This is a genomic window from Maritimibacter fusiformis (assembly GCF_008086115.1).
Taxonomy (GTDB): Bacteria; Pseudomonadota; Alphaproteobacteria; order Rhodobacterales; family Rhodobacteraceae; genus Muriiphilus; species Muriiphilus fusiformis.
In genome coordinates this window covers 113,055-224,517 of the sequence record NZ_VSIY01000013.1, presented here as the reverse complement: position 1 = coordinate 224,517, position 111,463 = coordinate 113,055, and the positions used below count along the sequence as shown (strand labels likewise).

114 protein-coding genes, 2 tRNA genes and 2 riboswitches (2 of these 118 only partly in view) are annotated in these 111,463 nt (G+C 65.4%); of the genes, 61 read left to right on the top strand and 55 right to left on the bottom strand.

All coding sequences use genetic code 11. The features are described from left to right. From lepA to FVF75_RS13325, 6 genes are all read left to right on the top strand, one after another. On the top strand, nt 1–917 hold the 3' portion of the coding sequence (gene lepA / locus FVF75_RS13350; protein WP_148378804.1) for a translation elongation factor 4. The gene continues 883 nt to the left of window position 1, outside the view; the window shows 917 of its 1,800 coding nt (coding positions 884–1,800); the start codon falls outside the window, past its left edge; its stop codon occupies nt 915–917. A gap of 178 nt (nt 918–1,095) precedes the next feature. Further along, nucleotides 1,096–1,320: a hypothetical protein gene (locus FVF75_RS13345; protein ID WP_148378801.1), complete on the top strand. Its 225-nt coding sequence runs from the start codon at nt 1,096–1,098 to the stop codon at nt 1,318–1,320. A gap of 146 nt (nt 1,321–1,466) precedes the next feature. Then, the gene (locus tag FVF75_RS13340) at nt 1,467–1,952 is read left to right on the top strand and encodes a cytochrome b (RefSeq protein ID WP_148378799.1); all 486 of its coding nucleotides are present in this window, start codon (nt 1,467–1,469) and stop codon (nt 1,950–1,952) included. Then, on the top strand, nt 1,949–2,125 hold the full coding sequence (locus FVF75_RS13335; protein ID WP_246138089.1) for a CTP synthetase: 177 nt from the start codon (nt 1,949–1,951) through the stop codon (nt 2,123–2,125). Before FVF75_RS13340 ends, FVF75_RS13335 begins: the two co-directional genes overlap by 4 nt. A 114-nt stretch (nt 2,126–2,239) precedes the next feature. After that, complete coding sequence (locus FVF75_RS13330; protein WP_148378797.1) at nt 2,240–2,416, top strand: CTP synthetase; 177 nt, start codon at nt 2,240–2,242, stop codon at nt 2,414–2,416. A 68-nt stretch (nt 2,417–2,484) separates the two neighbouring features. Further along, nucleotides 2,485–2,561, top strand: a tRNA-Arg gene (locus FVF75_RS13325). Between the two features lie 10 nt (nt 2,562–2,571). Here FVF75_RS13325 and FVF75_RS13320 read toward each other — a convergent pair. The 7 genes from FVF75_RS13320 to FVF75_RS13290 all read right to left on the bottom strand — a co-directional run bounded on the left by FVF75_RS13320 (nt 2,572) and on the right by FVF75_RS13290 (nt 9,019). Next, the gene (locus FVF75_RS13320) at nt 2,572–3,663 is read right to left on the bottom strand and encodes a Zn-dependent alcohol dehydrogenase (protein ID WP_148378795.1); all 1,092 of its coding nucleotides are present in this window, start codon (nt 3,661–3,663) and stop codon (nt 2,572–2,574) included. 44 nt (nt 3,664–3,707) lie between these two features. After that, the gene (locus FVF75_RS13315; protein WP_148378794.1) at nt 3,708–4,421 is read right to left on the bottom strand and encodes an alpha/beta fold hydrolase; all 714 of its coding nucleotides are present in this window, start codon (nt 4,419–4,421) and stop codon (nt 3,708–3,710) included. After that, nucleotides 4,422–5,216 carry a 3-oxoadipate enol-lactonase gene (gene pcaD, locus FVF75_RS13310; RefSeq protein ID WP_148378792.1) on the bottom strand — a complete coding sequence of 265 codons (795 nt, stop codon included), beginning with the start codon at nt 5,214–5,216 and terminating at the stop codon, nt 4,422–4,424. A 46-nt stretch (nt 5,217–5,262) separates the two neighbouring features. After that, nucleotides 5,263–6,462 (bottom strand): endonuclease/exonuclease/phosphatase family protein, encoded by a 1,200-nt coding sequence (locus tag FVF75_RS13305; RefSeq protein WP_148378789.1) that lies wholly within the window; start codon nt 6,460–6,462, stop codon nt 5,263–5,265. 66 nt (nt 6,463–6,528) lie between these two features. Then, nucleotides 6,529–7,500 (bottom strand): threonine ammonia-lyase, encoded by a 972-nt coding sequence (locus FVF75_RS13300; protein ID WP_148378787.1) that lies wholly within the window; start codon nt 7,498–7,500, stop codon nt 6,529–6,531. Then, complete coding sequence (locus tag FVF75_RS13295) at nt 7,497–8,330, bottom strand: alpha/beta fold hydrolase (RefSeq protein ID WP_148378786.1); 834 nt, start codon at nt 8,328–8,330, stop codon at nt 7,497–7,499. The genes FVF75_RS13300 and FVF75_RS13295 overlap by 4 nt, the downstream gene beginning before the upstream one ends. Continuing rightward, nucleotides 8,330–9,019: a haloacid dehalogenase type II gene (locus FVF75_RS13290; RefSeq protein WP_148378784.1), complete on the bottom strand. Its 690-nt coding sequence runs from the start codon at nt 9,017–9,019 to the stop codon at nt 8,330–8,332. The genes FVF75_RS13295 and FVF75_RS13290 overlap by 1 nt, the downstream gene beginning before the upstream one ends. A gap of 283 nt (nt 9,020–9,302) precedes the next feature. Here FVF75_RS13290 and FVF75_RS13285 point away from each other — a divergent pair, with 283 nt between their 5' ends. Continuing rightward, nucleotides 9,303–9,509, top strand: coding sequence for a hypothetical protein (locus tag FVF75_RS13285; protein ID WP_148378782.1), 207 nt, complete (start codon nt 9,303–9,305; stop codon nt 9,507–9,509). A 7-nt stretch (nt 9,510–9,516) separates the two neighbouring features. Here FVF75_RS13285 and FVF75_RS13280 read toward each other — a convergent pair whose 3' ends face one another. From FVF75_RS13280 to fabA, 4 genes are all read right to left on the bottom strand, one after another. Then, the gene (locus FVF75_RS13280) at nt 9,517–10,305 is read right to left on the bottom strand and encodes an enoyl-ACP reductase FabI (RefSeq protein WP_148378780.1); all 789 of its coding nucleotides are present in this window, start codon (nt 10,303–10,305) and stop codon (nt 9,517–9,519) included. A 4-nt stretch (nt 10,306–10,309) separates the two neighbouring features. Beyond that, on the bottom strand, nt 10,310–11,539 hold the full coding sequence (gene fabB / locus FVF75_RS13275; protein ID WP_148378772.1) for a beta-ketoacyl-ACP synthase I: 1,230 nt from the start codon (nt 11,537–11,539) through the stop codon (nt 10,310–10,312). A 194-nt stretch (nt 11,540–11,733) separates the two neighbouring features. Further along, entirely contained in the window at nt 11,734–12,339 is a 606-nt protein-coding gene (locus tag FVF75_RS13270; RefSeq protein WP_246138088.1) for a thermonuclease family protein, read from the bottom strand. Nucleotides 12,340–12,361: 22 nt separating this feature from the next. Then, a complete protein-coding gene (fabA, locus tag FVF75_RS13265) occupies nt 12,362–12,871 on the bottom strand; it encodes a bifunctional 3-hydroxydecanoyl-ACP dehydratase/trans-2-decenoyl-ACP isomerase (protein ID WP_148378768.1) in 510 nt (169 codons plus the stop codon). Nucleotides 12,872–13,048: 177 nt separating this feature from the next. Here fabA and irrA point away from each other — a divergent pair, with 177 nt between their 5' ends. Beyond that, nucleotides 13,049–13,468: an iron response transcriptional regulator IrrA gene (gene irrA, locus FVF75_RS13260; protein WP_148378766.1), complete on the top strand. Its 420-nt coding sequence runs from the start codon at nt 13,049–13,051 to the stop codon at nt 13,466–13,468. 69 nt (nt 13,469–13,537) lie between these two features. On the opposite strand, the gene FVF75_RS13255 is transcribed toward irrA, so the two are convergent. The 3 genes from FVF75_RS13255 to FVF75_RS13245 all read right to left on the bottom strand — a co-directional run bounded on the left by FVF75_RS13255 (nt 13,538) and on the right by FVF75_RS13245 (nt 15,587). Then, complete coding sequence (locus FVF75_RS13255; RefSeq protein WP_148378764.1) at nt 13,538–13,966, bottom strand: FKBP-type peptidyl-prolyl cis-trans isomerase; 429 nt, start codon at nt 13,964–13,966, stop codon at nt 13,538–13,540. Between the two features lie 121 nt (nt 13,967–14,087). Then, nucleotides 14,088–14,450 (bottom strand): hypothetical protein, encoded by a 363-nt coding sequence (locus tag FVF75_RS13250; RefSeq protein ID WP_148378762.1) that lies wholly within the window; start codon nt 14,448–14,450, stop codon nt 14,088–14,090. A 270-nt stretch (nt 14,451–14,720) separates the two neighbouring features. After that, nucleotides 14,721–15,587 carry a hypothetical protein gene (locus tag FVF75_RS13245; RefSeq protein WP_148378760.1) on the bottom strand — a complete coding sequence of 289 codons (867 nt, stop codon included), beginning with the start codon at nt 15,585–15,587 and terminating at the stop codon, nt 14,721–14,723. Between the two features lie 124 nt (nt 15,588–15,711). On the opposite strand from FVF75_RS13245, the gene miaB reads away from it, so the two are divergent. From miaB to FVF75_RS13190, 11 genes are all read left to right on the top strand, one after another. Beyond that, on the top strand, nt 15,712–17,031 hold the full coding sequence (gene miaB, locus FVF75_RS13240) for a tRNA (N6-isopentenyl adenosine(37)-C2)-methylthiotransferase MiaB (RefSeq protein WP_148378759.1): 1,320 nt from the start codon (nt 15,712–15,714) through the stop codon (nt 17,029–17,031). 234 nt (nt 17,032–17,265) lie between these two features. Then, complete coding sequence (locus tag FVF75_RS13235; RefSeq protein WP_187393074.1) at nt 17,266–17,811, top strand: OmpA family protein; 546 nt, start codon at nt 17,266–17,268, stop codon at nt 17,809–17,811. Then, entirely contained in the window at nt 17,808–18,140 is a 333-nt protein-coding gene (locus FVF75_RS13230; protein WP_148378757.1) for a hypothetical protein, read from the top strand. Before FVF75_RS13235 ends, FVF75_RS13230 begins: the two co-directional genes overlap by 4 nt. A 141-nt stretch (nt 18,141–18,281) precedes the next feature. After that, nucleotides 18,282–19,319: a PhoH family protein gene (locus FVF75_RS13225; protein ID WP_148378755.1), complete on the top strand. Its 1,038-nt coding sequence runs from the start codon at nt 18,282–18,284 to the stop codon at nt 19,317–19,319. A 114-nt stretch (nt 19,320–19,433) separates the two neighbouring features. After that, the gene (gene ybeY / locus FVF75_RS13220; RefSeq protein ID WP_148378753.1) at nt 19,434–19,931 is read left to right on the top strand and encodes an rRNA maturation RNase YbeY; all 498 of its coding nucleotides are present in this window, start codon (nt 19,434–19,436) and stop codon (nt 19,929–19,931) included. Nucleotides 19,932–19,943: 12 nt separating this feature from the next. After that, entirely contained in the window at nt 19,944–20,840 is an 897-nt protein-coding gene (locus FVF75_RS13215) for a hemolysin family protein (protein WP_148378751.1), read from the top strand. After that, on the top strand, nt 20,833–22,398 hold the full coding sequence (gene lnt, locus FVF75_RS13210; protein WP_148378749.1) for an apolipoprotein N-acyltransferase: 1,566 nt from the start codon (nt 20,833–20,835) through the stop codon (nt 22,396–22,398). Before FVF75_RS13215 ends, lnt begins: the two co-directional genes overlap by 8 nt. A 14-nt stretch (nt 22,399–22,412) precedes the next feature. Continuing rightward, nucleotides 22,413–22,461, top strand: a riboswitch (SAM-SAH riboswitch). A gap of 6 nt (nt 22,462–22,467) precedes the next feature. Next, nucleotides 22,468–23,634 (top strand): methionine adenosyltransferase, encoded by a 1,167-nt coding sequence (metK, locus tag FVF75_RS13205; protein WP_148378747.1) that lies wholly within the window; start codon nt 22,468–22,470, stop codon nt 23,632–23,634. Nucleotides 23,635–23,753: 119 nt separating this feature from the next. Next, on the top strand, nt 23,754–24,467 hold the full coding sequence (gene trmB, locus FVF75_RS13200; protein WP_148378745.1) for a tRNA (guanine(46)-N(7))-methyltransferase TrmB: 714 nt from the start codon (nt 23,754–23,756) through the stop codon (nt 24,465–24,467). Between the two features lie 91 nt (nt 24,468–24,558). Then, entirely contained in the window at nt 24,559–25,911 is a 1,353-nt protein-coding gene (gene aroA / locus FVF75_RS13195) for a 3-phosphoshikimate 1-carboxyvinyltransferase (RefSeq protein ID WP_148378743.1), read from the top strand. Nucleotides 25,912–25,989: 78 nt separating this feature from the next. Beyond that, nucleotides 25,990–26,607, top strand: a complete 618-nt coding sequence (locus FVF75_RS13190; protein ID WP_148378741.1) for a (d)CMP kinase — start codon at nt 25,990–25,992, stop codon at nt 26,605–26,607. 115 nt (nt 26,608–26,722) lie between these two features. Here the strand turns inward: FVF75_RS13190 and FVF75_RS13185 are convergent, their stop codons facing one another. Next, a complete protein-coding gene (locus tag FVF75_RS13185; protein WP_148378739.1) occupies nt 26,723–27,589 on the bottom strand; it encodes a hypothetical protein in 867 nt (288 codons plus the stop codon). Between the two features lie 179 nt (nt 27,590–27,768). Between FVF75_RS13185 and rpsA the strand changes: the two genes are divergently transcribed. The 9 genes from rpsA to FVF75_RS13140 all read left to right on the top strand — a co-directional run bounded on the left by rpsA (nt 27,769) and on the right by FVF75_RS13140 (nt 34,594). Beyond that, nucleotides 27,769–29,481, top strand: coding sequence for a 30S ribosomal protein S1 (gene rpsA, locus FVF75_RS13180; protein ID WP_281289626.1), 1,713 nt, complete (start codon nt 27,769–27,771; stop codon nt 29,479–29,481). A gap of 346 nt (nt 29,482–29,827) precedes the next feature. Further along, on the top strand, nt 29,828–30,109 hold the full coding sequence (ihfB, locus tag FVF75_RS13175) for an integration host factor subunit beta (RefSeq protein ID WP_148378735.1): 282 nt from the start codon (nt 29,828–29,830) through the stop codon (nt 30,107–30,109). 9 nt (nt 30,110–30,118) lie between these two features. Next, the gene (locus FVF75_RS13170) at nt 30,119–30,472 is read left to right on the top strand and encodes a lipopolysaccharide assembly protein LapA domain-containing protein (protein ID WP_148378733.1); all 354 of its coding nucleotides are present in this window, start codon (nt 30,119–30,121) and stop codon (nt 30,470–30,472) included. 9 nt (nt 30,473–30,481) lie between these two features. Next, the gene (locus tag FVF75_RS13165) at nt 30,482–31,126 is read left to right on the top strand and encodes a phosphoribosylanthranilate isomerase (RefSeq protein ID WP_148378732.1); all 645 of its coding nucleotides are present in this window, start codon (nt 30,482–30,484) and stop codon (nt 31,124–31,126) included. 34 nt (nt 31,127–31,160) lie between these two features. Then, nucleotides 31,161–31,421: an N-(5'-phosphoribosyl)anthranilate isomerase gene (locus tag FVF75_RS13160; protein ID WP_148378730.1), complete on the top strand. Its 261-nt coding sequence runs from the start codon at nt 31,161–31,163 to the stop codon at nt 31,419–31,421. An 81-nt stretch (nt 31,422–31,502) separates the two neighbouring features. Then, nucleotides 31,503–32,738, top strand: a complete 1,236-nt coding sequence (gene trpB / locus FVF75_RS13155) for a tryptophan synthase subunit beta (RefSeq protein WP_148378728.1) — start codon at nt 31,503–31,505, stop codon at nt 32,736–32,738. A 155-nt stretch (nt 32,739–32,893) separates the two neighbouring features. Further along, complete coding sequence (locus FVF75_RS17595) at nt 32,894–33,445, top strand: toxin-antitoxin system YwqK family antitoxin (protein WP_187393073.1); 552 nt, start codon at nt 32,894–32,896, stop codon at nt 33,443–33,445. Between the two features lie 94 nt (nt 33,446–33,539). Beyond that, complete coding sequence (locus FVF75_RS17590; protein WP_187393072.1) at nt 33,540–33,962, top strand: hypothetical protein; 423 nt, start codon at nt 33,540–33,542, stop codon at nt 33,960–33,962. 44 nt (nt 33,963–34,006) lie between these two features. Continuing rightward, a complete protein-coding gene (locus FVF75_RS13140) occupies nt 34,007–34,594 on the top strand; it encodes a helix-turn-helix transcriptional regulator (RefSeq protein ID WP_342779816.1) in 588 nt (195 codons plus the stop codon). Here FVF75_RS13140 and FVF75_RS13135 read toward each other — a convergent pair. The 7 genes from FVF75_RS13135 to pth all read right to left on the bottom strand — a co-directional run bounded on the left by FVF75_RS13135 (nt 34,578) and on the right by pth (nt 40,537). Then, nucleotides 34,578–35,024, bottom strand: coding sequence for a hypothetical protein (locus FVF75_RS13135; RefSeq protein WP_148378726.1), 447 nt, complete (start codon nt 35,022–35,024; stop codon nt 34,578–34,580). The genes FVF75_RS13140 and FVF75_RS13135 overlap by 17 nt on opposite strands. 104 nt (nt 35,025–35,128) lie before the next feature. Next, nucleotides 35,129–36,940: a 4-alpha-glucanotransferase gene (malQ, locus tag FVF75_RS13130; RefSeq protein ID WP_148378724.1), complete on the bottom strand. Its 1,812-nt coding sequence runs from the start codon at nt 36,938–36,940 to the stop codon at nt 35,129–35,131. A gap of 70 nt (nt 36,941–37,010) precedes the next feature. Continuing rightward, entirely contained in the window at nt 37,011–37,385 is a 375-nt protein-coding gene (locus FVF75_RS13125; RefSeq protein WP_148378722.1) for a DUF2237 family protein, read from the bottom strand. Then, nucleotides 37,382–38,545 (bottom strand): serine hydrolase domain-containing protein, encoded by a 1,164-nt coding sequence (locus FVF75_RS13120; RefSeq protein ID WP_148378720.1) that lies wholly within the window; start codon nt 38,543–38,545, stop codon nt 37,382–37,384. Before FVF75_RS13120 ends, FVF75_RS13125 begins: the two co-directional genes overlap by 4 nt. A 4-nt stretch (nt 38,546–38,549) precedes the next feature. Then, a complete protein-coding gene (locus FVF75_RS13115; protein ID WP_148378718.1) occupies nt 38,550–38,792 on the bottom strand; it encodes a CDGSH iron-sulfur domain-containing protein in 243 nt (80 codons plus the stop codon). Between the two features lie 45 nt (nt 38,793–38,837). Continuing rightward, on the bottom strand, nt 38,838–39,872 hold the full coding sequence (locus FVF75_RS13110) for a DUF2332 domain-containing protein (RefSeq protein ID WP_148378716.1): 1,035 nt from the start codon (nt 39,870–39,872) through the stop codon (nt 38,838–38,840). Continuing rightward, complete coding sequence (gene pth, locus FVF75_RS13105) at nt 39,869–40,537, bottom strand: aminoacyl-tRNA hydrolase (RefSeq protein WP_148378715.1); 669 nt, start codon at nt 40,535–40,537, stop codon at nt 39,869–39,871. Before pth ends, FVF75_RS13110 begins: the two co-directional genes overlap by 4 nt. 102 nt (nt 40,538–40,639) lie before the next feature. Here pth and FVF75_RS13100 point away from each other — a divergent pair, with 102 nt between their 5' ends. Beyond that, nucleotides 40,640–41,317, top strand: coding sequence for an FkbM family methyltransferase (locus FVF75_RS13100; protein ID WP_187393071.1), 678 nt, complete (start codon nt 40,640–40,642; stop codon nt 41,315–41,317). A gap of 86 nt (nt 41,318–41,403) precedes the next feature. Here FVF75_RS13100 and FVF75_RS13095 read toward each other — a convergent pair whose 3' ends face one another. Further along, on the bottom strand, nt 41,404–42,066 hold the full coding sequence (locus FVF75_RS13095; RefSeq protein WP_148378711.1) for a 50S ribosomal protein L25/general stress protein Ctc: 663 nt from the start codon (nt 42,064–42,066) through the stop codon (nt 41,404–41,406). Between the two features lie 192 nt (nt 42,067–42,258). On the opposite strand from FVF75_RS13095, the gene FVF75_RS13090 reads away from it, so the two are divergent. Beyond that, nucleotides 42,259–43,401: an MFS transporter gene (locus FVF75_RS13090; RefSeq protein WP_148378710.1), complete on the top strand. Its 1,143-nt coding sequence runs from the start codon at nt 42,259–42,261 to the stop codon at nt 43,399–43,401. 15 nt (nt 43,402–43,416) lie between these two features. On the opposite strand, the gene FVF75_RS13085 is transcribed toward FVF75_RS13090, so the two are convergent. Continuing rightward, a complete protein-coding gene (locus FVF75_RS13085) occupies nt 43,417–44,469 on the bottom strand; it encodes a capsular polysaccharide export protein, LipB/KpsS family (RefSeq protein ID WP_148378708.1) in 1,053 nt (350 codons plus the stop codon). Then, complete coding sequence (locus tag FVF75_RS13080) at nt 44,415–44,924, bottom strand: SH3 domain-containing protein (protein ID WP_425463235.1); 510 nt, start codon at nt 44,922–44,924, stop codon at nt 44,415–44,417. Before FVF75_RS13080 ends, FVF75_RS13085 begins: the two co-directional genes overlap by 55 nt. A gap of 118 nt (nt 44,925–45,042) precedes the next feature. On the opposite strand from FVF75_RS13080, the gene FVF75_RS13075 reads away from it, so the two are divergent. From FVF75_RS13075 to FVF75_RS13045, 7 genes are all read left to right on the top strand, one after another. Continuing rightward, entirely contained in the window at nt 45,043–46,029 is a 987-nt protein-coding gene (locus FVF75_RS13075) for a 2-hydroxyacid dehydrogenase (protein ID WP_148378704.1), read from the top strand. Between the two features lie 258 nt (nt 46,030–46,287). Next, nucleotides 46,288–46,701 carry a hypothetical protein gene (locus FVF75_RS13070; RefSeq protein WP_148378702.1) on the top strand — a complete coding sequence of 138 codons (414 nt, stop codon included), beginning with the start codon at nt 46,288–46,290 and terminating at the stop codon, nt 46,699–46,701. Nucleotides 46,702–46,777: 76 nt separating this feature from the next. Beyond that, entirely contained in the window at nt 46,778–47,461 is a 684-nt protein-coding gene (locus FVF75_RS13065) for a hypothetical protein (RefSeq protein WP_148378700.1), read from the top strand. A 106-nt stretch (nt 47,462–47,567) separates the two neighbouring features. After that, the gene (locus FVF75_RS13060; protein ID WP_148378699.1) at nt 47,568–50,075 is read left to right on the top strand and encodes a GcvT family protein; all 2,508 of its coding nucleotides are present in this window, start codon (nt 47,568–47,570) and stop codon (nt 50,073–50,075) included. Nucleotides 50,076–50,085: 10 nt separating this feature from the next. After that, nucleotides 50,086–50,448, top strand: coding sequence for a GFA family protein (locus tag FVF75_RS13055; protein WP_222861229.1), 363 nt, complete (start codon nt 50,086–50,088; stop codon nt 50,446–50,448). Nucleotides 50,449–50,573: 125 nt separating this feature from the next. Beyond that, complete coding sequence (locus FVF75_RS13050) at nt 50,574–52,805, top strand: efflux RND transporter permease subunit (RefSeq protein WP_148378697.1); 2,232 nt, start codon at nt 50,574–50,576, stop codon at nt 52,803–52,805. Beyond that, a complete protein-coding gene (locus FVF75_RS13045; RefSeq protein WP_148378695.1) occupies nt 52,805–53,311 on the top strand; it encodes a hypothetical protein in 507 nt (168 codons plus the stop codon). The genes FVF75_RS13050 and FVF75_RS13045 overlap by 1 nt, the downstream gene beginning before the upstream one ends. Before the next feature lie 30 nt (nt 53,312–53,341). Here FVF75_RS13045 and FVF75_RS13040 read toward each other — a convergent pair whose 3' ends face one another. Continuing rightward, complete coding sequence (locus FVF75_RS13040; RefSeq protein WP_148378693.1) at nt 53,342–54,046, bottom strand: NAD(P)-dependent oxidoreductase; 705 nt, start codon at nt 54,044–54,046, stop codon at nt 53,342–53,344. 61 nt (nt 54,047–54,107) lie between these two features. After that, a complete protein-coding gene (locus FVF75_RS13035) occupies nt 54,108–54,836 on the bottom strand; it encodes a DUF4386 domain-containing protein (protein ID WP_148378691.1) in 729 nt (242 codons plus the stop codon). Between the two features lie 183 nt (nt 54,837–55,019). On the opposite strand from FVF75_RS13035, the gene FVF75_RS13030 reads away from it, so the two are divergent. Further along, a complete protein-coding gene (locus FVF75_RS13030; RefSeq protein WP_246138085.1) occupies nt 55,020–55,904 on the top strand; it encodes a LysR family transcriptional regulator in 885 nt (294 codons plus the stop codon). A gap of 33 nt (nt 55,905–55,937) precedes the next feature. Here the strand turns inward: FVF75_RS13030 and FVF75_RS13025 are convergent. From FVF75_RS13025 to gcvT, 5 genes are all read right to left on the bottom strand, one after another. Further along, nucleotides 55,938–56,013 (bottom strand) — tRNA-Ala (locus FVF75_RS13025). 73 nt (nt 56,014–56,086) lie between these two features. Next, entirely contained in the window at nt 56,087–56,533 is a 447-nt protein-coding gene (trxC, locus tag FVF75_RS13020; RefSeq protein ID WP_148378688.1) for a thioredoxin TrxC, read from the bottom strand. 90 nt (nt 56,534–56,623) lie between these two features. Then, nucleotides 56,624–59,470 carry an aminomethyl-transferring glycine dehydrogenase gene (gene gcvP, locus FVF75_RS13015; protein ID WP_148378685.1) on the bottom strand — a complete coding sequence of 949 codons (2,847 nt, stop codon included), beginning with the start codon at nt 59,468–59,470 and terminating at the stop codon, nt 56,624–56,626. Nucleotides 59,471–59,556: 86 nt separating this feature from the next. After that, entirely contained in the window at nt 59,557–59,916 is a 360-nt protein-coding gene (gene gcvH / locus FVF75_RS13010; RefSeq protein ID WP_148378683.1) for a glycine cleavage system protein GcvH, read from the bottom strand. A gap of 17 nt (nt 59,917–59,933) precedes the next feature. Next, nucleotides 59,934–61,046 carry a glycine cleavage system aminomethyltransferase GcvT gene (gene gcvT / locus FVF75_RS13005; RefSeq protein ID WP_148378681.1) on the bottom strand — a complete coding sequence of 371 codons (1,113 nt, stop codon included), beginning with the start codon at nt 61,044–61,046 and terminating at the stop codon, nt 59,934–59,936. 130 nt (nt 61,047–61,176) lie between these two features. Next, nucleotides 61,177–61,279, bottom strand: a riboswitch (glycine riboswitch). Between the two features lie 98 nt (nt 61,280–61,377). On the opposite strand from gcvT, the gene FVF75_RS13000 reads away from it, so the two are divergent. After that, nucleotides 61,378–61,944 carry a gamma-glutamylcyclotransferase family protein gene (locus FVF75_RS13000; protein ID WP_148378679.1) on the top strand — a complete coding sequence of 189 codons (567 nt, stop codon included), beginning with the start codon at nt 61,378–61,380 and terminating at the stop codon, nt 61,942–61,944. Nucleotides 61,945–62,076: 132 nt separating this feature from the next. Here the strand turns inward: FVF75_RS13000 and gltX are convergent, their stop codons facing one another. Further along, a complete protein-coding gene (gene gltX, locus FVF75_RS12995; protein ID WP_148378677.1) occupies nt 62,077–63,396 on the bottom strand; it encodes a glutamate--tRNA ligase in 1,320 nt (439 codons plus the stop codon). A 58-nt stretch (nt 63,397–63,454) separates the two neighbouring features. Here gltX and FVF75_RS12990 point away from each other — a divergent pair, with 58 nt between their 5' ends. Beyond that, a complete protein-coding gene (locus tag FVF75_RS12990) occupies nt 63,455–63,919 on the top strand; it encodes a CopD family protein (RefSeq protein ID WP_222861228.1) in 465 nt (154 codons plus the stop codon). Then, the gene (locus FVF75_RS12985) at nt 63,919–64,308 is read left to right on the top strand and encodes a metallopeptidase family protein (RefSeq protein ID WP_148378675.1); all 390 of its coding nucleotides are present in this window, start codon (nt 63,919–63,921) and stop codon (nt 64,306–64,308) included. The genes FVF75_RS12990 and FVF75_RS12985 overlap by 1 nt, the downstream gene beginning before the upstream one ends. Nucleotides 64,309–64,311: 3 nt before the next feature. Here the strand turns inward: FVF75_RS12985 and FVF75_RS12980 are convergent, their stop codons facing one another. The 3 genes from FVF75_RS12980 to FVF75_RS12970 all read right to left on the bottom strand — a co-directional run bounded on the left by FVF75_RS12980 (nt 64,312) and on the right by FVF75_RS12970 (nt 67,210). After that, nucleotides 64,312–64,746, bottom strand: coding sequence for a DUF1801 domain-containing protein (locus tag FVF75_RS12980; protein ID WP_148378673.1), 435 nt, complete (start codon nt 64,744–64,746; stop codon nt 64,312–64,314). A gap of 4 nt (nt 64,747–64,750) precedes the next feature. Further along, nucleotides 64,751–65,290 carry a hypothetical protein gene (locus FVF75_RS12975; protein WP_148378671.1) on the bottom strand — a complete coding sequence of 180 codons (540 nt, stop codon included), beginning with the start codon at nt 65,288–65,290 and terminating at the stop codon, nt 64,751–64,753. A 249-nt stretch (nt 65,291–65,539) separates the two neighbouring features. Beyond that, nucleotides 65,540–67,210 carry an NAD+ synthase gene (locus tag FVF75_RS12970; protein WP_148378669.1) on the bottom strand — a complete coding sequence of 557 codons (1,671 nt, stop codon included), beginning with the start codon at nt 67,208–67,210 and terminating at the stop codon, nt 65,540–65,542. Between the two features lie 155 nt (nt 67,211–67,365). Here FVF75_RS12970 and FVF75_RS12965 point away from each other — a divergent pair, with 155 nt between their 5' ends. Further along, nucleotides 67,366–68,877, top strand: a complete 1,512-nt coding sequence (locus tag FVF75_RS12965) for an MORN repeat-containing protein (protein ID WP_425463234.1) — start codon at nt 67,366–67,368, stop codon at nt 68,875–68,877. 155 nt (nt 68,878–69,032) lie between these two features. On the opposite strand, the gene FVF75_RS12960 is transcribed toward FVF75_RS12965, so the two are convergent. Continuing rightward, entirely contained in the window at nt 69,033–70,310 is a 1,278-nt protein-coding gene (locus FVF75_RS12960) for an NAD(P)/FAD-dependent oxidoreductase (RefSeq protein ID WP_148378667.1), read from the bottom strand. A gap of 190 nt (nt 70,311–70,500) precedes the next feature. After that, complete coding sequence (locus FVF75_RS12955; protein ID WP_148378664.1) at nt 70,501–71,106, bottom strand: TetR/AcrR family transcriptional regulator; 606 nt, start codon at nt 71,104–71,106, stop codon at nt 70,501–70,503. Nucleotides 71,107–71,234: 128 nt separating this feature from the next. Here FVF75_RS12955 and FVF75_RS12950 point away from each other — a divergent pair, with 128 nt between their 5' ends. The 8 genes from FVF75_RS12950 (at nt 71,235) to FVF75_RS12915 (ending at nt 79,762) form a co-directional block, all read left to right on the top strand. Beyond that, nucleotides 71,235–71,447 carry a hypothetical protein gene (locus FVF75_RS12950; RefSeq protein ID WP_148378659.1) on the top strand — a complete coding sequence of 71 codons (213 nt, stop codon included), beginning with the start codon at nt 71,235–71,237 and terminating at the stop codon, nt 71,445–71,447. An 81-nt stretch (nt 71,448–71,528) separates the two neighbouring features. Then, the gene (locus FVF75_RS12945) at nt 71,529–73,073 is read left to right on the top strand and encodes a 2-isopropylmalate synthase (protein WP_148378656.1); all 1,545 of its coding nucleotides are present in this window, start codon (nt 71,529–71,531) and stop codon (nt 73,071–73,073) included. A gap of 139 nt (nt 73,074–73,212) precedes the next feature. Beyond that, complete coding sequence (locus tag FVF75_RS12940) at nt 73,213–74,250, top strand: rod shape-determining protein (RefSeq protein ID WP_148378653.1); 1,038 nt, start codon at nt 73,213–73,215, stop codon at nt 74,248–74,250. A 32-nt stretch (nt 74,251–74,282) separates the two neighbouring features. Beyond that, nucleotides 74,283–75,215, top strand: coding sequence for a rod shape-determining protein MreC (gene mreC, locus FVF75_RS12935; RefSeq protein WP_148378650.1), 933 nt, complete (start codon nt 74,283–74,285; stop codon nt 75,213–75,215). Beyond that, on the top strand, nt 75,212–75,751 hold the full coding sequence (locus FVF75_RS12930; RefSeq protein WP_148378647.1) for a rod shape-determining protein MreD: 540 nt from the start codon (nt 75,212–75,214) through the stop codon (nt 75,749–75,751). The genes mreC and FVF75_RS12930 overlap by 4 nt, the downstream gene beginning before the upstream one ends. After that, on the top strand, nt 75,748–77,691 hold the full coding sequence (mrdA, locus tag FVF75_RS12925; RefSeq protein ID WP_148378644.1) for a penicillin-binding protein 2: 1,944 nt from the start codon (nt 75,748–75,750) through the stop codon (nt 77,689–77,691). The genes FVF75_RS12930 and mrdA overlap by 4 nt, the downstream gene beginning before the upstream one ends. Beyond that, nucleotides 77,688–78,833 (top strand): rod shape-determining protein RodA, encoded by a 1,146-nt coding sequence (gene rodA, locus FVF75_RS12920; RefSeq protein ID WP_148378642.1) that lies wholly within the window; start codon nt 77,688–77,690, stop codon nt 78,831–78,833. Before mrdA ends, rodA begins: the two co-directional genes overlap by 4 nt. Then, nucleotides 78,830–79,762 (top strand): NAD(P)-dependent oxidoreductase, encoded by a 933-nt coding sequence (locus FVF75_RS12915; protein WP_148378639.1) that lies wholly within the window; start codon nt 78,830–78,832, stop codon nt 79,760–79,762. Before rodA ends, FVF75_RS12915 begins: the two co-directional genes overlap by 4 nt. A 103-nt stretch (nt 79,763–79,865) precedes the next feature. Here FVF75_RS12915 and FVF75_RS12910 read toward each other — a convergent pair whose 3' ends face one another. Continuing rightward, nucleotides 79,866–80,297 (bottom strand): DUF1489 family protein, encoded by a 432-nt coding sequence (locus tag FVF75_RS12910; protein WP_148378637.1) that lies wholly within the window; start codon nt 80,295–80,297, stop codon nt 79,866–79,868. Between the two features lie 116 nt (nt 80,298–80,413). Between FVF75_RS12910 and FVF75_RS12905 the strand changes: the two genes are divergently transcribed. Further along, the gene (locus FVF75_RS12905) at nt 80,414–82,669 is read left to right on the top strand and encodes an adenosylcobalamin-dependent ribonucleoside-diphosphate reductase (protein ID WP_148378634.1); all 2,256 of its coding nucleotides are present in this window, start codon (nt 80,414–80,416) and stop codon (nt 82,667–82,669) included. Between the two features lie 81 nt (nt 82,670–82,750). Here FVF75_RS12905 and FVF75_RS12900 read toward each other — a convergent pair whose 3' ends face one another. The 6 genes from FVF75_RS12900 to FVF75_RS17770 form a co-directional block, all read right to left on the bottom strand. Next, complete coding sequence (locus FVF75_RS12900) at nt 82,751–83,110, bottom strand: hypothetical protein (RefSeq protein ID WP_148378631.1); 360 nt, start codon at nt 83,108–83,110, stop codon at nt 82,751–82,753. Beyond that, nucleotides 83,076–83,393, bottom strand: coding sequence for a hypothetical protein (locus tag FVF75_RS12895; protein ID WP_148378628.1), 318 nt, complete (start codon nt 83,391–83,393; stop codon nt 83,076–83,078). Before FVF75_RS12895 ends, FVF75_RS12900 begins: the two co-directional genes overlap by 35 nt. A gap of 603 nt (nt 83,394–83,996) precedes the next feature. Beyond that, the gene (locus FVF75_RS12890; RefSeq protein ID WP_148378625.1) at nt 83,997–84,467 is read right to left on the bottom strand and encodes a hypothetical protein; all 471 of its coding nucleotides are present in this window, start codon (nt 84,465–84,467) and stop codon (nt 83,997–83,999) included. A 75-nt stretch (nt 84,468–84,542) separates the two neighbouring features. Next, nucleotides 84,543–84,956: a hypothetical protein gene (locus FVF75_RS12885; RefSeq protein WP_148378622.1), complete on the bottom strand. Its 414-nt coding sequence runs from the start codon at nt 84,954–84,956 to the stop codon at nt 84,543–84,545. Nucleotides 84,957–85,338: 382 nt separating this feature from the next. Then, nucleotides 85,339–85,902: a tellurite resistance methyltransferase TehB gene (gene tehB, locus FVF75_RS12880; RefSeq protein WP_148378619.1), complete on the bottom strand. Its 564-nt coding sequence runs from the start codon at nt 85,900–85,902 to the stop codon at nt 85,339–85,341. A 539-nt stretch (nt 85,903–86,441) separates the two neighbouring features. Next, nucleotides 86,442–86,669 (bottom strand): AraC family transcriptional regulator ligand-binding domain-containing protein, encoded by a 228-nt coding sequence (locus FVF75_RS17770; protein WP_246138084.1) that lies wholly within the window; start codon nt 86,667–86,669, stop codon nt 86,442–86,444. A 547-nt stretch (nt 86,670–87,216) separates the two neighbouring features. On the opposite strand from FVF75_RS17770, the gene FVF75_RS17655 reads away from it, so the two are divergent. Both FVF75_RS17655 and FVF75_RS17650 read left to right on the top strand, forming a co-directional pair. Continuing rightward, nucleotides 87,217–88,296 carry an ATP-binding protein gene (locus FVF75_RS17655; protein ID WP_222861227.1) on the top strand — a complete coding sequence of 360 codons (1,080 nt, stop codon included), beginning with the start codon at nt 87,217–87,219 and terminating at the stop codon, nt 88,294–88,296. 45 nt (nt 88,297–88,341) lie between these two features. Continuing rightward, nucleotides 88,342–89,229, top strand: a complete 888-nt coding sequence (locus FVF75_RS17650) for a hypothetical protein (RefSeq protein WP_222861226.1) — start codon at nt 88,342–88,344, stop codon at nt 89,227–89,229. Nucleotides 89,230–89,574: 345 nt separating this feature from the next. Here FVF75_RS17650 and FVF75_RS12855 read toward each other — a convergent pair whose 3' ends face one another. The 3 genes from FVF75_RS12855 to FVF75_RS12845 all read right to left on the bottom strand — a co-directional run bounded on the left by FVF75_RS12855 (nt 89,575) and on the right by FVF75_RS12845 (nt 92,651). Continuing rightward, nucleotides 89,575–91,857: a type I restriction-modification system subunit M gene (locus FVF75_RS12855; protein WP_148378616.1), complete on the bottom strand. Its 2,283-nt coding sequence runs from the start codon at nt 91,855–91,857 to the stop codon at nt 89,575–89,577. An 85-nt stretch (nt 91,858–91,942) separates the two neighbouring features. Next, nucleotides 91,943–92,140, bottom strand: a complete 198-nt coding sequence (locus tag FVF75_RS17585; RefSeq protein ID WP_187393070.1) for a hypothetical protein — start codon at nt 92,138–92,140, stop codon at nt 91,943–91,945. A 268-nt stretch (nt 92,141–92,408) separates the two neighbouring features. Further along, nucleotides 92,409–92,651, bottom strand: coding sequence for a hypothetical protein (locus tag FVF75_RS12845; RefSeq protein WP_148378610.1), 243 nt, complete (start codon nt 92,649–92,651; stop codon nt 92,409–92,411). Between the two features lie 177 nt (nt 92,652–92,828). Between FVF75_RS12845 and FVF75_RS12840 the strand changes: the two genes are divergently transcribed. The 6 genes from FVF75_RS12840 (at nt 92,829) to FVF75_RS12815 (ending at nt 99,208) form a co-directional block, all read left to right on the top strand. Then, complete coding sequence (locus FVF75_RS12840; protein ID WP_148378607.1) at nt 92,829–93,503, top strand: hypothetical protein; 675 nt, start codon at nt 92,829–92,831, stop codon at nt 93,501–93,503. Beyond that, a complete protein-coding gene (locus tag FVF75_RS12835) occupies nt 93,500–95,719 on the top strand; it encodes a Mu transposase C-terminal domain-containing protein (protein WP_148378603.1) in 2,220 nt (739 codons plus the stop codon). Before FVF75_RS12840 ends, FVF75_RS12835 begins: the two co-directional genes overlap by 4 nt. Continuing rightward, nucleotides 95,716–96,690, top strand: coding sequence for a TniB family NTP-binding protein (locus FVF75_RS12830; protein ID WP_148378599.1), 975 nt, complete (start codon nt 95,716–95,718; stop codon nt 96,688–96,690). Before FVF75_RS12835 ends, FVF75_RS12830 begins: the two co-directional genes overlap by 4 nt. Further along, nucleotides 96,690–98,513, top strand: a complete 1,824-nt coding sequence (locus tag FVF75_RS12825) for a TniQ family protein (RefSeq protein WP_148378596.1) — start codon at nt 96,690–96,692, stop codon at nt 98,511–98,513. The genes FVF75_RS12830 and FVF75_RS12825 overlap by 1 nt, the downstream gene beginning before the upstream one ends. Before the next feature lie 87 nt (nt 98,514–98,600). Continuing rightward, nucleotides 98,601–98,825 (top strand): AbrB/MazE/SpoVT family DNA-binding domain-containing protein, encoded by a 225-nt coding sequence (locus tag FVF75_RS12820; RefSeq protein WP_148378594.1) that lies wholly within the window; start codon nt 98,601–98,603, stop codon nt 98,823–98,825. Then, the gene (locus FVF75_RS12815; RefSeq protein WP_148378591.1) at nt 98,822–99,208 is read left to right on the top strand and encodes a type II toxin-antitoxin system death-on-curing family toxin; all 387 of its coding nucleotides are present in this window, start codon (nt 98,822–98,824) and stop codon (nt 99,206–99,208) included. Before FVF75_RS12820 ends, FVF75_RS12815 begins: the two co-directional genes overlap by 4 nt. 430 nt (nt 99,209–99,638) lie before the next feature. On the opposite strand, the gene FVF75_RS12810 is transcribed toward FVF75_RS12815, so the two are convergent. The 5 genes from FVF75_RS12810 to FVF75_RS12790 all read right to left on the bottom strand — a co-directional run bounded on the left by FVF75_RS12810 (nt 99,639) and on the right by FVF75_RS12790 (nt 105,522). After that, complete coding sequence (locus FVF75_RS12810) at nt 99,639–99,953, bottom strand: carboxymuconolactone decarboxylase family protein (protein WP_148378588.1); 315 nt, start codon at nt 99,951–99,953, stop codon at nt 99,639–99,641. 27 nt (nt 99,954–99,980) lie between these two features. After that, nucleotides 99,981–100,988 (bottom strand): GTP 3',8-cyclase MoaA, encoded by a 1,008-nt coding sequence (moaA, locus tag FVF75_RS12805; protein WP_148378585.1) that lies wholly within the window; start codon nt 100,986–100,988, stop codon nt 99,981–99,983. Further along, nucleotides 100,978–101,505 carry a DUF2478 domain-containing protein gene (locus FVF75_RS12800; RefSeq protein WP_148378582.1) on the bottom strand — a complete coding sequence of 176 codons (528 nt, stop codon included), beginning with the start codon at nt 101,503–101,505 and terminating at the stop codon, nt 100,978–100,980. The genes moaA and FVF75_RS12800 overlap by 11 nt, the downstream gene beginning before the upstream one ends. Then, nucleotides 101,502–102,773 carry a molybdopterin molybdotransferase MoeA gene (locus tag FVF75_RS12795; protein ID WP_148378579.1) on the bottom strand — a complete coding sequence of 424 codons (1,272 nt, stop codon included), beginning with the start codon at nt 102,771–102,773 and terminating at the stop codon, nt 101,502–101,504. The genes FVF75_RS12800 and FVF75_RS12795 overlap by 4 nt, the downstream gene beginning before the upstream one ends. Nucleotides 102,774–102,852: 79 nt before the next feature. Continuing rightward, nucleotides 102,853–105,522: a molybdopterin-dependent oxidoreductase gene (locus FVF75_RS12790; RefSeq protein ID WP_148378576.1), complete on the bottom strand. Its 2,670-nt coding sequence runs from the start codon at nt 105,520–105,522 to the stop codon at nt 102,853–102,855. A gap of 114 nt (nt 105,523–105,636) precedes the next feature. Between FVF75_RS12790 and FVF75_RS12785 the strand changes: the two genes are divergently transcribed. After that, complete coding sequence (locus tag FVF75_RS12785) at nt 105,637–106,341, top strand: response regulator (protein ID WP_148378573.1); 705 nt, start codon at nt 105,637–105,639, stop codon at nt 106,339–106,341. Here FVF75_RS12785 and FVF75_RS12780 read toward each other — a convergent pair. Further along, the gene (locus tag FVF75_RS12780) at nt 106,314–109,046 is read right to left on the bottom strand and encodes an ATP-binding protein (protein WP_246138083.1); all 2,733 of its coding nucleotides are present in this window, start codon (nt 109,044–109,046) and stop codon (nt 106,314–106,316) included. The genes FVF75_RS12785 and FVF75_RS12780 overlap by 28 nt on opposite strands. Here FVF75_RS12780 and torT point away from each other — a divergent pair. Beyond that, nucleotides 109,045–110,061, top strand: coding sequence for a TMAO reductase system periplasmic protein TorT (gene torT, locus FVF75_RS12775; protein ID WP_148378567.1), 1,017 nt, complete (start codon nt 109,045–109,047; stop codon nt 110,059–110,061). The genes FVF75_RS12780 and torT overlap by 2 nt on opposite strands. A gap of 72 nt (nt 110,062–110,133) precedes the next feature. Here torT and glpK read toward each other — a convergent pair whose 3' ends face one another. Further along, a protein-coding gene (glpK, locus tag FVF75_RS12770) for a glycerol kinase GlpK (RefSeq protein ID WP_148378564.1) crosses the window boundary here: on the bottom strand, nt 110,134–111,463 show its 3' portion. It continues 158 nt past the right edge of the window; only the last 1,330 of its 1,488 coding nucleotides appear in the window; the start codon falls outside the window, past its right edge; its stop codon occupies nt 110,134–110,136.

The window sequence follows — 111,463 nt, the reverse complement described above, 5'->3', positions numbered from 1 at the left end:
TCCCGGTGGTGTTCTGCGGCCTCTTTCCGGTGGATTCGGCCGAGTTCGAAGACCTGCGCGACGCGATCGAGAAACTGGCGCTGAACGACGCGAGCTTCAGCTACGAGATGGAGACCTCGGCGGCGCTGGGCTTCGGCTTTCGCTGCGGGTTCCTCGGGCTGTTGCACCTCGAAGTGGTCCGCGACCGGCTGGAGCGTGAATACAGCATCGAGCTGATCACCACCGCGCCCAGCGTGGTCTATCACATCTTCATGAAGGACGGGACGATGCGCGAATTGCACAACCCCGCCGACATGCCCGACCTGACCTATGTCGACCATATCGAGGAACCCCGCATCAAGGCGACGATCCTGGTGCCGGACGAGTTCCTCGGGGATGTGCTGAAACTCTGCCAGGACCGGCGTGGCATCCAGCTCGACCTGACCTATGCCGGGTCGCGGGCGATGGTGGTCTACGACCTGCCGCTGAACGAGGTGGTGTTCGACTTCTACGACCGGCTGAAATCGGTGACCAAGGGCTATGCCAGCTTCGACTACCAGTTGACCGGCTACCGCGCCGACAACCTGGTCAAGATGCAGATCCTGGTGAATGAAGAGCCGGTGGATGCGCTGTCGACCATGGTGCACCGCGACCGCGCCGAGATGCGCGGACGGGCGATGGTCGAAAAGCTCAAGGACCTGATCCCCCGCCACATGTTCAAGATCCCGATCCAGGCGGCCATCGGCGGCAAGGTGATCGCGCGCGAAACCCTGTCGGCGCTGCGCAAGGACGTGACGGCCAAATGCTACGGCGGCGATGCAACGCGCAAAAAGAAGCTGCTGGAAAAGCAGAAGGCGGGCAAGAAGAAGATGCGCCAGTTCGGCAAGGTGGATATCCCGCAAGAGGCGTTCATTTCGGCGTTGAAGATGGATTCCTGACCGGACTCCACACGTCGTCACCGACACCACCGGGCCGTGGTTGGCGAATTCCGTCGCCGCGGTCGACCCGCATCAGGTGCGGGACATGGTCCAGCCTATCGAAAACCGCAGGTTGGACGTGCCACCGGAACCATCCCCGGCTCCAAGCGTTCTCTTCTCAGACCGAAAGGAGACCGTCATGACCTATGGATGGAGATTGCTGTTCATTCCCCTCTGGGCGCTTTGTATCGCCGGCGGTGCGCTGGTCGCGTTCTTTGCGTTCGGCTGGTATTCCTGGGCCGCCTTTGTCGTGGCCGGCATCATCGGCGCGGCCATCGGGGTGCCTGCGGGCATCTGGAATACCCGCAAGGTGCGGCGCGAAGACCCGGACTGGTCGGTGAGGCGCGGCGCGCCCGTGCGCTGAGGGTCCGCGTCCGACAGGCTGGGGCGATTTGTCGTCACGTGCCAGTCTTGTCTTTCTTGCCGCGCGCCCCGACATCCGTCACAAATCAGTGAACGGAGTCAGGTGGCGCGCAAGGGACTTGCCCCACCCGTATTGGAGGCAATCCCATGACCCAAGGCTATACCCGCACCCAGATCGCCCTGCACTGGGCGATTCTGCTGCTGGTCGCAGCGCAATTCCTGTTCCACGACGCCATCGCCGAAGGCTGGGAACGGGTCGAAGACGGGCTGGAGGTCGGCTTCAGCCCGATGATCGCCCAGCACATCGCCACCGGCGTGTTGATCCTGCTGCTGGTGATCTGGCGCATCGTGCTGCGCGTGCGCCGCGGCGCGATCGCGCTTCCGGCGGACGAACCCGCGGTGCTGAAATTCGTCGCGCGGGCGACGCACGGGCTGCTCTACCTGCTGCTGATCCTGTTGCCGATTTCGGGCATCGCCGCCTGGTTCGGCGGTGCCGAACAGGCTGCCGACGGGCATGAGCTGATGAAGAACCTGCTGCTGGTCATCGTCGGGCTGCATGTGCTCGGCGCGCTCTACCAGCAGTTCGTGCTGAAATCCGACGTGCTCAGCCGGATGACCAAGCCCGAGGCATGACCCGGCTGGTGTTTTTCCTCGGCCCGATGATCGGCTCCACGCTGGCCGCGGTCGGCGTGGTGGCGGCGCTGGTCGCGGGTATCACCGGGCCGTGGCCGCTGCTCGGCGCGGCGCTGGCTGGTTATGTCGTCGGCTGGCCCGTCGCGATGGTCGTGGCCGGCCGGATGCGCTGAGGAATGCAAAAAGGTCGCGCCCGAAGGGGCGAAACCTCTGATCTGGATCAATGACGCGCCCGCATGCCGGGGTCAGTTTGCGGCAAGCCTGATAGGTCTGAAAGGGATATGGACATGTTTCTGCTTCTCGCGCTCTACTTCGTTGCCGGCACGACGCTGGCCGGGTCGCTGATCGTCGCCGCGCTGACGGCGGGGTTCACCACCACGATGCCGATCATCTACGCCGCCGTTGCAGGGTTCGTCATCGCCGCCCCTGTCACCTGGATGGTCGCGCGCAAGCTGCGCGGCTGACGGTCGTTTCGAGTTGCGCCGTTTCGAGTTGCATGGGGCGCGGCTGCAAGGCTATCCCTCTGGCCAGCGGCCCCTTAGCTCAACTGGATAGAGCAGCGGACTTCTAATCCGCAGGTTGAGGGTTCGAGTCCTTCAGGGGTCGCCAACCGCCCGCCCTATTCCCGCATCACGATCACGTTGCGCCGGGCCGTGCCCGACCGGGTCGAGGCGATGGCCTCGTTGATCTGGTCGAGCCGGTAGCGCCCGGACACAAGCTCATCGAGCATCAGGCGGCCCTGGCGATACATCTCGACCAGCCACGGGATGTCGCGCCCGATCACCGCGTCGCCCATCATCGAACCCAGGATGCTCTGCCCGGCATTGGCCATTCCCAGCGGCGAATAGCTGGCCTTGTCGCGGGCATGGGGCAGCCCGACCATGACCATGTTACCGCCGGGGGCGAGGTAGCGATGCGCGCTGTCATAGACTGGCGCCAGCCCGACCGTGACCAGCACCGCGTCCGCCCCGCGCCCGCCGAGCAGCCGCTTGGCCTCGTTCCACGGCTTGTCCCCGCTGGCCAGAACCCCGTCGGTGGCCCCGAAGGCGCGGGCGTCGTCCAGTTTGGCTTCGCTCATGTCGACCGCGACGATCCTTGTCGCACCGGCCATGCGCGCGCCCTGGATCGCGTTCAGCCCGACGCCACCTGCACCGATCACCACCACGCTTTGCCCGGGGCGGATGCGCGCGACATTGACCGCCGAGCCGACCCCGGTGATCACCCCGCAGGCCAGAAGCGAGGCCGCGTCCATCGGGATGCCGTCCGGCAGGCGCACCACCTGGCTGTGATCGACCACCACCTTTTCGGCAAACGCGCCGCAGTTCAGCCCCTGGAACAGCGCCGCACCCGCCGTGGTGGAAATCGGACCATCGGTCGGGGCATGGGGTGTCTCGCAAATAGCCGGATGCGCCGCCCGGCAGGACGGGCAGGTGCCGCAGGCCCGGATCAGGGTGACGACGACCGGGTCGCCCGGGGCCAGCCCGGCGACGCCCTCGCCAAGCGCCGTCACCCGCCCGGCGGCCTCGTGGCCCATCACGGCGGGCAGGGCGCAGGGAAAACCGCCGTCGATATAGGAGATATCCGACTGGCAGATCGCCACCGCGTCGATCGTCACCTCGACTTCACCGGTGCGCGGCGCGCGGATGGCGATGTCCTCGATCACCAGCGGCTGGCCGATTTCGTGCAGCACGGCGGCCTTGATCGTCTGCATGGCTGTTTCCTTTTCCTGCTGGTCCCTCATGGCCTGTGGCCGGTTCAGCCCGCCGTTACGATCCGGTCGATGAGCCCGGCCAGACCCTTAGGGTCGGACAGAAACGGGCAATGGCCGGTATTGATCTCGTGCACATGGCCCTGGTCGAACCCGGCGCTCATCTGGCGTTGGTGGGCTGGTTCGATGGTGCGATCTTCGGTGCACAGCACGTAGTCGCGCGGCAGGTGAGCGCCCTTGCCGGTGAACGCCACCGGCGTGGTCTGCGGCGCCATCGGCTGCCAGCCGACATGGGCGAGGGCGAACTCCACCGCCTCGGGCGGGCAGTCGTGATAGACCAGCCTGCGCGCCGTGTCCTCCTTGAAGCGGAACGCGGCACCGTCGTGCCCGACCTCCAGCCCGCCCTTGAGCGGTTGGCTCGGGGCTTCGCGCAGCATGTCCACCAGGCTCTTGCCCGGTGCGGGGACGTAGGCGCAGACGAACACCAGCCCGGCGATGTTGGCCGGGTCGATCTCGGCGGCGCGGGTGATGGCAAAGCCGCCCGCCGAATGCCCGACCAGCACCGTCGGCCCGTCGAGCGCATCGAGGATCGCCTGCGCGTAGCCGTCCAGCGTGACCTCGGCCATCGGCGTTGCATCCTCGCCATGTGACGGAAGGTCTATGGCGCGCGCGTCGTGGCCAAGTGCCGTCAGCGCCGGGATCAGGTCGCGCCAGCACCATGCGCCGTGGTTGGAGCCGTGAACCAGAAGGAATTTCGCCATTCAGATATGTCCGATCTCTTGCAGGAACCGTGTCAGCGCGGCGGCATAGTCCGCCGGTTTCTCGACGCAGGGCAGGTGGCCCGCGCCCCGGATCAGGTGAAACTTTGACCCTGCCACCAGGTCGGTGGTTTCGCGCACCATGTCGGGCGGGGTCGAGCCGTCTTCGCTGGCGGCAATCCCCAGTGTCGGCAGTTTCAGCCGCGCGGTGGACTCGTAGAGGTCGGTTTCCGCGATCGCCTCCATGCAGCCGATATAGCCGTCCAGCGGCGTGCGCGTCAGCATGTTGCGAAAGGCCTCGACCAGCCCGGGGCGGTCCTTGCGGGTGGCCGCGGCAAACCAGCGCTCCATCGTGCCATCGGCCAGCGCCTCGACACCGCCCGCGCGGGCCGCCGCGATGCGTTCGTCCCACATCGCGCGGTTGCCGATCCGGGCGGCGGAGTTGGAGATCACGATCGCGCGCACCAGGTCGAGCCGTTCGGCGGCCAGCCCCTGCGCCACGATGCCGCCGATGGAAAGCCCGACGAACACGCATTCCCTGACGCCGAGGTGATCCAGCAGCCGCGCCGCGTCCCCGACCAGGTCGCCCATGAAATAGGGCGGCTCGGGTGCGGTGGTCAGCCCGTGGCCGCGCATGTCGTAGCGGATAATCCGCAAGCCGTCCGGCAGATGCGGCAGCACCGCGTCCCAAAGCCGGAAATCGGTGCCGAGCGAATTGGCGAACGCCACAACCGGGGCGTCCTTTGGCCCCCGGTCGTCGTAATGCACCCGGATATCGCCGAGGTCTGCCATCAACATGGTTCGGTCTCCGTCAGAACATGCCCGAGCCTAGTGAAACCCGCCGTCACCGCAACCTGAGATGCGCCTTGATCTGGCCGTGGTCGGAGGCGAGCTTGTTGTAGGGCGCTTCCGGGTGCGAACCATCGGTGATGTGGTCGTTCAGGACCGAGAAATACTCCATATCCGCGATCCGCCCGTCGTTTTCGGGATGGAAATGGCGGCTGAGCAGGATCTGGTCGATCGACTCGTAGACCCCCATGAACGCCGAGGTATAGACCATGTCGCGCAGCGACCGGGCGACGAACAGGCTTTCCGCCGAATGCAGGCGCGCGGCCTCGACGGCGGCGGTGATGACGATGTGTTCCTCGGGGGAATAGCGGTCATTGTAGCTTTCGGCATCGTGGCGCAGCATCCAGGCGTAGTTTCTGAACGGGACTTCGCCGGCGATGATCTCGGAACTCACCGCGTGTTCGCCATCGTTGAAATCGCCCAGCACCACCACCGGGTTGCCCGCCGCCAGTTCGCTCACGATCTCGCGCCGCAGCACCCAGGCCTCGGCCATCCGGCGCACGGCGGCGCGCAGGCTGCCCATGGCGCGGCCTACGGGGTCGTAGCGGGTCAGGTCTTCTTCGGGTGCGAAGGCCGCGCCGGGCGGGGTGATATGCTCGCCCAGCTTGGACTTCAGGTGGCAGTTGAACAGCGTGACGACCTGATCGCCCACCGGAATGCGCACCTTGAGGATCGGGCGCGACAACCGGCGCAGCACGTAGCGGCCAGCATCCAGCCCCGGATCGGTGCCGCGCAGCGGCTGAAAGGGAATTTCGAGCGGCGTGGCAAGGTCCTGGATCACCTCGGGCGGCCCGGCGAAGCCCAGCCGCGACAGGACCGCGACGCCCGGTCTGCGCTTGCCCGGCTCGCCCGCGTCGGCGGCATTGGGGGCGAAGACCAGCGCGCCCTCGTCATAGGGCATGACGCCCAGCTTGTCGAAAATCACCTTGCGGGCATAGGCCTTGCCCCGGTCGGGGATCACCGCGCCGTTCAGATCGCGCGCCCTTGTGCTGGCCTCGCCGATCACGTCGACCAGCGCCTCTTCCTCGAAAATCTCCTGAAAGCCGATCACGTCGGCGTCCAGATCGACAAGCTGGTTGGCGGTCCAGTTGCGTTTCCAGGCGTATTCCTCGGGGGTGTAGCTCTGGAATTGGTAATATTCCTTGTCCGGTCCGATCAGGTTCTTGACGTTGAAAGAGGCGATGGAGAACTTCATGGGCGGACCTTTCGTTAACGGCACGGCCCCTGTCTAGGCCAGATCGGGGATCGGGGACAGGGCGGCTCAGCCGAAGCGTTCAAGCGCCTCGCGAAACAGCGCCGCGTCGACGTTGCCGCCGGAGGCGACGACAATGGCGGTTTCCCGGGTCAGGTCGTCGCCATGCCAAAGTGCCGCGGCCAGCGCGACCGCGCCGCCCGGCTCGATCACGATCTTGAGCCGGGTGAAGGCCAGCGCCATCGCGTGCAGGCAATCGTCGTCGCTGACCGCAAGGCCCGGCCCGCACAGCCTGTGCATGATCGGAAAGGTCAGCTTGCCGGGTGAGGGCGTGACGATGGCGTCGCAGATCGAGCCGGTCATCTGCGCGTTGGTGCGGATTTCCCCGGCGGCCAGCGAGCGGCGGGTGTCGTCGAATCCCTCGGGCTCGCACGGGCGCACCCGAAACCCCGGTGCCTCGGCCTCGAGCGCCAGCGCGATGCCGGAGGTCAGGCCGCCGCCGCCGCAGGGCACCAGAACCTCGGCGCGCTCGATGCCCATCGCCGCGGCCTGCGCGGCGATCTCCAGCCCCACGGTGCCTTGCCCGGCGATCACCTCGGGTTCGTCGAACGGTTTGACCAGCGTCAGCCCGCGTTCGCCCGCCAGCCGCGCGCCGATGGCGTCGCGATCCTCGGTCGCGCGGTCGTAGAGCACCACCTCGGCCCCCAGCGCGCGGGTGTTGGCGATCTTGAGCTTCGGCGCGTCCGACGGCATCACGATCAACGCCGCCACGCCAAGCTCGCGCGCCGCCAGCGCCACGCCCTGGGCATGGTTGCCCGAGGAAAAGGCGATGACACCGCGCGCCCGGGTGGCCGGGTCCAGCGCCGTCAGCGCCGCGCGCGCGCCGCGATATTTGAAACTGCCGGTGTGTTGCAGGCATTCGGACTTCACCAGCACCCGCCGCCCGGCGATTTCGTCGAGAAACGGCGAGCCTAGCAGCGGTGTGCGCCGGGCATGGCCGTCAAGGCGCGCGGCGGCGGCGCGGATCATGTCGATGTTCATCGGCAAGCCTCAAGCCAGGCGCGGATCGCCGCCAGCGCCTCGGGTTCATCGAGCCAGGGGACATGCCCCCGCCCCGGCACGCGGGCATAGATCATGTCGGGCCGGCGCGCGCGCATTTCGGCCACCGTCGCCGCGGCCAGAAGATCCGATCCGGCACCGTGGATCAGCGCCAGGGGCAGACCGTCGAGCGCCTCGAACAAGGGCCAGACCTCGACCGCTTGGCCGGGCACGTAACCGGCCAGGAATGCCTCGCGCAGGGCCGGGTCGTAGTTGACGACCAGCCCATCCTCGCCCCGGACGAACAGGTTTTTCACATCGGCCAGCCACCGGCCTTCCGGCACGTCCGAGAAACCCACCGCCGTGCGCGCCCGCGCCTCTGCCGCCTCCTCGAAGGTCCGGGCCGAAGGGTTGCGGCCGATGAAGGCCTCGATCCCGGCCAGCCCTTCCGCATCGACCACCGGGCCGACATCGTTGAGGCATACGCCGATCACCCGCTCGCGCACGCTGGCCGCCAGCGCCATCGCGATCAGCCCGCCGCGCGAGGTGCCGAGGAACGCGGCGCGCTTCAGGCCCAGGTGATTCATCAGCGCGACCACATCCTCAGCCTCTTGCGGAACCGTGTAGCTTTGCCAATCGGCCCGCCCCGAGGCTCCGCGGCCGCGATAGTCGGGCCGGATCAGGCGCACATCCGACAGGTGCGGGGCCACGAAATCGAAGTCGCCGCCATGGCGCGTCAGCCCGGCCAGCGCGATCACGGGCAGGCCCGCGCCCTCGTCGCGCCAGGCCAGCCGGGTGCCGTCCTTCGCGGTGAAATACCGGATCTCAGTCATCAGATCGCCTGCGCAATGTCGGGAATGGCAGTGAGGTCTGGCAGGATCTCGTGCGGCGGATGGCCAAGCCGGTCCTGCGGTGCGCCGGCGCGGTTCACCCAGGCGGTGAAAAAGCCGAAACCCGTCGCCGCCGCCACGTCCCATCCGTTCGAGGACACGAACAGCACCGAATCGCGCGCGCAGGCGAAGCGTGTCGTCACCAGTTCATAGACCTGCCGGGCCGGTTTGAAGATGCCGACGCTTTCGACCGACAGCACATCGTCCAGCAGGTCGCCGATCCCCGCCGATCCGACCGCGTCATCGAGCATTCCGGGCGAACCGTTCGACAGGATCGCGGTGGCAAACCCCGCTGCCTTGAGCCGCGCCAGCATGTCGGGCACCTCGGGAAAGGCCGACAATTCGCGGTAGAGCGCCAGCAGGCGGTCGCGCAGGTCTGCATCGCCCGACAGCGATTGCGCGTCCAGCGCCCAGTCCAGCCCGTCTTGGGTGACCGCCCAGAAATCCTTGTGTTCGCCGGTGATCGCGCGAAGCCAGGTGTATTCAAGCTGCTTGCGCCGCCAGTCCTCGGCCAGCCCGGGCCAGACCTCGGCCAGCGCCTCGCGCCCCGGTTCGCCTGCTGCCTCGCGGGCGGCGGCGGTGACATCGAAAAGCGTGCCATAGGCATCGAAAATGCAGGTGGTGATCGGCATTTGCCCTCCCGGTTTCGGCCGAGATTGGCATGGGTGGCGCGATGAGGAAAGGGGCAGGGTCACAGGGGACCGCGCGGAGAGATGATCGAGGGAAGGATCAACGCGCGGCCCGTGTCGCCAATGTGCCGAAACCGGGGCGGGCGGGCAAGGGAAGCGCCGGAAACACATTGTTTCGGGCAAAAATTTCTGTGACTATTTCATTACTTATGTGCGAATTGTGCAATTCTGCCCGAATGCGGCCGCAAACCTTCAAGGCACGGTCGCACGGGCGCGGAGGGATGACATGAAACTGCGGATCGTGGCCGGGACAGGAATCGGGGTGGTCTTGCTGGTGGTCGGCGTGATCGCCCTGGTCGGGGCTGTCGAGGTGCTGGAATACAGCGCCGGCGCCGAGACCGTCGCGCAGGCCTTCCTGGTGCCGCTGACGCTGTTCGCGCTCGCCGCTGTCGGGTTTTACTTTGCCTATGCGGCGTGGCGCGGGCGCGACTGAGACGCGCTCAGAGGTGGTCGGGCTGCGGCATGCCCAGCACGTGAAACCCCGAATCGACCGTGACGATCTCGCCGGTGGTGCAATTGCCGTAGTCCGACGCGAGGTAGACGGCGGTGCCGCCGATCGCCTCCAGCGTCGCGTTGTGGCGCAGGGGGGCGTTGGCCTCAGTGTGGCGGAAGGTCTTGCGCGCGCCGCCGATGGCCGCACCGGCCAGCGTCTTCATCGGGCCGGGCGAGATCGCGTTCACCCGGATGCCCTCGGGGCCGAGGTCGTTGGCGAGGTAGCGCACCGAGGCCTCCAGCGCCGCCTTGGCCACGCCCATGACGTTGTAATAGGGCGTCACCCGGTTCGAGCCGCCATAGGTCAGGGTCAGCATGGTGCCGCCTTCGGTCATCCTCTCGCGCGTCCGCCGGGCGATCTCGATGAAGGAATAGCACGAGATATCCAGCGAGGTCTTGAAGTTGGCGCGCGAGGTGTTGATGAAACGCCCGGTCAGTTCGGCCTTGTCGGAAAAGGCGACCGCATGGACCAGAAAGTCGATCCGGTCCCACCGCTCCCAGAGCGCGGCAAAGCCGGCATCGAGCGATGCATCGTCGGTCACGTCCATGTCGACGAGGATATCGCAGCCAAGGCTTTCGGCCAGCGGTTCGACCCGCTTGCCGAACGCCTCGCCCTGATACGAGAACGCAAGTTCGGCGCCTTCGCGGGCCATGGCCTGCGCGATGCCCCATGCGATCGAGCGTTCGTTCGCGACGCCCATGATCAGGCCGCGCTTGCCGTTCATCAGTTCTGCCATGGTGCTATTCCTTGAACTTGCTCAAGAGCATCGAGCCGTTGGTGCCACCAAAGCCGAAGGAGTTGGTCATCACCGTATCCAGCCCGGCCTCGTTGACCGTTTCGGTCGCGATCTCGCCTGGGTGGATGGCCGGGTCGAGGGTTTCGATATTGATCGAGGGCGCGATGAAATCGTCGCGCAGCATCAAGAGGCAATAGACCGCCTCCTGCGCCCCGGTGGCGCCCTGGCTGTGGCCGGTCATCGACTTGGTCGAACTGATCGGGGGTGTCGACCCCTCGCCGAAGACGCGGCGCACCGCCTCCACTTCTCCGACATCGCCGACCGGGGTCGAGGTGCCGTGGGCGTTGATGTAGGACACCTTGCGACCTTCGGGCAGGGTCGCCAGTGCCAGCCGCATGGCCCGTTCGCCGCCTTCGCCCGAGGGCGCGACCATGTCGTGCCCGTCCGAGGTGGCGCCGTAGCCGGTGACTTCGGCATAGATCGTGGCGCCGCGGGCCCGGGCGTGCTCCAGGCCTTCAAGCACCACCATGCCACCGCCGCCGCCGATGACGAAACCGTCGCGGTCGGCATCGAAGGCACGGCTGGCCTTTTCCGGCGTGTCGTTGAACTTCGACGACATCGCGCCCATCGCGTCGAACAGGCACGACAGGGTCCAGTCAAGCTCCTCGCCGCCGCCGGCGAACATCACGTCCTGCTTGCCCAGCATGATCTGTTCCGAGGCCGCCCCGATGCAGTGCAGCGAGGTCGAGCAGGCCGAGGTGATGGAGTAGTTGATGCCCTTGATCTTGAACGCAGTCGACAGGTTGGCCGAGATCGTCGAGCCCATGCATTTGGGCACCGCAAAGGGGCCGATCCGCTTGGTCGCGCCGGTCGCCAGCACCGATTGGTGGGCCGCGAACATCGCGCTGGTCGACGGCCCGCCCGAGCCCGCGATCAGCCCGGTGCGCGGGTTCGAGATGATGGCCTCGTCCAGCCCGGCGTCGGCGATGGCCTGTTGCATGGCGATATGGGCATAGGCCGCCCCCGGGCCCATGAAGCGCAGCGTGCGCTTGTCGACATGCTCCTTGATGTCGATATCCGGCGCCCCCGCGATCTGCGAGCGAAAGCCGTGCTCGGCCATGTCGGCGTTGGCGGTGATGCCGGATTTGCCCGCTTTCAGGCTGGCGGCGACTTCATCGGTGCTGTTGCCGATGGCCGAGACGATTCCCAGCCCGGTAACGACGACACGGCGCATGGTGTTCTCCTTAGGCTTTGTTGAAAATGTGTGTAGGGCAGAGGGGTAGGGCGGGGCAAGAGGTAGAACGCGGCGACTCAGCGTGTTCAACGCATCGCGGCACAATCACACTTCGATTGATGTGTATGACGCAGGATGGTGTGCAATCGCATGATTGCCTTGCTCGATCCATCTGCGCTATTCGAGCGCGGCAACTACTCTTTTCCCTTGCGAGCCATTTGTTTGGTATCGAATTGTTCCCAAACTTGCATGCGGCCTTTTTGACGCGCGTCGGCTAGCCAAAGTTTTTTTCGTGCATCCGGAGTTTCCAACGAGCGATATTTTCCGTCGGAAAATTTTGGCCAGTCGATCGCCATTCCAATTCTGACCATTTCTGCCGACAGGTCGCGACCGTCCTGCAGGTAGCAACGTGCCACACCGCGACCGTAGGAATCGAGTTCGATTACTTCTGCTCGCACTGTTTGCCCTTTGCACAAAGAAACCAATGCCCATTTGGCCTTCTGCCCGTAGGGATGGTTCAATTCTGGCGCATCTATCCCGAATAGCCTGACTTGGGTTTTCTGGATAACCACTGTATCGCCATCCACCACATAGGCCCGACCGTATAGAGTCGGCTTGCTTGGAAGTGGCCTTGCACTCTTCGGGTCGAACGGTGCGAGAGGGCGTCTCGCCTTTGACGGCCTGCGTGCTTGTGTTGAAGACACTTGGCGTCTTGGTCGGCGCTTGCCACCTTTCAGCAAAAAACCGAAACCAAAAACGACTACTACGACAATGAAGAACTCCAATAAATCATACTCCACCGAGAATATCGTGGCGAGAGACTCAGCTCTCGGAGAGCGCGACCTTCATGTCCTTGACCTGATAGATCACTTCCCCGTCGGCCTCGACGATACCATCGGCCACGCCCATCGTCAGCCGCCGGCTTTGCACCGCCTTGGTGAAATCGACGTAATAGGTCAGCATCTTGCGGTCCGGCCGCACCATGCCGGTCAGCTTGACCTCACCGACCCCCAGCGCATAGCCGCGCCCCTGCCAGCCGCGCCAGCCGAGGTTGAAGCCTGTCAACTGCCACAGCCCGTCCAGCCCCAGGCAGCCCGGCATTATCGGGTTGCCGGGAAAGTGGCAGTCGAAGAACCACAGGTCCGGGGTGATGTCGAATTCGGCGACAACGTGCCCCTTGCCATGCTTGCCGCCGTCGCCCGAAATCTCGGTGATGCGGTCCATCATCAGCATCGGCGGGGCCGGAAGCTGCGCGTTGCCGGGACCGAACAGATCGCCCGCCGCGCATTTCAAAAGGTCTTCCTTCGTGAAACTCGTCGGAAAATCCGCCATCAAGGTCCGCCCATATTTCGTGCCAATTCATCAGCTTCCGTCTAGCACCCGGCCCTCGGCGCTGGCAAGGGCGCCACGGGGCTTGTCGCGCTGACGGGGCGGAAAACGGAAAACAATTGAAAAATCGGTGCGAAATCCTTTATATTCTTAATCCAGATAGCAAAGGTGAGGAACCGAATGACCACCGCGACAGCAAAACGGGTCGGGGCCGAGTGGCTTGCAGGCGCACACATGCGCCCGACGCGGCAACGCGTGACGCTGGCGGCCCTGCTTGTGGGGGACGGGCAGAACCGCCACGTCACCGCCGAAAGCCTGTTCGACGCCAGCCGCAAGGTTGGCGAAAAGGTCTCGCTCGCCACCGTCTACAATACCCTGCGCAGCTTTTCCGACGCCGGGCTTCTGCGCGAGATCACGGTGAACGGGGCCAAGAGCTACTTCGACACCGACACCACCAACCACGCGCATTTCTATTGGGAGGACAGCGGCGAGCTTGCCGATGCGCCGCTTGCCGATGTGAAACTGTGCGAGTTGCCGGAGCCGCCGGACGGCACCGAGATTTCCAAGGTCGACGTTGTGATCCGGCTCAGGCGGCGCTGAACTCTCGCTGACCCGATGAAAAACGCCCCGCCGATCAGCGGGGCGTTTTCGTTTTGACGGCCGAATGACTCAGGCGATCGACACCAGTTCGATCTCGAAGTTCAGATCCTCGCCCGCCAGCCGGTGGTTGGCGTCGAGCGTGACCGCGTCGTCCTTGACCTCGGTGATCTGCACCGGAACCGCCTTGCCGTCAGGGCTGCGCATTTCCAGCATGGTGCCCGCCTCGAGCGGGATGTCGTCGGGAAACTCGGATTTCGGCACGTCCATCACCGCCTCGTCATTGCGCGCGCCATAGGCTTCGGCGGCGGGGACGGGCACGGATTTCGCATCGCCCACGGCCATGCCCGGCAGCGCCTTGTCGAGGCCGGGGATGATCTGGCCCGAGCCGACGGTGAACTCCAGCGGATCGCGGCCTTTCGAGCTGTCGAACACGGTGCCGTCGTTCAGGGTGCCGGTATAATGAATGCGGACGGTATCGCCCGATTTGACCTGTGTCATGGGGTCGCTTTCAGATGTCTTGGGGTGAATTTTGCAAGGCCGCATCCTTCGCGGGTGCTTGCGGAGTGCCTTGAATATAGGGGGCCGCGCGGCGATGTAAACCGCAGGGCCGCGATCCGCGTCAGCCGTTGCCCGGTTCTTCGAAGCGCAGGCGCAGGACGAAGGGCTGGGGGCGGGGCGCGCGGAACAGCTGGAAGACCCGGATCTCAAGCTGTCCGGGCAGGTCGCCGATGAATTGGCGGTCGGGCCGGTCGTCGTAATATCCGGGCACCGTGACCGAGACATTCTTGCCCTCGACCAGTTCGATGCTCATGTTCTGGCCCTTGGGAAAGCTGAGCGCGTAACAGACGATGCCGTCCGCCGGGGCGTTGCCGTGGATGTCGCCGGCGGTGAAGTCGGCGGCCAGCGCGACCGGCTGGCACTCCTCGGCGGCGGCGAGAGCGGGCAGGGCGATGGCGAAGACGATAGCAGCGATCCTGAGCATGGCGGTCCCTCGTTGTGACCCTCGAAGCCTATCGGCACTTGAGGCGGCGGGCAACGGCGTAGCTTGGAAAACGGCGTGCGCATGATCTGGCATCGCCCCGGTTGACGTGCTTGCCGGGGCGGATGGGGATGCGGTGGCAGGATGTGGTTTTCGCCTCAACCCGTAACCTCCGGACGCATCGCGGTTGCAGACAAGGTCCATGGCAAATGCGGGCGAAAACTCTTCAATTGCGGCAAGTTTGCCCGCAGATGACGAACACTGCCGCCCGCTTCAGAACCATTGCCCCGGCTCCATCAGCCCCAGGTCCAGGAGTTGCTGCGAATTCCACTCGAACGGCACCGAGTTGTGCCATTTGAAGGTCGGGATGTCGAAGGTGGACCCGGCGTTGGTCTTGAGCGCCTTTGCGGTGCGGAACGAGATGATCGCGGCGGTCAGGTTGTTGTGCCAGGGGCAGGCGTAGGTGTTGTATTCCTCGTCGTTGAAGGTGTGGTCGGGGCGCAGGCGCAGCCCCGGCCTGGCCCGGAACAGCGCGATCCGGTCGATCTTGCGGCGTTCGCGCGGAATATGCTCCTCGAACCGCCAGCGCAGCCCGCCGTAAAAGTCGAGCTGGCGGTCTTTCGGGTGGCCGGTGGCGGGGTCGGTTCGGCTGAGGGCGTAGTAGCCCGACTTGTCCACATAGGTGGAATCCAGCGACACCGCGTCGGGGAACCGGCCAAGGTCGTCGGCATAGGCGTCGACCACATAGGTCAGCATCGCTTCGCGCCGCTCCTCGGTGTGAAAGGTCAGCATCTCGCCGATCTTTCGGGTCTCGCAGAACGGATAGAACAGGTATTCCGCGTTGTAGCAGTAGTAGAACCAGCGCCCCGGCGCGGCCTCGATCAGCGTGTTGACCGCGGTTTCGAGCGCGCCATCGCTGGCCATCACGTAGTCGACCCGGTGCACGTCGTCCTCCAGCGCCGGCGGCAGGTCGAGCGCGTCCGGGGCCAGCACGATCACCGACCGGAAACCGGAAAGCTGGTGGTAACGGATGGTGCTTTCGACCTCGACCAGGTCTTCGACAAGGATCAGGCAGATCGGCCCCTTTTCGAGGGCCGACTTGCCTTTGGCGAGAAAGTCGCGAAGTGACGTGTAGCGCATGCCTGCCTCTTGCCCGCTCCGGGCCGTTGCCGTCATCTTCGCGAAATGCCCGGTCATTGCAACCGTTGCGGGGCACGCGCGCTTGCGGTAGGAACCCGCCCTGATCCGTCAAGGAGTTCGCGCCATGTCCGACCCGAAAAAGCTCTTCATCCGAACCTATGGCTGCCAGATGAATGTCTATGACAGCGAACGCATGGCCGAGGCGCTGGGCGGAGCGGGCTATGTCGGGACCGACAGCGCCGACGATGCCGACATGATCCTGCTCAACACCTGTCACATCCGCGAGAAGGCGGCGGAAAAGGTGTATTCCGAGCTTGGGCGGATGAAAGAGCTGAAAACCGCCCGGCCCGACCTCAAGATCGGTGTCGCCGGGTGCGTGGCGCAGGCCGAGGGGGCCGAGATCATCCGCCGGCAGCCGGCGGTCGACCTGGTGTTCGGGCCGCAGACCTATCACCGCCTGCCCGAGATGATGGTGCGGGCCGATTCCGGGGAAAAGGTGATCGACACGGATTTCCCCGCCGAGGACAAGTTCGAGGCACTGAAAGACCGGCCCAAGGCGCGGCGCGCGCCGTCCGCCTTTCTCACCGTGCAGGAAGGCTGCGACAAGTTCTGCGCCTTCTGCGTCGTGCCCTATACCCGCGGCGTCGAGATCAGCCGCCCGCCTGAACGCATTTTGGCCGAGGCGCGCGACCTGGTCGAACGCGGGGTGCGCGAGATCACGCTCCTGGGCCAGAACGTCAACGCCTATCACGGGCCGGGCGAGGGCGGCGACTGGTCGCTGGCGCGGCTGATCCGGGCGCTGGCCGAGGTCGACGGGTTGGAGCGCATCCGCTTTACCACCTCGCACCCCAACGACATGACCGACGACCTGATCGCGGCGCATGGCGAGGTCGAGAAACTGATGCCCTACCTGCATCTGCCGGTGCAATCCGGGTCGGACCGCATTCTCAAGCGGATGAACCGCCAGCACAGCGCCGAGGCGTATATCCGGCTGATCGAGCGCATCCGCGCCGCCCGCCCCGACATCCTGATCTCGGGCGATTTCATTGTCGGCTTTCCCGAGGAGACCGCCGAGGATTTCGAAGCGACGATGGACCTGATCCGCGCCGTGAACTACGGACAGGCGTTCAGCTTCAAGTATTCGCCCCGGCCCGGCACGCCCGCGGCCGAGCGCGCCCAGGTCGATCCGGCCGAGGCCTCCGACCGGCTTGCGCGGTTGCAGGCTTTGATCAATGAGCAGGCCGCCGGGGTCATGGCCGGCATGGTCGGGCGCGAGGTCGGCGTGCTGTTCGAGAAACCGGGCCGGATGGACGGGCAGATGGTGGGCAAATCCGACTATCTGCACGCGGTGCACGTGAGCGGCGCGGATGTGGCGCCCGGCGACCTCAGACGGGTCAGAATCACCGGGGCCGGACCTAACTCGCTGGCCGGCGCCCTGGCCTGATCGAACCGCCTAAATGCGCAGTTAGACAGGAAATTTCACGAATACCGCCACAATCCGCCCGGTAAAGCGGGAATGTTGCCGTTTCGTCCACAGATTAGCCGGCAACGCCCATTTACAGCTTTGCCCGGTTCGGTCTAACTTTCGGGACATAATGCACTTTGTCGCGCGGTGCGCGGCTATGTTGGGGGATATAGCGTGCTCATTCGGTTCATTTCCGGGCTCCGGGCGGTCGCAATGACGACTGCCTTGGGCTTCGCACTCGTGTCCGGTCTCGGGACTGCTGCGCAAGCGCAGCAGCAGGTGACGGTCACGGGCAAGATCAACTGGGGTCTCTGGGTCGACCCCGACGGCTGCATGCACTGGTGGGCCGATGGCGGCCTCGAAGGCTACATGGTGGCCCGGCGCGACCCGGCAACGGGGCGTCACATGTGCCTGGAGCGCAATACCTGCGCGGTCCAGAACACCGATGTGCTGTTTGCGACCGACAGCTACCAACTGACCGCCGCCGGGCGTCAGTGGCTGCAACAGTTCTTCACCTCGGCCGGGGCGTTTGCCTATGCCGTCTACGGACATACCGACAGCCGCGCCTCGGACGAATACAACATGCGCCTGTCGCAGAACCGCGCCAATTCCGTCGCCAGCGTGGCCCAGTCCACCGGCGCCGTGGTCGAGCGGGTGATCGGGTTTGGCGAACGCCGGCCGGTCGCGTCCAACGCCACTGCCGAAGGAATGGCGCAAAACCGCCGTGTCGAAATCGTCTGCTACAGGTACCCGCAATGAGCAACAAACTTATCCTGGCCGCGCTTCTCGCGCCGCTCGCCATCGCGGGCTGCCAATCCACCGAATACACCGGCGGCGACCCCAAGCTGATCGCCCGCAACTACGACACCTCGTTTGGTGACCGGGCCGGACCGCGTGACGGCGTTGCCGCCGTCGCCGTGCTGCCGGACGGCTGCCAGGCATGGATCGTGGACGAGGGCGTCGAGGGGTACGGCAGCGACCGCTCCGACCCGCGCTCGGGCCTGCCGGTCTGCACCTCGGAAATTCCGCCGGGGTCGGTGATCGGCGACCACACCGTCGGAAGCGACTTCCCGGATTACCTGCCCTGACGACGGGCGGGCCGGGTCGAAACAACCGCGCCGAGGCGCGTGATGACCGCGGGGACGCCCCCCGCGGTCATTTTTGTCTCACTTGGGTGAAATCCTGATACCAAGGGTTGCGTGGCCCCGCGGCGCTTGGCACCATATCTTATGAGTCCCTTCGCAACGGAGACGCTTTTGGGCATTGATGCGCTGACCCCCGCGCCGACCCCGCAAGACAGCCACGAAACCTTGCTGGAGTTTCCCGACAACCGCCTGTTGATCGACCTGTGCGGCCAGTTCGACCGGAACCTGGCCCAGATCGAGCACCAGATGGGCGTGCAGATTCTGCGCCGCGGCAACCAGGTGGCGATCCACGGCGAACCCGAGGCGCGCGGACAGGCGGCGCATGTGCTCTATGCGCTCTATGCCCGGCTGGAAAGCGGCCGCGGCGTCGAGGCCGGCGACATCGACGGCGAGATCCGGCTGGGCGGGCTGGACGAGGCACCGGCGGATACCGGTCAGATGGAGCTGTTCAAGGGCGGGCGGATCGAGATCAAGACCCGCAAGAAGCTGGTCCAGCCGCGCACCGAGGCGCAGAAGGCCTATGTGAAAAGCCTGTTCGACAAGGAACTGGCCTTCGGCATCGGCCCGGCGGGCACCGGCAAGACCTACCTCGCGGTGGCGGTGGGCGTGAACATGTTCATCGGCGGCCACGTCGACCGCATCATCCTGTCACGCCCGGCGGTCGAGGCGGGCGAAAAGCTGGGCTATCTGCCCGGCGACATGAAGGACAAGGTCGACCCTTACATGCAGCCGCTCTATGACGCGCTGAACGATTTCCTGCCCGGCAAGCAGGTGGCGAAGCTGATCGAGGAGAAGCGGATCGAGATCGCGCCGCTGGCCTTCATGCGCGGGCGCACGCTGTCGAATGCCTTCGTGGTGCTCGACGAGGCGCAGAACGCGACCACGATGCAGATGAAGATGTTCCTGACGCGGCTGGGCGAGGGCAGCCGGATGGTGGTGACCGGAGATCGCAGCCAGGTCGACCTGCCGCGCGGGGTGACCTCCGGTCTGCGCGACGCCGAGGCGCTGCTCGAGGGGATCGAGGGAATCGGGTTCAACTATTTCACCGCCAAGGACGTGGTGCGCCACCCGCTTGTCGCGCGCATCATCGAGGCCTATGACAAGGCCGAGGCCAAGGCCTAGGCACATCGTGCGCCTGCGGCGCGCAGGTAAGCGAGGCGAGGGGCGCTGCCCCTCACGTTCCGTTTGCAGGCAAACGAAACGAACCCCGGAGTATTTTGGCCAAGATGAAGGCGCATGGGCGTTGATCTGATCATCGAGGATGAGCGCTGGGACGCGGTCGGACTGGCGGCGCTGGCCGAGCGGGCCTGTGGCGCGGCGCTGGCGCATCTGGGTGTCGAGGGGGCCGAGGTGTCGCTGATGGCCTGCGACGATGCGCGGATTGCGGAGTTGAACCACGCGTTTCGCGGCAAGCCCGAGGCCACCAACGTGTTGTCATGGCCAAGCGAGGAGCGCGGTGCGGCGGTGCCCGGTGGCGCTCCGATCGCGCCCGATGACCTGGAGCTTGGCGATATCGCGATTGCCTATGACACCTGCGCGCGCGAAGCGGCGCGGGACGGTAAGGAATTCGAAAGCCATTTGTGTCATCTTCTGGTGCACGCGACCCTGCATCTGTTGGGTTATGATCACATCGACGACAAAGATGCGGCCCTGATGGAGGGATTGGAGGTGGAAATACTTGGCAAACTGGGTGTGCCGGACCCATATGGAGATACGGGCGCCAGGCCCGGGTAAACGGAAGGACCAATGGACGACGGCAACGACGGATCTTCTAGTGCGGCGCACAGCGCGCAGGAGGAAGACACAAGCAATGAACGCGGCACGTTCCTCAGCCGGATCATCGGGGTTCTGAGCCCGAATGACACACCGGAGGTCGTGGCGGCCCCGAGCGGATCGAATGGTGGCTATGCGACCAGTTTCGCCGTCCCGGGGATGGTGAATCTGCGACGCATGCGGGTCGAGGACGTGATGGTCCCCAAGGCCGAGATCGTCGCGGTTCCGACCGAGATATCCAAGGATGACCTGGTCGAGGTGTTTCGCGACAGCGGGTTGAGCCGGCTGCCGGTATTCGACGGAACGCTGGATGCACCGGTCGGCCTGGTCCATCTGAAAGACGTGGCGCTGAGCCACGGGTTCAACGGCAACAGCACGCAGTACGAGTTGAAGAACCTGCTGCGCCCGCTTCTGTTCGCGCCGCCTTCGATGCCGATCGGGGTTCTGCTGCAGAAGATGCAGTCCGACCGTATCCACATGGCGCTGGTGATCGACGAATATGGCGGGGTCGACGGGCTGGTGACGATCGAGGATCTGATCGAGCAGGTGATCGGCGAGATCGAGGATGAACACGACCTGGCCGAAGGCACCCTCTGGGTCAAGGAGCAGCCGGGCTGTTTCCTGGCCGAGGCGCGCACGCCGCTCGAGGATTTCGAAGCCGAGGCCGGCGTGCATCTACGCGGGATCGACGAGGATGACGAAGAGGTCGATACGCTGGGCGGGCTGGTGTTCCTGATTGCCGGTCACGTGCCGGCCCGCGGCGAGGTGATCGCGCATCCGGCAGGCCCGGAATTCGAGATCGTCGATGCCGATCCGCGCCGCATCAAGCGGCTGCGGGTGCGTCTGAAACCAACCAGCAAGAATGCCTGAACCGGTACGTCCGCGCGCGCAGCTGGCGCATTGGCTGGCGGCGCGCGCCTGGCGGCGCGGCCTTGTCGGGTTCGCGGCCGGTGCGGCGGCGGCGCTTGGCCAGGCGCCGGTCGGTTTCTGGCCGCTGACGCTGGTCGGGCTGGCGGTGGCGTTCGGGCTGTGGCGACAGGTGCCGAACGCGCGCCGGGCTGCCCTGACGGGGTGGGTGTTCGCCAGCGGCTATTTCGGGGTGACGCTGGTCTGGATCGTCCAGCCCTTCCTGGTCGATATCGCCCGCCACGGCTGGATGGCGCCGTTCGCGCTGACCTTCATGGCCGGTGGCATGGCGCTGTTCTGGGGGGCCGGGTTCGCCGCCGCGCGTTGGCTTGCGCCGGACGGATGGCGGGGTTGGCTCGCCTTCGCGGTGGCATTGGGGGGCGCGGAACTGGCGCGCGGCACGGTCCTGACCGGGTTTCCCTGGGGCGGGCCGGGGCAGGTCTGGATCGACACACCGGTTGCGCAACTGGCCGGTATCGTGGGGGCCTTTGGCCTGACCGTGCTGACGTTCGCCGCCGGGGCCGCGCTCTGGATCGTGGCGGCGCGGCGGCGGCCGGTTCCGATTGCCGCGGTGGCGACGGGGTTCGCGCTTGCCTTCGGCGCCGGGCTGGCGCTGGGGCGCGGCGATGTGCCGGAACGCGCCCCTTCGGTGACCCTGCGGCTGGTTCAGCCCAACGCCGCGCAGCATCTGAAATGGGAGCCCGACTGGGTGCGCGTGTTCCTCGACCGGGCGCTGGCGCTGACGGCGGAGCCGCCAGAAGGCCCCCCGCCCGACCTGGTGATCTGGCCCGAGACGGCGATTCCCACGGCGCTGGGGCAATACCCGGACCTGCAGGCGCAGATCGCCGAGACCGCCCTGCCGGCGCGGCTGATTTCCGGCATCCGGCGCTATGAGGGCACGCGGGTCTACAATTCGCTGGTGCTGTTCGACGGGCAGGGCGAGGCCGAGGCGATCTATGACAAGCATCACGTGGTACCGTTCGGCGAGTATGTTCCGATGGGCGATTTCCTTGGCCGGTTCGGCATCAACGGGCTGGCGACGCGCGAGGGCTATGGCTATTCCTCCGGGCCGGGGGCGGCGGTGCTGACTCTGCCGGACGAGCTGGGCAAGGCGTTGCCGCTGATCTGCTACGAGGCGATCTTTCCGCGTGACCTGCGGGCCGCGCCGGAGCGGGCCGACTGGATCCTGCACATCACCAACGACGCCTGGTTCGGAACCTTCTCGGGGCCGCAGCAGCACCTGGTGCAGGCGCGGTTTCGGGCGATCGAGATGGGGCTGCCGCTGGTGCGGGCGGCCAACACCGGGATCAGCGCGGTGATCGACGCGCGGGGCCGGGTGCTGGCGCATCTGCGGCTGAACAGCGCGGGCCGGCTGGATGCGCGCCTGCCCGGTGCCCTGGCGCCGACGATCTATGCCAGGTGGGGCGACGCGCCAGTGGTTCTTGCCCTGATCCTCGCCGCCGCCGGGCTGATGATGACACGCCGGGCAAAAGCCATTGACGCCCCCGGGGCGGCACAGTAACGCAAGAGGCAGACCAACCGCCACAACGGCTTCCTGACGTGGCGGGATTATCATAACGGAGCACTTCCCATGGCCAGGCAGAACTACATTTTTACCTCGGAATCCGTTTCCGAGGGCCACCCCGACAAGGTCTGCGACCGGATTTCGGATGCGGTTCTCGATGCCTTCATGGCCGAAGACCCGCAGTCGCGCGTCGCCTGCGAGACCTTCGCCACGACCGACCGGGTGGTGATCGGTGGCGAAGTGCGCGGCCCGGGCAGCGTGATCGAACGGGTCGAGGAGATCGCCCGTGATTGCGTGCGCGACATCGGCTATGAGCAGGAGGGCTTTCACTGGGCCAACCTGAAGGTGGACAGCTACCTGCACGCGCAATCCGCCGACATTGCCCGCGGCGTCGATGCGGCCGGCAACAAGGACGAGGGCGCGGGCGACCAGGGGATCATGTTCGGCTATGCGGTGGACGAGACGCCGATGCTGATGCCGGCACCGATCCACTATGCCCACCGCATCCTCAAGCGCCTGGCCGAGGTGCGCAAGAACGGCACCGAGGGCTGGATGGGGCCGGATGCGAAAAGCCAGCTCTCGCTGCGCTATGAGAACGGCAAGCCGGTGGCGGCGACGCAGGTGGTGCTGTCGACCCAGCATCTTGACGAGACGATGACGCCGGAGGCGGTGCGCGAAAAGGTCGCGCCCCATATCCGCGAAGTGCTGCCCGAGGGATGGCTGACCGATGAAACCGTCTGGCACGTGAACCCGACCGGAAAATTCGTGATCGGCGGCCCTGATGGTGACGCGGGCCTGACCGGGCGCAAGATCATCGTCGACACCTACGGCGGTGCCGCGCCGCACGGGGGCGGGGCGTTTTCAGGCAAGGACCCGACCAAAGTGGACCGCTCGGCCGCCTATGCCGCGCGCTATCTGGCCAAGAACGTGGTTGCCGCCGGGCTGGCCCGGAAATGCACGCTGCAACTGTCCTATGCGATCGGGGTGGCCGAGCCTCTGTCGATCTATGTCGACACCCATGGCACGGGCGAGGCCGACGAGGAGGCGATCGAGCGGGCGGTGCGGAACATCATGGATCTGACGCCGCGCGGCATTCGCACCAAGCTGTCGCTCAACAGGCCAATCTATCAGCGCACCGCCGCCTATGGCCATTTCGGCCGTGACCCCGAGGCGGACGGCGGGTTTTCCTGGGAGCGGACCGACCTTGTCGAGGCGTTGAAGGCCGCGGTCTAGGTTGGATCGGCGCCGGTGACACGCCGCCGCGCGGCGGCGTTACCCGCGGGCGCGCGCCCGCGGGGTGCCAGCGGAAAAACCGGTTCCGCCCGGACGGATTGCCGACTAGAAGACCGGCCATGACCGAGGACAAACACCCCACCGGCGCCCCGTGGCGCAATTTCTATGGCCGCATCCACGGCAAGGGCCTGCGCGACATGCAGAAAACCTGGCTGGATGAGGATCTGGCGGCGCTCAGCCCCGGCAAGGTCGGCTGGGACGAAAACCCCGAGCGCACGCCCCTCGACCTCGGGGCCTTGTTCGGGGGCGCGCCGGTCTGGCTGGAAATCGGCTTTGGCGGCGGCGAGCACCTGGTGCACCAGGCGGCGCGCAATCCCGGCGTCGGGATCATCGGGTGCGAGCCCTATATCAACGGCGTCGCGATGCTTTTGGGCAAGATCCGCAAGGCCGGGGTCGAAAATCTTGCCGTGCATCCGGGTGATGTGCGCGACCTGTTCGATGTGTTGCCGGACGGGTCGCTCGACAAGGCGTTCCTGCTCTACCCCGATCCCTGGCCCAAGAAGCGCCATCACCGGCGGCGGTTCGTGACGCCGGAATACCTCGATCCCTTCGCCCGCGTGCTGCGGTCCGGGGCCGAGGTCCGGGTGGCGACGGATATTCCCGACTATGTGCGCCAGACGCTCGAGGAGATGCCGAAAGCCGGGTTCGACTGGCTGGCCGAGGGTCCGGCGGATTGGCGCGAACCCTGGGACGACTGGATGTCGACGCGCTATGAGAAAAAGGCGCTGCGCGAAGGCCGGGTGCCCCACTATCTGACGTTTCGCCGGCGGTAAGGCTGCGGTTGAGTATTTGTGGCCAAGATGAAGAGGCGATGGACCGGCGCGGTATGCCGGGCTATGAGCCGGGGAAATGACGGAGGTGCCCATGTCTGGCCACGGTGACCCGATTCCGATGACCTCGCACAAGGCCGGCCCCCTGAGGGGCGTGGCCGAGGTGCCGGGCGACAAGTCGATCAGCCACCGGGCGCTGATCCTGGGCGCGTTGGCGGTGGGCGAGACGCATGTGACCGGCCTGCTCGAGGGCGAGGATGTGCTGGGCACGGCGGCGGCGATGCGCGCCTTCGGGGCCGATGTCGAGCGGGTCGGGGACGGCAAGTGGCGGGTGCACGGTGTCGGGGTCGGCGGGTTTGCCGAGCCGGAGAACGTGATCGACTGCGGCAACGCCGGGACCGGGGTGCGCCTGATCATGGGCGCGATGGCGACCAGCCCGATTTCGGCGACCTTCACCGGCGATGCCTCGCTCAGAAGCCGCCCGATGGCGCGGATCACCGACCCGATCTCGCTGTTTGGGGCGCAGGCCTTCGGTCGGTCCGGCGGGCGCCTGCCGATGACCATCGTCGGCGCGGCCGATCCGGTGCCGGTGCGCTACGTTCTGCCGATGCCCTCGGCGCAGGTAAAGTCCGCCGTGCTGCTGGCCGGGCTGAATGCGCCGGGCGAGACCGTGGTGGTCGAGGCCGAAGCGACGCGCGATCATACCGAGCGAATGCTGGCGGGCTTTGGTGCGCAGGTCAGCGTCGAGGATACCGACGAGGGCCGGGCGATCACGCTGGTGGGCCAGCCGGAACTGGTGCCGCAGGATATCGCGGTGCCGCGCGACCCGTCCTCGGCGGCGTTTGCGGTCTGTGCCGCGCTGATCGTCGAGGGGTCGGACGTGCTGGTGCCCAATATCGGGCTGAACCCGACGCGGGCCGGGCTGTTCGAGACATTGCGCGAGATGGGGGCGGATCTGACCTATGAAAACCCGCGCGAGGAGGGCGGCGAGCCGGTCGCCGATCTGCGCGCGCGATTCTCGCCCGGGATGCGCGGCATCCGGGTGCCGCCGGAACGGGCCGCCAGCATGATCGACGAATACCCGATCCTGTCGGTGGTCGCGTCCTTTGCCGAGGGCCGGACCGAGATGGTCGGCGTCAAGGAGCTTCGGGTCAAGGAAAGCGACCGGATCGACGCGATGGCGCGCGGGCTGGAGGCCAATGGCGTCCGGGTCGAGGAGGGGCCGGATTTCATGGTCGTGCATGGCATGGGGCCGGGCGGCGTGCCGGGTGGGGGACGTGCGGCGGCGCGGCTCGATCATCGGATCGCGATGAGCTTTCTGGTGCTGGGGATGGCGGCGAAAAAGGCGATTTCGGTCGATGACGGCGGCCCCATCGCCACCAGTTTTCCGGCGTTCGAGCCGTTGATGGCGGGACTGGGCGCGCGCATCGCGCGGGCCAATCGCTAGGGCGAGATCGCGGCGGCAGGGTTTTCAACCCGCGTGCCGCTTGGTAAGCGGGAATGCAGTCCAAACCGGAGGCCCCGAATGAGTTTCACCGTTGCGATTGATGGCCCCGCGGCCTCGGGCAAGGGCACGATCGGCAGGGCGCTGGCGGCGCATTTCGGCTTTCGGTATCTCGACACGGGGTTGCTGTATCGTGCGGTCGGGGCCAAGGTGATGGCGGGGGCCGATCCGGTGGAGGCGGCGCGCGCATTGGTCGCCGAGGATCTCGAGGCCGAGGGGCTGCGCCGGCCCGAGGTGGCGCAGGCGGCCAGCCGGGCGGCGGCGATCCCGGAGGTGCGCGCGGCGCTGGTCGATTTTCAGCGCGCCTTTGCGACGCGGGCGGGCGGCGCGGTGCTGGACGGGCGCGACATCGGCACGGTGATCTGCCCCGAGGCGCAGGTCAAGCTGTTCGTCACCGCCACCCCCGAGGTGCGGGCCGAGCGGCGCTATCTCGAACTGGTGGCAACCGGGCACGAGGTCAGCCGTGACGAGGTGCTGGAGGACGTGAAGGCGCGCGATGCACGCGACAGCGCCCGGGCCGCGGCGCCCTTGAAGCCCGCCGAGGATGCGGTGCGTCTGGACACATCGGAATTGTCGATCGACGCGGCGCTGGCGGCGGCGGTGGCGATTGTCGAGGAACGGAGCGGGAGCGGCGGGTGAACACGAGCGCCCGCGTCGAAGTGTCGGCGCTTGTCGCGCCCGACAGCAGCGCCGCCAGGAGCGTTCGATCGGCATCACATCGGGTCCGAGTCGATCCGGCCTCTGAAATAGCCGTCTACGGCGCGGTCAGGCGAAGGCCTATGGCCCTCCAGGTGTCGCGCACCGGGGCGGGAAGTTCCCGCAGGCCCAGCTCATCCGGCCCGTCGATGCCACCGGCCCAGGTGTAGCCGATCATCGCCGTGACCCGGGGGCGGGCGCGGGCAAGGCGTTCGTAGGCCAGCGCGACCTCGGCCATGTCGGCGGGCGTCAACCCGGCGCGGGCGTGGATCGGCGTGAACATCGCGTCCGCGACCAGGATCAGCGATTGATGCGGGGCCAGCGCCGCCTCGACCCGGTCAAGCTGGGCAAGGTAGCCGGGATCGGCGCCAGGATCGCGCAAGGTATAGGCGTTGAAGCCCCAGAGGTCGATTTCGGGCGGGATCACCAGCGGTTGGTCGGGCAAGTAGGCCTCGACCACCGCGATCCGGGCTGCCGGGAACTCATCGCGGATCATCCGCGCCGCCCGCGACAGAAGCGCCGGATCGAGGTGCCTGAGTTGCGGCTCGTCGGCGAGGTAGAAGGCCGGCATCACCTCGGCGGCCCGGATCGCCTCGGCATAGGTCGGCCAGAGCCGGCCGGCCGCCTCCTGCCAGCGCAGGCGCCTACCGCCTTCGAAGAACACAGGCTCGACATGCAGGAGTGCCGCGAACCGCCCCTTGGTGGCGGCCAGGCGGTGGGTGCTTTCTTCGGGGGTGTCCAGGCAGACGTGGTTCAGGCTGGTCCAACCCGCGACCTCGTCGATATAGTTGCGGGTGGCCTCATCATCATGCGGATCGTCCAGACCGCAAACGACCGCGACAAAGCCCAGGTCGATGGGCTCGGCCCGGCCCGCCGTGCCGAGAACGAGCCAGATCAGAACGGCCATCGGGAACAGCCGAGGCATGTCGAAACCCCTTGCACACAGGGCCGAGGCTAGCTATACGCGCCCCTGTCGACAAGGCGGGAACCGCCGCGATTGAGGGACGCCGAGCAGGGCCGGAAGCTCCGGCCCTCTTTGTTTTGCGTCAGCCCGTCGGCCAAATGGAAACCTGAAAGACCGGCGGAGACAACCGCCAGGCCCGAATAGCGACTGAAAAAGGAACTGAAACACGCATGTGCGCTAAAGCATCCATGGAGGAATTCGAAGCCCTCCTGAACGAAAGCTTCGAGATCGACACGCCCTCCGAAGGCAGTGTCGTCAAAGGCAAGGTCATCGCGGTCGAAGCGGGACAAGCCATCATCGACGTCGGCTACAAGATGGAAGGCCGCGTCGATCTCAAGGAATTCGCAAACCCCGGCGAAGCCCCCGACATCTCGGTCGGTGACGAGGTCGAGGTTTATCTGCGCGCGGCCGAGAACGCCCGTGGCGAAGCCGTCATCTCGCGCGAGATGGCGCGCCGTGAAGAAGCCTGGGACCGTCTGGAAAAGGCCTATGCCGACGAGAACCGCGTCGAAGGCGCGATCTTCGGCCGGGTCAAGGGCGGCTTTACCGTCGATCTGGGCGGTGCCGTTGCGTTCCTGCCCGGCAGCCAGGTCGACGTGCGCCCGGTGCGCGACGCCGGCCCGCTCATGGGTCTCAAGCAGCCGTTCCAGATTCTCAAGATGGACCGTCGCCGTGGCAACATCGTGGTGTCGCGCCGCGCGATCCTCGAGGAAAGCCGTGCCGAGCAGCGCGCCGAAGTGATCGGCAAGCTGACTGAGGGCGACACCGTGGACGGTGTGGTCAAGAACATCACCGAATACGGCGCCTTCGTCGATCTCGGCGGTGTCGACGGCCTGCTGCACGTCACCGACATGGCCTGGCGCCGCGTCAACCACCCCTCCGAGATCCTGTCGATCGGCGAGACCATCAAGGTCCAGGTCATCAAGATCAACAAGGAAACCCACCGCATCAGCCTGGGCATGAAGCAGCTGCAGGAAGATCCGTGGGATCTGGTGGGGGCCAAGTATCCGCTGGGTTCGGTGCACAAGGGCCGCGTGACCAACATCACCGACTACGGCGCCTTCGTGGAACTTGAGCCGGGTGTCGAAGGCCTGGTTCACGTGTCGGAGATGTCCTGGACCAAGAAGAACGTGCATCCCGGCAAGATCGTGTCGACCTCGCAGGAGGTGGATGTGATGGTGCTGGAAATCGACGCTGCCAAGCGCCGGGTTTCGCTGGGTCTCAAGCAGACCATGCGCAACCCGTGGGAGGTTTTCGCGGAAACCCACCCGGAGGGCACGCAGGTCGAGGGCGAGGTCAAGAACATCACCGAATTCGGTCTGTTCATCGGTCTCGAGGGCGACATCGACGGCATGGTTCACCTGTCCGACCTGAGCTGGGATCAGCGCGGCGAGGAAGCCATCCAGAACTATCGCAAGGGCGACGTGGTCAAGGCGGTGGTCTCCGAAGTCGATACCGACAAGGAGCGCATTTCGCTGTCGATCAAGGCGCTTGACGGCGATCCCTTCGCCGATGCCGTTGGCGGCGTGAAGCGCGGCTCGATCATCACCGTCACCGTGACGGCGATCGAGGATGGCGGGATCGAGGTGGAATACGAGGGCATGAAGTCCTTCATCCGCCGTTCGGACCTGTCGCGCGACCGCGCCGAACAGCGCCCCGAGCGTTTCCAGGTCGGCAACAAGGTCGACGTCCGCGTCACCAACGTCGACTCCAAGTCGCGCCGTTTGGGCCTGTCGATCAAGGCTCGCGAGATCGCCGAAGAGAAAGAGGCCGTGCAGCAGTATGGCTCGTCGGACTCGGGTGCCTCGCTGGGCGACATCCTCGGCGCGGCGTTGAAGGGCGACGACGAGTAAGGGCCGCGCAGGTCGAAAAATCAGGGGCCCCGCTGCCGAAAGGTGGCGGGGCCTTTTTGTTCCGGCAGGCGTGGCCGGTGCGCCCGGGTGTCACGTTGCAGCATCGGTTCGGCCACCGAATCAATCCGCCGATGATCCGACCGCGCGCTGTCACCGGCCGGCCGTTTCTGCGGCTGCATCGTCTAACAGGCGGGTTTTGCGGGGAAAAGTTCGCGGATTGTTGCGCAAATGTCCGGATCGGGCGAACCGAGACTGTTTCGCGGGCGACAGTTTTTCCTTATAGTCGCTCCATGCGACCGGCGCGCTGCCCGTTTGACGCCGGAGGCCAGAATCGGGGGACACAGGGATGATCCGGTCGGAACTGATCCAGAAGATCGCGGATGAAAACCCGCACCTCTACCAGCGAGATGTCGAGCGGATCGTGAACACGATCTTCGAGGAAATCATCGAGGCGATGGCGCGGGGCGACCGGGTCGAGCTGCGCGGTTTCGGCGCATTCTCGGTCAAGCAGCGGGATGCTCGTATCGGGCGCAACCCGCGCACCGGCGAATCGGTCGAGGTCGAGGAAAAGCACGTGCCGTTCTTCAAGACCGGCAAACTCTTGCGGGATCGACTGAACAGCAAGTAAGGGGCCCCCGTGATACGCTACATCCGCTATGCCTTTCTGGCCGCGCTTGCCGTGGTCCTGATCACCGTTGCGCTGGCCAACCGCGCCATGGTGACGCTGCACCTGTTGCCCGAAGGGCTGTCGGGGTTCCTCGGGTATTCGTGGCAGGTCAGCCTGCCGCTGTTCATCGTCATCTTCCTGGGCGTCATCGGCGGCGTTCTGATCGGATTCTTCTGGGAATGGATGCGCGAACATCGTCTGCGTGCCGAGGGCAAGCGGGCGAAAAAGGCGGCGATCGAACTGAGCCGCGAGGTTCAGACCCTCAAGGCCAAGGATGCCCGACCGGGCGACGATGTGCTGGCGCTTCTGGAGGATGGGCGCTAGACCCGCGCCATGAGCGATGTTGCCGTCAAGATCTGCGGGCTGACCGAGGCCCGGCACGTGACCGCCGCAGTCGAGGCGGGCGCGCGCTATATCGGTTTCGTGTTCTTTCCCAAATCGCCCCGCAACGTGGACGTGGCGACCGCCGCCAAGCTGGCCGCCGACGTGCCGCCGGGGGTGGCCAAGGTGGCGCTGGTGGTGGACGCGAACGACGCCACGCTGGACGAGATCGCGGCGCGGGTGCCCATCGACATGTGGCAGTTGCACGGCAAGGAAAGCCCGGAGCGGGTGGCCGAGGTGCGTGCGCGCTTTGGCCTGCCGGTGATGAAGGCGGTCGGGGTCGCGGACGAGGGCGACCTGGCTGCGCTGGCTGCCTATGCGCGGGTTGCCGATCAACTGCTGGTCGATGCCAAACCGCCGAAGGGGGCCGAGGTGCCGGGCGGGCAGGGCGTGGCCTTCGACTGGCGGCTGATCGCGGGGCGGGGCTGGGCCAAGCCGTGGATGCTGGCCGGCGGGTTGACGGCGCAGAATGTCGGGCTGGCGATCGGGCTGACGGGGGCGCGACAGGTGGATGTCTCCTCCGGGGTCGAAACGGCACCAGGCCACAAGGATTCAGACCTGATCCGGGCGTTCATCACGGCGGCGCAGGTTCGTTAATCATTTTTCAACGCGCATCCTGCACGCTGGAGCCATGCGAAACCTGCCCGCGACAATCGACCCCGAATACTGGATGCGTAGCGTGCTTTCATCGCGCGATGCCTGCCGAGGGGGTGTCATCAAGCGCCAGATCCGTGACGTGGAACGGATCGTGGGGCGCGAGGCGTTTCTGGCCGAAATGGACCGGCGCGGGTTTCAGACCCTTGAGAACGGCAATCATTTCATCGTCTGCTGCAACGCGCAGCCGATCCGGCGCGTTCGGGCATGCGGTTCGCCCGCGCGCGCGGGCGACTAACGCGGGCGCGCGCCCACGTCCCTCTCTTGCCCTGCTCCACGCCAGCCATTAGGACGATCCTGACCCACGGGAGCGCACGACATGGCCGACGATCTTTTCAATTCCTTCATGAACGGACCCGACGAAAAGGGCCGCTTCGGCGATTTCGGCGGGCGTTTCGTGTCGGAAACGCTGATGCCGCTGATTCTCGAATTGCAGGCGGAATACGAGAAAGCCAAGACCGACCCGACCTTCTGGGCCGAGATGGACGATCTCTGGACCCATTACGTCGGTCGCCCAAGCCCGCTCTATTACGCCGAACGGCTGACCGAGCACCTGGGCGGCGCGAAAATCTATCTCAAGCGCGATGAGCTCAACCACACCGGCGCGCACAAGATCAACAACGTGCTGGGCCAGATCATCCTGGCGCGGCGCATGGGCAAGACCCGCATCATCGCCGAAACCGGCGCCGGCCAGCACGGCGTCGCCACCGCCACGGTCTGCGCCAAGTTCGGGCTGCAATGCATCGTCTACATGGGCGCGCATGATGTCGAGCGGCAGGCGCCCAACGTGTTTCGCATGAAGCTTCTGGGGGCCGAAGTGGTGCCGGTGACCTCCGGGCGCGGCACGCTCAAGGACGCGATGAACGACGCGCTGCGCGACTGGGTGACCAACGTGCGCGATACCTTCTATTGCATCGGCACGGTCGCGGGGCCGCATCCCTATCCGGCGATGGTGCGCGATTTTCAGGCGATCATCGGCAAGGAAGCGAAGGAGCAGATCCTCAAGGCCGAGGGCCGCCTGCCCGACACGATCATCGCCGCCATCGGTGGCGGGTCGAACGCGATGGGGCTGTTCTATCCGTTCCTCGACGACAAGGACGTGCGCATCATCGGGGTCGAGGCCGGCGGCAAGGGTGTCGATCAGAAGATGGAGCATTGCGCCTCGCTGACCGGCGGGCGCCCCGGCGTGCTGCACGGCAACCGGACCTATCTGCTGCAGGATGATGACGGCCAGATCCTCGAAGGCTATTCGATCTCGGCGGGGCTGGATTACCCGGGGATCGGGCCGGAACACAGCTGGCTGCACGACGTAGGCCGCGCCGAATATGTCGCGATCACCGATGCCGAGGCGTTGGAGGCGTTCCAGCTTCTGTGCCAGACCGAAGGCATCATTCCGGCGCTGGAACCCAGCCACGCGCTGGCCCATGTGATCAAGATCGCACCGGATCTGCCCCGAGACCACCTGGTCGTGATGAACCTCTGCGGGCGCGGCGACAAGGATATCTTCACCGTCGCCAAGGCGCTGGGCACCGACATGTCGGGGCTGTCCGGCTGAAACGGCGGTCCCGGGCGCCGGTCGCGGTCTATACCAAAGGTTTATGCCGCCCGGAATAAACCCCCGGTCAATGGCCCGGACGCTGCGAACATGCGGAAGTGCTGGGGCAGGCCGCGCCTTTTCGGTGTGGCCCCAAGGATCGGAAAGGACCCGACATGCCCCTGAAACCCTTCGCCTCCACCATGGCCATCGCGGCCGCCGCCACGCTGAGCGCAGGAACGGCCATCGCCGCCGACCAGGACGTGATCGACGCCATCATCGCGGACATGACCAGTGAGAACTTCGCGCGGATCGAGATCAAGCACTCCGCCACCCGCATCGAGGTGGAAGCCTATGGCGAGAACCTCAAGGTCGAACGCACCTATGGTGCCGACGGCAAGCTGCGCAAGGAAGAGATCTCTACCCCCGAGGGCGAGACCGAACGCGAATATGACGAGAACGGCGTTCTGCGCAAGGAAGAGGTCGAGACCCGCGAGGGCAAGACAGAAATCCGGTATGATGCCGCCGGCAACGTGATCAGCGAAGAGGTCAGCCCGCCGGATGATGATTTCGACGAAGATTTCGACGAATACGAGGACGACGATCGCGACGACGACGACGATCATGACGACGACGATGACGATGACGACGACGACGATGATGACGATGACGATGACGATGACGACGATGATGACGATGACGATGACGATGACGACGATGACGACTGATCGCGCCTGACGCACCCCCGCTGTCGGGTGCGATCCCCGGTCCGGTTGTCAGCCGGGCCGGGACGTCGCACTATAGGAGAATGGAAGGTCGATCATGCTGAGACGCAGGTTCATCGGGTCGCTGTTTGGCGTGCTGATGCTGGCCGGGCCGGTGTTTGCCGAAACGGTGCAGGACCAGATCGTCGCGCAACTCGGCCGCCAGGGCTTCAACCACATTACCATCTCCAAGACCTTGCTGGGTCGGGTGCGCATCGTCGCCAAATCCGCAACCCAGCGCCGCGAGATCATCTTCAACCCCCGAACCGGCGAGATCCTGCGCGACTATTGGGATGCGCTGGCCGCAGATGACGATGTCCCCCGCCTGTATGATCCGAGCGCACCGGAAGGTGGCGGCGGGCATGGCGGCGACGACGATGATGACGACGACGATGATGATGACGACGATGACGATGAGGAAGACGAAGACGACGACGATGACGACGATGGGGACGGCGACGATGATGACGACGACGATTGAGGTGGCGATTGCCGGGATGACGCCTGCGACCGGAACGTCGGGTCTTGGGTGACCGCCATTTCATAATGATCGCGCTGGCGATTCAGGCCGCCTGCGGCTTTTTCTTCGTGTCCGATATCCTGTCGTCGTTCTTCGGATTCTGGGCCGAGCCGATACCCTGGCAATACCGCGAGTTCATCGAGATCGGGGCCGCAGTGGGCCTGGCGCTGGGAATCGGGATGGGGGCCATCGCCCTGAAGCGTTCGCACCGCCATCGCCGGCGGGCCGAGGAACAACTTCGGATCGCCTCGGCTGCCTTCATGGACGTGCTCGAAGACCAGTTCAGCGACTGGGGCCTGACCCCGGCCGAGCGCGACGTGGCGCTGTTCGCCATCAAGGGCCTGTCGACGGCCGAGATCGCGGCGCTCCGCCAGACCTCGGAGGGCACCGTCAAGGCGCAGACCAACGCGATCTATCGCAAGGCGGGGGTGAACGGGCGGGCGCAGCTTCTGAGCCTGTTCATCGAGGATCTGCTGGCCGACAGGCCGCCCGAACCCGAAACGCTGCTGATCGCAGACGAAAGCGGCGCCGGATTGCCGGCGCCGCAAGACGTGCCCAAAGTGGCAGCCCCCGCCCTTACAGGTCGAGGTTGATTCCGGCGCCGGCGTTGACGCTCAGATCGAGACCGCCGCGGTTTTCACCGGCGTCGCTTTTCGCCGTGACGTCGCCCTTGGCATCAACGCCAAAGCCGACATTCTCGCCGCTGTTCTCGTTGTGGTTCATCGCCGCCGCCTTGGCGCCGCCACTGGCCGAAAGCTCGGTCATGGTGTCGGACAGGACATTGCCATCCTCGTCCAGCACCAGGACCCGCGCCATGGCGTCGGTATGAGCGCGGAACACCAGTTCGCCCGAGGCTTCCTGGCGCACCCGTTCGACGACAAAGCCGTCTTCGGTCAACTCCGCCATGCCCATGGCATAGACCTCGGTGTTGAGCCCGGCCTCGATCGCGCTCATCTCCTGGCCCAGCGCGGGCGTGGTGGCGAGCATCGCAACGGCGGTCATGGTAAGCATCTGTCGTTTCATGTCTCGGCTCCTTTCGCTCTTGTTGTGGGGGCAGAACGATGCGGGGCCGGAATTGTTTCATCACAGGGCAAAAACGACGTTCATCCTCGGCGGCGCCTCGCCGATCAGCGAGGTCGCAGCGCGCGGAGGGCTGCCGATACGTCGCGAAACGCCGGGTCTGCGGAGATCCGGTCCAGCGTGACAGGCGAGCGGCGTTGCCAGTTGGGGTGTTCGCGGGTCGTGCCGGGGACGTTGGTTGCGCCCTCGGGTCCGACCAGATCGGCCAGGCGCACCGCGACCAGCCGGCACGGGGTTGCCCCGAGAAAGCGGTAGGAGGCGGTCAGAACCCGCGGCGTCAGCGTCTCGGCGGACCCATCCGGGCAGTCGGCGGGCAGTTGGCCGCCGTCGATCAGGGCGGCAACCAGCGCGCTGCGTTCCTCGGCCCGGCGGGCGTGCTGCGCCTCGGCGTTGGCCGCGTCGATCAGGCCGAAGCGGTGGCGCAGCCCGATATCCTCGCCGCGCCACCAACCGGAGAGCGTGGGCAGATCGTGGGTCGAGATACAGGCCAGCGCCATCTCCGGGTAAGTCGATGCGCGGCGAAACAGGCCCCAGTCCTGTTCGAAATAGAGGATGCGATAGGCCAGCATGTCGGCGCGGCGAATGGTTTCGCGAAACCCGTCGGGGACGAAACCGAGGTCTTCGCCGATCACGACGGTTTCCTGTGCACGGCTCTCGGAGGCAACGGTGGCCAGCATGTCGGCGAAGGGATAGGCGACATGGGCGCCGGCCAGCGCCGGGGCGCCTTCGGGGACCAGGAAAAGCTGTTTCAGCCCCATCGCATGGTCGATCCTGAGCGCACCGGCATGGCGCATCTGGGCCGCGATCAGGCGGCGCAGGGGCGCGAACCCGGCCTCGGCCAGCGCGGTCGGGGACAGGGCGGCGAGATCCCAGTATTGCCCGTCCTGCGCAAACACGTCAGGCGGCGCGCCGACCGAGAGTCCGCGCAGAAACAGGTCCGGCGCGCCCCAGGTGGCAGAGCCGTCCGGCGCCTCGCCGACCGCGAAATCGAGGTAGAGGCCGATGCGCATTCCTGCAGCCAGCGCGGCCTTCTGCGCCCCGGCAAGCTGGCGCGCGGCCAGCCATTGCAGCCAGATGTGAAAGCTGACCTGCTCCGGATGGGCGCGGGCAAAGGCGGCGACTTCGGGTGTATCGGGGCCGTGATAGGCGCCTGGCCAGTCCTTCCAGCCCGCACCGTGCCCGGTCTCGGTCATGTGCTGTGACAGCGCCTCGAACAGGGCGTGGCGTTCCAGGGTGGTCCCGCCCTCGGCGCGGAAGGTGTCGAAATCGCCTTTCGGGTGGTCTGCGTTGAAGGGGGTGGCGGCAAAGACCTCCGCCAGCGCCCGCCGTTTCGCCGCAGCGACGGCGGGGTAATCCACAAGCTCCGCCGCCCGCAGGTTGGTGAGGGTGGCGGGATCATCCACCGCCGCCCCGGGCAGGTCGTCCATCGCGATGTAGAGCGGGTTCAGAAAGGCCCGGTTTGACGGCGTGAACGGGCTGTGACGCTCCGGTGCGGCCAGGAACAGGGCGTGCAGCGGGTTCACCCCGAGGAAATCCGCCCCCGCCTCGGCGGCGATCCGGGCCAGCCGGGCGAGGTCGGCGAAGTCACCGATCCCCCAGTTTCGCGACGAGCGCAGTTCGTAAAGCTGACAGACCAGCCCCCAGGCCGGGCGCTCGGCCAGACCTTCGGGCATGTGGCAGGTGCCGGCGCGCGCCGGGTCGTCGTGCAGGCCGGGCAGGCCGGGCGCATCGCCGGTCTCGGGGTCGTGGCCAAGGGCGCGCAGGATCGCGACGAGGCTCGCGTCCGGCACCGCCCGGTCGCCATACCAGGTGGTGATCCCGACCCGCCCGCACAGGGCCTCAAGCTCGGCACGTTCCAAAGGGCGCTCTCCGTTTGCGGTTTTTCGAGGTCATTAAGCGCAATTCGGAGCGGGCCGACAGCCCCCGTTTTCAGGCGCGGTTCTGTTCGAGGATTTCCAGCTTCACCACTTCGAGTGCGCGGATATGGGTGGCCTCCAGCCGGACCCTGGGGGCGCAACCCTCGTCATGCGCCTGAAGGAACCGCGCCGCACACAGGCACCAGTGATCGCCGGGAACGAGCCCGGCAAAATCGAAGGCGGGGCGCGGCGTGGTCAGGTCGTTGCCGACGTATTTGGAATAGGCCAGGAACTCGGCCGTCATGATGGCGCAGACAGTGTGGCGGCCGGTGTCGGCATCGCAGGTGTTGCAATGCCCGTCGCGGAAAAAGCCGGTCAGCGGTTCGTCCGAGCACGACAGCAGCGGGCCGCCCAGCACGTTCACCGGTTGGTCCGGGATCAGTTTCATTGCACGGCCTCCACCAGCTTGCGGAACATCGCGATATTGTCCTCGAACACGCCCGGTTCCTGGAAACCGCGGTCGGCGGCGGTCTTGACGATCACCACGCCGCGGGCGCGGTCGACCCAGATATACTGGCCATAGACCCCGATCGCGAAGGCTTCGCCCGGCCCGGCGTCGTTGGGCAGCCACCACTGAAAACCATAGCGCGCCATCTGGCCGTCCTGCCACGGCGCGCTTTCGGCGGTCATGGCGGTGACCCAGCTTGCCGGCACGATCTGCTTGCCCTGCCACTCGCCGCCCTGCGCGATCATCTGGCCGAAGCGGGCGAAGTCGCGGCTGGTCATGTTCAGCCCGCCCAGCACGAAGGCGATGCCTTCGCCATCGGTGACGTAATAGGGATCGGCCCCGAGCCCGAGCGGGCCGAACAGCTTTTCCTCCATCAGGTCGGGCACCGAGCGTCCGGTGGCGCCGCGCAACAGCATGCCCAGCACATGCGTGTCGATCGAGACATAGTGCCATTCCCTGCCCGGCGGCGCGCGGCGCGCCTTGATCCCGGCGGCGAAGTCGTCAAGCGATCCGCCCAGGGCCACGACCCGGCCCATCTTGTTGATATCGGACCAGAAATCCAGGTAGTCCTCGTCGAACTCCACCCCCGACGCCATGTTCAGCACATTGCGGATAGTCGCCCCGTCATAGGCCGAGCCGGCCAGCGCCGGGGCGTAGTCCGTCACCGGATCGTTGATCGAGGCAATCGCGCCTTCGTCCAGCGCGATGCCGAACAGGGCGGCCAGAACGCTTTTCGCCACCGACCAGCTGATGCGCAGATCGCCCGCCTCGGTGCCTTTGCGGTAGTCCTCGTGCACGATCTCGCCGCGCCTGAGAATGACAAGCGAGGTGGCGTTGCGCGCCTCGAGCCAGGCTTCGGTGCCCTCGGGCAGGGTCACCGGGTTGACGGCGGTGGGCAAGGGGCTGGGCGGTCCGCGCCGGGTCTGCATCGGGCGGGTGTGAAACAGCGCATCCATGTGGATGAAGTTCGCGACGATCCGGTCTTCGTCAAACAGCGTGTTGACGGCATAAAGCCGCGCGAGGTCGTCGCGTTTCCACAGCGCGACACCGGCCAGCACCACCAGAAGGACGAGGAAGCCGCGAAAGAGGATGCGCCGCATCACGTCACAGGCTGTTGTGGCTGCCGTCGCACAGCGGCTGGCCGGCGGTTCGTTTGCAGCCGCAGAAGAACACCTTTTTCGTGGCCTCGGCGGTGTATTTCACCGGCTTGAGGTCGGTCACCTCGTGCGACCCGTCGCAAAAGGGCTGTTTTTTCGAGCGCCCGCAGGCACACCAGAAATAGCGTTTGCCTTCCTCGACCTCGACGGCAAAGGGTCCTTTCTGCGCGATGACGGGTTCGGTTGTCATGTCTGCTCCTCGCGATGACACATTCAAATCCGTCGCACTATTGCCTCAAGGCGGCGTCCAGTCCACCCAGCGACCGTGAAAATCGACACGGCCCAGCGAAAAGGTCCGGCCCCCCGGCCAGACGGTCAGGCTGATCGCCGCCCCGGCCTTGCCGGAACCATCGGCCTCCATCGACAGCCGGGCCAGCGGGGCCTTGCGGGTGGCGCGCGCACCGGCGGCCTCGAGCGCGGCCAGGCAGCGGGTGCGGGTGGCCTTGGGGAAATACTGCCAGGCGACGGTATGGGTGACGAGATGCAGCGCGCCGGGGTGGGGCTCGGCCAGCCGCGCCTCGAGCCAGGCGGCGGCATCGCCCCGGTCGACCACGGCCTCGGCCAGGTCAATCGCGGCGCGGGTGCGGTCGATCCGCTGCGGCTGGTCGGCCCAGAGGAACGAGACCAGGCGCAGCGCGTCGTCGGGGTCATGCGGGTCCATCGGGTTGAGATCGACGCCGCGCCGGTCGATCACCTCGATCTCGGCGGCGGGCGGACAGGGGCCGCGCCAGTCGGGGTCGAGCCACACCGTCGAGCGTTTCGGCCCGAAGGTGCCGCAGGCCAGCGCCAGGCAGAACTTGTCCCACATCAGGTTCAGCCCGGCGGCGGCGCCCAGTTCGGACAGCACCAGCGGCAGCCCGAACCGATCCGCCAGCCATTGCCCGGCGGCGATCATCACCGAGGCGCGGCGCACCTCGTTGGTCTGCGGCGGGCTGTCGATCCAGCGCATCAGCGTGTCTGCGTGATCGGCCAGGGCCGCGTCGATGGCGGCGCCAAGCGTCGCGTCGTCGGGTGCCGGGTTTGGCGGGTAGGCGGCGACAAGTTCGCGGCAGGCACCGGTCAGCACCAGCGCCTGCAACCCCGACAGGAACCGGAGCGGCAACGAGGCGCCGTGCGGGCCGATATCGCCCTCCCAGGCCAGCATCCGGTCCATCACCGGATTGCCCGGCACCGCGCGTTCGGCGGCGATGCGCAACACCCGTGCGGTAAACGGCGAACCCAGGGCACGGTTGTGCGTGGCCTGTTCGCGAAAGGCGCCTTCAAGGCTCATCTGAACTTGTCCGCGAGCTTCTGGAACGGAGATCGGGTGTCGGGCGCAGGGGTCGGCTCCTCGGTTGTCGCTGTTTCCGGTTTCGGCGCGGGCCTGGGCGGGGCCATGCGCAGGCCTATGGCATTGGTGAACTTCGGCCCGTCGCCCTCGGCCAGGTGCGGTGCGCCGTCCGATATGCCGCGCATCAGGTCATCCAGCCAGTCGGCGTCGGCCTTGGCGAAATCCGACAGCACATAGGGCGACACCCGGTCCTTGTGGCCGGGATGGCCGATGCCCAGCCGCACCCGGTGATAGCCCTCGCCGATATGGGCATGAAGCGAGCGCAGGCCGTTGTGCCCGGCATGGCCGCCGCCCTGTTTCAGCCGCACCTTGCCGGGGGCGAGGTCAAGCTCGTCGTGGAACACGGTCACGTCGTCGGGCTCGAGCTTGAAGAACCGCATCGCCGCCCCGACCGACTGGCCGGACAGGTTCATGAAGGTCTCGGGCTTGAGCAACACCACCTTTTCGCGCCCCAGCCGCCCCTCGCACATCACACCCTGGAACTTGGCCCGCCACGGTGAAAAGGCATGGTCCACAGCGATCCGGTCGACGGCCATATAGCCGATGTTGTGCCTGTTGCCCGCGTATTTCGGACCGGGATTCCCCAGCCCCACGAAGAGTTTCATGCCGCCTCTGCTGGACTTTTCATATCCGCCCCATAGGATCGGTCGAGGACAAATTATGCGAGACCGCCGGGAATGCCAAGGCGGGGCCAATCAGGGGGCAAGGTGGCAAGTTTCGAGCTCGACGGGATCAAGCTGCGCGTGCCGGGACACGCGCTGAACGACAGCCTTCGGCGCGCGCTGGAAAGCGGCAAATACGAATGGAACGAAAGCGCCGCGATCCGGCGACATGCCAAACCGGGCGACAAGGTTCTCGATATTGGGGCGGGGGCCGGCTATGTCTCGGCGCTGGCGGCGCGTGCGGTGGGGGGCGACAACGTCGTCGCCGTCGAAGCCTCGCCGGTGATGCTCGAGGTGCTGCGCCAGAACCTCGACGGCAACGGCGCCGCGGCAGCGCAACTGATCCACGGCGCGGTGGTGGATGACCGGTTCGACGCCGACACGGTGTCGTTCCTGGTGCGCGACGCATTCTGGGCCTCGACCATCGCCGGGGCGGATGCGCCCAGGGACAAGCTGGCCGAGGTGCCGGCGCTGAGACTGTCGGCGCTGCTTGAGGAGCATCAGCCCAGCGTGGTGATCATGGATGTCGAGGGCGGCGAGTTGCAGCTCAGCCAGCAGGCCTGGCCCGACTGCGTGCGGCTGGTTATCATGGAGATTCACACCATGGTCTATCCGCCATCGGGCGTGCGCGCGATCTTCGACGGCATGTCGCGCAACGACATGACCTACATGCCCTGGGGCACGCAGGGCGAGGTGGTGGTGTTCCAGCGGGTGCACGAATAGCGCAGGGGCTTGTCCGAAACACGCAATCACGACGAAAAACGGGGCCGAAACCGGCCCCGTTTTGTATTCCTGCGATGTCGCCAGACTTATTCTTCGGTCGCCTCGGCGTCGTCGTCCTTCTCTTCGCCGATGACCTCGGTTTCGACCTCTTCATCGGTCTCTTCGTCGGCGCCGCGCAGGCCCGACGGGGCCGAGATGTTGCCGATCACGAAATCGCGCTCGATGGTCGGCTTGGCGCCGGCCGGCAGCGTGATGTCCGAGATGTGGATGACATCGCCGACTTCCAGCCCGGTCAGGTCGACCACCAGACGCTCGGGAATGTCGCCGGCCACAACGTTCAGTTCGACCTCGGGCCGGACCACGACCAGAACGCCACCCTTCTTGATGCCGGGGGATTCTTCCTCGTTCTCGAAATCGACCTGGATGAACAGGTTGATACGGGTGTTGCGGTGCAGGCGCATGAAGTCCACATGCGTCGGCAGATCCTTCACCACGTCGCGCTGCACGTTGCGGCAGATCACGCGCACGTCGTCGTGACCGTCAACCTTGAGGTTGAGCAGCGTCGACAGGAAACGGCCCTGCTTGAGGCGCTTGAGCAGCACGCTGAAGGGGATATTGATCGGAAGCGGATCGACGCCGCCGCCATAAACGATGCCCGGTACGTTGCCTTCACGGCGAGCTTGACGAGCGGCCCCCTTGCCTGTCCCCGTCCGTACCGTGGCGTTGAAATCAGGGATTTCACGAGCCATGGGTAGTCTCCAGATTGTAGATGCGGGGTTCCTCCAAGGGTGCAACGCCCGCGTGAAAACGCGCGTATAGACCGGATTCGGGGCAGGGGGAAGCAGTAATTTCAGGCCGTGCGCCCCCGGCCGGGCGGATGGAAGACCGCCGCAAAATGCCCTAGAGGGGGCGGGCGGGCAACAGGAGTTCGGAGGGCGGCGATGCCGGTGCTTGAGGGTCTGAGAATATCGCGCGCGCCGCTGATGACGCTGGCGGCGGTCGGCGTGTTCTGGGGTTCGATCGCGGCCCTGATGCCCGATATCAAGCAGGCGGTCGGTGCGTCCGACGCCGTAATGGGCGCGGTGCTGGTGCTGCCGGCGATCGGCTCGATCATCGCCATGGGCTTTGCACCGCGCCTGGGGCAGATGCTCGGCGGCAATGCCCTGCCGGTGGCCGGGATGGCGATCGTGCTGTCGTTCCTTTTGCCCGCGATGGCGGGCGGCGTGGTGGCGCTGGGCGTGGCCCTGTTCTTTGCCGGTGGCGCGGTCGCCTTTGCCGACATGACCGCGAATGTGCGCATCGCGACCATCGAGGCCCGCCGCGGCCTGCACCTGATGAACCTCAACCATGCCGGTTTCTCGCTGGCCTTCGGCATCACCGCGCTGGTGATCGCCTTTGCCCGCAAGGCCGGTGCGGGCTATGGCACCGTGCTGCCGGCGATGGCGATCGTGGCGCTTGTCCTGGTCCTGATCGGCTGGGACCGGCGCCTGCCCGCGCCCGCGCCCGACGAGGCCGACAGCAGCGCCACGCCGCCGTGGACGCCGGTGCTGCTGGCCGCGCTGATCCTGTTTGCTTCGTTCATCGGCGAGAACGCGACCGAGGCCTGGTCGGCGCTGCATATCGAGCGCACGCTGGGCGGCGAAGTGGGGGCGGGCAGTTTCGGCCCCGCGACGCTGGGCTTCGTGATGGCCTTTGGCCGGATCATGGGGCAGGTGCTGGCGCAACGGATGGGCGAGGCGCGGCTGATCCTCGGCTCGGCGATCCTGGGCAGCCTTGGCGCGGTGATCATCGCGGCGGCGCCGACCCAGGGCACGGTGCTGGCGGGGGTCGCGGTGCTGGGGTTGGGCGTGGCCAGCATCGTGCCCTCGGTCAACTCGATCCTTGGCCGCCAGGTCAGCGAACGCGCCCGCCCAGTGGCGATCTCGCGGGCCTGGATGGCGGGGATGATCGGCTTTTTCCTCGGCCCGTCGATGATGGGCGGGCTGGCGGCCTTGTGGAGCCTCCGGCTGTCCTTCGCGGCGGTCGCGGTGATCGTGGCGCTGATCGTGCCGGCGATCCTTGCCCTGTCGCGCCGCCGGGGCTGAGGCGGGCGCTGCCCCTTACAGGAACGCCTTGTCGCGGATGCGCGCCACCGCGCGTTCGGCAAAACTTTCTTTCACCGGCTCGAGCAGGTTGCGCGACAAGAACCAGTAGAAGAACTTTTCGTAGGCAAAGCCCTCCATCGCCGCCGGTCCAAACTCCAGCGCGTCGCGCAGATCGCCCGCGGTGCGCGCGGTCAGGGTCGCGCCGTGGTAGTCGGACCGGGCGCAGGTCACCACCGGCTTTTTCTGCATCAATGCCTCGAATCCGGCGGCGGAATTCTGGGTGACGGCGATGTCGGAGACCTCGATCAGATCGTGCACCGAGGCTTCGCAGACCCGGACGTTCTGATAGTCGCGCGTCACCGCGAGGATATCGCGCAGCGCCGCCTTGGACTGGTGCGGGTGCGGTTTGACATAGACCAGCCGGCGGCGGTCGAACTCGGCGGCGGTGCGGATCATCTGTTCGTTGGTCAGGTAGTGCGCGCGGCTGCGCTGAAACTCGATTTCCTGGGTAAAGACCACGGCGCGCGCCGGTTCCAGCAGGTCCGGCCGCCGCTCGGCCTGCGGGCTGTTGGAGACGTTGTTGCGCAGCATCCAGCCCGTGACGCCGTTGAAGAAATACTCGGCATGCCCCCGGTTCACCCGGTCCGCGCAGAATTGCGCGAAACGCAGCGAGCTGTTGGCGTGTGTGCCCAGTTCGTCGAGATACCAGAACCCCTGGATATAGCCCTGGTTCACGTGCAGGAGGTTCGGGGCATAGCCGGGCATCGCGCCGATTTTCAGGTGGATGTGACCGGCCTCGGGGTCCGAGAGGATGTCAGCCGGGCGGCTTCTGGCGCGCACCAGCCGCGCCTCGATCCCCTGGCCTGCAAGCTCGGCGGTCAGTTTCGGGAAAAAGCCGTTGTCGCCGGTGGCAACCGACGGGTGCCAGTCGCTGGCGGCGTGAACCACGACGAAGCGCCGGCCCGAACGGTTCAGCGTGCGGGCGGCGGCCTGCGTGTCGACGGTGTCGATCCCTAGTCGAAGACCTCGTCCCGCCGCACGCCCCAGAGTGCGGTCTTCTCCATCCATCCCTTTGTTCCCTCCACCTCGACCTTGCACCAGTCCGCCGCGCAACTGCTCATCCAGACGATCACGCCCGCCTCGAGATGGGCCTTGACCGGGCTGTCGGGGTTCGGCGCCGCCATCAGCGGGGCAAGGTCGGTCTCGATCAACGCGCTGCGCACCCCGGACAACAACGAATAATGAACCCAGCCGCCGACCCCGTCGCGGTCCTGAACCCGGCGCCAATGGCCGAACTCTCCGACGATCTCGAGCGGCATGCCCCGGCGCACGAAGATCCAGTCGATCCGGTGCGACAAGGACGGGCCACGGCGCACGTTGCCCTCGTCGGTTTTCAGCGAGACATAGCGCGGCAGCGGCAGGTTGGTGACCGGCCCGCGCTCCAGCGCGAATGCCGGCTGGACGAGAAGCACGCTTCCCGCCACACCTGCCAAAGCCCGGCGCAATAAACCGAATACGGTCATTCGACTGCCCAACGACGCGGTTGTTCTCATTTGTCGCGCCAACGGCGCTTGTGCCTCTCCGCGTTCCTTGCCACCATGCCAGCGAAACGCGCCAAAGAAAAGCCAGCGGAGGGGTTCCATGGGTTCACAACGGCTGAGTGTTGTCGTTACGCGACGGTTGCCAGAAGTGGTCGAGACCCGGATGAAGGAACTGTTCGACGTCGAATTGCGCGACGACGATACCCCGATGACGCGCGACGAACTGGCCAGCGCAATGCAGCGGGCCGACGTTCTGGTGCCGACCCTGACCGACCAGATCGACCAGGGCATGCTGGCCAAGGCCGGTGACAAGCTGAAGCTGATCGCGAATTACGGGGCGGGTGTCGACCACATCGACGTTGCCACTGCGCGCCAGCGCGGCATCCTCGTCGCCAACACCCCCGGGGTCAGCGCCGACGATACCGCCGACATGACGCTGGCGATGATCCTCGCGGTGACCCGGCGCATTCCGGAGGGGCTTGCCCTGATGCACGCCGGCGGCTGGCAGGGTTGGTCGCCCACCGCGATGCTCGGCGGGCGGATCGCGGGGCGGCGGCTGGGCATTCTCGGCATGGGCCGGATCGGGCAGGCGGTCGCCAAGCGCGCGCGCTGCTTCGGCATGCAGGTGCATTACCACAACCGCCGCCGCCTTCACGCCGCGATCGAGGCCGAACACGAGGCGACCTATTGGGAAAGCCTTGACCAGATGGTCAGCCGGATGGACATCATCTCGATCAACTGCCCGCACACGCCCTCGACCTTCCACCTGATGAACGCGCGGCGGCTGAAGCTGATGAAGCCCGACGCGGTCATCGTGAACACCTCGCGCGGCGAGGTGATCGACGAAAACGCCCTGACCCGGATGCTGCGCGCGGGCGAGATCGCGGGGGCGGGGCTCGATGTGTTCGAGCGCGGGCCCGACATCAATCCGCGCTTGCGCGACCTCGACAACGTGGTGCTGCTGCCGCACATGGGTTCGGCCACCCGTGAGGGGCGGATCGAGATGGGCGAGAAGGTGATCATCAACATCAAGACCTTCGCCGACGGCCACCGTCCACCGGACCAGGTGGTGCCGGGGGTGTTGTGACGCGCCCGGCGGCGCGGCGCCGCATCGCACCCGCAGTTGGACCCGCAAGGGCCACTGGTCGGTCAGTCAAAGCCCCGCGAAGGCGGGGCTTTTCCTTTTCCTCCCGCCATGTCCGCTCATCCTGCGACATTTCGACTGTCGTTATACGTATATAACGATTTTCCTTGATGAATGTTATATCCGTATTACACTCTGCCTGCTTTCCGGCGACATACGCATCGGGTGTGAGTCGCGCGGATCATCGTCAAGGACGGAAAAATGACCTACGGAAAACTCAACATCACCGGCGGGCTGCTGTTTCTCGCCGCCTTCATGGCCTACGGGTTCCTGCTGATCTACCTGCGCGATTTCGCGCCGAGCAAGGAACAGTGGATCGCGGATTACGGCATCGGCACCCATTTCGAGGCGCGACTGGCGCACGTTCACGGCAACCTCTTTGCTCTTCTCAACGTGCTGATCGGCTATCTGGTGTGGAAACTGCCGATCGACCAGATGTCGGCCAAGTGGGTCTCGTGGCTGGCCTTCGCCGGCATGCTGATGCCGATCGGCATCGTGGCGGAAATCGTGCTGGGCGTGCCGCCCTACCTGGTGTTGCTGGGTGCGATCCTGATCGTCGTGGCGATGGCCTGGCTGGGCATCGCGGTCTGGCGGGCCAAGCTGTCACCGGCCTGAACGCATCCGGGCGCGTGAGGCTTGACAAGATGGCGCGCGCGCCCGCATCCCTTGGGTCCGACCCGAGGGATTGCCATTGGCCAGAACAACATCACGCCGCGCCGCACGCACCATCACCGCCCTTGCGGCGCTGGTGGTGCTGTCGGCCTGCGCGCGCGGCCTGACGCCGGCCGAGCGTGACTTTGCCGATGCGTTCTTTGGCGACACGCTGGATGCCGACGCGGTCGAGGTAACGGCGGGGATAGGCGTGCTGCCCCTGCCGCGCCCGCGCAAGCCCGATGCCGAGGTCGCCGCCCAGGGTCCGCGCAAGCCGCCCGAGGGGATCTGCGAGCGCAAGCGCTCGACTCAGCGCGTCTGGACCTGGCCCGCCGCCTTCGTGCTCTACGACAAGGTCTATTTCAGCTACGACTACTACCGTCCCGACACCTTCGAGGGCTGGCCCGACGCGGTGCCCTATCCCTCGGCCCTGATCATGGCGCACGAGTTGATGCATGTCTGGCAATGGCAGAACCGCGACCTGACCAACTACACCATCGCCGAATCCGCCTCCGAGACCACCGAGTCGGTCGATCCCTACTGGTGGACCACCGAGGCCGGGCGCGAGTTTCTCAGCTACGGCTATGAGCAGCAGGGCGCCATCGTTCAGGATTACATCTGCTACAGCCTGTTCGACCCCGACGATCCGAAACGCGCCGAGCTGCGCGCGATCCTGTCGCCGGTTCTGCCGATCCACAAGTTCGACGCGGCGCTGCGGCGCTGACGTTGCCACCTGTCGGTTTCGGGCCTTCATCGGTCGGAGCCACCTTTCCGAAAACGCGCGAATTCGGCAATCTGTGCGCATCATGCCGCGCTGAGGAGGTCCGTCGATGAAAACCCATGTGAAAGCCCTGGTGGTCGGCGGCGGCGCGGTCGGGACGGCGATTGCCTATCACCTGGCCCGGGCGGGCTGGGCCGACGTGATGCTGCTGGAGCGTGACGAGTTGACATCGGGCTCGACATGGCACGCCGCCGGGCTGCTGCCCCTATTCAACATGGGCTATGCCACCAGCCACATCCACGACTACTCGGTGAAGTTCTACAAGACGCTGGAGGAAGAAACCGGGCTGAACGCGGGCTTCAGCGTGGTCGGCAACCTGCGCATGGCCCAGACCCGGGCGCGGCTGGATGAATACGAGCTTTACGCCTCGATCGCCGAGACCGTGGGCATCCCCTACGAGTTCCTGACCCCGGCGCAGATCAGGGAACGCTGGCCGCTGGTGCGCACCGAAGACCTTGTCGGCGCGCTGTTTCACCCGACCGACGGCTATATCAACCCCGCCGATGTCACCATGGCGATGGCCAAGGGCGCCCGGATGCGCGGGGTCGAGATCGTTCGAAAGCGCCAAGTCGACAGCTATGAATGGACGGGGTCCGAGTGGATCGTGCGCGGGTCCGTGATGGTCGAGCGGGGCGGCAACCTGGTGCCTTCGGGCGAGACCTTCGAGATTCGCGCCGAGCATGTCGTCACCGCCACCGGCAACCACGCCCAGCGCACCGCCGGGCTTCTGGGCATCCGCATTCCGGCGATCCCGGTCGAGCATCAGTATATCGTGACCGAGCCGGACCCGGCGCTGGTGGAGTTTCGCAAGAGCCACGGCGAACACCCGGTGCTGCGCGATGCGGACGCGAAATGGTATGTGCGCGAGGAACGCGGCGGCTGGATTCTCGGCCCCTATGAGTTCGGCGCCCCGGCGCGGTTCGAATATGCCGTGCCCGACAGTTTCCGCGCCGACCTGTTCGCGCTCGATCTGGAGCGGATCGAACAGGAATACATGTCGATGATCCACCGCATCCCGACCTCGGAAACGGTGGGGCTGAAGGATGATTTCAACGGCCCGATCTGCTACACGCCGGACGGCAATCCGCTGGTCGGGCCAGCACCCGGCCTGCGCAACATGTGGCTGGCCGAGGGCTTTTCCTTCGGCATCACGGCGGCGGGCGGAACCGGCCATTACCTTGCCCAGATGATGGTGGAGGGCGAGGCCGAGATCGACATGGCCAGCCTCGATCCGCGCCGCTATGCGCAGGGCTGGATGACCACCGAATATGCCGCGCGCAAGAACGAGGAATGCTATTCCCACGTCTTCATCCTGCACCACCCCGACGAGGAACGCGAAGCCTGCCGCCCGCTGCGCACCGCGCCCGCCTATGACCGGCAAAAGGCGCTGGGCGCGCAATTCGGGCAGGTCAACGGGTGGGAGCGGCCGAACTACTACGGCCCCCTCGATGCGCCGGACAGTTTCGACCACGACGCCCGCAGCTTCCGGCGCGGCGGCTGGTGGCAATATGCCGAGGCCGAGGCGCGCGCGATCCGCGAGGCTGCCGGGCTGATCGACGCCACCGCCTTTGCCAAGCACAAGGTGTTCGGACCGGGCGCGACCGGGTTTCTGGACTGGTTCACCACCAACAAGCTGCCCCGCGTGGGCCGGATCAACCTGACCTATGCCCTGAGCGTGGCCGGCACCACGCGCACCGAATACACCATCGTGCGCGAGGCCGAGGACGAGTATTACCTGATCTCCGCCGGGGCCTGGGCGGATTACGACGAGGATTTCCTCATCAAGGCGGTCGAGGATTGGCGCGCCGAGCACGCGGGCGACTGGGTGGGCGTGCAGGACGTGACGACGCAATGGGGCGTCTTTGCCATCGCCGGGCCGAAATCGCGTGATGTGCTGGCCGAGGTGATCCGCGATGCCGATCCCGCCACGGTCCTGTCGAACAAGCGCTTTCCCTGGCTCTCGTCCCGGCGGATCGAACTGGGCATGTGCCCGGTCAACGCCATCCGCGTCGCCTATACCGGCGAGTTGGGGTGGGAGCTGCATCACCCGATCGAGATGCAGAACTACCTGTGGGATCTGCTGATGACGGCGGGCAAGGCGCATGGGCTCAAGCCGGTCGGCGCGCGGGCGCAGAACTGGCTGCGGCAGGAAAAAAGCTATCGCGCCTTCGGCACCGAACTTGGCCGCGACGCCACCCCGCTGGAGGCCGGGCTGGATCGGTTCGTCGATCTCACCAAGGACTTCCACGGCAAGGCGGCGATGGAGGCCACCGGCATCCGCTCGCTCTGCGTGACGCTGCTGATCGACGGGCCGGAGGATGCCGACCCCTGGGGCCGCGAGGCGCTGTTTTCCGGCGGGGAAAAGGTCGGGCGGCTGACCTCGGGCGGCTATTCGGTGGTCTTCGGCAAGTCGATCGGCATGGGCTATGTGCGCCCCGACCTCGCCAAGCCGGGCACGAAGTTGAAGGTGATGATGCAGAACCGCCTGTGGGATGCCGAGATCGCCCCCGACAGCCCGCACGACCCGACCAACGCGCGCATCCGGGCGGATGGGTAGGGGCCACGGCATGAGCGACGACATCATCACCGGTTCGTGCCATTGCGGCGCGGTGCGCTACGAGATCACCCGGCCCAAGGGCGCGACCGCCTGCAATTGTTCGATCTGCCGGCGGCTGGCCGCGCTCTGGGTCTATGCGCCGCCGGTCAAGGGGCGGGTGATCGCCGAACCGGACGCCACCATCGCCTATGCCTGGGGCGACAAGGAGCTTGCGTTTCACACCTGCAAGACCTGCGGGGCGACGACCCATTGGGCCAGCCTGATCGACGACCGTTTCGCGGTGAACCTGCGCCTTGCCGACGATCCCGACATCGTGGCAACGACCCGTGTGCGCCACTTCGACGGGGCCGACAGCTGGACCTTTCTCGACTGACGGATCGCCGCCAAACGCCTTGCAAAGACCCGCCCGCAAAGGCTAGGTGGCGCGGAAACTCGTGAGAGGCAGATGATGGCGGCCGATGTCGGGCAGGTCCGTCCCGCTCTGGGAGGGGACCGCTAGTGTTTTCGCAATGGCGGTTCGGCCGGGCGCTGGCCTCGGCATTGGCGCGGGTCAGGGCAGGGTTTTCGCTGCTCTGGCTGGTGTTCGCCGCGCTCCTGGTGTTCGGCGTCACCGGCGCGACCAAGGTCACGTTCGACGATGCCCTGCTTCGGTTCTTTCGCAGCGATTTCCCGGCCTACGAGGAATTCCTCGACGTTGCGCGCGATTTCGAGAGCGATTCCAACGATGTGATCGTGCTGATCGAGGCTGACGACCTGGCCGATCCGACGGTGCTGATGGCGGTGTCGGATTTCCTGCTGGATGCGCAATTCGTCGACGGTGTGCGCGCCGCGGTCTCGCCCCTGTCGCTTCAGGTCACCGGCGCGGACGGCGAGGCCGAACCGCTGGTGCCTTTCCCGCTGCCCGACCGGGCGACGATGGCCGCGCGCTTCGACGCCGAGCGTGGCGGCAACGCCGCGCTGCGCCGCCTGATGGGGCCGGACCGAAATGCGATGGTGGCGATCCTGCCGATCAGCGATCTGGATTCCGACGTGCAGGATGGCCGCGCCAACCAGATCGACGCGCTGGCGGACCTGGCGGACAAGGCCGAGGCCGCATCGGGCGCGACGATCCGGCTGTCGGGCTATCCGGTGTTGCGCGACCGGGTGGCGCGCGGACTGGTGAGCGATGTGCTGCTTCTGAACCTGGTGGGGGCTGCGGTCGGCTTCATCGTGGCGGTGATCGCGCTGCGCAGCGTGACGCTGGGGTTGCTCACGCTGGCCGGGCCGCTGGTGTCGCTGGTCACCTCGCTGGGCGTGTTCGGCCATCTTGGCATCACCGTGAACACGGTGTCGGTGACGCTGCCGGTGCTGGTCCTGATCCTGGCCACATCGGATTCGATCCACATCAGCTTCGAGCGGGCGCGCCAGGCCGGGCGCGACAGCAAACGTGCCACGGTGCGCGCCGTGCGCCGGGTGGCGATCGCCTGCATCTTCGCCGGCATCACCACCGCCGTCGCGTTTGCTGCGCTGACCCTGTCACGCGCCGAGATCATCGCCGAACTGGGCCGCATGGGCACGCTTCTTATCCTCTTGTCCTCGTTCACCGTGCTGCTGACGCAGACCCTTATCCTCGGCGCCGCCGGGCATCACCCCTGGTTCAACGAAAAGTTCGAGCGGCTCGAGCGGCGCCCGCCCAGCGGGCTGTTTTTCGTCTACCTGCCGCGCCTCGCGCTGGCCCGGCCCAGGACTGTCGCGACCCTGGGGCTGATCGTGCTGGTGGTGGCGACGGTGTTCTACAGCCAGGCCTCGCCCCGTTACTCGATCCTCGACAGTCTCAGCCCGAACGAGCCGGTGATCGCGGCCTTTCGCGATATCGAGGAAAAGGTGACGCCGGTTTCGGTGCTTCAGGTGGCGGTGCGCTCGACCGACACCGAGGTGATTTCCGAGGTCCACGATACCGTTGTCCGTGTGGCCGGCAGCGACAAGGTGCAATCGCTGGCCCGGCTGTCGCGCGACATGGGTGGGGCGGACGAGATCCCCGAGGCGCTGGCCCGCCGGCTGGTGTCCGAGGACGGCAGCCGCGCGCTGGTCACGCTGTCGTTTCAGTATGAGAGCGGTGAACAGACCGACGCGCTGGCGGCCAGGATTGACGCGGCCATCGCCGCGAACCCGGCGCTGGACGGGGTCGAGGTCAGCGCGGCCACCGGCCTTCCGGTGATGACCGCGCGGGTGGCGGCCAAGATCCTGACCGAGCTTAATCGAAGCCTGCTGATCGCGCTGGCGGCCGTGGGCGTTCTGATCACGCTGTGGCTGCGCTCGATCCGGGTGGCGCTGATCTCGCTGATCCCCAACGTGTTGCCGGTGTCGCTGATCGGGGCCTGGCTGGCCCTGTCGGGGCACGGGATCGAGTTCGCCAACGGGCTGGCGCTGGCGGTCGCCTTCGGGGTGGCGGTGGATGACACGCTGCATGTGTTGAACCGGCTGCGCCTGACCGGCGGGTTTTCGCGGATCGGGCGGACACGTCTGCGTGAGGCGCTGGACGAGGCCACGCCGGCCTTGGTAACCACCTCCACCGTTCTGGTCCTTGGCATGGGCGGCTCGATCTTTGCCACCACCAAGGGCGTTGCCGATTTCGGCACCATCGCGATGAGCGTCTATGTCCTGGCGCTGATCGCCGATCTTCTGGTCCTGCCCGCGGTGATCGCGGTGTTCGGTCCGCACAAGAGCCCCGCGCCGGGCCGGAGGAATTGATGATCAGACCCTTGTTTGCCGCCGCGTTCATCACCCTCGCCCTGCCGGCGGGGGCCGCCGATCTGTTTGCCGTGGCAGGTGACTGGGTGGGCGAGGGCAGCCTCTCGACCGGCGCCGACAAGCCGATGGAACGGGGCCGCTGCAAGGTCGGCGTCGAGCAGGCCGAGGGTGCGGGCGACGTGGCGGTCAAGGGCAAATGCGTGGTGGCGGCGGGCGCGTCGGACATTTCGCTCAGGCTGGTGCGGGGCGAGAATGGCAAGGTCCGCGCCGGGTTCTGGACGGCGGCCACAGACCAGACCGTGCAGCTTGCCGGGTCCGAGACCGCCGAGTTGATCGAGCTGTTCTCGACCGAGCCCCTGATGGTCGACGAGAAGCCCTATGAAACCTGGGTCAAGATCATGGCGCCCGACGCGGGCAGCTTTGCCATCCAGCAGATGCTGCGCCCCGAGGGCGCCGAGACCTGGCGCATGGTGGTCGACATGACCTACAACCAGGCCGAGGGGTAGCGCGCCCGGTTCCCCGCGCGCGCCAACGTTCTATGCCGGAACCGACGCCACCGCCTCCGGGTGCGCCTTGGCCGAGGCCGAGTTGCGCCCGACGATCGCCGGGGCTTCGTGGATCAGCCGGTCATCGGTCAGCGCATGCACCATGAACAACGCGAAATCCGTGCGACGCGTCAGGTTCGAGGCCAGCACCGGGTCGCCGACATGGCGCGCCCAGACCGGCAGCCCCTCGCTCTCGCCCTCCTCGAGGTCCGAGCCGCGCACCACGGTCCAGGCGGTATCGGAGGCGAAGATCATGTCGGTCGCCCGCACCTGGTCGGAGATGTCGGCCAACCGGGTGGCCCAGGCGATGAAGGTCAAAAACCCATAGATGAACCTCTGCCCCAGGCTGTAGCGGTCCTTGCCCTCCTTGGTGATGTGCCAGCCGCAGGAGAAGATCAGCCTTGCGCCCGGCTCGGCGTTTTCCAGAACCGCGCGGGCGGTGCCGCTGGCGTAGTTGGTGAACCCCCAGGGGGCGAGCACGGTAAGCACGCCGTCGCAGCCCTTGACCGCCTGGGCAACCACGTCGGCGTTGTCGGTCCGCGCCGGGAAAACGGTGATCCGTCCCTTGAAGCGGTCGAGCTTGCCGACGCTCTCGGGGCGGCAGACGCCAACCACCTCGTAGCCGTGGGCGAGCGCGTGTTCGGTCATGTATTGACCCAGTTTGCCGGAGATGCCGATGATGCAGATGCGTGTCATGTCTTGGTCCTTTCCTAAATTGAATGAGGCGCGGGCAGGGACCGCCCGCGCCGGGTGTGGGTCAGGCCGCGGCCTGGGTCATGGCAGTCGAGGCGGGGCGCGGTCCGCGGATCACCAGCCATAGGGCAAAGCCCACTTCGGCCAGCGTGACGATGCCGAGGAAAACGGCGGTGACGGTGCCCAGCCCCGCGGCCTCGGGCAGCGCGAATTTGTGCAGGCTGTCGAGCAGGTAGCCGACCGAACCCAGCGTCATCGCGTGACCCAGAAGGCGGGGGAAACGGCCCGACCGCGCGACGAGCTGGCCGAGAATGGCAAGGTGCACGGTGAAAAACACCTGCCAGATCCAGACGCCGGCATCGTGCATCCCGAGAAACAGGTTGCCGAGGTCAAGCCGCTGCGCCTCGGAAAAGCTCGCCAGCGCGCCGCCCGGTTCGGCCAGCACCAGGGCACCGGCGGAAAAGAACAGCATCGCCGCCATCACGCCCACCATGCTCAGCCGCGCCAGGGCGGCGGCAAAGGACAGCGCGGCGCTGACCGGCTTGAACATGAAGTAAAGCAGCGCGGTGGCCATGATCTCGGCGATCAGGATCGCCACTTCGCCGCCAATTCCGGCCAGGAACAGCCCGCGCCGGGCCAGTATATTTTCGAAGGTCGCCGCGGCGTCGCCCGGCACCAGCAACTGCGCCGGCACCCAGAGGATCGAGAAAAAGCCGAACACGGCGATGAAGAGGTAAAAGGCGCCGGTCAGGCGTGCATAGCCACGCGACCGGGGATCGTTGAAGAGGTGCATGTCGTGGTCCTTTCCTTGGGCAAACCGGGGCCGGTCCCGCACCGGGGGTGCGGGTCGAAAGGCTTGCCGTCTTGGGTCTGTCTGTTTGTTCGCGCGCCGCGTTTTGCGCCGCTGACACAGGGATAGCGCACCGGCAATCCAAATGAAATTGACTGGATATGCCGATCTGATATGCGTATTCGCATGGATTGGAGATCGGTCAAATTCGACTGGAACCGCGCGCGGGCGTTCCTTGTGACCGCCGAGGAAGGTTCGTTGTCGGCGGCGGCGCGGGCGCTGGGGCTGGCGCAGCCGACGCTGGGGCGGCAGGTCGATGCGCTGGAGCAGGAACTGGGCGTGGTGCTCTTTGAACGGGTCGGACGCGGGCTGCGCCTGACCCCCGCCGGGCACGAGTTGATCGAACATGTCCGCGCCATGGGCGAGGCGGCGGGGCGGCTCTCGATGACGGCCTATGGCCAGAACGAGGCGATGGAGGGGATGGTCACGATCTCGGCCTCGGACGCCTATGCCGCGATGCTGCTGCCGCCGATCCTGAAAGACCTGCACGAAGCCGAACCCCGGATCGTGATCGAGGTGATCGCGTCGAACGACGCCTCCGACTTGCTCAGGCGCGAGGCCGATATCGCCATCCGCAACTTCCGCCCGAAAGAACCCGACCTTGTGGCGCGCAAGATTCGCGATGCCACCGGCCGGTTTTACGGCACGCCCGCCTATCTTGATCGCCTCGGGTCGACCGCAACTGCCTCTGACCTGTCGCGCGCCAGCATCATCGGACTGGATGACACCGCCCTGATGATCGAGGGGCTGCGGTCAATGGGCCTCGATCTGACCGAGGCGAATTTCCCGCTGCGCTCGGCCAGTTTCCTGGTGATGTGGGCTTTGGTGAAACAGGATCTGGGGCTGGGGCTGATCGACGACCGGATCGGTGACGCCGACCCCGAGGTGCGCCGGGCGCTGCCCGGTCTGGCGCCGTTCCCGTTCCCGGTCTGGCTGACCGCGCACCGCGAAATCCATCGCAACCGCCGCTTGCGGTTCGTGTTCGACTTCCTCGCCGAGGCGCTGCGATAGCGCGCTGTAAGGCGATCATCATGGGATGGGATCTGGTGGAGCCGAGGGGAATCGAACCCCTGACCTCGTCATTGCGAACGACGCGCTCTCCCAACTGAGCTACGGCCCCAACGGGGTGCTATCTGGCGTTTCCGGGGCGCGGTGTCAAGCGGATATCGCGCCGCGCGCCCCGGGCGATTCCGTCAGGCGCCGACCCTGGCCTTTGTGCGCACGAAATCCTCGATCGCGCGGGCCGGCACCGCACCCGACTGGCGTGCGACTTCGCGACCGTTCTGGTAGAGGATCATCGTCGGGATGCCGCGGATGTTGTTCCTGGCCGATACCTTGGGGTGATCCTCGGTGTTGATCTTGACCAGCCGCGCATCGGGGCCCAATGCCTGCGCCGCCTTGGAAAACTCCGGCGCCATCATCCGGCACGGGCCGCACCACGGCGCCCAGAAATCGACCAGCAGCGGCAGGTCGTCGTTCTTCGTGGCCTTGGCCAGCACGCCCGCGTCGATCTCGTGCACCTTGGCGTCGTTCAGCTTTTCACCGCAGGTGCCGCATTTCGGCCCGGCACCCAGCTTGTCTGAGGGCACCCGGTTGACCGCGCCGCAAGCGAGGCAGGTGAGTTTCATCGGTTTGGCCATCGGGTGTCTCCCGGCAAATATTCAAGTTGCGAAATATGTGCGCCCGCGCGGGCCGGATTTCAACCCCGCGCGGGCATGGCTTTCACGCACCTATTCCGCCGCGTCCTGGTAGCTTTCCAGCGGCGGGCAGACGCACACCAGGTTGCGGTCGCCATAGACGTTGTCGACCCGGTTGACCGGGGGCCAGTACTTGTCGACCCGGAACGCCCCCGGCGGGAAGCAACCCTGTTCGCGGCTGTAGGGCCGGTCCCAGTCGCCCACCAGGTCCTCGACGGTGTGCGGCGCGTTTTTAAGCGGGTTGTTCTCGGGATCGGACTTGCCGTCCTCGATGGCGCGGATCTCCTCGCGAATTGCCAGCATCGCGTCGCAGAAGCGGTCGATCTCGGCCTTGGTCTCGCTCTCGGTCGGCTCGATCATCAAGGTGCCGGCGACCGGCCAGCTCATCGTCGGCGCGTGAAAGCCCGCGTCCATCAGGCGCTTGGCGATATCCTCGACGGTGACACCGGCGCTTTCGTCGAACGGGCGCACGTCGATGATGCATTCATGCGCCACCCGGCCCGTCGGCCCCTTGTAGAGCACCTCGTAGGCGCCTTGCAGCCGTGCCGCGATGTAGTTGGCATTGAGGATCGCCACCCGCGTCGCCTGCGTCAGGCCAGCCCCCCCCAGCATCAGCACATAGGCCCATGAGATCGGCAGGATCGAGGCCGAGCCATAGGGCGCGGCGCTGACCGCGCCTTCCTTGCCCTTGAAGGGATCGGGCGGCAGGTGCGGGGCCAGGTGGGCCTTGACACCGATCGGCCCCATGCCGGGACCGCCGCCGCCATGCGGGATCGCGAAGGTCTTGTGAAGGTTCAGGTGGCTCACGTCGCCGCCCAACTCGCCCAGCTTCACCAGCCCGACCAGCGCGTTGAGGTTGGCGCCGTCGATATAGACCTGCCCGCCGTGATCGTGGGTGATCTGGCAGACCTCGCGCACGGTTTCCTCGAACACCCCGTGGGTCGAGGGATAGGTGATCATGCAGGCGGCCAGATTGTCGCCCGCGGCCTCGGCCTTGGCGCGGAAATCGTCGACATCGACATCGCCGTTCTCGGCCGACTTGACCACCACCACCTTCATCCCCGCCATCTGCGCCGAGGCCGGGTTGGTGCCATGCGCCGACATCGGGATCAGGCAGATATCGCGATTGGTCTCGCCGCGCGCCGCGTGATAGGAGCGGATCGCCAAAAGCCCGGCATATTCGCCTTGCGCGCCCGAGTTCGGTTGCATCGACATCGCGTCATAGCCGGTGATGGTGCAGAGCTTGGCCTTGAGATCGTCGATCAGGATGCGATAGCCCTCGGCCTGGCCCGGCGGGCACAGCGGGTGCAGCATCGAGAATTCGCGCCAGCTGACCGGCATCATCTCGGCGGCGGAATTCAGCTTCATCGTGCACGACCCAAGCGGGATCATCGCCCGGTCCAGCGCCAGGTCGCGGTCAGCCAGCTTGCGCATGTAGCGCATCATTTCCGTCTCGGCCCGGTTCATGTGAAACACCGGGTGGGTCAGATAGTCGCTCTGCCGTCCCAGACCGGCGGGCAGGCGGTATTCCTCGGTGAATTCGTTGTCCTTCGCCTCGATCCCGAAGGCCCGCCAGACGCCCTCGATGGTTTCCGAGCGGGTCGGTTCATCCAGCGTGATGCCCACCCTGGTCTTGCCCACCGGGCGCAGGTTGATGCCCTCGCGCACCGCGGCGCGCAGCACGCCTTTTTGCAGCAGTCCGACCTCGACCGTGATGGTGTCGAAAAACGTCTCGGGTTCGACCTTGAAGCCCGCCGCCTCCAGCCGCTTGGCCAGCCGCAGGGTCTTGCGGTGGATGCGCTGGGCGATGGCCTTGAGACCCTCGGGGCCGTGGAACACGGCATAGAAACTGGCCATCACCGCCAGCAGCGCCTGCGCGGTGCAGACGTTCGACGTGGCCTTTTCACGCCGGATATGCTGTTCGCGGGTTTGCAGTGCCAGCCGGTAGGCGCGGTTGCCGCGCGCGTCGATGGAGACGCCCACCAGCCGGCCGGGCAGGGCGCGCTTGTGGGCTTCGTGACAGGCGATATAGGCGGCATGCGGCCCGCCGTAGCCCATCGGCACGCCGAACCGCTGGGTGGTGCCGACGGCAATGTCGGCCCCCATCGCGCCGGGTTCCTTCAAGAGCGTCAGGGCCAGCGGGTCGGCGGCGACGATGCCGATGGCCTTGGCGTCATGCAGCGCGGTCATCTCGTCGGTGAAATCGCGCAGATGCCCATGCGTGCCGGGATACTGAAAGATCGCGCCGAACACCTTGCCCGGTTCCAGCGCCTCGGGCGCGGCCACGATCACCTCGATGCCAAGGGGGGCGGCCCGGGTCTTCATCACCGCGATGTTCTGCGGGTGGCAGTTCTCGTCGATGAAAAACGCCGCCGCCTTCGATTTCGCCACCCGCTGCGCCATCACCATCGCCTCGGCGCAGGCCGTGGCCTCATCCAGCAGCGAGGCATTGGCGACCTCTAGCCCGGTCAGGTCCGACACCATCGTCTGGTAGTTCAGAAGCGCCTCGAGCCGGCCCTGGCTGATCTCGGGCTGGTAGGGGGTGTAGGCGGTATACCAGGCCGGGTTTTCCAGGATGTTGCGCTGGATGACCGGCGGCGTGACGGTGCCGTGATAGCCCTGGCCCAACAGCGAACGCAGCACCCGGTTCTTCGATGCCGTCACCCGCATCTGGTGCAGCATTTCCCGCTCGGAGCGCGGCTTGCCGAAGTCCAGCGGTTCAGACTGGCGGATGGATTTCGGCACGGTCTGGTCGATCAACTCGTCCAGATCGGCAACGCCAAGGGTCGCGAACATCTCGGCCATCTCGGCGGGCGAGGGGCCGATGTGGCGGCGGTTGGCGAAATCGTAGGGTTTGTAGGCGGTGGGGGTGAAGGGCATCTGTGTCTCCGTGGGCAAATCTCTTCACAAGAGATTTGCCAAGGGTCGCTCGCAGACCCTTGGCGATCCGGGCAACCGGCGTTCAATCAGCCGATAAAGGCCTTGTAGGCGGCTTCGTCCATCAGGTCGTCGAGCACCGAAACGTCCTCGATCCTGAGCTTGAAGAACCAGGCGTCGCCCTCGGGGTCTTCGTTGACCTTGCCGGGATCGTCGGAAATCGCGTCGTTCACCTCGACGATCTCGCCATCCAGCGGCGCGAGGATGTCGGAGGCGGCCTTGACGCTTTCGATCACCACGACCTCGTCATCTTTCGAGACGGTCGTGCCGGCCTCGGGCAGTTCGACGAATACGATGTCGCCCAGCTGTTCGGCGGCATGGGCGGTAATGCCCACGGTGACGATGCCATCGGCCTCTTCGAGCCATTCGTGTTCTTCGGTGTACTTCATGGAATGCTCCTGTTGGATCAACGCTTGTATGTGTGGGGGTGGAAGGGCAGTTCGGCAACGCTGACAGGCAGACGCTTGCCGCGCACATCGCCGAACAGCCTCGTGCCGGGTTTGGCCATGCCGGCGGGGACATAGCCCATCGACATCGGCCGTTCAATCGACGGGCCGAAGGCGCCCGAGGTGATGCTGCCGATCGGCTCGGCGCCGTCCTCGTCGGCGAAAAGCTGGGTGCCGGCGCGCATCGGGGCGCGGCCGTCGGGGGCAAGGCCGACGCGTCGGCGTTCGGTCCCGTCCGTCAGTTCGGCCAAGATCCTGTCGGCGCCGGGAAAGCCACCCTCACGCGCGCCACCGGGGCGGCGGACCTTCTGGATCGCCCAGCCCAGATCGGCCTCGGCCGGCGTGGTGGTCTCGTCGATGTCGGAGCCATAAAGGCACAGCCCGGCCTCGAGCCGCAAAGAATCGCGCGCGCCGAGGCCGATCGGCTGCACGCGGGGATCGTCGAGCAGGGCCCGTGCGAGGCGCGGCGCCATCGTGTTGGGCACCGAGATCTCAAAGCCGTCCTCGCCGGTATAGCCCGAGCGGCTGACCCAGCAGGTGGCGCCCGCAAGCTCGAGGTCGGCCACGTCCATGAAACGCATGTCGCGGACAGCCGGGTTGAGCGCGGCCAGCACCGCCTCGGCCTTGGGGCCCTGCAGCGCGACCAGCGCGCGGCCGGTGATTTCCTCGACCTCGAGGCCGGACAGGTTGGCGTGCAGATGGGCAAGGTCGACATCGCGTCGCGCGGCGTTCAGCACCAGAAACAGGTGATCGCCCTTGTTGGCGATCATCAAGTCGTCAAGCAGCCCGCCCTCGGGTGTGGTGAACATCGCATAGCGCTGCCGACCCGGCTTCAGCCCGATCACGTCGACCGGCACCAGTGCCTCGAGCGCGCGGGCCGCGTCGTCGCCGCGCAGGATGACCTGGGCCATGTGGCTGACGTCGAACAGTCCCGCTTCGGCACGGGTGTGAAGGTGCTCCTTCATCACGCCGGACGCGAATTGAACGGGCATGTCCCAGCCCGCGAAGGGAACCATCTTGGCCCCGTATTCCTTGTGCAGATCGTATAAGACCGTGCGCTGCAACTCACCCATCCGGTTTCCCCCGCCGGGGTGGCGCGCCCGGCATCGCTGGGCCCTTGGCCCGTTCGATGCCCCCTCTGTCCTGACGCCTGAGATCGTTATCCCTTCGGCGCCCCGGCTGGCCCGGGGTCTCTCCAGAGTTTGACCCTGCGAGGTCCGTTTGCCTGAGAGTTTACCGGGGCGGTTGCTCCTTCGGCACCGGCCAAGCCGCGAGCGGCCCGCCGGGTTCTCCCTGCGCAGGTGCGGGGACGTTAGCGGGCTTGCATGGCCCTTACAAGCCCCCGTTTATCGGCCCGGCCTCGCAGCCCTTGTGTCGGTCGCGCCGGGCGATCAGATTGCCCCTATGTCTGACGCGTTCTTCTTTGGCTACGGGTCGCTGGTCAACCGGCGCACCCACGATTTCCCCGAGGCTCACCCGGCGCGGGTGTCCGGGTGGCGGCGTGCCTGGCGGCATTCGCCGCTGCGTGACGTGAGCTTTCTGACCGTGGTGCCTTCGCCCGGCGCGGTCATCGACGGGCTGATCGCAGCGGTGCCGGGGGCGGATTGGACGGCGCTCGATGAACGCGAGCGTGCCTATCACCGGCACCCGGTCACCCGCGCCGTGGCGCATCCCGTCGGGCGCGATATCGAGGTGGCGATCTATGCCATCCCCGGCGTGGACCAGGCGGTGCCGAGCGCCGCGCATCCGGTGCTTCTGAGCTATGTCGACGTGGTGGTGCAGGGGTTCCTGACCGAGTTCGGCGAAGCTGGCGTGCGGCATTTCTTCGAGACCACGGATGGCTGGGAGGTGCCGATCCTCGATGACCGGGCCGCCCCGCGCTACCGCCGTGCGCAGAGCCTGAGCGGTGCGGAGCGCGACATGGTGGACGACGGGCTGGCGACGGTCGGCGCGGGGATCGTGCGGCTGTGAAGTCGCGGGCTGCCGCGGCGGGCAGGTTGCAGGATTCGCGTATCGAGTGGCCGGTTTTGGCGCAATCGGAGCGGTCGGGTTGAACCTTTCATGCCTCCGGCGGGAGTATTTCAGCCAAGATGAAGCGGCCTGTCAGCGCCGGACCTTTTGCAGAAGCGGCATAAGCGACGACATGTCCGGGCCATGCTCGCGCCCGGTCAGGGCCTTTCTGAGTGGCATGAACAGACCCCGGCCCTTGCGCCCCGTGGCGGATTTGACCTCGGCGGTCCAGGTGCTCCAACTGTCGGCCGTATAGGGCGGATCGGGCAGGAGGTCGAAGGCGGTGGCGATCATCTCGCGGTCGTCCTCGTCAACCAGCGGCTCGGCGCCGTCGCGGCAAAGCTGCCACCAGTCCTCGAGGTCGGAGAGCTTGGTGATGTTCTCGCGCGCCACCGTCCAAAAGGCTTCGGCGATATCGTCCGGCACGCCCAGCGCGCGGACATGCTCGGCCACCGCCGCATAGGGCAGGGTGGCGAGGTAATGCGCGGTCAGCGGCAACAGGTCGGCCACGTCGAACTTGGTGGGTGCGGTGCCGAAGGTGGACAGATCGAAGCCCTCGACGATCTCGTCGATCGACTGGCGCAGTTCGACCGGCTGCGACGAGCCCAGCCGCGCCATCAGGCTGAGCAGCGCCATCGGCTGGATGCCCTGTGCTCGCAGGTCGCGCAGCGCCAGCGTGCCGAGGCGTTTTGACAGCGCCTCGCCGTGCGGGCCGGTCAGAAGCGAGTGGTGTGCAAAGCGCGGCACGGTGCCGCCCAGCGCTTCGATGATCTGGATCTGGGTCGCGGTGTTGGTAACGTGGTCCGAGCCGCGCACCACGTCGGTGATCCCGAAGTCGATGTCGTCGCAGACCGAGGCCAGCGTGTAGAGAAACTGCCCGTCGGCGCGGATCAGCACCGGGTCCGACACGCTGGCCGCGTCGATCGAGAGCGTCCCGAGGATGCCGTCGGTCCATTCGATCCGGCTGTGGTCGAGCTTGAAGCGCCAGTGGCCGGCGCCGCGCTCGGCCCGGAGCGTCGCCTTTTCATCCTCGCTCAGCGCCAGAGCGGCGCGGTCGTAGACCGGCGGCTTGCCCATGTTGAGCTGTTTCTTGCGCTTGAGGTCCAGCTCGGTCGGGGTCTCGAAACACTCGTAGAACCGGCCCTTGGCGCGCAGCTCGTCGGCGGCGGCCTCGTAGCGGTCGAGGCGCGAGGATTGGGTTTCCACCCGGTCCCAGGTCAGGCCCAGCCATTCCAGATCCTGCTTGATCGCGTCGGCATATTCGGGCTTCGAGCGTTCCGGGTCGGTGTCATCGAGGCGCAGGATGAACTGGCCGCCGGCCTTGCGGGCGATCAGGAAATTGATCAGCGCGGTGCGCAGGTTGCCGACATGCAGATAGCCGGTGGGCGAGGGCGCGAAACGGGTGGTGGTCATGGCGGTCTCCTTGCCGGCTGCTCTTTCATATGCGCGGGGTTTTGTCCATATCTGGGCGGTGACGGGCGGAAAAGGATTCGGCATGTTCTACTGGGTGCTGACCGCGCATCTTCTGGGTGCGGCGATCTGGACCGGCGGGCACCTGGTGCTGGCGGTGAGCGTGCTGCCGCGTGCGCTCAGGGCAGGGTCGCCGCAGATCCTGACGGATTTCGAGGCCGGGTTCGAGCGCATCGGCATCCCGGCCCTTCTGGTGCAGGTAGCCAGCGGTTTGTGGCTGGCCTATGCGGTGGCACCCGACTGGCGTGCGTGGTTCGCCTTTGACGACGCCGTATCCGGCGCGGTGGCGGTCAAGCTGATCCTGTTGGCGATGACCGCCGGGCTGGCGCTGAATGCGCGCTTCCGGGTGATCCCGAACCTGTCGGCGGAAACGCTGCCGCTGATGGGCTGGCATATCCGGGCGGTGACGCTGTTCTCGATCCTGTTCGTGATGGCCGGCGCCTTTATCAGCACCGGGGGCTGGTGATGGACGCGCCGGGGCTGGACGAGATCGAACGCATGGCGCTGGAGGCCGTCGAGGCACTGCCCGAGGCGTTTCGCGGCCCGGCGCGCGACGTCTTGCTGCGGGTCGAAGACCTGGCCGACGATGCGCTGCTGGACGAGATGGGGATGGACGATCCGTTCGCACTGACCGGGCTTTACGAAGGCATCCCGCTGACCCACAAATCGGTGATGGACCCGGGGACCGGGCCGGACGTGATCCGGCTGTTTCGCCGGGCGATCCTGGACGAATGGATTGCGCGCGGCGACGTGGCGCTGGCCGACCTGGTGGCGCATGTGATGGTGCACGAACTGGCGCATCATTTCGGCTGGTCGGATGACGATATCGCCGCGATCGACCGCTGGTGGGAATGACGCCTAGCCCGGGCTGACCGTGTGGTTGACCGCGAGGTCGTCAAGCCCGGTCCGGATGATCTGCCGCAGCATCCCCAGGTCGACATCGGCGAGCTTGCCCAGGTAGAGGCAGGATTTGCCCAGCCGGTGCTTGCCAAGCCCGGCCAGCAAGTCGCTGTAATCCTGGTAGCCGGGCATGATGTAGAGCACCAGATTGGCCTTGCGCGGACTGAAGCCGGTGGCGCACATGTCGCCCTCGTGCCCACTGTCGTAGACATAGTGGTAGCTGCCGTAGCCGACGATCGACGGACCCCACATCCGGGGCTGCCAGCCGGTCACCTCGCGAAAGATCGCGTCGAGGGCCAGGGCGTCGGCACGGCGCGGCGACGGTTCGACCCCGGCCAGGAATTCCGCGACGCTCGCGCCGGTCGGGCGCGTCTTGATGCCGCTGTCTGTCATGTTGTCACTCGGGCTTGGGCACGGTCACCGAGAAAGTGCCGCTGATCGGCACCGGGTCGGTGCCCGGGGCGATGGCGGGCTCGGACATGTAGTTCTCCATCCGCACGAACTCGCCGGAGAAATCGGCGCTGATCTCGTTGTCGTCGCTGATCGAGAAATTCCCGAAGGCGACGGTTCCGCCGTCCGATCCGGCGGCGAGCGGTGTGTTCATGTCCTCGCCGAAGAACTCGGCCGACAGGAAGTCGCCGGTGCCGTTGTCGACCCAGAAGGTGAGTTGCAGCATCGGGCTGCCGGGTATGCCGTCGTCGTTCACGGTACGGGCCAGGAGGTTGACGCTGCGCCGGCCCATGATGTTGCGCTCGGCGGCATAGGCGCTGTCATTTTCCGTATCGTAGGGGATCACGAGGCTGTGCTCGGTGCCGTCGACGGTCACGGTCGCGGTGCCCATGATCGTGTAGCGGGGCAGAAGCTCCTGAGCCATCGCGGGAAGGGCGATGGCGGTGGCGAGGACGGTGGCAAGAGAGGTGGCGGCGAGTCGAAACATCGAGGACCTCCGGGGCATGAGTTGCCCGGTCACCCTATCGACTCCCGGCTGTCGGCTCAATCGAAATGGCGGGTGGGGGCGCTGCCCCCGGCCGGTCGGTTTGCCGGGGCAAACCGACCGCCTCCCCCGGAGTATTTTTGCCAAGATGAAATGGCGAACTTGTCCGAAGTCGGCATTTTCCGGGGCATTTGGGGGCAGGATCGGCGGGGTTCGTGCAGTATTCCGACCAACGCCCGGCCATGTCCGCGCCTAGCTGTTGTCGCGCCAGCGGTTCACCATCGGGTAACGCCGGTCGAGCCAGAAGCTGCGGGGTGTGAGCCGCGTGCCCGGGGCGGACTGGAAGCGCTTGTATTCCGAGGTGAAGATCAGCCCCTCCACCTTTTTCACCACCGCGCGGTCGAACCCCTCGGCCACCAGCTCGGCCACGCTGGCCTCGCGGTCGATCAGCCCGTCGAGGACCCTGTCGAGCACCTCGTATGGCGGCAGCGAATCCTCGTCCTTCTGGTCGGCGCGCAACTCGGCGGAGGGCGGTTTGTCGATCACCCGGGGCGCGATCACCTCGCCTGCCGGTCCCTTCATCCAGGGCCGGTGGTTGGCGTTGCGCCAGCGGCAGGTCTCGAACACCCGGGTCTTGTAGAGGTCCTTGATCGGGTTGTAGCCGCCGGCCATGTCGCCATAGATCGTGGCATAGCCGACCGCGCCTTCGGACTTGTTGCCGGTGGTCAGCAGCATTTCGCCGAACTTGTTGCTGAGCGCCATCAGGAGCACGCCGCGCAGACGCGACTGGATGTTTTCCTCGGTCACGTCGGGTTCGGTGCCGTTGAACAGCGGTGCCAGCGCCTCGGTCACGGCGGCGCGCGGCCCGGCGATCGGGATGATGTCGTAGCGGCAGCCCAGCGCCTCGGCGACGGCCCTCGCATCGTCCAGCGAGGTCTCGGTGGTGAACTCCGACGGCAGCATCACGCAGCGCACGTTGTCCGGCCCCAACGCGTCCGTGGCGATGGCCGCAACGATCGCCGAATCGATGCCCCCCGACAGGCCCAGCAGCACCCTGGAAAACCCGGTCTTGCGCATGTAGTCGGCCAGCGACAGCACCATGGCGCGGTAATCCGCCTCCCATTCGGCGGGCAACGGCGCGCGCTCGCCCGGGTCGATCCGCCAACCCGCACCGGTTTCGGTCAGGTCGATATGGGCCAGCGCCTCGTCGAAGGCGGGCAGTTGAAAGGCGATGTCGCCACCGTTTTCCGCGCCGGGGTTCACGCCGAAACTGCCGCCGTCGAACACCTGGTCGTCCTGCCCGCCGACGAGGTTGAGATAGATCACCGCGCGCCCGGTTTCCGCCGCCCGGTCGCGCATATGGGCATGGCGGATCGGCATCTTGCCCCGGAAATAGGGCGAGCCGTTGGGCACAAGCAGGATCTCGGCCCCGGCGGCTGTCATGGTGGCGCAGACCCCGGGCCACCAGGCGTCCTCGCAGATCGGGGTGCCGATCAGAAGCGGGCCGATGCGGAACGGGCCCTGGTCAGGGCCGGGGGTGTAGAGGCGCTTTTCGTCGAACACGGTCTCGTTGGGCAGCACCTGCTTGGTGACGCGCAGGCGCACCTTGCCGCCTTCGAGGATGTAGTAGGCGTTGAAGAGATCGCGCCCGCCGTGAAACGGCGCGCCGATGCCGATCGCGGGGCCGTCGGCGCAGTCGCGCGCCAGCCGGTCGGCGGCGTCCATCGCATCGCGCCAGAAGGCCGTTCGCATCACCAGGTCCTGCGGCTGGTAGCCGGTCAGGAAGCCTTCGGGAAAGGCGATCATGTCGGCGCCGGCGTCCCTGGACTCGGCCCAGGCGGCCCGCGCCAGGGCGGCGTTCTCATCGATCGCGCCGAGGGTCGGGTTGAGCTGGGCCAGGGTCAGGCGAAATCGTTGGGTCATGCGCGCTCCGTTGCGAACACTTTGACATTTAACAGGTTCACGCGGGAGGAAAAGCCGCCAGCAGCGCCGGTCGGGGCGAAAACGTTTGTCTCGGCCCGGGCGCTCGCATAGGTTTCTGACTTAACGGCAACGGCAGGCGCGGAAAGAGGAGTGACATGGGTCGACTGGTTCGAGAGAGACATGCGCCGGCGCGACTGGGCGTGGCGCTTGGGCTGATGCTGGCCGCGAGCGGTGCGGTCGCGCAGGATGGCGATGTCGAGGTCAAGCAATACGATCACGGCGGTGTCTACGAGGGCACCTTCAAGGATGGCGAGCCGCATGGCGAAGGCACCTACCGGATGCCCTCGGGCTATGAATACACCGGCCAGTTCGTCGATGGCGAAATCCGGGGCCAGGGCACGGCGCGCTTTCCCAACGGCTCGGTCTACGAGGGCAGCTTTGCCAAGGGCCGGCCGCATGGCTTCGGCAAGATCACCTTTGCCGACGGGTCGAGCTACGAGGGTGACTGGGTCGAGGGCAAGATCAACGGCTCCGGGCTGGCGATCTATGCCAACGGCGTGAAATACGAAGGCGGGTTCCGCAACGCGCTGCATCACGGGCAGGGCCGGATGGAAAGCCCCTCGGGCTATGTCTACGAAGGCGACTGGGTGATGGGTGTGAAGGACGGCCAGGGCCGCTCCACCTATGTCGACGGTTCGGTCTATGACGGCGGCATGAAGGACGACCAGCGCGCCGGCCAGGGCACCTTCACCGGGGCCGATGGCATGGTCTATACCGGCGGCTGGGCCGATGGGCAGATGCAGGGCGAGGGCAAGCTGACCCAGCCCAACGGCGACAGCTACGAAGGCCCGTTCGAGGCCGGGGTGCGCGCTGGCGAGGGCAAGGTCACCTATGCCAACGGCGACATCTACGAGGGCACCTTCGTCAACGACAAGCGCCACGGCCAGGGCACCTTCATCGGCGTCGACGGGTTTCGCTATGTCGGCAACTGGATCGAGGGCCAGATCGAGGGCGAGGGCACCATCACCTATCCCGACGGGTCGGTCTATGCAGGCGCCTTCCGTGCCGGGCTGCCGGATGGCGAAGGCACCATCACCTATCCCGACGGCGCGACCTACAAGGGCGGCTGGCAGGATGGCGTGTTCCACGGCGAAGGTGTGGCAACTTATGCCAACGGCGCGGTCTATGACGGCATGTTCGCCGCCGGTCTCTACGAGGGCGAAGGCACGCTGACCTATCCCGATGGCTACAGCTATTCCGGGTCGTGGAAGGCCGGTCTGCGCCACGGCCAGGGCACCACGACCTTTGCCGATGGCGCGGTCTATGTCGGCGAATTCGCGGCCAACAAGCGCTCCGGCCAGGGCACCCTGACCAAGCCGGACGGAAGCGGCTACGAAGGCACCTGGGCCAACGGTCTGGCAAACGGCCTCGGGGTGGAGCGCTATGTCGACGGCTCGGTCTACGAAGGCAACTTCGTCGACGGGGTGCGCGAGGGGCAGGGCACCGTGTCCTATTCCGATGGCACCCGCGCCTCCGGCGAATGGGTCGACGGGGTTCTCGACACCATGCTGGAAGGCGGCGAGGACGAGGGCGAGGAGGCCGCCCCGGCTGAGGCCGCTCCAGAGGATGTCGCCCCGGATGCGGCTGTCCCAACGGACGGAAACTGACGCAAGAGGCCCAAGGTTTTCCCGAAAACCTTGGGCAAAAGCCTTCAGAGGGCTTTTGCCCGGCGGCTTGCCGCGACGACCCGAACCGCCGTTTTGGAACCGCGCAATGAAAAGGGCCGCCCCGAAGGACGGCCCCTGTCTCGCCGCGAAAACCCTCAGCGGATCTTGTTGATCTTCATCAGGTTCATCGCGAATTTCTCATACCAGGGCTCGGACACGCCCTTCTTGATCTTGCGGATGAAATACCACTCGAAGGCCAGCTTGGCCCAGTGCACCCACTTGCCTTCCGCCGCCCAGTTCACGTTGCGCGGCGGGTTCTGCGGCATGGCCAGGAAGGCCGCGCCGCGGTCGCCGAAATCTGCCAGGCACAGCGCGTTCCAGCTTGGCAACTCGTTGGGCTCTTCGCCACGGATGATCCGGGGGATGTTGTTGGCGGTGGCGGTGACCATCGATTCGATCATGAAGCCGGTCTTGGGCACGCCGGTGGGCACCGGGGTGGCGACCGGGGGCGCGATGGCGATGGCGACGCCGATCCCGAAGATGTTGCGGTATTTCGGGTTGCGCTGATACTCGTCCACGATGACGAAGCCGCGCGGGTTCACCAGCCCCTCGATCCCCATCAACGCCGGGATGCCGCGGAACGCCGGCAGCATCATGGTGTATTTCGACGGCACCTCATGAGTCTTCTTCTCGGTCCCGTCCTCGTTCATCTCGATGCAATGCACCGCGTCCTCGGTGAACTTCACGGTCTTGGCGTTGGTGATCCAGGTGATGTCGCGGTCGCGCATCGCGGATTCCAGAAGGCCTTTGGTGTCGCCGACCCCGCCCAGCCCGAGATGGCCGATATAGGGTTCCGACGTGATGTAGGTCATCGGCACCTTGTGCTTGATCTTGCGCCGGCGCAGGTCGGTGTCGATGGTCAGCAGGTATTCGTAGGCCGGGCCAAAGCAGCTGGCCCCCTGCACCGCGCCCACCACGATCGGGCCGGGGTCGGCGCAGAATTTCTCCCAGGTGCCGCCGTCGCCGCCGGATTTCTCGGCGTGTTCGATCTGGCAGACCGAGTTGGTGTGCCCGTCCGGGCCGAAACCCTCGATCTCGTCGAAGGCCAGTTCCGGGCCGGTCGCGATCACCAGATAGTCGTAGGTGACCTCTTTGCCCGAGGCGAGGACGATCTTGTTTTCCTCGGGCAGGAGTTTCTCGGCCGCATCGCAGATGAAGTCGATGCCGCGGCGTTTCATCACCGGCTCGAGGTCGACGGTGATGTCCTTTTTCGACCGCCAGCCGACACCGGCCCAGGGGTTCGACGGGGTGAACTGGAAATACGGCTTGTTTGAAATGACGGTGATCTTGTCGCTGCGCGTCAGCGTGTCCTTCAGCTCATAGGCCTGAATGGTCCCGCCAAGACCGGCCCCCAGAATGACGACATGTGCCATGACTTCTCCCTTGTCTTCCGTCCAGCCAGGCCAAGCCCGCCTGCCGCGGAAATTCCTCCCTGCGCCCCAGCCGCGAATCCATAGGTATCCGGCAATCGCAGGGTTGCACGCCATTCTACATCACAAGGCGCCAATAAAGAACGCCAATATCTGCGACAAATTGAATGCGAGAAGGATGCGCGCGGACCCGTCAGGCGCGGAACGAGTTCAGAAGCCCCTCGATCACCCGTCCGCCTTCGTCGGCCAGGTCGAAGGTCCGGTCCTCGAGGCTCCAGCGCATCGACAGGCCCTGGATCGCCGCCAGGACCAGGTGCGCGGCGTCGTCGGCCACGATCTCGGCGCGGTGCAGGCCAGCCGATTGCGCCGAGCGGATCAGGGCGGCGATCGCCGCGCGCCGCTCCGCCATCAATTCGGCGAAGCTCTCGCGCAGGGTCGCGACCTCGCTGTGCAACTCGCGCGAGAACAGGATCGCCGGGACGGCGGGGTTGCGCGCGATGTGGACGAAATGGTGCCCGATCACCTTGACCAATGTGCCGTGCGGATCGTCGCCCGCGGTGCTGTGCGGTTGGGCGTGGATGTCACGGAAATTGGCGGCGATACGTTCGCCGACCGCGAGCCAGATGTCGGCTTTCGTTGCGAAATGCCGAAAGATAGCCGGCTGGGTCACGCCCACGGCATCGGCAAGCTGTTGCGTCGTCACCCGGTCGGGCCCGATCTCGGCGGATAGCCGGATCGCGGTCTCGACAATCTCGGCACGTCGGTCGGCGGCGCTCTTGCGCGTCCGGGCTTGGCTCATGACCCGCTAAACTCCTCAAATCCTGCTGTCGTGAAAACCGGGTTTCGGATCGTCCCCGACCTCCGGGTTCCAACAATGGGGTAATTCAACTTATTTTTCCGCGCCCTTCTGGGCAATTTTTGTTCAAATTGAAAGACCTGATTGGTTTTCACGACAATCTTGTTCCTCTGTCACGTCCGAAGGCTACGCAGTGCACCCCGGAGTTGGATCAAAAAGCCCTTTTCATTCGATCCGCCCGGGCTATAGTGCCGCACATGAACACGGCAGCCAATATTCCGTCCAAGCCCGGCGCATCCCTGCGCCCGCTTGCCGCCGCGCTGCTGCTTCTTAGCCGCCTCTGAGCGTGCCCGTTGGCGCGACCGCTCAGGGGACATCGTGCGCGCCGACGTACTGACGGCTAGGACTAAGAGAGAGATACCGACATGACCACTCCGACCGAACAGGACCGCGTCCTGATTTTCGACACGACCCTGCGTGACGGCGAACAGAGCCCGGGCGCGACCATGACCCACGAGGAAAAGCTCGAGATCGCCGAGATGCTCGACGAGATGGGTGTGGACATCATCGAGGCCGGTTTCCCGATCGCCTCCGAAGGCGATTTCGCGGCAGTGAGCGAGATCGCCAAGCGCGCCAACAGTGCGGTGATCTGCGGGCTGTCGCGCGCCAACTTCAAGGATATCGACCGTTGCTGGGAGGCGGTGAAACACGCCAAGCGCCCGCGCATCCACACCTTCATCGGCACCTCGCCGCTGCACCGCGACATCCCCGGCCTGTCGATGGATGCGATGGCCGACCTGATCCACGAGACCGTCAGCCACGCCCGCAATCTCTGCGACAACGTGCAATGGTCGCCGATGGACGCGACGCGGACCGAGCATGACTATCTCTGCCGGGTGATCGAGATCGCGATCAAGGCGGGCGCGACCACGATCAACATCCCCGACACCGTGGGCTACACCGCCCCGCGCGAATCGGCCGAGCTGATCCGCATGCTGATCGAACGCGTGCCGGGGGCCGACGAGGTGGTGTTCGCCACCCATTGCCACAACGACCTGGGCATGGCCACGGCCAACGCGCTGGCCGCTGTCGAGGCGGGCGCGCGCCAGATCGAATCGACCATCAACGGGCTGGGCGAACGCGCCGGCAACACCGCGCTGGAAGAGGTGGTGATGGCGCTAAAGGTGCGCAACGACATCATGCCCTACCGCACCAATGTCGACACCACCCGGATCATGGCGATCAGCCGGCGGGTCGCGCAGGTCTCGGGTTTTCCGGTGCAGTTCAACAAGGCCATCGTCGGCAAGAACGCCTTTGCGCACGAAAGCGGCATCCACCAGGACGGCATGCTGAAGAACCCCGAGAACTTCGAGATCATGCGCCCCGAGGATATCGGGCTGGCCGCCTCCAGCCTGCCGCTGGGCAAGCATTCCGGCCGGGCCGCGCTCAAGGCCAAGATGCGCGACCTGGGGCACGACCTGGCCGACAACCAGCTCGGTGACATCTTCGTGAGGTTCAAGGAACTGGCCGACCGCAAGAAAGAGGTGTTCGACGAAGACCTGATCGCGCTGGTCGGTGACGGCACCGATGCCGCCAACGACCGTATAAAGGTCAAGTTCCTGCGCGTGATCTGCGGCACCGAAGCGCCGCAATCGGCCGACCTCACCCTGACCGTTGACGGCACCGATCATCAGGTCACCGCCACCGGCGATGGCCCGGTGGATGCCACCTTCAACGCCATCAAGGCGTTGTTCGCGCACGACGCCAAGCTCAACCTCTACCAGGTGCACGCGGTGACCGAGGGCACCGATGCCCAGGCCACGGTGACGGTGCGCATGGAAGAGGATGGCAAGATCGTGACCGGCCAGTCGTCGGACACCGACACGGTGGTGGCCAGTGCCAAGGCTTATGTGAACGCGCTCAACAACCTGCTGGTTCGGCGCGAAAGGACCAAGCCCGTGGCGGTCTGAGGATCGCCCCGGGGCAAGCAGAAACTTGCCGGAAGGTGCGGCGCGGGGCCTTTCCACGCGCCGCGCCTCTGCCTATAACCCCCCGGGGATGCGGGCCGGCCCGGCCTGCCAGGGTAACGTGAATGAAAGTCCGTCAAACATGCTAGGTCTCTCGGCCATCTTCTCGTCCGACATGGCGATCGACCTCGGCACGGCCAACACGCTGGTCTATGTCAAGGGCCGCGGGATCATCATGAATGAGCCCTCGGTGGTCGCCTACCACGTCAAGGACGGGGTGAAGAAGGTGCTGGCGGTCGGCGAGGATGCCAAGCTGATGCTGGGCCGCACGCCCGGCTCGATCGAGGCGATCCGGCCGATGCGCGAAGGCGTGATCGCCGATTTCGACACCGCCGAGGAGATGATCAAGCACTTCATCCGCAAGGTCCACAAGCGCACTACCTTCTCCAAGCCCAAGATCATCGTCTGCGTGCCGCATGGCGCGACGCCGGTGGAAAAGCGGGCGATTCGCCAGTCGGTGCTGTCGGCGGGCGCGCGCCGGGCGGGGCTGATCGCGGAGCCGATCGCGGCGGCCATCGGGGCCGGGATGCCGATCACCGATCCGACCGGCAACATGGTCGTGGACATCGGCGGCGGCACCACCGAGGTGGCGGTGCTGTCGCTTGGCGATATCGTCTATGCCCGTTCGGTCCGGGTCGGTGGCGACCGGATGGACGACGCCATCGTCAATTACCTGCGCCGCCAGCACAACCTGCTGATCGGCGAGGCCACGGCGGAACGGGTCAAGACCTCGATCGGCACCGCCAGGATGCCCGACGACGGGCGCGGCGTGTCGATGCAGATCCGGGGGCGCGATCTGTTGAACGGCGTGCCCAAGGAAATCGAGATCAACCAGGCCCAGGTGGCCGAGGCCCTGTCCGAGCCGGTGCAGCAGATCTGCGAGGCGGTGATGGCGGCGCTGGAAACCACGCCGCCCGACCTTGCCGCCGACATCGTGGATCGCGGCGTGATGCTGACCGGCGGCGGCGCGCTGTTGGGCGAACTGGACCTGGCCTTGCGCGAGCAGACCGGGCTTTCGATCTCGGTGGCCGACGAGCCACTGAATTGTGTGGCGCTCGGAACCGGGCGGGCACTGGAATACGAAAAGCAACTGCGCCACGTTATCGACTACGATAGCTGACGCCGGGGGCGGCCCCGGGAAACGGAGGCCAATTGGCGACGAACCGACGCACCAGTGACGACTACGTCGGCCCGGTCAGGCGAATCCTGATCGGGCTGATGGTCATTGCGCTGTTCGGTCTGTTCCTGCTGTGGCGGATCGACAGCCCGCGCGTCGAACGCTTTCGTGCCCAGATCGTCGATGCGGTGATCCCCAACATGGAATGGGCGCTGGTGCCGGTGACCAAGGCTGCCAACATGGTCGAGGGCTTCCAGTCCTACGCCCGGATCTACGAGCAGAACCAGGAATTGCGCCGCGAGCTTCAGCAGATGAAGGCCTGGCGCGAGGCGGCGCTGCAACTCGAACAGCAGAACGCCGAGCTGATGTCGCTGAACAACGTGCGGCTGGACGCGCGGCTGTCCTATGTCACCGGCGTGGTGCTGACCGATTCCGGCTCGCCGTTCCGCCAGTCGGTTCTTCTGAACGTGGGCGCGCGCGACGGGGTGGTCGACGGCTGGGCGACGATGGACGGGCTGGGGCTGGTCGGACGGATTTCCGGCGTCGGCGACCGGACCAGCCGGGTGATCCTTCTGAGCGATTCCAACAGCCGCATCCCGGTGACGGTGCAGCCCTCGGGGCAGAACGCGCTCTTGTCCGGCGACAACAGCGCGGCCCCGCCTCTCGAGTTCATCGAGAAGGTCGACGGCGTGCGCCCGGGTGACCGGGTTGTGTCCTCGGGCGATGGCGGGGTGTTTCCCGCGGGGCTTCTGGTGGGCGAGGTGATCAAGGGGCCGAACGGCCGGTTGCGGGTGCGGCTGGCGGCGGATTACCAGCGGCTCGATTTCCTGCGCGTCTTGCGCAGCCATCCCGGCGAGGTGGTCGAGGATGTGGGCGGGCTGGTGGTGATGAACCCGCTTCTGGCCCCGGTCGCCGAGGGCGTGCCCGCTGGAGACATGCCCGAAGACACGGCGGAGGGCAGCGAATGATCGACCCGCTTACCCTGCGCCGCATCGGCTATGTCGTGCTGTTTCTGGTCCTCTCCGGCGTGGTGGTGTTCATCCGCCTTTTGCCGCTGGGCGGCATGGGCGGCGGTCTGATGCCGCCCGACCTGATCGTCTGCCTGGGCTTTGCCTGGGTGCTGCGTCGGCCCGATTTCGTGCCGGTGCTGCTGTTCGCCGCTGCCCTGTTGCTCACCGACCTGATGTTCCTGCGCCCGCCCGGTGTCTGGACAGCGCTTGCGGTTGTCGGGCTCGAGTTCCTGCGCGCCCGCGCCGGGCTGTTGCGCGACCAGTCCTTCCTGGTCGAATGGGCGACCGTTGCCGCCGTGCTGGCCGCGATGATGCTGGCTGAGCGGGTGCTGCTGTCGGTGTTTCTGGTCGGCCAGGCCGGGTTCGGGCTGTCGGTGATGGCGTTTCTGGCCAACGCGCTGGCCTATCCACTGGTCGTGGCGGTGTCGGTGTGGGTGCTGCGCGTGCGCCGCCTGCAACCCGGCGAGATCGTGGCGGAGGCGCGGCTGGCATGAAACGATCACCTGCCGATACCGAAAAGAGCAGCCGCACGATCACCCGGCGCGGCCTTCTGCTGGGCGGCGCGCAACTGGCGTTCGGGGCGGTGCTGGTGGGCCGCCTGCGCTACATGCAGGTGCGCGAGGCCGATGCCTACCGGATGCTGTCGGAACAGAACCGCATCAACATCCGCCTGCTGCCACCAGCGCGCGGGCTGATCTTCGATCGCAAGGGCGTGCTGCTTGCGGGCAACGAGCAGAACTATTCCATCGTGATCGTGCGCGAGGATGCGGGCGACCCCGAAGAGGTGCTGGACCGGCTGGGCAAGCTGATCTGGCTGACCCCCGAAGACAAGGCGCGGGTGATCGCCGACATGAAGCGCCTGAGCCCCTTCGTGCCGGTCACGGTGGCCGAGCGGGTCAGTTGGGAGGACGTGTCGGAAGTGGCGGTCAACGCCCCGGCGCTGCCCGGCATCTCGCCGGAACTGGGCCTGTCGCGGCACTACCCGCTGGGGTCGGATTTCGCGCATGTGGTGGGCTATGTCGGGCCGGTGTCGGATTATGACCTGAACCGGATCGACGACAAGGACCCGCTGTTGCAGATCCCGCGCTTCCAGATCGGCAAGACCGGGGTTGAGGCCAAGCTGGAAAAGACACTGCGCGGGTCTGCCGGCACCACCCATGTCGAGGTCAACGCGGTCGGCCGCGTGATGCGCGAGCTCGACCGCCAGGAGGGCGAGCCGGGCGGCAACGTGCAACTGACGGTGAACCACGCGCTGCAGAACTTCTGCGAGGCGCGGCTGGCCGGTGAAAGCGCCGCGGCGGTGGTGATGGACAGCCGCACCGGCGATCTGCTGGCGCTGGCCTCGGCCCCCAGCTTCGACCCCAACAAGTTCGTGCGCGGCATCTCCGGCCCCGATTACAAGGCGCTGCTCGAAGACCCCTACCGCCCGCTTGCCAACAAGACCGCGCAGGGCATCTATCCGCCCGGCTCGACCTACAAGATGGTGACCGCGCTGGCGGCGCTGGAGGCGGGCGTGATCACGCTGGACGATACCGTCACCTGCCGCGGTTTCGTCGAACTGGGGCAACGCCGGTTCCATTGCTGGCGTCGCGGTGGCCACGGGCAGGTGAACCTGATCCGCTCGCTCAGCGAAAGCTGCGACGTGTTCTATTATGAGATCGCCCAGGAGGTCGGGATCGAACGGATCTCGGACATGGCCCGGCGGCTGGGGTTGGGCCAGCGCTATGACCTGCCGCTGTCGGGTGTGGCCGAGGGGCTGGTGCCCGACAAGGACTGGAAACGCCGGGCGCGCGAAGCCGAATGGATGATCGGCGACACGCTGAACGCAACCATCGGCCAGGGCTTCGTGCTGGCCTCGCCGCTGCAACTGGCGGTGATGACGGCGCGGCTGGCGTCGGGCAACGCGATCGAGCCGCGCCTGGTGCGCGCCATAGACGGGGTCGAACAGCCGGTCGCCGGGCGCACGCCGCTCGACATCGACCCGGCCCACCTGGTGTCCGTGCGCCAGGGCATGTACGAGGTCGTCAACGCCGCGCGCGGCACCGCCGGATCGTCGCGGGTGGTGGCCGAGGGGCTGCGCATGTCGGGCAAGACCGGCACCAGCCAGGTGCGCAACATCACCGCCGCCGAACGCGCCGCCGGCGTCACCTCGAACGACGACCTGCCGTGGGAGCGGCGCGACCACGCGCTGTTCGTCTGCTACGCGCCGCACGATGCGCCCGAGATCGCGGTGTCGGTGGTGGTCGAGCATGGCGGTGGCGGCTCGACCGCGGCGGCGCCGATCGGGCGCGATATCCTGCTGGCGGCGATCTATGACGGGGTGCCGCCGCTCGACGCCTATCCGCCGTCGCAGCGCGGCACCATACGCACCCGTCTGGAGGCGCTGAACCTGCGCCCGCCGCAGGCCCCCTCGCAGGGGCGGGAGCGCGCATGACCTTTCTTGAATACAACGTCAAATGGACACCCACCGGCGTCCGCAAGCTGTTCTACCTGAACTGGTACCTGATCTTTCTGCTGATCGCGGTGGCGGGGATCGGAATCCTGATGCTCTATTCCGTCGCCGGCGGTTCGATGACGCCCTGGGCCGAGCCACAGATGAAGCGCTTCGGCGTCGGGCTGGCGATGATGCTGGTCATCGCCATGGTGCCGATCTGGTTCTGGCGCAACATGGCCGCGCTGGCCTTTGCGGTGTCGGTGGCGCTGCTTGTCGCGGTCGAGTTCGTGGGCGACGTGGGCATGGGCGCGCAGCGCTGGATCGACCTGGGCTTCATGCGCCTGCAGCCTTCGGAACTGACCAAGATCTCGCTGGTGATGGTGCTGGCGGCCTATTACGACTGGCTCGATATCGGCAAGGTGTCGCGGCCGCTCTGGGTGCTTCTGCCGGTGATCATCATCCTGGTTCCGACCGCGCTGGTCCTCACCCAGCCCGACCTCGGCACCGCCATCCTGCTGCTGGCGGGCGGGGCGGCGATGATGTTCCTGGCGGGGGTGCACTGGCTTTATTTCGTGGCCGTGATCGTGATCGGCATCGGCGCGGTGACGGCGGTGTTTCTCAGCCGCGGGACCGAGTGGCAATTGCTGGCCGATTACCAGTATCGACGCATCGACACCTTCCTGGACCCGTCCATCGACCCGCTGGGGGCGGGCTATCACATCACCCAGTCCAAGATCGCGCTGGGCTCGGGCGGCTGGACCGGGCGGGGCTTCATGCAGGGCACCCAGTCGCGCCTGAATTTCCTGCCGGAAAAGCACACCGACTTCATCTTCACCACCCTGGCCGAGGAATTCGGCTTCATCGGCGCCAGCTCGCTTCTGGCGCTCTACGTCGCGATCCTGTTTTTCTGTGTCGTCTCTGCGATGCGCAACACCGACCGCTTCAGCGCGCTGGTGACGCTGGGGGTCGCGGTCACGTTCTTCCTGTTCTTCGCGGTCAACATGTCGATGGTGATGGGGCTGATGCCGGTTGTCGGCGTGCCGCTGCCGCTGGTCAGCTATGGCGGTTCGGCGATGCTGATCCTGATGATCGGATTCGGACTGGTGCAATCGGCGCATGTTCACAGAGCGAGGCCGAAATGAGCGTAAATGTGCAAGTGATCGCCAAGCCGGGGCTGTTCGAGACCTACCGCCCGCATTTGCAAGCCGCACTGGCGGATGTCGGCATCGAAGCCCGGCTGGGCGAGGATCTGGACCCGGCCCTGGTGGACTACATCGTCTATGCCCCGATGGGCGGGCAGACCGACCTGAGCGCCTATGTGAACGCCAAGGCGGCGCTGGGCCTCTGGGCCGGGGTCGAGACGATCATCGGCAACCCGAAGCTGACCATGCCCTATGCCCGCATGGTCGACGAGGGCCTGACCGAGGGCATGGTCGAATGGGTGACCGCGCATGTGCTGCGCCACCACCTCGGGATTGACCGTGACATCCTGCGCGCGCCCGGCGACTGGACCCAGGAGACCCCGCCGCTGGCGCGCGACCGGCGCGTCGGGGTGCTGGGGCTGGGGGTTCTGGGGCAGGCCTGTGCGCGGGCGTTGACGGCTTTGCGGTTCGACGTGGCAGGCTGGAGCCGCAGCGAAAAGACGCTGGACGGTGTTGCCTGTTTTCACGGCGACGACGGGCTGGGCGCGGTGCTGCGCCGGTCCGAGATCCTGGTGCTGCTTCTGCCGCATACCGACGCCACCGAGAACACGCTGAACGCCGATACGCTGGCGCTGCTGCCCGAAGGCGCGGTGGTGCTGAACCCCGGGCGCGGCGCGCTGATCGACGACGCGGCACTTCTGGCGGCGCTGGATGCCGGACAGGTGGGGCATGCGACGCTCGACACCTTCCGGGTGGAGCCGCTGCCGGCGGATCACCCCTATTGGCGGCACCCGAAGGTGACGGTGACACCGCATGTCGCCTCGGAAACCCGGCCCGCCTCGGCGTCGCGGGTGATCGCGGAGAACATCCGCCGGGGCGAGGCGGGCGAGCCGTTCCTGCACCTGGTGGACCGCGACGCGGGGTATTGAGGATTTCAGGCCGGTCGGGGGACGCTGTCCCCCATGTCCAATTCGCGGGGCGAATTGAACGCTCCCCCTGGAGTTTTTTTGCCAAGATGAAGACGCAGGCGCGTCAGAGAATGCCGATATCCGCCAGCGCGCCGGCCAGATCGGGCGGCAGGGTGTCGTCGCTGGCGCGCGCCTTGGTGAGGTCGGCGGGGGCATCGGCGGCGGCGAGGTAGCGCCAGCCCTGGAACGGGCGCCGGGGGGCCGCGCTGGTGCGCACCAGTTCGCGGTCGAGCACCAGGCCGCAGCGCCTGATTCCGTCCTCGCCGATCACTTCGTCGAGCGAGAGCAGGCGTTGGCGGGCCAGGATCACGCCCTTGAACACCCAGTAGAGCGAGCCGCCGTCGAGAAGCTCGGCCTCGCGTTTCGGCCACATCCGGGTGACATGGCGCGGCTGGTATGCGGGATCGCCCTTGGCGCGCGCCGTCTGCCAGTTTTCCAACTGGTCCGGGCTGTCGCAGCCGACGCAGAGTTTGACCAGGTTGACGTGTTGTGACATGGCACCCCCTTAGCACCCACTGACACAAGATAGTGGGTCTGGCGGGCTTGGCAAGTTGACCTGTTGGGGTCGGGCGCGTATCGTCGAAGCCTTCCACCACGCGCAGGGATTCTCGCATGAGCCGTTTCACCGCCCCGATTGCGGAACAGATCTGGGACATGAAATACCGGCTGAAACAGGCCGACGGCACCCCGGTGGACAAGTCGGTCGAGGACAGTTGGCGCCGGGTTGCGCGTGCCCTTTCGGCCAGCGAGCCGGAGCATGAGGCCGAGTTCTACGAAGCACTCGAGGATTTCAAGTTCCTGCCGGCGGGGCGGATCACGGCAGGCGCCGGCACCGGGCGCAACGTCACCCTGTTCAACTGTTTCGTGATGGGCACCATCCCCGACAGCATGGCCGGGATCTTCGACATGCTGAAAGAGGCCGCCCTGACCATGCAGCAGGGCGGCGGCATCGGTTATGATTTCTCGACCATCCGGCCACGGGGTGCGGATGTGAAGGGCGTGGCGGCGGATGCCTCGGGGCCGCTTTCGTTCATGGATGTGTGGGACGCGATGTGCCGCACCATCATGTCGGCGGGGTCGAGGCGCGGCGCGATGATGGCGACGATGCGCTGCGACCACCCCGATATCGAGGATTTCATCGCCGCCAAGGCCGATCCGGCGCGGCTGCGCATGTTCAACATGTCGGTGCTGGTGACCGATGCCTTCATGGACGCGGTCAAGTCCGGCGGAAGCTGGGACCTGGTGTTCGACGGCATCATCTATCACACCGTCGAGGCGCGCGATCTGTTCAACCGCATCATGCGCGCGACCTACGACTATGCCGAGCCGGGCGTGATCTTCATCGACCGCATCAACCAGATGAACAACCTCGCCTATTGCGAGACCATCGCCGCGACCAACCCTTGCGGCGAGCAGCCGCTGCCGCCCTATGGCGCCTGCCTGCTGGGGTCGGTCAACCTTGCCCGGCTGGTGACGGACCCGTTCGAGGCGGGCGCGGCGCTGGACGAGGCGGCGCTGGACGAGATCGTCGCCACCGCCGTGCGCATGATGGACAACGTGGTGGACGCCAGCCGCTTTCCGCTGGAGGCGCAGCGCCAGGAGGCGTTGGCCAAGCGCCGGATCGGGCTGGGTGTCACCGGGCTGGCCGATGCGCTGATCATGCTGGGGCTGACCTATGGCTCGGACGAGGCGGCGGCGCAGACCGAGGCCTGGATGAAGCGGATCGCGCGCGCCGCCTATCTGGCAAGCGTGGATCTCGCCAAGGAAAAGGGCGCGTTCCCGCTGTTCGACGCCGAGCGCTATCTGGAAAGCGGATCGCTCGTGCATATGGACGAGGACGTGCGCGAGGCGATCCGTGAACACGGCATCCGCAACGCGCTTCTGACCTCGATCGCGCCGACCGGCACGATCAGCCTTTATGCCGGCAACGTGTCCTCGGGGATCGAGCCGGTGTTCGCCTATGCCTACACCCGCAAGGTGCTGCAAAAGGACGGCACCCGCACCGAGGAGGAGGTGGTCGACTACGCCGTGCAGATGTGGCGCGAGAAATTCGGCGACCGGGAATTGCCCGACTATTTCGTCAACGCCCAGACCCTGCCGCCGATGGCGCATGTGAAGATGCAGGCGGCGGCGCAGAAATGGGTGGATTCGTCGATCTCGAAAACCATCAACGTGCCCGAGGACATCTCGTTCGAGGACTTCAAGGATGTCTACCTTGCCGCCTACCAGTCTGGCTGCAAGGGTTGCACGACCTATCGCCCAAACGCGGTTACCGGGTCGGTGTTGTCGGTCAGCGAGGCGTCTGACAAGGCGCCCGAGATCGAAACCGGCGGCGATGTGGTCTACATCTCGGAACCCCTCGACCGGCCACAGGCGCTGGAAGGCTCGACCTACAAGCTCAAGTGGCCCGACAGCGAACACGCGATCTACATCACCATCAACGACCTCGTGGTCAGCGGCCACCGTAGGCCCTTCGAGGTGTTCATCAACTCCAAGAACATGGAGCATTTCGCCTGGACCGTGGCGCTGACGCGGATGATCTCGGCGGTGTTCCGGCGCGGCGGCGACGTGAGCTTCGTCGTCGAGGAGATGAAGGCGGTGTTCGACCCGCGCGGCGGCGCCTGGCTGGGCGGCAAATACGTGCCCTCGATCCTGGCCGCGATCGGCGGGGTAATCGAGAGGCACATGGTGGCGACCGGGTTTCTGGCAGGCGAAGGCCTGGGCTTGAAAAGCGATCCGCGCGCCGAGGTCGTGAACCTCGGCCTCAACCGCCCCGGCCCGGCCTGCCCGAGCTGTGGCCAATACGAGATGCGGATGGTCGAGGGCTGCATGACCTGCACCGCCTGCGGCCATTCAAAATGCGGGTGAGGTGGTTAGGCTCACGCTGTTCTGACTGCCAATTAGTGGCCACCGGCGGGCGTCGGAGGTCCATTCCGCAAGCAAATAAGGTCAATCGGGCGTAAGCGCCCGATTTTCCGCCATTTCTGGCATTTCTCGCATGAACGCGAGTTTGGCACTGTCCCGAGGGATATGGGAACCGGAAACAGGGGATAGAAACTCTTTCCGGAATTTTTTCTGGGCTTCTTGGGCTGATGGCGCACCGCCGCTGCCGTTCACCGTCGAACAGGTCGCCAGGATGAGCACATCAGCGACCGTACCGAGGTCTTGCCGAGAAGTAGACGCGCAATATTCGCAGGTATTGGACCAAGGATCGAAAGGCATGAAAAAAAAAGGGCGGCTTTCGCCGCCCTTTTCCGAGATGCTTACGAATTTCCTATGATGATCGCCAGCATCGTAGCGCGCCCTCAATGCGCGCGTAGGCCTGGATGGCCTCATGCCTCGAGTGATGGCCGTCGCAGAACGGGTGGCCGTAAGTGTCTGCGCGGGTGTCTTCGTTCGTGTAGCCGAGGGCGAAAGGCGCCGCGCGCGCCGCCTCGGTCAAACGCGCGGGGTGCCTTGGCGAGGTCATGACGGTGACGCCGGCGATTTCCCGGCCGATCTGCGTGTAGTGCCGGTCCACCCAGACGTGGACACGAGACAGGCTGTGCTTCTCGATTAGCCACAGCGTCACGTCGCAGATATCCTGCTCCATCCCGAACTCGTCCGGGTAGACGCTCAGGCGGCAAGCCCGCGCCGCCGGAAGGGCACAGCGTGCCCCGGTCTTAGTCGGCACGACGGAACCGCGCCCCATGCCAGAGGGTCTTGTCGGAGGCTGGCAAGCCCCGTGCATGCCCGATCCGGTCGAGAGACGACGGTGTCTGGTCGGCCAGGATGCGTGTGATGTCGCGCAGCGCGGCCTCAGCGGCATCAGCGTCCGGGATCGGCGGCCCGAAGGCACCGTACAGGTCGCAGAGGCTGGCACCGTGGCGGAGGAGGTGCTGCTCCGTCGCGTAGGCGGTGCCGAGACCGGCCCCGGCTGTGTCGGGGGGATGTTGTGTTGAGCAGATGTTCCCCCTTTCATGCGCTGGCGGAAACAGTGCTGGTGTGCCTGATTCTTTGGCGTCATGTTCCGTCGCGGGGAGAAGTCGGGCGTTGGCAGGTTCCTTCCGGTTGGTCTCAAAGCCTGGTCGTCGGTGCTGGTAAGGAGAATATTGTCCGTTATTTTCGAACAGGAAGAGAAAACCTGCCGATCGCGTGATTTTTTTATCGGCCCCCGCACCGCCGCAGTCGTTCTGCAGCGGTGCGGGATAGGTCTTCAGGCTGCGCTCTTGTCCGAGACGGCGTCGTTTCCGGCGACCCCCAGGCGAGCCATCTGGCAGCCCGCATCGACCCGGGCCGCCACAAGATCACGCATGGCCAAGATCTTTCGGAAACGCTGTTGCAGAGCGTCGAGAGCGGCGCCGTTCTTCGACAGAATAGGGACCTCCAGGACACGCCCGATGGCACCGTGGTCCGGGTCATCCGTTCCGTCGAAGACGTTCCGGAAGCCGAGGGTCTCTCGCGCGACGGCTTCGTAAAGAAGATCCTCGATGCGACCGATCTCGCCAGCCACCTGGTCCGAAAGCGGCCCGTCGTTGCGCAGGTCGCGGAGCGCTTTCGACAGAATGTTGAGGTCTGGTGCAGACATCTCCGCATCATTGCGTTGGGCTTCATCGTGCAGGAAATCGATTTCCTGCAACGTCCGGGCCCAGAGATGGTCGAGACTCAGTTGAGCGAAATATTTCATGGCAGTGTCCTCTTGTCGCTTCGTGGGAAGTGCAGGACGCCAGCGGTGCAATCCGCGCACGACCGGCCGTCCGTTTCAGGCCGCGTCTTGCGCCCGGAGGGCGAGCGCCAGTGCATCCTGGTCCTCATCCAGTTCTCCGATTTCGACCAGAAGGTCATAGAGACGGTCGGTGAGCAGGCAGAGCTCCTCCACTTCGGGGCTGGCGGGGTCGATAGGACTCCAGAAGGACAAGTCCGGTTCGAACTCGTCGACAACGGGATCGAGGGATAGGAGCCGGTGCAGATCGACCAGCCTGCGCCGCGTCGCCCGGTCGAGGCGCGACGCTTCACGCAGAGTGGACATGAGACGCAGAACGCGCGCAGTTCCTGCGTCGGCGTCGATCAGCCCGGCGGCATTGCACAGGGCCGTTCCGTGCTCGGCGAAATGCGCGCGGACGCTGGCGAGTCGCGGATCTGCGGACAGCGTCTTCGTGGGTAGGTTGCGCAGCATGTTGGTGCTCCTTTTGTTGCGCGTCTGCCATTCATGGCAGCCTCAAGCCCTGTCCGCGTGCTGTTTCCTGGGGGTAGGTGGCTCCTTGTTCTGCCCGGGATGGATGAGAGTTGTTTCCCTCCTTTGATATGGAGATTGGCCAACAGTCAGAGGCACGAAGAAAAAACTTCGGCTCTGTTCACCCCGCGATGGAATTTCAGGGCCATAGCCGTCAATCGGCCCCATGTAGCCGACTGACGGCTATGGCCTTGAAGCCGTGGCGTCCCTCACCAGGAGGGCCTTGTTCTCGTCGTCATCGGGGGCACGGGCAGAAATCATCCAAGCCGTAAGCGCGAGGGCCACCCACCGGCGGCATTCTCGGACGCGCAAGGACTATTAACGCCTATGCCAGTTTGCGCGCCAGCATGGTTGCAAACTGTAGCTGTGCCCCGTTGTGCATGGTGCCGAGATCTTCGTTGTACTTGAGCATTTCCCAGCCCTGATAGATGGTGCTGAGCTGGCCTTCATGCAGGGTGAACGGAAACCCGACCGGGCAGGGATGGGCGGCTGTGTCCATGGCACAAACGATCAGATTGTAGCCGCCGGGCAAGGTACGTGCCTGCATGTCAGCGAGAACGGCCTCGACCCGCCCGGGGTCGAGAAACATCAGGGTCACGGTACAGGCAATGAACCCATAGTCGGCATCCAATCCGGCCTCGTTGATGTCATAAACGCGCGCATCGATATTGCCGATGCCTTCCTGCACGACAATGGATTGCAGCATGCCAATGGCATTGGCGTTGCTGTCCACTGCGGTGACGTTGAAACCCTGCTGGCTGAGGTAAAGGGCATTGCGGCCATTCGAGCACCCCATATCGAGTGCATCGCAAGGCTCGATCTGCTGGCAAGCGTTGACCACTTCGCTGTGGGGCGGGTTCAGGCCGTGACGGCTGTTCAGATCTGTCATTTCCATCTCCGGTAGGGGGCAAGACCTGTTCAAGATGCCAGGCAATGCAGGCGTCCGACCGGCCTGCAGCGTGGGTTCATGGACAGAAAGTCAATAAGACTATCGCGTACCAATTCACGATGGTAACGGCAACCTGCGATCAACTCCTGAAACGCTTGGTTGGAGGAATGACAGGCAGATTGCCCGATTTCCGGGGCTACAAACCCCAGACAGGCCCCGAGCAGTCATTGAAAATATTTTACCCGCCGGCGCTACCCGGCATGCGTGCGTCCCGCGGAACTCGGCAAATTGGGCTCGGAGCGGCCACCTGGGGTTCATCAGGATGCTGTGATCGGCCCATCGGCACGATGTCGAGGACGAGGTGGGCAGGGCGGATGGGAGGAACTGATATGTCCACCGCCAACTTGCCAACCATCCGCGTCTGCTGTCCCGCCTGGAACAAGGGCCGCATCGTTGGCCAGAAGCGCCCACTACTGCCTAAGCACGTCTGGGCGATCCGGGTCCGTCTCGAGATTGCCGGACACACCAGAGATCTCGCGCTATTCAACCTCGCCATCGATAGCAAGCTTCGCCGGCCTCAGCTCGTATTCGACAACGCTGGTCCAGAGGCGCGCATAGCGCTTCACTCGCGCGTAGGACGCCCCAAGCGTCGTAGCAGCCTTGAAGGCCAGCCGCCCAAGCGCGCCGTATTCGTCAAGCCGCAGGGAAGCGCCGGTGCGTACGGGAAGATCCGTCACGTCGATTTGATCGGCGATCCTTTCGAGCATGTCATAGTAGCGTTCGGACGGAACCAACTACCTGGCGTCCCAGGGGTCGTCGGGAGCGATCCCGACGCTGGCCAGCAACGCAGCAGCACCGACCCCACCGCCCGCTGCGGCGGTCACGATGGCATGGAGAGCCGCCAAGCTCGCGGTGAATCTGGGCGCGAAGCGGACTGGATGTCCTCTTTTCGCTCACGCGTGCTTTCTGCCCTTTTTGCCCAAGTGACGCGAGCGGCCCAAAGCGGTCATTCACCGAGGCATCGACAAGATCCTGAAACGGAACGGTGCGAATACATTTTTTGGCGGCGGCCCTGGAGCGCCGATCATACTGAAAAGCCATTGATCCGGCGGCGTTCGTCCTGGAGCACGTTGGGAATTGCCCCACCGTGATAGCTCACCTCCGAGCCCACGGCCATCGGCCAGGCGCCTCCCCGGGCTGCATCGGCATGTTCAACTAAGACTCCATCGTACCGCCTTGAAACCTGTCAAAAAATAGCGTCAAGTGGACCCTTGCAGAGCTTGTCGAGTGAGGTGCAATTTGAAACACCGTAGATTGGATTTGGCTTCAGAGATAAAGCGAGCGTCATTACCATCTCAATTGACTGGTTTTCTTTATCCTCTGTTTGAAGCGATTACTAATTCACTACACTCCATAGAAGACAAATATGGGGAAGAAGCCTACGAGAAGGGTTTCGTTCGTGTAAAGTTTGACGTTGATAACAAAAGAATATCAGTTGAAGACAACGGCGAGGGGTTCAACAAGGAGAACCTCATAGCATTTCTTACGCCGTTCACCGGCAACAAGCTTCGAAGAAACGGTAAAGGGTTCGGCCGCTTTATTTCGTTCAAGATCTTTGACCGCGTATTTTATTCATCGCCAACCACTTTCGAGGACGGAAGCCAAAGCAACGCGGTATTTGAGTACAAGCCACTCAGCGATTTTGACAACTTGGAGGAAATCGACGAATCTGCGCTGATCAAGCGTCATGCCTATTCGAGTGGCCTTTCTGTAGTATTTGCAAATCCGCTTGAGGAATATTGTAAGTACTTTAATTTTTCCGGTCCGGACGTTGATGAAGGCCACACAGAAGAGTCGATCTTGACCGCAGTGCTGGACCATTTCCTGCTGGACTTTGTTCAGAGAAAAGCACCCAAGAATTTCATTTTTGAAATTGCCGATGCAAAATTCAACCTGGCTAAATATTTCTCGGAAAGTGTAGTCGTTCGAGATGAGAAGAGCGTTGTTCTCGAGGTCGAAGGTGAGACGTTTGAGTTCAAATTCAACTTTATGACGATTGATGCCGAAAAGTCGAAGCGGCATAGTCTCTATTTCTATGCAGATAACAGAGCCACAAGCGACTTGGAGAACATCGCAAAGGGCCTTCGTGAAACTGCATTCGAAGACGAGAATGGTCGCCGATATAATTATCTCGTTGCAGTCAGTAGCTCGTACTTCAAGGCGACTCAGTCTCGTGACAAAATCGAAAACCTCAATGTGAAGATTACCCATGGCAAATCTGACAAAAAGCTAAAAGATGCCTTGGCTGCTGAGGCGAAAGCACACATTCTCACCTTGGAACCTGACTACACAGGACGCAGACGGAAAGTGATGCAGGCGCAGGTTGAGGAGTAAATCGCGCTTGATCCAATTCTGCGAAGAGGTTTGGGCGGAAAAAGCTTGAATGAGTTTGTAGAGGAAAGAGCAATTCTCGAATCCAAAGAGCAGCTTGCTCAAGACTTGTTCGTCGCACGTCTCAGGAGCAAGTTTGATTTCCGTAAGATCAACTCGGAAACGCCCTACGAAGACCTCCAGAGTGTTGTCCGAAATAACATCACGGCTGACGCCAAGGAAGCTTTAGCAGTCTATGTGGCCTACCGAAATGACGTAATCAAAGTCCTTTCCGAGATGCTCAATCGAAAAGAAGATGGCACCATCGCAAAAGAAGACGCAGTACATCAGCTTGTCTATCCACGGTACAAGGATAGCGAAGAAATTGACTATTCCGCGCATAACCTATGGCTGATCGATGATGACCTTGCCTATGCTGAATACATCTCCAGTGACAGAACTCCGAAAGGTAAGCATCGAGGAAAAGGCTCGTATGCCCATGACATTTTGGTAAATAATGACAACGAGCTTCTACTTGTTGAAATGAAGCGTCCCCAGAAAGCTAAGTATGATATCGCGGAGGAAGCAGATCACCCAACCGATAATCCCGTCCAACAGCTGATAAGTCAGGTGGGTGAAATTCGGGACTACGGCGGCATTACGACTTCTGGTGGCAGAAAGATCGTGGTCTCCCCCGAAACCATGGTCCGTGGCTATGTGATTGCAGACTGGAACGCTGACCTTGAGCGATACCTCAAAGACAACGATTTTAAGATCACAAACTTTGGGGGACCGATGGCTTACAATTATTATACTATGCGTAACGTAATGGTTGAGGTTTTGGCGTTCGACCGACTGAAAGATCGCGCCGCCAAACGAAATCAGGTCTTTGTCGATATTCTTGCAGGCAAGACAAACTACGCAGGGTTGAAAGTAGACTTGCTTGCTGGTGAATAACAAAAGGTCGCAGTCCCATTTACCGGCATTACAGCAGGCATAACTATCGTCGACATTTGCGAGGGCCAAGAGACGTTGATCCGAGTGCCTCGAACGGCCGCTTCCCGCCCTTTACCCGCATTTCAGATGATTGATAGCTTCGGATCGCCAGCCGCCGGGCTTGCGGTGGGTGTATTTGCGCTGGCATCGATCAAGCATCGTGAAAGCAAATCCCGGGTCCCTTCGCTTTCTCCGCGTGCAGGACGACCTCTGCAGCGGCCCGGGCATCTTCGCCGGCATCGTGGTGGTCGAAGGACAGCCTCAGATGGGTCTTCAGGGATGCGAGGCCGTGCCCGCCGTTTCCCTTTAGCTCTGGCCGGGCGCGGCGGGCGACGATGACGCTGTTCTGCCAGGTCCAAGGAGGTTCGTCCCGTCCAGGTCCGGATATTTCTTCAGAGTGGCCTCGGTCAGTGCCTCCTCGGCCTCCTTGGCCGCCTTCTTTGCCGCCGTCTCGGCCGTCATCAGCCTGGCCACCTGTTTCAGCAGCTTTGCTTCTTCCGGCTCGGCCTCGCCGAATTTCTGCCGCGCCTTGACCGACGCGGCGGTCAGCTTGCCCGCCTCGGTCAGCGCATCGGCCAGCAGACCACCCTCGGCCCCGTGTCCCTCGACCATCTCCTCGATCTCGCGGGCCAGTTCCTCGGCCTTGGCCTGCGCGTCATCAAGCGCCCGCTGCATCTCGGGGAAGAAACGGGCGACGATCAACCGGGGCGGGATGACATCCGCCACAAGGCGCACCTTTTTCACGGTCAGGTCGGCCTCTTCCAGCCATTTGACCTTTTTGCCATCGACCTCCTTGCGCGCCTCGCGCAGTTCTTTGGCCGCTTCCCAACCATCGTGGGCGATGATGAAAACATTGTCCTGCATGGTGTCCGCCCAGTAGGACATGAGACGCTGATAGGCCTCATACTGGTCGATGAGCGGCGCCTCGGCAAAGCGGGTCAGCATGTCCTCGGCAATGGTGTGGATCAGCGCTTTGGGCGTGTCGCCCACCTGGATGCCATCCATCAGCGGCGCGTTCTGCCCGGCCCAGCCGTCGAGGATGGTTTGAACCTGAGTTCTGAAGGCGTCGAATTCGGGATGGTTGCGGATGGTGGTGCGGACCTCCTCCGGCGCGATCAGCGGGTCGGAATAGCCCGGGCGCGGGTTCGGCCCGAAAAGCATGGACCGCACACCCGGCATGACATCCCAGAACTCGGCCAGCAGGTCGATGTCGCGGTTCGGCACGCCGCCTTTCAGATGCGCCTCGATGTCCTGCAGATCCTCGGAGTCGGAGCCGTCGATGTAGCGCGGGATGTTCAGGTTGAAATCGTTGCGGGTAATCTCGGCGTAGGGGACGAGCCGGGAGTAGCCCTTGATCTCGCCCTGCCGGGTATAGGCATCGGTGATCTTGTGAATATCACGCTCGCGCAGGCGGTTCTTGTTGCCGTCCTTGGCAAAGCCGCGCGAGGCTTCGATCATGAAGACGGGACGCTCCGCGCAGGCGCCGGATTTGTCGAGCACGATGATCGAGGCGGGGATGCCGGTGCCATAGAAGAGGTTCGCCGGCAGGCCGATGATCGCCTTGATGTAACCACGCTTCAGGATCTTCTGGCGAAGCTCGGCCTCCTTGTTGCCGCGGAAGAGCACGCCATGGGGCAGGATGACCGCGCCGGAGCCGGTGGCTTTCATGGAGCCCAGGATGTGCAGCAAGAAGGCGAAGTCACCGTTCTTGTCGGGCGGCATGCCAAGGTCGAAGCGGCCGAATTTGTTGTCACTGGTCAGGCCCGCGCCCCAGGCCTTGGCCGAGAACGGAGGGTTGGCGACTACGAAGTCGAAGGTCTGGAGTTCGGTTTCGGAGGCCTTGAACTGCGGCTCGCCGATGACGTCGCCCTGGGCGATCTCGGCATCCTCGCGCCCGTGCATGATCATGTTCATCTTGGCGAGGCCGCGGGTGGTGATATCCATTTCCTGACCGTAGATGGTCAGGCTGACATCGGCGGCGTCGGCGGCCTTGAGGAGGAGAGAGCCTGAACCACAGGTGGGGTCGTAGACGGTCTGCTTGGGGCTGGTGGCACGGTTGACGCCGGCGACCGCGGCGACAACGCGTGAGACCTCGGCAGGCGTGTAGAACTGGCCCTTGCTCTTGCCGGACTCGGTGGCGAAGTTCCGCATCAGGTATTCATAGGCATCGCCGAGGATGTCGTCGCCATCCGCCCGGTTGCGGCTGAAGTTCAGCTCCTCGCGGCTGAAGATGTTGATGAGCGCGGTGAGCGTCGCGACCATCTTGGGCCCGCGCCCGAATTTCTCGGTATCGTTGAAATAGGCCCGATCGATCACGTTCTTGAGGTCGTTCGCCTCGGCAATCCCGGCGATGGCAGTGTCGATGCCTTCGCCGATGTCCTTAGTGCCGCGCAGCTTGCGGATGTCTTCGAACGAGCATCCTTCCGGCACCTCAATCAGGGCGTCAGGTTGCCCGGCCCGGTCGGAGATGTATTTCACGAAGAGCAGGGTAAGGATGTAATCCTTGTAGAGCGAGGCATCCATTCCGCCCCGGAGCTGATCACAGCTCTCCCATAAAGAACGGTAAATGTCGCTTTTCTTGATCGCCATGCTGCGCCTCGTTTCTTCGCGGCGCTGCACTCGGGGCGGCGCTCTTTCGTTTCCAAGGCGATATGACCGGAAATGCCGAGCTTCCTCAAGGAAATTGCCGCTTTTCGTGAAAGGAGGGGCCTGACCGCAGGCTTGGCCTTCTGAAGTTGTTGCAAGTGTTTCCTGGCGCGCCGACAGATCCCTTGCCCTTGCCCTTGCCCTTGCCCTTGCCCTTGCCCTTGCCCTTGCCCTTGCCCTTGCCCTGGCAACCGTGACCCGTGCCCATCGCCATCGTCATCGTCATCGTGATCGGTCTTCGCGGAAGCCGCTGATTCGTCGAAAAACGGATCGCGGACGCGGGCCACCGGGGATTCAAACCTATACCATTCAATTCGGTTTGCCATGTCGCGTTGCAAAAATGTCTCGGCGGCGACCCTTGGTTCGGACCAATTCAGAGCTGTTCTCCACCTCGCAAAAAAAGTTTGACCGACGGTCTTCCGGAGTGGTTGTCTTTACTCATTTATTTACCAAGAAAAAACAATGGCTTAGGTGAAGTCTGAAATTCACTCGGTTCAGTTGGAAGAAAACGGAAATGGAATCGACAAAAATATTTTGGCCAAAATCAGCTGTTGTCGGGGGGTCCGGATTGGGTAGTTTCTCGACCCCAAGCGAAGGCTGAACGGCAGATCACGCAGATCGGGACGCAGTTTTTTCTTCGTGAAACCGGCAGTCAGCCAACCTCTCAATCGACAACGCCGCAGCTTGGCGACCGGTTCCGAGGTCAAGGTCAAGAGGAGATCAACGACGATGGTCAACGGCAAAGAGTAGACCACCAGGCTTCGCAGGCCGCCCCACGGTGAAGCCTGCCCCCCGAGCCTCCCGAAGTCACCGGCGGGCTCTCAACACGAAACCAGAAATCGGTATCGCCGTCTTCGGGCAGCGTCGGAGCGCATTCCGGCGAGCGGTACCTTCATGCCGAAAGGAACAAGAGTATGATGAAGATGCCGGATGGCGGGATCACGATGCCGGAGCGCGTGCAGACTGCACGTAAAACGGCCGTCGGTGCCCGGGAACACCAAACTGGACAGGTCACGATGGACCCCGATGAGGGCTACACCGTGGGCTACGACAGCAACACCGAAATGAAGTGCATGCTTGTCCTCCTCGCCCGCCCGGATGTGGCTGGGATCGAAAGCCAAGTGCTCTTTCAGTGGCTCGAGGCCGACGGGGAAATCGGCAAGCACTTTTTCGACTTCCGCGCCCTGATGGCCGACGGCAAGCGCGTCGCGATCATGGTGAAGTCGGAATTTCGCCGCCGCCAAGCCAAGGTTCAGAACGAGCTTGCGGAAGTCGCGGCTCGGGTTCCTCGGAGCTTTGCCGACGCGGTCGTCGTGATGACCGAGCGTGACATCGACCCCGTGGAATACTTCAATGCCGAGATGATGCATGAGATGCGTCGTCCCGATCCCGATGCAGACGCTGCCGCACGGAGACTCCTTGGCGAGATCGTCGGCTCTGTCCGGGTCCAGGATCTGGTCGAGGCAATCGGCCTCGGAGCGCGCGGGTTCCGGGCCGTGGTTCGCCTGCTCCGCTCTCACGAACTCGAACTCACACTCAACGTGCGCATTACGCACGAGGCCCATGTCCGCCGGAGGATGTCCAAATGAACGCCGTCAAACCCAGCCCCGTTCAGCCCAAGTTCTCCTTCTCGGAATACGATGGTATCGTGATCGGAGGGCAGCCTTTCCGCTACTTCGAGACCCGCGAAGATGGCCATATGTTCGTCGCGGCGACGGGCAAGGGCGTGCCTCAGGTCATGACCAACGCCGAAATCAGCCGTTATCTCACGGTCGGAAACTTTAAGTGCACTCCGAACCAACATCAGCCCGAGCATCTGCGGAAGCGCTTTCTGCCGAATGGTGAGCTGCTTTCCCTCAGGGGCCACAAAGCCCAGAAAAAGGCCGCGATGCGGATGTCTGTTGTACATGCGTTCCGTGAGCTTCTGAACGACGATAAAACGGACATCAAGCGCACCGCGAATTCCGTCAAACCTCACCTCGATGCCATCAAGCTGCGTGCCGCAAAGATTCAGCGGGAGGGTTCGCCCGAAGATCGTGGCAAAGATCTGCCTGTACCTGAAGATCTGGGCGCGAAGACCGTGCTCGAATGGGAGCGGAAGGAGAGACGTTTCGGTCTGGCAGGCCTTTACGACAGGATCTCCGAACGCGGTAATCGGGACCGCCGAATGACAGCCGATGAACTGATGATCATGGGCAAGGTCGTGAGCAAGTATCTCAACATCCAGCGCCCGTCGCAGGCCATCGTCTTCGAAGAGGTCAAAACCGCCTTCCTCGCCGAGAATGAGCGTCGCCGGGCCGCCAGCGAGCCGGAAATCCTCTGCCCGTCCCGTGAGACGGTGCGGCAGGCCATCCGGAAGCTCAACCCTTTCGACGTGACCCTGACCCGCAAAGGCCGGGAGGCTGCAAACCGGCAGTTCGCACCCGTCGGCATGGGGCTTGATATTACGCGCCCGATGCAACGTGTCGAGTTCGACGAGTGGGAGGTCGATGCGATTACCCTCATGGCCGAAGGTGGGCTGTTTCATCACCTGACGGAGGAGGAAAAGAAGGCCCTCGGGCTGGACAAGAAGAAGGCCCGGTGGTGGATCACCGTGGCCATCTGCTGTGCGACGCGGTGCATTGTCGGCATGGTGATCTCCCGGCAGCCCAACTCTCAGAGCGCACTCCGGGTCATCGAAATGATGATGCGCGACAAGGGTGTGTGGGGAGATGCCTACGGCGGTCTCACGCCCTGGAACCAGTTCGGCTGGCCTTCGTTCATCGTGACCGACTGTGTGAGCTACAACATCTCGAACCTTGTCCAGGCGCGCGTGTCCGACCTCGGCATCACGCTGCAGTATTGCGCCGCTGCCCCTCCGGAATCGAAGGGCAGGATCGAGCGCGTGTTCGGCACATTCGCGACCAAACTTATGCCCCGGCTGAGTGGGCGGACCTTCAGCAACACCGTCGAGCGGGGGGATTACGACTCGGTGGCACGTGCAGCGCTCAACCCGGAAGAGTTCTGTTCGGTCCTGGTTCGCTACATCGTGGACATTTACCATCGCACCCCGCACCGCGGGCTGAATGGGGAAACTCCGCTGGACTGCTGGAACCGGCTGGTCGAGAAATTCGGTGTCCAGCCACCGCCGGACCTCGGTCGTCGGCGCCTGATTTTCGGCCATGAGCGGGAACGCACCGTGACCCGTCAGGGGATCACCATCCTCGGGGTCCGTTATCACTCGGAAATCCTGGCCCGGTTCATGACCAGGGCGCAGGAGCGCAAGGTCTCGATCCGGTGGTATCCCGAGGACATCGGCGCCATCTGGGCCGAGCTGAATGGGCGCTGGTTCGAGATCCCCGCCGTGTTCGATCGGTATCAAGGCGTCTGTGCGCAGGAATGGCTGCACGCGGCGGCCGAGATCCGAGCGAAAAATGCCAGGAACGCCGAAGTCAACTTTGCCGTGGTTCGCCAAGCGCTCGATTTCATCAAGAAAACCAACAGCGATGCCATGACCCGCGTCGGGCTCATCATGGAAGACTGGTCCGAGAAGCGCATGGACTACGAGGAAGACCGCCTGTTCATCGGGTTCAAGACCTCGGAGACGGAGCCTGAGAACCCCTATGACGGGGCCCGGGACGAATGGGGGACGCGCCTTGCCACGGCCGGTTGCACCCCCTCGGACGACAACGCCGACGAAAATCAAACCAGCGCGGAAGATTCTGCTTCCGGCGGTTTCAGCGCGATCCAATTTCCCGCTCATCAGCCGGGCGATCATGCCGACGTGGCTGATGACGGCGACGATTGGACCCTGGAGGACGAATGACCATGACTGCATCAACTCTCACCATCAACGAAAAACTCGCAGCCGTGGACCGGCTGCGAGACAAGTACCTCTCGACCCCGCGGGACGCTCAGTTCCGTAGCTACCTGGACCGGCTGCTGCAGCGCGATGAGCAGGGAAACCTGCTTCCGAAGCCCCGCCTCTTCAACAAGGCCGGCGATGCACGCGGCATCGCCGTGGTGGAGCCCGCCGGCGGGGGCAAGACCTCGCTGGTGCATCATGGCCTGAAGACTCATCCGGCGTTGCAGCCGCGCGACGCGGCACATCAGCCATGGGTCGGGGTGCGTGTGCCCAGCCCGGCCACCGCCAAGAGCCTGGGGATCGAGATCCTCAGCGCCAGCGGGTACCCGTCCGTCTCCCGGTCACAGACCGAGGACGATATCATGCGCAAGGTGCGGCACCATTTCAGACTCCGTGGGACGGCGATCCTGTGGATCGATGAGGCGCATGACCTGTTCGGCGCTGGGAGCAAGTTCAAGGTCGATGTCTTCCTGAAGACCGTCCGCAACCTGATGCAGGGGGACGGTGCCGTCAGCGTCGTGCTGAGCGGTGTTGAAAGCCTCTGGCAGATCGCTTCCTGCGATGCCCAGGTCACCCGCCGCTACTGGCGGCTGCCTCTTGGGGATGTTTCGCCGCATTCGGATCGCAATGCCTTGACCAAGGTCATCGCCGGTTTCTGCAACGCGGTCGGCGTGCAGCCGCCGTCGGACGAGGATCTGGTGGATCGTCTCGTTCACGCGAGCCGCAACCGTTTCGGCCGCTGTATCGAAAACATCCTCGCGGCGCTCGAGGCGGCGGCCCTGGTGGATGCCGATGAATTGACAATCAACCATTTCGCCGAGAGCTGGGGCATGCAGGAAGGTTGCGGCATGGGTCAGAACGTCTTTCTTGCCCGCCACTGGGCCAGGATCGATCTCGGTGAGGCCCAGTTGTTCGGGCAGGGTGCGCGCTGATGCTCGTCCCTCATTTCCCTTTTCATCCCGAGGAGAGTCCGCTGTCATATGCGGCGTGCCTTGCCAGGCTCCACACCGGTGATCGGCTGGTCTCGTTTCTTCGCGATGTCGGCATTTCGCCAGACCAAATGGCGGTCAATGACAGAACTGCTGTCTCGCGCCTCGCCGAGATCGCAGGAGTGGCTGTCGAGGACCTGTGCGCGAATGCCGCAATTCCGGTCGGGAAACGCCTATACGACATCCGGGGTGAGCTGGTCACCGCGGAGTTCCTCGCAAATCCCTACACGGTCTTTTGTCCGGCCTGTCTGGCAAGGGATGACGAGACCGGCATTCGCCGCGGGCGTTGGACGTGGACGCTGTCGGTCGTGCGAACCTGTCAGCATCACCAGATCCCGCTCCTGCGCCAGGCGTCAATTGCGTGGGATGACAAGTTTCACGAACTTGATCGCCGGGTGCCCGAGCGCGGCGCTGAGCTTCAGAAGATGATCGAGAGGGCAGTGCACCGCTCGGTTTCGCCGCTCCAGGACTATGTCCTGCGTCGCCTCGACGGGAATACTGGCTCCGATTGGCTGGATTCGCAAACGCTGGATCAGGCAACCCGTGCGACAGAGCTTCTGGGCGTACTGGTTGCCTTCGGCCCGGCGCAGAAATTGCCGGAGCTGACCTCTGATGACTGGGACCGCGCCGGGCGTGTGGGCTTTGAATTCACGTCGCGCGGCGAGCAGGGCATCCGGGAAGCTCTGGAGGCTCAGCTCAGGAAATTCGATGATGCAACCGGGACACCCGGGGCGCGCAAGATATTCGGGCGCTTCTATGAAGCCATTGCGCACTCGAAATCGCTCAAGGAACCCGGGGACATCGCGCGGATCCTTCGCGACGTCATCACTGAGAGCATCGCCCTGCCGGCCGGAACCAAGGTGCTCGGTGTGGAACTCCCCGAACGCCGCCTGCACACGCTCGCTTCCCTTGCCAAGGAGCAGCAGCTTGACTCGAGGGCTCTGGGCAACGTGCTGATTGCTGCCGGAGTACTGCCTGAGAAGGCCTCGGCCCATTACCCCATCCCTGTGGCCAGGGGCCGGGAGATCGCGGCCCGAACGAAGCGGATAGTGCATGTTGTTTCCTTGCCTGACGTGTTGGGTTGTGGTCGACCCCTCGTCGATCAGCTTTTTGCCGATCGGCTTCTCACACCCATCTACTCCGAACGGCCGGGACTGAAGGGGCGGATCCAGAAGGCCGTGGATCGCGAGGAGGTTGCCATGCTGGTTGGCGATCTGCACGCGAAAGCAACCGAACTGGGGGCCGAGACCGACGGGCTGGTGCCGGTCTCGAAAGCCGCGGAAAAGGCCAAGGTGCCGGCCATTACTGTGGTACACATGATCCTCGGCGGGTTCCTCAAGCGCGTGGTTCGCCTGACTGGTGAGGGCGGGATCACTGCGCTGCGGGTGGACACGGCCGAGGTCAAGCACCACGCGGCGGCCTGCACGACGGGGCTCTCGCCCATGGAAGCTTTCGGTGCGCTCAAGATTCCGAAGGACACCGGGTGGGGCCTGGTGGACCGGTGCCCGGAGGACGTGAGCCTGGCCGTCGACTGGATCGTTGGTCCGTCAGGTGGACATCGGATCCCGCGGTTCGACCCGGCGACGGTGGCGGAATTCAAGGGCCGGTTCACCCATCCGGCCAGACTCGCTGAACAGCATGATCTGCAGATCGGGGAGGTAGTCCGTCGGCTGAAGCGGCACCGCGTTCGCCCCGCGTTGAGCGGGGCCGAGGTTGGCATTGACTTCTATCGGGTCAGTGATTTGAAAGGGGATATTCTCTCATGAAATAGAGGCTGGTTCCTGTCCCAGCCCAGCATCTTGCGAACAATCGTCGAAGTGCGTATATACGAGTGTAAACACGGAGGCCCGAAGATGATCGAGACAAAAATCCGCAAAGTTGGCAATTCGGCGGTCATGACCCTGACGACTGAAATGCTCACGATACTCGACGCCAAGGAAGGGGATTCCCTGTTCGTGGTCCGCGGCGACGATGGCAGCCTCAAGCTCATGACGCATGATCCCTCCGTGGCGGAGGCGCTCAAGGCAGCCGAAATCGTCATGGATGACAACCGGGATCTGCTGCAAGCCCTGGCATGAGCAACCATATCTGGGTGCCCTTGGCCGCGGTCACCATCATTCACGACCGGCAGATCGCCCGACACGGCGGCGCGCCCGGGATGCGGGACCGGGCACTTCTCGAAATGGGCTGTGCCCGCGCGATGAATCTCGCGGCATACAAGGACGCCGGAGTGAGTGAGATCGCAGCGGCCTACGCGTTCGGGATCGCCAAGGCTCACGCCTTCGTTGATGGCAACAAGCGCACGGCCTTCGTCACGGCGATCACCTTTCTGCGGCTTAATGGTTACGCTTTTCGTCCCGATCCGGTCGTGGGCGTGCGCATGATGGAAGATCTCGCGTCTGGCGACCTAACCGAAGCCGATTTTGCCTCCTGGCTTGAGCAAGGGATGGCCGCGATATGAAGGTTTGAAGCCCGATTTAACATAAGGGGCCCTATCGGCCCGCTATCATGTCGATTTTGGAAGGCCGCCCTTATGGGCGGTCTTTTTTTGTCTGGTGCGCTCCGGTTTGAAAACGCCCCAGCCGTCCAGTTCCGACCACGAAGTATCGGCCGCAGCGACGCCCGAGAATTGGCATCTTATGCTTGTCGAAAATGGGCGTCATAAGCTTGGCGAATGGACAACTCCGTGGCCTTGATCTAATGCGGGATAAATAAAATCAGTTACTTAGGGTTTGGCGATGGCCAAGTAATGCTGGTCGCGACACGCTGAACTGACCACCAACCAACGGCCCCGCGCGGGGCGGAAATGGCCATTCTGCCACCGCAAAGGCCAGTCAGGCGACGGCACCCTCATGCATCGCGATCGGGCGTCCGGCACCTCGTGCTGCAGATTATTTCTCGGTCATATCCGAAATCCAGGTGCCGGCGGCGACGGCACGGGGCAGGCCCAGGGGGCCAATGGCCAAGAGGGCAACCTGGTGCAGATCGCGCTCGGAAACGCCTTCGGCCAGGCCCCGGCGGGCGTGCGAATGAACCGCGCCTTCGGAACCCGCGCCGATTGCGAGCGCGAGTTTGACAAGGCGGCGTTCGCGCTTCGTGAGGTCTCCGGCAGCGGCGGTTGCCGCCCCGAGGTCGGCATAGGCCGACCAGATCGCGGGATGGGTCGTCGCCAGGTCGCCGGCGGCGGCAGGGAGGGTCTTGCTCATGGTCGTTTCCTTTCGGGTTCGAACCGTCTATCCGCCAAGCGCGGACATATGGCGTGCCACAGCGGGGCTTGCCATTCGTGAAATGTCAAACCGATGCCGCTCGGGTTTTGTGCGCAGGGCCGCGCGGATAGCCTCGACCGTCGCCTGCTCGGAGGTGCGAAGCGGGGTGCGCAGATCGATCGAGCCTTCGTCGCCCATGCAGGTGTAGAGCCGCCCGGTGCAGCTGACGCGAACACGGTTGCACAGCGCGCAGAAATTGCACGACATCGGCGAGATGAAGCCGAGTTGGCCGCCGGTTTGCGCCACTTGCACATAACGCGCCGGCCCGCCCGAGTTGCGCCGGCTGGGCGTCAACGTCCAGCGCTGGGCCAGTTCCGCCTCCAGGTCGCGCAGCGAAAGGACGCTTTGGCTGCGGTCGAGCCCGGTGTCGCCCAGCGGCATTTCCTCGATCAGGCTCAGGTCCATGCCGCGCGCATGGGCAAATCGGATCAGGTCGTCGACTTCGGCCTCGAACGCGCCCAGGCTCGCGACGGCATTGAGCTTCACCTTCAGCCCGGCGCCAAGGGCCGCGTCGATGCCCGCGAACACGCGGGAAATATTCCCGATCCGCGTCAGCTCGCGAAAACGGTCGGCGTCCAGCGTATCGAGCGAGACATTGACGCGCCGCACCCCGCAGGCCGCCAGCGTTTGCGCGTGCCGGGCCAGTTGCGTGCCGTTGGTCGTCAGCGTCAACTCGTCCAGCGCGCCCGATTTCAGGTGGCGCGACAGGTCGCGGAACAGGTCCATCACATCGGGGCGCACCAGCGGCTCGCCGCCGGTCAAACGCAGCTTGCGCACGCCGCGGCGGATGAAAATATCGCCGAGCCGCGCCAGTTCCTCGAGGCTGAGGACATCGCGTTTGGGCAGGAACGTCATCTTTTCGGCCATGCAGTAGGTGCAGCGCAGATCGCAGCGGTCGGTCACCGACAGGCGCAGGTAGGTGACGGTGCGTCCGAAGCTGTCGACCAGTGCGGCGGGGGTGGCATCAAGCGGCATCGCGCGCCTCCCGCGTCTGGTCGAACCAGGCCAGCACGGCGTCCCGCGTCATCGGCAGATCGCAGGACAGTCCGGCACCGAACGCGGACCACGCCTCCTGATAGGTCGGGCGCACGGCCAGCAACACCGGCACGCCGCGCGCGATGGCCTTGCCGATCAGGTCGCGAAACCCACGCCCCTCGCTTTCGCCGCGGCCAAACCGGTTGAGGATCAGAAGATCGGCGCCGCCGTCCAGTTCGCGCTCGATGAAGGACGAGCACTCGGCCAGCGCGCCGTGGTGCAGCCGGCACCCGCGTGAGCCATTGCCCAGGGGTTGCGAGATGCGAAACACGCGACCGGAGCCGAGGGTCGTGAGGTCCATGTCGGCGCAGTGGCATTCGCCGGCTTCGGCCCCGCGCGTCTGCAACGCACCGCGCACGCGAAGGCCGCTCAGTGTCAGGTTTTCGGCCAGGTCGGCGAAAAACCCGTCGATATCTGCGCGCTCGAAACGCACGGCGGCGAGGGGGTAGAGGCTCATGTCACGTCTCCAGCGGGGCAGAACGGACGCCAGAACAGCGGCGTGCCGGGTGATATTTCGCGGCAGTCGGCGGGCACGATGGCCAGGCCGTCAGCGCCGGCAAGCGGCAGCAGCGTGGCCGACACGCTTTGCCCAAGGCGCTCCAGAACGGGCAGGCCCGCCTCGTCGTAGGCCGCAAGGCGCACCGGGAAAACCTCGGCCCGGCCCGGTTTGCGCGACCACGCGAAGCCCGCAATCGCGGGCACCGGGGCAAACGGCGCGATCCGCGCGCCCAGCAGGCGGGCGAGTTGCGGCAGCACGAACAGGTGAAAGCCGACATGCACGGCAAACGGATTGCCCGGCAGGCCGGTGAACGCAGCCGCGCCCAGCGTTCCGAACATCACCGGCTTGCCCGGCTTCAGCGCCACGCGCCAGCCGTGAACCGTGCCGCCGGCGGCGATGAGGGCTTCGCGGATGTGATCCTTGCCGCCCATCGAGACGGCCCCCGAGGACAGGATCAGGTCGTAGCGGTCGCCGATCCCATGCAGGGCTTCGGCGGTGGCCGCGGCGTCGTCGGGCAGGATGCCCAGGTCGGTGACATCCGCACCGGCCTCGCGCGCCAGCGCCAGCAGCATCGGGCGGTTGGAATCGGGGATCTGGCCGGGCGCACGCGGGCCGCTCTGCAGTTCGTCGCCGGTGGAGAACACCGCGAGACGGGGCTTGCGGATCACCTCGACCGCGTCGATGCCATTGGCGGACAGCAGGCCGATGTGATGCGCCGCGATCCGCGTGTTGGCGTCGAGCAGCTTCTGCCCGACCGCCTGATCGCTGCCCGCGCGGCGGATGTTGTCGCCCACGGCAGGTGCGCGTTCGATATGAACCTTCGTGGTCTTGTCGACGCAGGCCTCGACCATCACCACGGCATCCGCGCCGAGCGGCAGCGGCGCGCCGGTGAAGATGCGCATGGCGGCGCCTGCCGGCAGATCGCACGGCGCGTCGCCAGCCGCGATCGTGCCCGCGACGGGCAGGCAGCAGCGCCCGTCCAGATCGGCGCATCGCAGCGCAAAGCCGTCCATCGCGGAGTTGTCGAAAAACGGCATCGCCTCGGTGGCGCGGACGGCCCCGGCGGTGGTGCGGCCCAGCGCCGTGGCGAGCGGGACGGACTCCGTCTCGGTGATCGGGGCGACCTGCGCCAGGGCGCGGACCAGCGCGTCGGTGACGCTCATCATCTCGGTGGCGTCCGCCAGACTGTCACAGCTGCAACCGGCGGTTACGCGGGCAATATGCATCGTCCTCTCCGCGAATTCCTTGGGGGTGAATGAGACCAGAGGGCCGGAAAACCGGCCCCCTGGGTGGTGTTCGGAATGCCTACATCGCGTCGGAGGCGTTCTTGAGCAGGTAGTCCATCACCAGCTCGGCCTCCTCGCCTTCAAGGCCCGCACGCGGGAACATCGACGGCGTGATGCCGCGCCACTGTTGCTGCGTGAAGTGGGTGACTTCGCGCGGCGCATGGCAGACCGTGCAACGCTCGAAGTAGATCTTCTCACCCGGCCCCATGTCGGCATAGAGCTTCTCGGTCAGGTCGTAGAGGCGATCGAGGCCAAGCACGTCCTCGTCGATCTCGGCGATCTCCATGTCCTCGATGATGGCCGGCTTCTCGTAGGCCAGGTTCGGGCCCTCGGGGTCTTCGCACTTGCGCATGTAGCACAGCACGGTGTTGGCCGTGGTCGCCTGGGCAAGGCCCGAAGACGGTTGAGTCGAGGTCAGGAAGTTCACCAGGCCCGAGTTGCACCGGCCCTTGCTGTCGAGCGACGGCCAGGCCCCTTCGTAGATCGAGACCACGCCCGGCATGATGTCGTCGCTGACAACCGCCCCGGCGATCACCGTGCCACGGTCGTTGTAAAGCTCGACCAGATCGCCATCCTCGATGCCGCGATCCGCGGCGTCCTGGGTGTTGATCCGCACCGGCTCTCGCCCCTGCACCTTGTAAAGCGCGCGCAGGTTTTCCGACTGGTCCATCTGGCTGTGCAGGCGGAACCACGGGTGCGGCGACACGACGTGCAACTGGCCTTCCTTGGCATTGCCGAGATATTCGTGCTTTTCCATCCACATCGGCATGCCGGGCATGTCGTCGATCCCGAGCTTGGCGAAGTCTTCGCAGAACATCTCGATCTTGCCCGAGGTGGTGTGCAGCGGGCTGCCTTCGGGGTCGTTGTAGAACGCGCTGTGGCGGGTCCAGGCGCGGGCTTCTTCCGGCACCTCCATGCGGGCATAGCCCTTTTCCCAGAACTCTTCGAACGGCGTGTGCTCGGCCGCCCCGGATTTCTCGTAGGCGAGCCGGATGTGATACATCTTGTCTTCGCCTTCGGTGAACTGCATCCACAGGCCCAACTTGTCGGCCAGCCCTTCGAAGATCTCGTAGTCGGGCAGGCTGTCGCCGACCGGCTCGATCACCTTCTTCATGGCGTAGACCTTGTCGTTGGAATAGGTGCCGCCGACGCTGATGTCGTCCTGCTCCAATGTCGAGGCCGCGGGCATCACGATGTCGCACCAGCGCGTCGCCGCGGTCCACCAGACATCGACGCTGATGACGGTTTCGACGTTTTCAAGCGCCTTGATCAGGCGGTTGGTGTCCTGCTGGTGGCTCATGAAGTTGTTGCCGGCGTTGAAGATGACCTTCACGTCCGGGTAGGTGTGGGTGTTGCCGTTGTAGAAGACCTGCTTGCCGGGGTTTTCCAGCATGTCGGTGATCCGGCTGGCCGGGCAGACGCCTTTGACGAAGTTGCGGCCCTGGGACATGCCCGAGGGCGTCGCCTTACCCGACACCGGCATGCCGCCGTTGCCATAGTGCCAGCTGAAGCCGACGCCGCAGCCCGGCTTGCCGATCTTGCCGGTGAGCGCGGCGAAGTTGATGATCGCCCAATGCGTCATCTCGCCGTGCTGGGCGCGCTGCAGCGACCATGCGCCGGCGATCGAGGTGTTGGACGTGGCGAACAGCTCGGCCATCTCGCGGATCTTGTCCGCCTCGATGCCGGTGATATCGGCGGCCCAGTCCGGTGTCTTGGCAACGCCATCGTCATCGCCGTTGAGATAGGCGATCCACTTGTCGGCGCCGACGGTATAGGTGTCCATGTAGGTGCGGTCTTCGAGGCCTTGTGCAAGCACATGGTTGGCCATGGCGCAGAACAGGGCAACGTCGGTGTTCGGCACGATCCGGACCCAGTCGGCATCCAGGTATTCGTCGGACGCGGTGCGCTGCGGGTTGATCGACACGAACTTGACGCCCGCGTCGCGGATCTCTTCCCAATGGGCATACATGCCGTGGTCGGCCACGGTGAACTCGATGCGGTTGTTCTTGATCGGGTCGCACCCGACCAGCACGAACACCTCGGTGTTGTCGCGGATCGTCTCCCAGGCCGATTGCGCCGAATAGACCTCCATGTCACCGATGATGTGCGGCAGCGACACCTGGCTGGCGCCGGCCGACCAGTCGCCGGCGGTGTTGGTGCAGCCGCCGATGAGGTTGATCAGGCGGCCCTGAAGCACGTTGGGCCGGAAGTTGCCCGCGTTCGACCAGCCGCCGTAGGACGAGCTGAAGATCGCCTCGTTGCCGTGGTTGGCGGCGGTGTCGAGCAGCGCCTTGGCCGACAGGCTCCAGACCGTGTCCCAGTCGACCCGGACATAGGGTTCCTTGCCGCGCAGCTCGGGCTTGGTGTCGCCGGTCTCCCAGCCTTCAAGGTAGGATTTGCGCACCATCGGATAGTTGATCCGCGACTTGTCATAGGTGCGGTCCATGATGCCGTGGCTCAGCATCTCGGTCGGACGCGCGTCGATTTCGACGATGTTGTTGACGCCGACCAGTTTACCGTCACGCACCACCGCCTCGAACGGACCATAGTGGGTGGCATGGAAAACGCGGTCCTTGAACGAGTTGGGGTCGAGCGCGGCCATGGCCGTCGTGCCCATCAGGCTGGTGGTGCCCAGCATGGCAGCGCCGCCTTGCAGGAAGGCGCGTCGGGACGGGTGGTTGAATGACATTTCATGTCTCCTGTGGCTGACTGTCTGGCCTCACACTATTCTTGAGGCGGTCGGCATTCGTTGATGCGGCGCAAAATGAGTTGTTCGAAAATGTAAAGATTTGTAATCTGGCGCATGGCCCATCACATCCTCATCGTGGAAGACGATCGCACCACGCGCATGCGCCTGGCCGCCTATCTGCGCGAGCAGGGGCACCGCGTCAGCGAGGCCGAGAACGCCGAGGAAATGGAGTTCATCACCCAGACCGATCCGCCCGAGGTGTTGCTTGTCGACATCAACCTCGAAGGCAAGGACGGGCTGACCATCACGCGCGAGCAGCGCGCCGCCTCGCGGGTCGGGATCATCCTTCTCACCGCGCGCAACGATCAGGTCGACAAGATCGTCGGGCTTGAGATGGGCGCCGACGATTACGTGACCAAGCCCTTCGACAAGCGAGAACTGGCGGCGCGGGTCAAGAACCTGCTGGCGCGCATTTCCGACATCGGAAAGCCTCCGCAAGGCCCGCCACCGGTGGTGGATTTCGGCCCCTGGTGTTTTGATCGCATCCGCCGCAGGCTGGCATCGGCGGCGCGCATCGAGACCCTCACCAGCCAGGAGTTCGACGTGATGTCAGCCCTCGCCGACCATCCCGGCCAGACCCTCAGCCGGGCGCGGCTGGCCGAGTTGATGGGGCGCGACGCCCTGCGCTCGAACGACCGGATGATCGACGTGGTGGTCGGGCGGTTGCGCAAGAAACTGGAACGCGACCCGGCCAACCCCGAGTGGATACTGACGGTGCACGGGCAGGGCTATCAGTTCGTGGACCCGGCATCGGTCTGAAGCCCGGTCTCTGCGGCGGCGGCTTTCAACGCCTTTTCCGCGTCGTCTGCGCGGCTTTGCACGAGCCGCAGCAAGTCCTCATCTGCGCCGCCCTCGGCGGCTTCCACGTCGGCCAACACCGAATAGAGCGCGTCCAGCCGGAAGTTCGCGGCCGCACCCTTCAACTTGTGCGCCGCCTTGAGTTGCGCCTCGGGCGTCGCGGTCAGGATGGCGTTCACGGCGCGGGGCAGGTCGTCCAGAAACTCCCGCACGATCAGCGCGGTGGTGTCCCGTCCCAGGTCGCGCAGGTCGTCGGTCAGGCTGCCCAGAACCTGGCGGTAGTCTGGCGGCAGCGCGGGCGAGGGCACGCTTTTCAGAACCTCGGCAAGGGCGCGGGGCGAGACCGGCTTGGACAGAATCCGCGACACGCCATGCCGCGCGCGGTTCTCGGGCGTGTCGTCGATCAGATGCGCGGTCAGCGCGACCAGAATGGGCGCATCCGCGCGTTGTCCAAGCTCCGCCGCAACCGCCTCGCCGCGCATGTCCGGCAGATCGAGGTCGATCAGAACCAGATCGAAGCTCTGCGTCCGGCAGGCTTGCAGACCGGCGGTGCCTGTCGCGGCCTCGCTGACCTGGCATCCCAGCCGTTCGAGATAGCCGCGCGCGACCATCAGGTTCACGGCGTGGTCGTCTATCACCAGCACCCGGTGGCCCAGCCGGTCCGGCGGCATGCCCGCATCGTCGTCGGCGGCGGCGGCCATATCGCCCTTTTGCAGCGGCACGGTCAGCGTGAACCGGCTGCCGACCCCGGGCTCGCTCTCGACGCTGAGCGCACCGCCCAGCGCCTCGGTCAGGTTGCGCGAAATGGCCAGACCAAGGCCAATCCCCTCGATCCCCGCGCGCTTGGCTGAATCGGCGCGCGTATAGGCATCGAAGGCATGCGCGATGGCCTCGCGCGTCATGCCGATGCCGGTGTCCGCGACCGTGAAGCTAAGGACGGGCTGGCCGCTCTCCGGGTCGATGGCGTGATCCACCCGGAGCGTCACCGTCCCGCGCCTTGTGTATTTCACCGCGTTCGAGATCAGGTTGCCGACGATCTGTCGGATCTTCACCACGTCCCCGAACAGGGCCTGCGGCGCAGGCTCGGCCATGTCGATGATTGTCTCGAGCCCTTTTGGTCCGGCAAGGGACTGCAACTGATGCCCCATCTGCCCGACAAGTTCGCGCAGCCGGAAATGCACCGGGTTGCCGCGATTGCCCCTGTCCTCGCTGCCGGCGTATGCGAGAATGTCGTTGGTGATCTCCAGCAGTTCGCGCGCCGAGGCAAGCGCGGTGCGCGCCCGGCTCTGGCGGTCCGCGTCCTGTTCCTCGACCACCAGCAGGTCGAGCATGCCGATGATGCCGTTCAGGGGTGTGCGGATCTCGTGGCTCATGCGGGCGAGAAACTCGGTCTTGCTCTGGTCGGCGGCCTCCGCCTGCGCACGCGCCGCGTCCGAGGCCTGCATCTCGGCCACAACGTCGCCCGTCCGCGCGATCACCGCCTCCTCAAGGCTGTCACGCAACCGCGCGGCGTCAATCGCGCGGCGGCGCAGGATGTTGAGCGACTTTTCCATGCGCCCGATCTCGTCATTGCCGCTGATCGGCAAGGGCGCGCCATAATCGCCCCGCGCCACCGCAACGATGCGGCGCGAGATATTTCCCAGCCGCTCGACCAGTTGCCGACGCGCATAGAGCCAGAGCGTGGCCCCCGCGATCACCGCGCCGGTGACGATGACAAACAGCGCGACGATCATCCAGCCGGAGCGTTGCCGGACCGCCGCGATCTGGGCAAGGCTGTCTGCCTGAAGGGTGTCACGCGCCGTCCGCCCCCGCTCCGAAAGCGCCGCGATGGTCGTGTCGAGCAGCGCGCGGTCCTCGGCAATGGCCTGTTGCAGCGCGATCCGGTCCTGCTGCAACGCGATCAGGCCGCCTTGCGCCAGAGCCTCCTGCTGCCGCGCCAGAAGCGTCGCCGCCTCGCCCCGCGCCATCGGGGACGGAAGGTAGGCCACGCGCCGCACCGCCAATGTCAGGCGCGCCGTCAGCGCATCGCGCACCGTCTGCAGTTCGTCCGCCACCGTCAAATTCGGAACCTGCTGAAATTGCAGGCGCGTGGCGTCGACCATGCGGGCCAGTTCGGTCAACCGCTCGAACGCAAAGAAGTAGCGGTCGGCCAGCGCATCCAGCGCCGGTCGCGGGTCGGCGTCCGGTTTGGTGTAGAGTTCGGCGATGCTGGCGGTGATCCGGAGACGGGCCAGATCGGTCTCGGCCTCGATCAGACTGTCCAGCCGCGCGCCATCCTGCGACATCTCGAGCGCCTCGGCGCGGACTTGCATCGCCAGCCGCAATTCCTCGCGCGCATTCGCGCTCAGCCGCTCGACGATGTCGGCGGCTTGCGGGAATTGCCCGGCGGGTGTCAGGCTCGGGCTCATCCGCTCCAGCCGCAGCGTGCCCTCCTCGATGCTCGTCACGGTCCGCATCAGCGCCTCGGTGACCTGATCGAGGCCCTCGCGCGTGTCGGCCTCGGCCAGCGCTTCCTCCAGCGAGTCGACCACCTCGACCGCCACGCCGATCCTGCTGGCCAGTTCGATTGCCGGCAGGCTGGTCTGGACAAGCTCGCCCTGCGCGCGCACCAGATAGCGGTTGACGCCGATTGCCGCCACACCCACCATGATGGCCAACGCCGCCATGGCGGAGAGTATCTGGATCAGCCTCGTGTCAAACCTCGTCCGTCGCATTTCCAGACATTACGTGGCCGCCTGTGCCGGCACAATCGCAGCGATCGGCATGGTTTTCGCGGGCGCGTTCGCCGCCGCCGCAAGCCCGCTCTATTGCGTGCTCGTGCCGCATTTCAAAGACGAATACTGGCTCAGCGTCGGCTTCGGCCTTGAACAGGAGGCCGAGCGGCAGGGCGTCGATCTGCTGTTCTTCGAGGCCGGCGGCTACGAGGCGCGCGCGGCACAGGTCGGCCAGCTCGATGCCTGCGTTGCACAGGGCGCCGACGCGATCCTGATCGGGGCCGTGACCTCGGACCACCCCGACCTGATGACGGCGATTGCGCGGGTCGCGGAAACGGTTCCGGTGTTCGGGCTGGTCAACGAGCTACACGCCGAGGCCCTGAGCGGGCGCATCGGCGTCGATTGGCAGGACATGGGCCATGCCATCGGCGCGCATCTGCGCCAGTTGCACCCCGAAGGATCACCCGCAAAGTCCGCCGTTTTCCTGACCGGCCCCGCCGAATCCGGCTGGACCGGACCGCTCGCAGCCGGGCTGCGTGACGGCCTTGCCGGCAGTTCGGTCAGCATCCTCGAGGTGTTCGAAGCCGATACCGGCATCCGGCCGCAACTCGCGCTGGCCGAGCTTGCGTTGGAGCGCCACCCGGATGTGGATTACCTGATCGGCAGCGCCCCGGCGATCGAAGCGGCGATCGGCCTGCTTGCGGCGCGCCGCGATGCAGACAGGCCGACGCTGCTTGCCACCTACGTGAGCCACACGGTCATTCGCAGCCTGATGAACGGCAGCGTCCTGGCCGCATCCTTCGACGATCCGATCCTGCAGGCGCAAATGGCGATCCGGCAGGTTGCCGCGGTGCGCGCCGCCCCGGATCAACGCCTTGCGCCGGAGGTGGTGCTCCTGACCCGTGAGGACGACGATCTCGGGGCGGTCCGGATTTCTCCGGCCGATTATTTCCCTGCCGTTCAGTAGCGGATGCCGCCGGCAGGGGCGGCGTTTCCGGTCCGTTTTCGCAGAGCAGTCAGGCAAGGGCCGATGGCCGCATCACGCGCGCCTCTGGGACAGCGTCCGGCGCACCGCGTCGGACCAGCCGGCCAGTTTGGCGCTTTGGTCGTGGGCGCCCATGTTCGGGCGAAACCGCGTGTCCGCGGCCCAGGTTTCGGCGAATCCGGCCTGGTCGGGATAGAGCCCCGCACGCATCCCTGCCAGCCAGGCCACGCCCAGCGCGGTGGTTTCCAGCACCGCCGGGCGGTCGACCTGAAGCCCGGTGATGTCGGCGAGAAACTGCATCGTGTAGCCCGAGGCCGACATGCCGCCGTCGACCCTCAGCGGCGCGTCGGTATAGCCCGGCCAGTCGGCGCGCATCGCCGCGATCAGGTCGGCGGTCTGGAACCCGACCGCCTCCAGCGCGGCGCGGGCGATTTCGTTGGGGCCGGTGCCGCGGGTCAGGCCGTAAAGCGCGCCGCGGCTCTCGCTGTCCCAGTGGGGCGCGCCGAGGCCGGTGAAGGCGGGCACAAGATAGACCTCCTGCTGCGGGTCGGCGCGGCGGGCCATCCGGCCGGCGTCCTGCGCCTCGTTCAGGATGCCCAGCCCGTCGCGCAGCCATTGCACCGCCGCCCCGGCGATGAAGATCGAGCCTTCCAGCGCATAGGTGGTTCGCCCGTCCAGCCGATAGGCGATGGTGGTCAGCAGCCGGTTTTTCGAGGCCACCATGTCGTCGCCGGTGTTGAGCAGCGCGAAACATCCGGTGCCGTATGTCGATTTCATCATGCCCGGCTGGAAACACGCCTGCCCGATGGTGGCCGCCTGCTGGTCGCCCGCGACGCCGTAGATCGGCAGCTCCGAGCCGAACAGCGCCGGATCGGTGCTGCCGAAATCGTCGGCGCAGTCGCGCACCTCGGGCAACAGCGCCATCGGCACCCCCATAAGCGCGCAGATGTCCGCGTCCCATTGCCCCTTGCCGATGTCATAAAGCATCGTGCGCGCGGCATTGGTGGCGTCGGTGGCATGAACCCGCCCGCCGGTCAGTTTCCAGATCAGGAACGAATCGATGGTGCCGAACGCCAGTTCCCCCGCCTCGGCCCGTGCGCGCGCGCCCTCGACGTTGTCGAGCAGCCACTTGACCTTGGTGGCCGAGAAATACGGGTCGATGAGCAGCCCGGTGCGGGCGGTGATCATCGGCTCGTGCCCGGCCTCGCGCAGCTTCGCGCACAGCGGCGCGGTGCGCCGGTCCTGCCAGACGATGGCGTTGTGGATCGGCGCTCCGGTGGCGCGGTCCCAGATCAGCGTGGTCTCGCGCTGGTTGGTGATGCCGATGGCGGCGAATTGCTCGGACCCGATGCCCTCGACCACCTCGCGCGCGGTGGCCAGCACG

Coding starts and splice junctions, on each gene's coding strand:
- FVF75_RS13235 (WP_187393074.1), top strand. CDS start 17,266: ATGACGACTGCCTTGGGCTTCGCACTCGTGTCCGGTCTCGGGACTGCT.
- FVF75_RS12855 (WP_148378616.1), bottom strand. CDS start 91,857: ATGGCGATCAAGAAAAGCGACATTTACCGTTCTTTATGGGAGAGCTGT.
- miaB (WP_148378759.1), top strand. CDS start 15,712: ATGTCCGACCCGAAAAAGCTCTTCATCCGAACCTATGGCTGCCAGATG.
- fabB (WP_148378772.1), bottom strand. CDS start 11,539: ATGCGCCGTGTCGTCGTTACCGGGCTGGGAATCGTCTCGGCCATCGGC.
- FVF75_RS13245 (WP_148378760.1), bottom strand. CDS start 15,587: ATGCGCTACACGTCACTTCGCGACTTTCTCGCCAAAGGCAAGTCGGCC.
- FVF75_RS13285 (WP_148378782.1), top strand. CDS start 9,303: ATGAAACTGCGGATCGTGGCCGGGACAGGAATCGGGGTGGTCTTGCTG.
- FVF75_RS12885 (WP_148378622.1), bottom strand. CDS start 84,956: ATGCTGCGCAACCTACCCACGAAGACGCTGTCCGCAGATCCGCGACTC.
- pth (WP_148378715.1), bottom strand. CDS start 40,537: ATGAAACTCTTCGTGGGGCTGGGGAATCCCGGTCCGAAATACGCGGGC.
- FVF75_RS13335 (WP_246138089.1), top strand. CDS start 1,949: ATGACCCGGCTGGTGTTTTTCCTCGGCCCGATGATCGGCTCCACGCTG.
- FVF75_RS13115 (WP_148378718.1), bottom strand. CDS start 38,792: ATGACAACCGAACCCGTCATCGCGCAGAAAGGACCCTTTGCCGTCGAG.
- FVF75_RS13250 (WP_148378762.1), bottom strand. CDS start 14,450: ATGCTCAGGATCGCTGCTATCGTCTTCGCCATCGCCCTGCCCGCTCTC.
- FVF75_RS13125 (WP_148378722.1), bottom strand. CDS start 37,385: ATGAAACTGATCCCGGACCAACCGGTGAACGTGCTGGGCGGCCCGCTG.
- FVF75_RS12830 (WP_148378599.1), top strand. CDS start 95,716: ATGACCATGACTGCATCAACTCTCACCATCAACGAAAAACTCGCAGCC.
- gcvP (WP_148378685.1), bottom strand. CDS start 59,470: ATGCCCTTCACCCCCACCGCCTACAAACCCTACGATTTCGCCAACCGC.
- trxC (WP_148378688.1), bottom strand. CDS start 56,533: ATGGCCAAACCGATGAAACTCACCTGCCTCGCTTGCGGCGCGGTCAAC.
- FVF75_RS13090 (WP_148378710.1), top strand. CDS start 42,259: ATGCCGGTGCTTGAGGGTCTGAGAATATCGCGCGCGCCGCTGATGACG.
- FVF75_RS12945 (WP_148378656.1), top strand. CDS start 71,529: ATGACCACTCCGACCGAACAGGACCGCGTCCTGATTTTCGACACGACC.
- FVF75_RS13035 (WP_148378691.1), bottom strand. CDS start 54,836: ATGCACCTCTTCAACGATCCCCGGTCGCGTGGCTATGCACGCCTGACC.
- lnt (WP_148378749.1), top strand. CDS start 20,833: ATGCCTGAACCGGTACGTCCGCGCGCGCAGCTGGCGCATTGGCTGGCG.
- FVF75_RS12785 (WP_148378573.1), top strand. CDS start 105,637: ATGGCCCATCACATCCTCATCGTGGAAGACGATCGCACCACGCGCATG.
- FVF75_RS13315 (WP_148378794.1), bottom strand. CDS start 4,421: ATGGCGAAATTCCTTCTGGTTCACGGCTCCAACCACGGCGCATGGTGC.
- FVF75_RS12800 (WP_148378582.1), bottom strand. CDS start 101,505: ATGAGCCTCTACCCCCTCGCCGCCGTGCGTTTCGAGCGCGCAGATATC.
- FVF75_RS12960 (WP_148378667.1), bottom strand. CDS start 70,310: ATGGCACATGTCGTCATTCTGGGGGCCGGTCTTGGCGGGACCATTCAG.
- trpB (WP_148378728.1), top strand. CDS start 31,503: ATGGCCGACGATCTTTTCAATTCCTTCATGAACGGACCCGACGAAAAG.
- FVF75_RS13135 (WP_148378726.1), bottom strand. CDS start 35,024: ATGAAACGACAGATGCTTACCATGACCGCCGTTGCGATGCTCGCCACC.
- FVF75_RS13305 (WP_148378789.1), bottom strand. CDS start 6,462: ATGAAGTTCTCCATCGCCTCTTTCAACGTCAAGAACCTGATCGGACCG.
- FVF75_RS13040 (WP_148378693.1), bottom strand. CDS start 54,046: ATGACACGCATCTGCATCATCGGCATCTCCGGCAAACTGGGTCAATAC.
- FVF75_RS13110 (WP_148378716.1), bottom strand. CDS start 39,872: ATGAGCCTTGAAGGCGCCTTTCGCGAACAGGCCACGCACAACCGTGCC.
- FVF75_RS13300 (WP_148378787.1), bottom strand. CDS start 7,500: ATGAACATCGACATGATCCGCGCCGCCGCCGCGCGCCTTGACGGCCAT.
- FVF75_RS12985 (WP_148378675.1), top strand. CDS start 63,919: ATGGACGCGCCGGGGCTGGACGAGATCGAACGCATGGCGCTGGAGGCC.
- FVF75_RS17585 (WP_187393070.1), bottom strand. CDS start 92,140: ATGACGATGACGATGGCGATGGGCACGGGTCACGGTTGCCAGGGCAAG.
- FVF75_RS12905 (WP_148378634.1), top strand. CDS start 80,414: ATGAGCCGTTTCACCGCCCCGATTGCGGAACAGATCTGGGACATGAAA.
- tehB (WP_148378619.1), bottom strand. CDS start 85,902: ATGACAGATCTGAACAGCCGTCACGGCCTGAACCCGCCCCACAGCGAA.
- FVF75_RS13280 (WP_148378780.1), bottom strand. CDS start 10,305: ATGGCAGAACTGATGAACGGCAAGCGCGGCCTGATCATGGGCGTCGCG.
- FVF75_RS13070 (WP_148378702.1), top strand. CDS start 46,288: ATGACCTACGGAAAACTCAACATCACCGGCGGGCTGCTGTTTCTCGCC.
- FVF75_RS12815 (WP_148378591.1), top strand. CDS start 98,822: ATGAGCAACCATATCTGGGTGCCCTTGGCCGCGGTCACCATCATTCAC.
- FVF75_RS12970 (WP_148378669.1), bottom strand. CDS start 67,210: ATGACCCAACGATTTCGCCTGACCCTGGCCCAGCTCAACCCGACCCTC.
- FVF75_RS12980 (WP_148378673.1), bottom strand. CDS start 64,746: ATGACAGACAGCGGCATCAAGACGCGCCCGACCGGCGCGAGCGTCGCG.
- ihfB (WP_148378735.1), top strand. CDS start 29,828: ATGATCCGGTCGGAACTGATCCAGAAGATCGCGGATGAAAACCCGCAC.
- FVF75_RS12840 (WP_148378607.1), top strand. CDS start 92,829: ATGATGAAGATGCCGGATGGCGGGATCACGATGCCGGAGCGCGTGCAG.
- FVF75_RS12795 (WP_148378579.1), bottom strand. CDS start 102,773: ATGCATATTGCCCGCGTAACCGCCGGTTGCAGCTGTGACAGTCTGGCG.
- FVF75_RS13080 (WP_425463235.1), bottom strand. CDS start 44,924: ATGACCGTATTCGGTTTATTGCGCCGGGCTTTGGCAGGTGTGGCGGGA.
- FVF75_RS13045 (WP_148378695.1), top strand. CDS start 52,805: ATGATCAGACCCTTGTTTGCCGCCGCGTTCATCACCCTCGCCCTGCCG.
- FVF75_RS13345 (WP_148378801.1), top strand. CDS start 1,096: ATGACCTATGGATGGAGATTGCTGTTCATTCCCCTCTGGGCGCTTTGT.
- FVF75_RS13295 (WP_148378786.1), bottom strand. CDS start 8,330: ATGACTGAGATCCGGTATTTCACCGCGAAGGACGGCACCCGGCTGGCC.
- FVF75_RS13320 (WP_148378795.1), bottom strand. CDS start 3,663: ATGCAGACGATCAAGGCCGCCGTGCTGCACGAAATCGGCCAGCCGCTG.
- irrA (WP_148378766.1), top strand. CDS start 13,049: ATGACCACCGCGACAGCAAAACGGGTCGGGGCCGAGTGGCTTGCAGGC.
- FVF75_RS13030 (WP_246138085.1), top strand. CDS start 55,020: ATGGATTGGAGATCGGTCAAATTCGACTGGAACCGCGCGCGGGCGTTC.
- FVF75_RS13160 (WP_148378730.1), top strand. CDS start 31,161: ATGCGAAACCTGCCCGCGACAATCGACCCCGAATACTGGATGCGTAGC.
- FVF75_RS13290 (WP_148378784.1), bottom strand. CDS start 9,019: ATGCCGATCACCACCTGCATTTTCGATGCCTATGGCACGCTTTTCGAT.
- FVF75_RS12890 (WP_148378625.1), bottom strand. CDS start 84,467: ATGAAATATTTCGCTCAACTGAGTCTCGACCATCTCTGGGCCCGGACG.
- FVF75_RS12965 (WP_425463234.1), top strand. CDS start 67,366: ATGGGTCGACTGGTTCGAGAGAGACATGCGCCGGCGCGACTGGGCGTG.
- rodA (WP_148378642.1), top strand. CDS start 77,688: ATGACCTTTCTTGAATACAACGTCAAATGGACACCCACCGGCGTCCGC.
- FVF75_RS13230 (WP_148378757.1), top strand. CDS start 17,808: ATGAGCAACAAACTTATCCTGGCCGCGCTTCTCGCGCCGCTCGCCATC.
- FVF75_RS17595 (WP_187393073.1), top strand. CDS start 32,894: ATGCCCCTGAAACCCTTCGCCTCCACCATGGCCATCGCGGCCGCCGCC.
- pcaD (WP_148378792.1), bottom strand. CDS start 5,216: ATGTTGATGGCAGACCTCGGCGATATCCGGGTGCATTACGACGACCGG.
- FVF75_RS13340 (WP_148378799.1), top strand. CDS start 1,467: ATGACCCAAGGCTATACCCGCACCCAGATCGCCCTGCACTGGGCGATT.
- FVF75_RS13225 (WP_148378755.1), top strand. CDS start 18,282: ATGAGTCCCTTCGCAACGGAGACGCTTTTGGGCATTGATGCGCTGACC.
- FVF75_RS12835 (WP_148378603.1), top strand. CDS start 93,500: ATGAACGCCGTCAAACCCAGCCCCGTTCAGCCCAAGTTCTCCTTCTCG.
- FVF75_RS12930 (WP_148378647.1), top strand. CDS start 75,212: ATGATCGACCCGCTTACCCTGCGCCGCATCGGCTATGTCGTGCTGTTT.
- FVF75_RS13120 (WP_148378720.1), bottom strand. CDS start 38,545: ATGCGGCGCATCCTCTTTCGCGGCTTCCTCGTCCTTCTGGTGGTGCTG.
- FVF75_RS12810 (WP_148378588.1), bottom strand. CDS start 99,953: ATGAGCAAGACCCTCCCTGCCGCCGCCGGCGACCTGGCGACGACCCAT.
- FVF75_RS12940 (WP_148378653.1), top strand. CDS start 73,213: ATGCTAGGTCTCTCGGCCATCTTCTCGTCCGACATGGCGATCGACCTC.
- FVF75_RS13085 (WP_148378708.1), bottom strand. CDS start 44,469: ATGGATGGAGAAGACCGCACTCTGGGGCGTGCGGCGGGACGAGGTCTT.
- FVF75_RS12975 (WP_148378671.1), bottom strand. CDS start 65,290: ATGTTTCGACTCGCCGCCACCTCTCTTGCCACCGTCCTCGCCACCGCC.
- trmB (WP_148378745.1), top strand. CDS start 23,754: ATGACCGAGGACAAACACCCCACCGGCGCCCCGTGGCGCAATTTCTAT.
- FVF75_RS13075 (WP_148378704.1), top strand. CDS start 45,043: ATGGGTTCACAACGGCTGAGTGTTGTCGTTACGCGACGGTTGCCAGAA.
- FVF75_RS12955 (WP_148378664.1), bottom strand. CDS start 71,106: ATGAGCCAAGCCCGGACGCGCAAGAGCGCCGCCGACCGACGTGCCGAG.
- FVF75_RS12820 (WP_148378594.1), top strand. CDS start 98,601: ATGATCGAGACAAAAATCCGCAAAGTTGGCAATTCGGCGGTCATGACC.
- FVF75_RS13000 (WP_148378679.1), top strand. CDS start 61,378: ATGTCTGACGCGTTCTTCTTTGGCTACGGGTCGCTGGTCAACCGGCGC.
- metK (WP_148378747.1), top strand. CDS start 22,468: ATGGCCAGGCAGAACTACATTTTTACCTCGGAATCCGTTTCCGAGGGC.
- mrdA (WP_148378644.1), top strand. CDS start 75,748: ATGAAACGATCACCTGCCGATACCGAAAAGAGCAGCCGCACGATCACC.
- FVF75_RS13095 (WP_148378711.1), bottom strand. CDS start 42,066: ATGGCTCGTGAAATCCCTGATTTCAACGCCACGGTACGGACGGGGACA.
- gcvH (WP_148378683.1), bottom strand. CDS start 59,916: ATGAAGTACACCGAAGAACACGAATGGCTCGAAGAGGCCGATGGCATC.
- FVF75_RS13055 (WP_222861229.1), top strand. CDS start 50,086: ATGAGCGACGACATCATCACCGGTTCGTGCCATTGCGGCGCGGTGCGC.
- FVF75_RS12790 (WP_148378576.1), bottom strand. CDS start 105,522: ATGTCATTCAACCACCCGTCCCGACGCGCCTTCCTGCAAGGCGGCGCT.
- FVF75_RS12915 (WP_148378639.1), top strand. CDS start 78,830: ATGAGCGTAAATGTGCAAGTGATCGCCAAGCCGGGGCTGTTCGAGACC.
- FVF75_RS13060 (WP_148378699.1), top strand. CDS start 47,568: ATGAAAACCCATGTGAAAGCCCTGGTGGTCGGCGGCGGCGCGGTCGGG.
- FVF75_RS17590 (WP_187393072.1), top strand. CDS start 33,540: ATGCTGAGACGCAGGTTCATCGGGTCGCTGTTTGGCGTGCTGATGCTG.
- fabA (WP_148378768.1), bottom strand. CDS start 12,871: ATGGCGGATTTTCCGACGAGTTTCACGAAGGAAGACCTTTTGAAATGC.
- FVF75_RS13215 (WP_148378751.1), top strand. CDS start 19,944: ATGGACGACGGCAACGACGGATCTTCTAGTGCGGCGCACAGCGCGCAG.
- FVF75_RS12895 (WP_148378628.1), bottom strand. CDS start 83,393: ATGGAGCAGGATATCTGCGACGTGACGCTGTGGCTAATCGAGAAGCAC.
- FVF75_RS13255 (WP_148378764.1), bottom strand. CDS start 13,966: ATGACACAGGTCAAATCGGGCGATACCGTCCGCATTCATTATACCGGC.
- FVF75_RS13165 (WP_148378732.1), top strand. CDS start 30,482: ATGAGCGATGTTGCCGTCAAGATCTGCGGGCTGACCGAGGCCCGGCAC.
- FVF75_RS12825 (WP_148378596.1), top strand. CDS start 96,690: ATGCTCGTCCCTCATTTCCCTTTTCATCCCGAGGAGAGTCCGCTGTCA.
- moaA (WP_148378585.1), bottom strand. CDS start 100,988: ATGCCGCTTGATGCCACCCCCGCCGCACTGGTCGACAGCTTCGGACGC.
- FVF75_RS13330 (WP_148378797.1), top strand. CDS start 2,240: ATGTTTCTGCTTCTCGCGCTCTACTTCGTTGCCGGCACGACGCTGGCC.
- gcvT (WP_148378681.1), bottom strand. CDS start 61,046: ATGGGTGAGTTGCAGCGCACGGTCTTATACGATCTGCACAAGGAATAC.
- FVF75_RS12780 (WP_246138083.1), bottom strand. CDS start 109,046: ATGGCGGCGTTGGCCATCATGGTGGGTGTGGCGGCAATCGGCGTCAAC.
- aroA (WP_148378743.1), top strand. CDS start 24,559: ATGTCTGGCCACGGTGACCCGATTCCGATGACCTCGCACAAGGCCGGC.
- torT (WP_148378567.1), top strand. CDS start 109,045: ATGGCGGAGAGTATCTGGATCAGCCTCGTGTCAAACCTCGTCCGTCGC.
- ybeY (WP_148378753.1), top strand. CDS start 19,434: ATGGGCGTTGATCTGATCATCGAGGATGAGCGCTGGGACGCGGTCGGA.
- FVF75_RS13190 (WP_148378741.1), top strand. CDS start 25,990: ATGAGTTTCACCGTTGCGATTGATGGCCCCGCGGCCTCGGGCAAGGGC.
- FVF75_RS12910 (WP_148378637.1), bottom strand. CDS start 80,297: ATGTCACAACACGTCAACCTGGTCAAACTCTGCGTCGGCTGCGACAGC.
- gltX (WP_148378677.1), bottom strand. CDS start 63,396: ATGACCACCACCCGTTTCGCGCCCTCGCCCACCGGCTATCTGCATGTC.
- FVF75_RS13185 (WP_148378739.1), bottom strand. CDS start 27,589: ATGCCTCGGCTGTTCCCGATGGCCGTTCTGATCTGGCTCGTTCTCGGC.
- FVF75_RS17770 (WP_246138084.1), bottom strand. CDS start 86,669: ATGCTCGAAAGGATCGCCGATCAAATCGACGTGACGGATCTTCCCGTA.